This window comes from Thiomonas sp. DCM-2, from assembly GCF_056820905.1.
The window spans coordinates 1,682,817-1,792,980 of the sequence record NZ_CM165962.1 but is presented as its reverse complement, the minus strand read 5'-3'; the positions used below and the strand labels follow the sequence as shown (position 1 = coordinate 1,792,980).

General features: G+C 64.4%; 112 protein-coding genes, 2 tRNA genes and 1 pseudogene (2 of these 115 only partly in view). 60 read left to right on the top strand and 55 right to left on the bottom strand.

Annotated elements, in window-relative coordinates:
* From AC1ZQA_RS08685 to AC1ZQA_RS08655, 7 genes are all read left to right on the top strand, one after another.
* Positions 1-720: the end of an ABC transporter ATP-binding protein gene (locus AC1ZQA_RS08685; RefSeq protein WP_482676578.1), read on the top strand. Its footprint begins 813 nt before the window's first position; the window shows 720 of its 1,533 coding nt (coding positions 814-1,533); the start codon falls outside the window, past its left edge; it ends in the stop codon at positions 718-720.
* A complete protein-coding gene (locus AC1ZQA_RS08680; RefSeq protein WP_482676577.1) occupies positions 707-1,762 on the top strand; it encodes an ABC transporter permease in 1,056 nt (351 codons plus the stop codon). Before AC1ZQA_RS08685 ends, AC1ZQA_RS08680 begins: the two co-directional genes overlap by 14 nt.
* 14 nt (positions 1,763-1,776) lie before the next feature.
* Positions 1,777-2,697, top strand: coding sequence for an ABC transporter permease (locus AC1ZQA_RS08675; protein WP_482676576.1), 921 nt, complete (start codon positions 1,777-1,779; stop codon positions 2,695-2,697).
* Positions 2,698-2,759: 62 nt separating this feature from the next.
* Positions 2,760-3,869 carry a BMP family ABC transporter substrate-binding protein gene (locus AC1ZQA_RS08670; RefSeq protein WP_482676575.1) on the top strand — a complete coding sequence of 370 codons (1,110 nt, stop codon included), beginning with the start codon at positions 2,760-2,762 and terminating at the stop codon, positions 3,867-3,869.
* A gap of 82 nt (positions 3,870-3,951) precedes the next feature.
* Complete coding sequence (locus AC1ZQA_RS08665; protein WP_482676574.1) at positions 3,952-5,010, top strand: adenosine deaminase; 1,059 nt, start codon at positions 3,952-3,954, stop codon at positions 5,008-5,010.
* Complete coding sequence (locus tag AC1ZQA_RS08660) at positions 5,007-5,597, top strand: DUF1415 domain-containing protein (RefSeq protein WP_482676573.1); 591 nt, start codon at positions 5,007-5,009, stop codon at positions 5,595-5,597. The genes AC1ZQA_RS08665 and AC1ZQA_RS08660 overlap by 4 nt, the downstream gene beginning before the upstream one ends.
* Positions 5,598-5,663: 66 nt before the next feature.
* A complete protein-coding gene (locus tag AC1ZQA_RS08655) occupies positions 5,664-6,560 on the top strand; it encodes a dienelactone hydrolase family protein (protein WP_482676572.1) in 897 nt (298 codons plus the stop codon).
* Positions 6,561-6,635: 75 nt separating this feature from the next.
* On the opposite strand, the gene AC1ZQA_RS08650 is transcribed toward AC1ZQA_RS08655, so the two are convergent.
* From AC1ZQA_RS08650 to AC1ZQA_RS08635, 4 genes are all read right to left on the bottom strand, one after another.
* Positions 6,636-7,070, bottom strand: a complete 435-nt coding sequence (locus AC1ZQA_RS08650; RefSeq protein ID WP_482676571.1) for a universal stress protein — start codon at positions 7,068-7,070, stop codon at positions 6,636-6,638.
* 63 nt (positions 7,071-7,133) lie between these two features.
* Entirely contained in the window at positions 7,134-7,568 is a 435-nt protein-coding gene (locus AC1ZQA_RS08645; RefSeq protein ID WP_482676570.1) for a universal stress protein, read from the bottom strand.
* Positions 7,569-7,703: 135 nt separating this feature from the next.
* Positions 7,704-8,555, bottom strand: a complete 852-nt coding sequence (locus AC1ZQA_RS08640) for a sulfurtransferase (protein ID WP_482676569.1) — start codon at positions 8,553-8,555, stop codon at positions 7,704-7,706.
* A gap of 36 nt (positions 8,556-8,591) precedes the next feature.
* Positions 8,592-9,698 carry an aromatic ring-hydroxylating oxygenase subunit alpha gene (locus AC1ZQA_RS08635; protein ID WP_482676568.1) on the bottom strand — a complete coding sequence of 369 codons (1,107 nt, stop codon included), beginning with the start codon at positions 9,696-9,698 and terminating at the stop codon, positions 8,592-8,594.
* Positions 9,699-9,871: 173 nt separating this feature from the next.
* On the opposite strand from AC1ZQA_RS08635, the gene AC1ZQA_RS08630 reads away from it, so the two are divergent.
* The 4 genes from AC1ZQA_RS08630 to dxs all read left to right on the top strand — a co-directional run bounded on the left by AC1ZQA_RS08630 (position 9,872) and on the right by dxs (position 13,554).
* Complete coding sequence (locus AC1ZQA_RS08630) at positions 9,872-10,138, top strand: exodeoxyribonuclease VII small subunit (RefSeq protein ID WP_482676567.1); 267 nt, start codon at positions 9,872-9,874, stop codon at positions 10,136-10,138.
* 64 nt (positions 10,139-10,202) lie between these two features.
* Positions 10,203-11,090: a polyprenyl synthetase family protein gene (locus AC1ZQA_RS08625; RefSeq protein WP_482679304.1), complete on the top strand. Its 888-nt coding sequence runs from the start codon at positions 10,203-10,205 to the stop codon at positions 11,088-11,090.
* 31 nt (positions 11,091-11,121) lie between these two features.
* Positions 11,122-11,628: a disulfide bond formation protein B gene (locus AC1ZQA_RS08620; protein ID WP_482676566.1), complete on the top strand. Its 507-nt coding sequence runs from the start codon at positions 11,122-11,124 to the stop codon at positions 11,626-11,628.
* 12 nt (positions 11,629-11,640) lie between these two features.
* Entirely contained in the window at positions 11,641-13,554 is a 1,914-nt protein-coding gene (gene dxs / locus AC1ZQA_RS08615; RefSeq protein ID WP_482676565.1) for a 1-deoxy-D-xylulose-5-phosphate synthase, read from the top strand.
* 24 nt (positions 13,555-13,578) lie between these two features.
* Here dxs and AC1ZQA_RS08610 read toward each other — a convergent pair whose 3' ends face one another.
* On the bottom strand, positions 13,579-14,544 hold the full coding sequence (locus tag AC1ZQA_RS08610; protein ID WP_482676564.1) for a zinc ABC transporter substrate-binding protein: 966 nt from the start codon (positions 14,542-14,544) through the stop codon (positions 13,579-13,581).
* Between the two features lie 65 nt (positions 14,545-14,609).
* On the opposite strand from AC1ZQA_RS08610, the gene znuC reads away from it, so the two are divergent.
* From znuC to folE2, 3 genes are all read left to right on the top strand, one after another.
* A complete protein-coding gene (znuC, locus tag AC1ZQA_RS08605) occupies positions 14,610-15,380 on the top strand; it encodes a zinc ABC transporter ATP-binding protein ZnuC (protein WP_482676563.1) in 771 nt (256 codons plus the stop codon).
* On the top strand, positions 15,373-16,173 hold the full coding sequence (locus AC1ZQA_RS08600; RefSeq protein WP_482676562.1) for a metal ABC transporter permease: 801 nt from the start codon (positions 15,373-15,375) through the stop codon (positions 16,171-16,173). The genes znuC and AC1ZQA_RS08600 overlap by 8 nt, the downstream gene beginning before the upstream one ends.
* A 117-nt stretch (positions 16,174-16,290) precedes the next feature.
* Positions 16,291-17,079: a GTP cyclohydrolase FolE2 gene (folE2, locus tag AC1ZQA_RS08595; RefSeq protein WP_482676561.1), complete on the top strand. Its 789-nt coding sequence runs from the start codon at positions 16,291-16,293 to the stop codon at positions 17,077-17,079.
* A 1-nt stretch (position 17,080) separates the two neighbouring features.
* Here folE2 and mutS read toward each other — a convergent pair whose 3' ends face one another.
* A complete protein-coding gene (gene mutS / locus AC1ZQA_RS08590; RefSeq protein ID WP_482676560.1) occupies positions 17,081-19,648 on the bottom strand; it encodes a DNA mismatch repair protein MutS in 2,568 nt (855 codons plus the stop codon).
* Between the two features lie 270 nt (positions 19,649-19,918).
* On the opposite strand from mutS, the gene AC1ZQA_RS08585 reads away from it, so the two are divergent.
* Positions 19,919-22,447 (top strand): ABC transporter permease, encoded by a 2,529-nt coding sequence (locus tag AC1ZQA_RS08585; RefSeq protein WP_482676559.1) that lies wholly within the window; start codon positions 19,919-19,921, stop codon positions 22,445-22,447.
* Positions 22,448-22,590: 143 nt separating this feature from the next.
* The gene (locus AC1ZQA_RS08580; protein ID WP_482676558.1) at positions 22,591-23,061 is read left to right on the top strand and encodes a group II truncated hemoglobin; all 471 of its coding nucleotides are present in this window, start codon (positions 22,591-22,593) and stop codon (positions 23,059-23,061) included.
* Positions 23,062-23,096: 35 nt separating this feature from the next.
* Here the strand turns inward: AC1ZQA_RS08580 and AC1ZQA_RS08575 are convergent, their stop codons facing one another.
* On the bottom strand, positions 23,097-23,798 hold the full coding sequence (locus AC1ZQA_RS08575; RefSeq protein ID WP_482676557.1) for a Smr/MutS family protein: 702 nt from the start codon (positions 23,796-23,798) through the stop codon (positions 23,097-23,099).
* Positions 23,795-24,475, bottom strand: a complete 681-nt coding sequence (gene radC, locus AC1ZQA_RS08570) for a RadC family protein (RefSeq protein WP_482676556.1) — start codon at positions 24,473-24,475, stop codon at positions 23,795-23,797. Before radC ends, AC1ZQA_RS08575 begins: the two co-directional genes overlap by 4 nt.
* A 79-nt stretch (positions 24,476-24,554) precedes the next feature.
* On the opposite strand from radC, the gene AC1ZQA_RS08565 reads away from it, so the two are divergent.
* The 4 genes from AC1ZQA_RS08565 to AC1ZQA_RS08550 all read left to right on the top strand — a co-directional run bounded on the left by AC1ZQA_RS08565 (position 24,555) and on the right by AC1ZQA_RS08550 (position 27,490).
* Complete coding sequence (locus AC1ZQA_RS08565) at positions 24,555-25,019, top strand: FKBP-type peptidyl-prolyl cis-trans isomerase (protein WP_482676555.1); 465 nt, start codon at positions 24,555-24,557, stop codon at positions 25,017-25,019.
* Between the two features lie 17 nt (positions 25,020-25,036).
* A complete protein-coding gene (gene ispH / locus AC1ZQA_RS08560; RefSeq protein ID WP_482676554.1) occupies positions 25,037-25,999 on the top strand; it encodes a 4-hydroxy-3-methylbut-2-enyl diphosphate reductase in 963 nt (320 codons plus the stop codon).
* Positions 26,000-26,061: 62 nt separating this feature from the next.
* Positions 26,062-27,354 (top strand): serine--tRNA ligase, encoded by a 1,293-nt coding sequence (serS, locus tag AC1ZQA_RS08555; protein WP_482676553.1) that lies wholly within the window; start codon positions 26,062-26,064, stop codon positions 27,352-27,354.
* A gap of 46 nt (positions 27,355-27,400) precedes the next feature.
* Positions 27,401-27,490: transfer RNA gene (locus tag AC1ZQA_RS08550), tRNA-Ser, on the top strand.
* Positions 27,491-27,729: 239 nt separating this feature from the next.
* Here AC1ZQA_RS08550 and AC1ZQA_RS08545 read toward each other — a convergent pair.
* Positions 27,730-27,924 (bottom strand): YgaP family membrane protein, encoded by a 195-nt coding sequence (locus AC1ZQA_RS08545; RefSeq protein ID WP_291521619.1) that lies wholly within the window; start codon positions 27,922-27,924, stop codon positions 27,730-27,732.
* A gap of 259 nt (positions 27,925-28,183) precedes the next feature.
* Positions 28,184-28,990, bottom strand: a complete 807-nt coding sequence (locus tag AC1ZQA_RS08540; protein ID WP_482676552.1) for a sulfite exporter TauE/SafE family protein — start codon at positions 28,988-28,990, stop codon at positions 28,184-28,186.
* 287 nt (positions 28,991-29,277) lie between these two features.
* Here AC1ZQA_RS08540 and AC1ZQA_RS08535 point away from each other — a divergent pair, with 287 nt between their 5' ends.
* Entirely contained in the window at positions 29,278-29,826 is a 549-nt protein-coding gene (locus tag AC1ZQA_RS08535) for an acetate uptake transporter (RefSeq protein ID WP_482679303.1), read from the top strand.
* A 224-nt stretch (positions 29,827-30,050) separates the two neighbouring features.
* Entirely contained in the window at positions 30,051-30,494 is a 444-nt protein-coding gene (locus AC1ZQA_RS08530) for a DUF2844 domain-containing protein (protein WP_482676551.1), read from the top strand.
* Positions 30,495-30,506: 12 nt separating this feature from the next.
* Here the strand turns inward: AC1ZQA_RS08530 and AC1ZQA_RS08525 are convergent, their stop codons facing one another.
* A complete protein-coding gene (locus tag AC1ZQA_RS08525) occupies positions 30,507-31,307 on the bottom strand; it encodes a DUF4124 domain-containing protein (protein ID WP_482676550.1) in 801 nt (266 codons plus the stop codon).
* On the opposite strand from AC1ZQA_RS08525, the gene AC1ZQA_RS08520 reads away from it, so the two are divergent.
* Positions 31,306-32,109, top strand: a complete 804-nt coding sequence (locus AC1ZQA_RS08520) for an exodeoxyribonuclease III (RefSeq protein ID WP_482676549.1) — start codon at positions 31,306-31,308, stop codon at positions 32,107-32,109. The two genes, AC1ZQA_RS08525 and AC1ZQA_RS08520, sit on opposite strands and share 2 nt — an antisense overlap.
* Before the next feature lie 79 nt (positions 32,110-32,188).
* Here AC1ZQA_RS08520 and AC1ZQA_RS08515 read toward each other — a convergent pair.
* A tRNA-Val gene (locus AC1ZQA_RS08515) sits at positions 32,189-32,263 on the bottom strand.
* Positions 32,264-32,327: 64 nt separating this feature from the next.
* Complete coding sequence (dnaQ, locus tag AC1ZQA_RS08510; protein WP_482679302.1) at positions 32,328-33,047, bottom strand: DNA polymerase III subunit epsilon; 720 nt, start codon at positions 33,045-33,047, stop codon at positions 32,328-32,330.
* 181 nt (positions 33,048-33,228) lie between these two features.
* Between dnaQ and AC1ZQA_RS08505 the strand changes: the two genes are divergently transcribed.
* Positions 33,229-34,845 (top strand): peptide chain release factor 3, encoded by a 1,617-nt coding sequence (locus AC1ZQA_RS08505; protein WP_482676548.1) that lies wholly within the window; start codon positions 33,229-33,231, stop codon positions 34,843-34,845.
* Between the two features lie 87 nt (positions 34,846-34,932).
* On the opposite strand, the gene AC1ZQA_RS08500 is transcribed toward AC1ZQA_RS08505, so the two are convergent.
* The 4 genes from AC1ZQA_RS08500 to AC1ZQA_RS08485 all read right to left on the bottom strand — a co-directional run bounded on the left by AC1ZQA_RS08500 (position 34,933) and on the right by AC1ZQA_RS08485 (position 40,390).
* Positions 34,933-35,742, bottom strand: coding sequence for a DUF2189 domain-containing protein (locus tag AC1ZQA_RS08500; protein WP_482676547.1), 810 nt, complete (start codon positions 35,740-35,742; stop codon positions 34,933-34,935).
* Positions 35,743-35,883: 141 nt separating this feature from the next.
* On the bottom strand, positions 35,884-36,408 hold the full coding sequence (gene lspA / locus AC1ZQA_RS08495; protein WP_482676546.1) for a signal peptidase II: 525 nt from the start codon (positions 36,406-36,408) through the stop codon (positions 35,884-35,886).
* Between the two features lie 9 nt (positions 36,409-36,417).
* Positions 36,418-39,297: an isoleucine--tRNA ligase gene (gene ileS, locus AC1ZQA_RS08490; RefSeq protein ID WP_482676545.1), complete on the bottom strand. Its 2,880-nt coding sequence runs from the start codon at positions 39,295-39,297 to the stop codon at positions 36,418-36,420.
* Between the two features lie 121 nt (positions 39,298-39,418).
* Positions 39,419-40,390: a bifunctional riboflavin kinase/FAD synthetase gene (locus tag AC1ZQA_RS08485; RefSeq protein WP_482679301.1), complete on the bottom strand. Its 972-nt coding sequence runs from the start codon at positions 40,388-40,390 to the stop codon at positions 39,419-39,421.
* A 370-nt stretch (positions 40,391-40,760) separates the two neighbouring features.
* On the opposite strand from AC1ZQA_RS08485, the gene AC1ZQA_RS08480 reads away from it, so the two are divergent.
* Both AC1ZQA_RS08480 and AC1ZQA_RS08475 read left to right on the top strand, forming a co-directional pair.
* Complete coding sequence (locus AC1ZQA_RS08480) at positions 40,761-40,964, top strand: cold-shock protein (protein ID WP_482676544.1); 204 nt, start codon at positions 40,761-40,763, stop codon at positions 40,962-40,964.
* Positions 40,965-41,071: 107 nt separating this feature from the next.
* Positions 41,072-41,620, top strand: a complete 549-nt coding sequence (locus AC1ZQA_RS08475) for a DedA family protein (protein WP_482676543.1) — start codon at positions 41,072-41,074, stop codon at positions 41,618-41,620.
* On the opposite strand, the gene AC1ZQA_RS08470 is transcribed toward AC1ZQA_RS08475, so the two are convergent.
* The 4 genes from AC1ZQA_RS08470 to AC1ZQA_RS08455 all read right to left on the bottom strand — a co-directional run bounded on the left by AC1ZQA_RS08470 (position 41,617) and on the right by AC1ZQA_RS08455 (position 45,128).
* Positions 41,617-42,786, bottom strand: a complete 1,170-nt coding sequence (locus AC1ZQA_RS08470) for a tryptophan--tRNA ligase (protein ID WP_482679300.1) — start codon at positions 42,784-42,786, stop codon at positions 41,617-41,619. The genes AC1ZQA_RS08475 and AC1ZQA_RS08470 overlap by 4 nt on opposite strands.
* Before the next feature lie 98 nt (positions 42,787-42,884).
* Positions 42,885-43,544: a site-2 protease family protein gene (locus AC1ZQA_RS08465; protein ID WP_482676542.1), complete on the bottom strand. Its 660-nt coding sequence runs from the start codon at positions 43,542-43,544 to the stop codon at positions 42,885-42,887.
* A gap of 85 nt (positions 43,545-43,629) precedes the next feature.
* Positions 43,630-44,265, bottom strand: a complete 636-nt coding sequence (locus tag AC1ZQA_RS08460) for an L-threonylcarbamoyladenylate synthase (RefSeq protein ID WP_482676541.1) — start codon at positions 44,263-44,265, stop codon at positions 43,630-43,632.
* 11 nt (positions 44,266-44,276) lie between these two features.
* Positions 44,277-45,128 (bottom strand): 3',5'-nucleoside bisphosphate phosphatase, encoded by an 852-nt coding sequence (locus tag AC1ZQA_RS08455; protein ID WP_482676540.1) that lies wholly within the window; start codon positions 45,126-45,128, stop codon positions 44,277-44,279.
* Between the two features lie 36 nt (positions 45,129-45,164).
* Here AC1ZQA_RS08455 and AC1ZQA_RS08450 point away from each other — a divergent pair.
* Positions 45,165-45,644 (top strand): annotated as a pseudogene (locus AC1ZQA_RS08450) (aminoacyl-tRNA deacylase); the annotation flags it as partial.
* 150 nt (positions 45,645-45,794) lie between these two features.
* Positions 45,795-46,427 carry a glycerol-3-phosphate 1-O-acyltransferase PlsY gene (plsY, locus tag AC1ZQA_RS08445; protein ID WP_482676539.1) on the top strand — a complete coding sequence of 211 codons (633 nt, stop codon included), beginning with the start codon at positions 45,795-45,797 and terminating at the stop codon, positions 46,425-46,427.
* A 201-nt stretch (positions 46,428-46,628) separates the two neighbouring features.
* On the opposite strand, the gene AC1ZQA_RS08440 is transcribed toward plsY, so the two are convergent.
* Together AC1ZQA_RS08440 and AC1ZQA_RS08435 are read right to left on the bottom strand one after the other, a co-directional pair.
* Positions 46,629-47,975 carry an IS1182 family transposase gene (locus AC1ZQA_RS08440; protein ID WP_482676538.1) on the bottom strand — a complete coding sequence of 449 codons (1,347 nt, stop codon included), beginning with the start codon at positions 47,973-47,975 and terminating at the stop codon, positions 46,629-46,631.
* Positions 47,976-48,055: 80 nt separating this feature from the next.
* Positions 48,056-48,541, bottom strand: coding sequence for a YajQ family cyclic di-GMP-binding protein (locus AC1ZQA_RS08435; RefSeq protein ID WP_482676537.1), 486 nt, complete (start codon positions 48,539-48,541; stop codon positions 48,056-48,058).
* 48 nt (positions 48,542-48,589) lie between these two features.
* Here AC1ZQA_RS08435 and murB point away from each other — a divergent pair, with 48 nt between their 5' ends.
* From murB to def, 3 genes are read left to right on the top strand one after another with little or no spacing between them, the layout of a single operon-like run.
* Positions 48,590-49,612: a UDP-N-acetylmuramate dehydrogenase gene (murB, locus tag AC1ZQA_RS08430; protein ID WP_482676536.1), complete on the top strand. Its 1,023-nt coding sequence runs from the start codon at positions 48,590-48,592 to the stop codon at positions 49,610-49,612.
* Positions 49,612-49,950: a DUF4282 domain-containing protein gene (locus tag AC1ZQA_RS08425; RefSeq protein ID WP_482676535.1), complete on the top strand. Its 339-nt coding sequence runs from the start codon at positions 49,612-49,614 to the stop codon at positions 49,948-49,950. The genes murB and AC1ZQA_RS08425 overlap by 1 nt, the downstream gene beginning before the upstream one ends.
* Positions 49,951-49,989: 39 nt before the next feature.
* On the top strand, positions 49,990-50,523 hold the full coding sequence (gene def / locus AC1ZQA_RS08420; protein ID WP_482676534.1) for a peptide deformylase: 534 nt from the start codon (positions 49,990-49,992) through the stop codon (positions 50,521-50,523).
* Between the two features lie 12 nt (positions 50,524-50,535).
* Here def and AC1ZQA_RS08415 read toward each other — a convergent pair whose 3' ends face one another.
* The 3 genes from AC1ZQA_RS08415 to AC1ZQA_RS08405 all read right to left on the bottom strand — a co-directional run bounded on the left by AC1ZQA_RS08415 (position 50,536) and on the right by AC1ZQA_RS08405 (position 52,571).
* Entirely contained in the window at positions 50,536-51,510 is a 975-nt protein-coding gene (locus AC1ZQA_RS08415) for a hypothetical protein (RefSeq protein ID WP_482676533.1), read from the bottom strand.
* A gap of 137 nt (positions 51,511-51,647) precedes the next feature.
* Complete coding sequence (locus tag AC1ZQA_RS08410) at positions 51,648-52,100, bottom strand: DUF2214 family protein (protein WP_482676532.1); 453 nt, start codon at positions 52,098-52,100, stop codon at positions 51,648-51,650.
* A 6-nt stretch (positions 52,101-52,106) separates the two neighbouring features.
* A complete protein-coding gene (locus AC1ZQA_RS08405) occupies positions 52,107-52,571 on the bottom strand; it encodes an RrF2 family transcriptional regulator (RefSeq protein ID WP_482676531.1) in 465 nt (154 codons plus the stop codon).
* Between the two features lie 67 nt (positions 52,572-52,638).
* On the opposite strand from AC1ZQA_RS08405, the gene AC1ZQA_RS08400 reads away from it, so the two are divergent.
* The 9 genes from AC1ZQA_RS08400 (at position 52,639) to ftsH (ending at position 59,909) form a co-directional block, all read left to right on the top strand.
* On the top strand, positions 52,639-53,127 hold the full coding sequence (locus AC1ZQA_RS08400) for a group III truncated hemoglobin (RefSeq protein WP_482676530.1): 489 nt from the start codon (positions 52,639-52,641) through the stop codon (positions 53,125-53,127).
* A 161-nt stretch (positions 53,128-53,288) separates the two neighbouring features.
* Positions 53,289-53,483: a hypothetical protein gene (locus AC1ZQA_RS08395; protein WP_482676529.1), complete on the top strand. Its 195-nt coding sequence runs from the start codon at positions 53,289-53,291 to the stop codon at positions 53,481-53,483.
* A gap of 8 nt (positions 53,484-53,491) precedes the next feature.
* Positions 53,492-54,028 carry a cytochrome c oxidase subunit II gene (locus tag AC1ZQA_RS08390; RefSeq protein WP_482676528.1) on the top strand — a complete coding sequence of 179 codons (537 nt, stop codon included), beginning with the start codon at positions 53,492-53,494 and terminating at the stop codon, positions 54,026-54,028.
* Positions 54,025-55,728 (top strand): cbb3-type cytochrome c oxidase subunit I, encoded by a 1,704-nt coding sequence (locus AC1ZQA_RS08385; protein ID WP_482676527.1) that lies wholly within the window; start codon positions 54,025-54,027, stop codon positions 55,726-55,728. The genes AC1ZQA_RS08390 and AC1ZQA_RS08385 overlap by 4 nt, the downstream gene beginning before the upstream one ends.
* Before the next feature lie 4 nt (positions 55,729-55,732).
* Positions 55,733-56,398, top strand: coding sequence for an SCO family protein (locus AC1ZQA_RS08380; RefSeq protein ID WP_482676526.1), 666 nt, complete (start codon positions 55,733-55,735; stop codon positions 56,396-56,398).
* Positions 56,398-57,144 (top strand): cytochrome c oxidase assembly protein, encoded by a 747-nt coding sequence (locus tag AC1ZQA_RS08375; protein ID WP_482676525.1) that lies wholly within the window; start codon positions 56,398-56,400, stop codon positions 57,142-57,144. Before AC1ZQA_RS08380 ends, AC1ZQA_RS08375 begins: the two co-directional genes overlap by 1 nt.
* A 74-nt stretch (positions 57,145-57,218) precedes the next feature.
* Positions 57,219-57,566, top strand: a complete 348-nt coding sequence (locus AC1ZQA_RS08370) for a c-type cytochrome (RefSeq protein ID WP_482676524.1) — start codon at positions 57,219-57,221, stop codon at positions 57,564-57,566.
* Between the two features lie 11 nt (positions 57,567-57,577).
* On the top strand, positions 57,578-57,940 hold the full coding sequence (locus AC1ZQA_RS08365) for a c-type cytochrome (protein ID WP_482676523.1): 363 nt from the start codon (positions 57,578-57,580) through the stop codon (positions 57,938-57,940).
* A gap of 76 nt (positions 57,941-58,016) precedes the next feature.
* The gene (gene ftsH / locus AC1ZQA_RS08360; protein ID WP_482676522.1) at positions 58,017-59,909 is read left to right on the top strand and encodes an ATP-dependent zinc metalloprotease FtsH; all 1,893 of its coding nucleotides are present in this window, start codon (positions 58,017-58,019) and stop codon (positions 59,907-59,909) included.
* 13 nt (positions 59,910-59,922) lie between these two features.
* On the opposite strand, the gene AC1ZQA_RS08355 is transcribed toward ftsH, so the two are convergent.
* Positions 59,923-61,293, bottom strand: coding sequence for a D-amino acid dehydrogenase (locus AC1ZQA_RS08355; RefSeq protein WP_482676521.1), 1,371 nt, complete (start codon positions 61,291-61,293; stop codon positions 59,923-59,925).
* Positions 61,294-61,343: 50 nt separating this feature from the next.
* On the opposite strand from AC1ZQA_RS08355, the gene AC1ZQA_RS08350 reads away from it, so the two are divergent.
* The 5 genes from AC1ZQA_RS08350 (at position 61,344) to AC1ZQA_RS08330 (ending at position 65,194) form a co-directional block, all read left to right on the top strand.
* Positions 61,344-61,811 carry a winged helix-turn-helix transcriptional regulator gene (locus tag AC1ZQA_RS08350; RefSeq protein WP_482676520.1) on the top strand — a complete coding sequence of 156 codons (468 nt, stop codon included), beginning with the start codon at positions 61,344-61,346 and terminating at the stop codon, positions 61,809-61,811.
* Between the two features lie 13 nt (positions 61,812-61,824).
* Positions 61,825-62,184 (top strand): RidA family protein, encoded by a 360-nt coding sequence (locus AC1ZQA_RS08345; protein ID WP_482676519.1) that lies wholly within the window; start codon positions 61,825-61,827, stop codon positions 62,182-62,184.
* A gap of 56 nt (positions 62,185-62,240) precedes the next feature.
* The gene (locus AC1ZQA_RS08340) at positions 62,241-63,239 is read left to right on the top strand and encodes an LLM class flavin-dependent oxidoreductase (protein WP_482676518.1); all 999 of its coding nucleotides are present in this window, start codon (positions 62,241-62,243) and stop codon (positions 63,237-63,239) included.
* Between the two features lie 75 nt (positions 63,240-63,314).
* A complete protein-coding gene (locus tag AC1ZQA_RS08335; protein WP_482676517.1) occupies positions 63,315-64,181 on the top strand; it encodes a CoA transferase in 867 nt (288 codons plus the stop codon).
* The gene (locus AC1ZQA_RS08330; RefSeq protein ID WP_482676516.1) at positions 64,178-65,194 is read left to right on the top strand and encodes an alpha/beta hydrolase; all 1,017 of its coding nucleotides are present in this window, start codon (positions 64,178-64,180) and stop codon (positions 65,192-65,194) included. The genes AC1ZQA_RS08335 and AC1ZQA_RS08330 overlap by 4 nt, the downstream gene beginning before the upstream one ends.
* Here AC1ZQA_RS08330 and ygfZ read toward each other — a convergent pair.
* Positions 65,170-66,114 carry a CAF17-like 4Fe-4S cluster assembly/insertion protein YgfZ gene (gene ygfZ / locus AC1ZQA_RS08325; RefSeq protein WP_482676515.1) on the bottom strand — a complete coding sequence of 315 codons (945 nt, stop codon included), beginning with the start codon at positions 66,112-66,114 and terminating at the stop codon, positions 65,170-65,172. The two genes, AC1ZQA_RS08330 and ygfZ, sit on opposite strands and share 25 nt — an antisense overlap.
* Positions 66,115-66,419: 305 nt before the next feature.
* On the opposite strand from ygfZ, the gene mltG reads away from it, so the two are divergent.
* Genes mltG through AC1ZQA_RS08295 form a run of 6 tightly spaced genes read left to right on the top strand, consistent with a single transcriptional unit; the run spans position 66,420 to position 70,932 of the window.
* Positions 66,420-67,418 (top strand): endolytic transglycosylase MltG, encoded by a 999-nt coding sequence (gene mltG / locus AC1ZQA_RS08320; RefSeq protein ID WP_482676514.1) that lies wholly within the window; start codon positions 66,420-66,422, stop codon positions 67,416-67,418.
* Positions 67,415-68,062, top strand: a complete 648-nt coding sequence (gene tmk, locus AC1ZQA_RS08315) for a dTMP kinase (protein ID WP_482676513.1) — start codon at positions 67,415-67,417, stop codon at positions 68,060-68,062. The genes mltG and tmk overlap by 4 nt, the downstream gene beginning before the upstream one ends.
* Positions 68,059-69,051, top strand: a complete 993-nt coding sequence (locus AC1ZQA_RS08310) for a DNA polymerase III subunit delta' (protein WP_482676512.1) — start codon at positions 68,059-68,061, stop codon at positions 69,049-69,051. Before tmk ends, AC1ZQA_RS08310 begins: the two co-directional genes overlap by 4 nt.
* 3 nt (positions 69,052-69,054) lie before the next feature.
* Positions 69,055-69,432, top strand: coding sequence for a PilZ domain-containing protein (locus AC1ZQA_RS08305; RefSeq protein WP_482676511.1), 378 nt, complete (start codon positions 69,055-69,057; stop codon positions 69,430-69,432).
* 17 nt (positions 69,433-69,449) lie between these two features.
* A complete protein-coding gene (locus tag AC1ZQA_RS08300) occupies positions 69,450-70,223 on the top strand; it encodes a TatD family hydrolase (RefSeq protein ID WP_482676510.1) in 774 nt (257 codons plus the stop codon).
* A gap of 34 nt (positions 70,224-70,257) precedes the next feature.
* Complete coding sequence (locus tag AC1ZQA_RS08295; RefSeq protein WP_482676509.1) at positions 70,258-70,932, top strand: ankyrin repeat domain-containing protein; 675 nt, start codon at positions 70,258-70,260, stop codon at positions 70,930-70,932.
* A gap of 190 nt (positions 70,933-71,122) precedes the next feature.
* Here AC1ZQA_RS08295 and AC1ZQA_RS08290 read toward each other — a convergent pair whose 3' ends face one another.
* The 7 genes from AC1ZQA_RS08290 to thrS all read right to left on the bottom strand — a co-directional run bounded on the left by AC1ZQA_RS08290 (position 71,123) and on the right by thrS (position 78,526).
* Complete coding sequence (locus tag AC1ZQA_RS08290; RefSeq protein ID WP_482679299.1) at positions 71,123-71,530, bottom strand: integration host factor subunit alpha; 408 nt, start codon at positions 71,528-71,530, stop codon at positions 71,123-71,125.
* Positions 71,527-73,953 carry a phenylalanine--tRNA ligase subunit beta gene (pheT, locus tag AC1ZQA_RS08285; RefSeq protein ID WP_482676508.1) on the bottom strand — a complete coding sequence of 809 codons (2,427 nt, stop codon included), beginning with the start codon at positions 73,951-73,953 and terminating at the stop codon, positions 71,527-71,529. The genes AC1ZQA_RS08290 and pheT overlap by 4 nt, the downstream gene beginning before the upstream one ends.
* A gap of 79 nt (positions 73,954-74,032) precedes the next feature.
* The gene (pheS, locus tag AC1ZQA_RS08280; RefSeq protein ID WP_482679298.1) at positions 74,033-75,076 is read right to left on the bottom strand and encodes a phenylalanine--tRNA ligase subunit alpha; all 1,044 of its coding nucleotides are present in this window, start codon (positions 75,074-75,076) and stop codon (positions 74,033-74,035) included.
* A 117-nt stretch (positions 75,077-75,193) separates the two neighbouring features.
* The gene (gene rplT, locus AC1ZQA_RS08275) at positions 75,194-75,550 is read right to left on the bottom strand and encodes a 50S ribosomal protein L20 (RefSeq protein ID WP_482676507.1); all 357 of its coding nucleotides are present in this window, start codon (positions 75,548-75,550) and stop codon (positions 75,194-75,196) included.
* 49 nt (positions 75,551-75,599) lie between these two features.
* Positions 75,600-75,797: a 50S ribosomal protein L35 gene (rpmI, locus tag AC1ZQA_RS08270; protein ID WP_013123033.1), complete on the bottom strand. Its 198-nt coding sequence runs from the start codon at positions 75,795-75,797 to the stop codon at positions 75,600-75,602.
* A gap of 213 nt (positions 75,798-76,010) precedes the next feature.
* Positions 76,011-76,556: a translation initiation factor IF-3 gene (gene infC, locus AC1ZQA_RS08265; protein ID WP_482679297.1), complete on the bottom strand. Its 546-nt coding sequence runs from the start codon at positions 76,554-76,556 to the stop codon at positions 76,011-76,013.
* Between the two features lie 50 nt (positions 76,557-76,606).
* On the bottom strand, positions 76,607-78,526 hold the full coding sequence (gene thrS / locus AC1ZQA_RS08260) for a threonine--tRNA ligase (RefSeq protein WP_482676506.1): 1,920 nt from the start codon (positions 78,524-78,526) through the stop codon (positions 76,607-76,609).
* Between the two features lie 508 nt (positions 78,527-79,034).
* Here thrS and AC1ZQA_RS08255 point away from each other — a divergent pair.
* Positions 79,035-79,520, top strand: a complete 486-nt coding sequence (locus AC1ZQA_RS08255) for a hypothetical protein (RefSeq protein WP_482676505.1) — start codon at positions 79,035-79,037, stop codon at positions 79,518-79,520.
* Here the strand turns inward: AC1ZQA_RS08255 and rimO are convergent, their stop codons facing one another.
* From rimO to AC1ZQA_RS08220, 7 genes are all read right to left on the bottom strand, one after another.
* Complete coding sequence (rimO, locus tag AC1ZQA_RS08250) at positions 79,521-80,921, bottom strand: 30S ribosomal protein S12 methylthiotransferase RimO (protein ID WP_482676504.1); 1,401 nt, start codon at positions 80,919-80,921, stop codon at positions 79,521-79,523.
* 55 nt (positions 80,922-80,976) lie between these two features.
* Positions 80,977-81,519, bottom strand: a complete 543-nt coding sequence (phaR, locus tag AC1ZQA_RS08245) for a polyhydroxyalkanoate synthesis repressor PhaR (protein ID WP_482676503.1) — start codon at positions 81,517-81,519, stop codon at positions 80,977-80,979.
* A 102-nt stretch (positions 81,520-81,621) separates the two neighbouring features.
* Positions 81,622-82,362 carry an acetoacetyl-CoA reductase gene (gene phbB, locus AC1ZQA_RS08240; protein WP_482676502.1) on the bottom strand — a complete coding sequence of 247 codons (741 nt, stop codon included), beginning with the start codon at positions 82,360-82,362 and terminating at the stop codon, positions 81,622-81,624.
* Positions 82,363-82,401: 39 nt separating this feature from the next.
* Positions 82,402-83,580 carry an acetyl-CoA C-acetyltransferase gene (locus AC1ZQA_RS08235; RefSeq protein ID WP_482676501.1) on the bottom strand — a complete coding sequence of 393 codons (1,179 nt, stop codon included), beginning with the start codon at positions 83,578-83,580 and terminating at the stop codon, positions 82,402-82,404.
* Positions 83,581-83,620: 40 nt separating this feature from the next.
* Complete coding sequence (gene phaC / locus AC1ZQA_RS08230) at positions 83,621-85,363, bottom strand: class I poly(R)-hydroxyalkanoic acid synthase (RefSeq protein ID WP_482676500.1); 1,743 nt, start codon at positions 85,361-85,363, stop codon at positions 83,621-83,623.
* A gap of 114 nt (positions 85,364-85,477) precedes the next feature.
* The gene (gene pgeF, locus AC1ZQA_RS08225) at positions 85,478-86,326 is read right to left on the bottom strand and encodes a peptidoglycan editing factor PgeF (protein ID WP_482676499.1); all 849 of its coding nucleotides are present in this window, start codon (positions 86,324-86,326) and stop codon (positions 85,478-85,480) included.
* Between the two features lie 12 nt (positions 86,327-86,338).
* The gene (locus tag AC1ZQA_RS08220; RefSeq protein WP_482676498.1) at positions 86,339-87,382 is read right to left on the bottom strand and encodes an RluA family pseudouridine synthase; all 1,044 of its coding nucleotides are present in this window, start codon (positions 87,380-87,382) and stop codon (positions 86,339-86,341) included.
* 61 nt (positions 87,383-87,443) lie between these two features.
* On the opposite strand from AC1ZQA_RS08220, the gene AC1ZQA_RS08215 reads away from it, so the two are divergent.
* Positions 87,444-88,265: an outer membrane protein assembly factor BamD gene (locus AC1ZQA_RS08215; RefSeq protein WP_482676497.1), complete on the top strand. Its 822-nt coding sequence runs from the start codon at positions 87,444-87,446 to the stop codon at positions 88,263-88,265.
* A gap of 5 nt (positions 88,266-88,270) precedes the next feature.
* On the opposite strand, the gene yoaA is transcribed toward AC1ZQA_RS08215, so the two are convergent.
* The gene (yoaA, locus tag AC1ZQA_RS08210; protein ID WP_482676496.1) at positions 88,271-90,289 is read right to left on the bottom strand and encodes a DNA repair helicase YoaA; all 2,019 of its coding nucleotides are present in this window, start codon (positions 90,287-90,289) and stop codon (positions 88,271-88,273) included.
* 137 nt (positions 90,290-90,426) lie between these two features.
* Here yoaA and AC1ZQA_RS08205 point away from each other — a divergent pair, with 137 nt between their 5' ends.
* The gene (locus tag AC1ZQA_RS08205) at positions 90,427-91,263 is read left to right on the top strand and encodes a PP2C family protein-serine/threonine phosphatase (RefSeq protein WP_482676495.1); all 837 of its coding nucleotides are present in this window, start codon (positions 90,427-90,429) and stop codon (positions 91,261-91,263) included.
* 19 nt (positions 91,264-91,282) lie between these two features.
* Here AC1ZQA_RS08205 and AC1ZQA_RS08200 read toward each other — a convergent pair whose 3' ends face one another.
* The 5 genes from AC1ZQA_RS08200 to AC1ZQA_RS08180 form a co-directional block, all read right to left on the bottom strand.
* Positions 91,283-92,086: an enoyl-CoA hydratase gene (locus AC1ZQA_RS08200; RefSeq protein WP_482676494.1), complete on the bottom strand. Its 804-nt coding sequence runs from the start codon at positions 92,084-92,086 to the stop codon at positions 91,283-91,285.
* Between the two features lie 35 nt (positions 92,087-92,121).
* Positions 92,122-92,532 carry a lysozyme inhibitor LprI family protein gene (locus AC1ZQA_RS08195; protein WP_482676493.1) on the bottom strand — a complete coding sequence of 137 codons (411 nt, stop codon included), beginning with the start codon at positions 92,530-92,532 and terminating at the stop codon, positions 92,122-92,124.
* A 68-nt stretch (positions 92,533-92,600) separates the two neighbouring features.
* The gene (locus AC1ZQA_RS08190; protein ID WP_482676492.1) at positions 92,601-93,533 is read right to left on the bottom strand and encodes a dimethyl sulfoxide reductase anchor subunit family protein; all 933 of its coding nucleotides are present in this window, start codon (positions 93,531-93,533) and stop codon (positions 92,601-92,603) included.
* 3 nt (positions 93,534-93,536) lie between these two features.
* The gene (locus AC1ZQA_RS08185) at positions 93,537-94,343 is read right to left on the bottom strand and encodes a 4Fe-4S dicluster domain-containing protein (protein ID WP_482676491.1); all 807 of its coding nucleotides are present in this window, start codon (positions 94,341-94,343) and stop codon (positions 93,537-93,539) included.
* Entirely contained in the window at positions 94,340-97,336 is a 2,997-nt protein-coding gene (locus AC1ZQA_RS08180) for a molybdopterin oxidoreductase family protein (RefSeq protein WP_482676490.1), read from the bottom strand. Before AC1ZQA_RS08180 ends, AC1ZQA_RS08185 begins: the two co-directional genes overlap by 4 nt.
* A 213-nt stretch (positions 97,337-97,549) precedes the next feature.
* Here AC1ZQA_RS08180 and AC1ZQA_RS08175 point away from each other — a divergent pair, with 213 nt between their 5' ends.
* Together AC1ZQA_RS08175 and AC1ZQA_RS08170 are read left to right on the top strand one after the other, a co-directional pair.
* Positions 97,550-98,656: an alkene reductase gene (locus AC1ZQA_RS08175; protein ID WP_482676489.1), complete on the top strand. Its 1,107-nt coding sequence runs from the start codon at positions 97,550-97,552 to the stop codon at positions 98,654-98,656.
* 32 nt (positions 98,657-98,688) lie between these two features.
* On the top strand, positions 98,689-99,456 hold the full coding sequence (locus AC1ZQA_RS08170; protein WP_482676488.1) for an exodeoxyribonuclease III: 768 nt from the start codon (positions 98,689-98,691) through the stop codon (positions 99,454-99,456).
* A gap of 3 nt (positions 99,457-99,459) precedes the next feature.
* On the opposite strand, the gene ntrC is transcribed toward AC1ZQA_RS08170, so the two are convergent.
* The 5 genes from ntrC to AC1ZQA_RS08145 all read right to left on the bottom strand — a co-directional run bounded on the left by ntrC (position 99,460) and on the right by AC1ZQA_RS08145 (position 105,224).
* Entirely contained in the window at positions 99,460-100,947 is a 1,488-nt protein-coding gene (ntrC, locus tag AC1ZQA_RS08165; RefSeq protein ID WP_482676487.1) for a nitrogen regulation protein NR(I), read from the bottom strand.
* Between the two features lie 34 nt (positions 100,948-100,981).
* Entirely contained in the window at positions 100,982-102,055 is a 1,074-nt protein-coding gene (gene glnL, locus AC1ZQA_RS08160) for a nitrogen regulation protein NR(II) (RefSeq protein ID WP_482676486.1), read from the bottom strand.
* 32 nt (positions 102,056-102,087) lie between these two features.
* Positions 102,088-102,642: a hypothetical protein gene (locus AC1ZQA_RS08155; protein WP_482676485.1), complete on the bottom strand. Its 555-nt coding sequence runs from the start codon at positions 102,640-102,642 to the stop codon at positions 102,088-102,090.
* 132 nt (positions 102,643-102,774) lie between these two features.
* Positions 102,775-104,190 carry a type I glutamate--ammonia ligase gene (gene glnA / locus AC1ZQA_RS08150; protein ID WP_482676484.1) on the bottom strand — a complete coding sequence of 472 codons (1,416 nt, stop codon included), beginning with the start codon at positions 104,188-104,190 and terminating at the stop codon, positions 102,775-102,777.
* Positions 104,191-104,453: 263 nt separating this feature from the next.
* Positions 104,454-105,224: a competence/damage-inducible protein A gene (locus tag AC1ZQA_RS08145; RefSeq protein WP_482676483.1), complete on the bottom strand. Its 771-nt coding sequence runs from the start codon at positions 105,222-105,224 to the stop codon at positions 104,454-104,456.
* 188 nt (positions 105,225-105,412) lie between these two features.
* On the opposite strand from AC1ZQA_RS08145, the gene AC1ZQA_RS08140 reads away from it, so the two are divergent.
* The 4 genes from AC1ZQA_RS08140 to prmC are packed head-to-tail and all read left to right on the top strand — an operon-like array spanning position 105,413 to position 109,217.
* On the top strand, positions 105,413-106,960 hold the full coding sequence (locus tag AC1ZQA_RS08140; protein ID WP_482676482.1) for a class I adenylate-forming enzyme family protein: 1,548 nt from the start codon (positions 105,413-105,415) through the stop codon (positions 106,958-106,960).
* Between the two features lie 41 nt (positions 106,961-107,001).
* Complete coding sequence (locus tag AC1ZQA_RS08135; protein WP_482676481.1) at positions 107,002-107,253, top strand: acyl carrier protein; 252 nt, start codon at positions 107,002-107,004, stop codon at positions 107,251-107,253.
* 6 nt (positions 107,254-107,259) lie between these two features.
* Positions 107,260-108,258, top strand: coding sequence for an NAD(+) synthase (gene nadE / locus AC1ZQA_RS08130; protein WP_482676480.1), 999 nt, complete (start codon positions 107,260-107,262; stop codon positions 108,256-108,258).
* 26 nt (positions 108,259-108,284) lie between these two features.
* Positions 108,285-109,217 (top strand): peptide chain release factor N(5)-glutamine methyltransferase, encoded by a 933-nt coding sequence (prmC, locus tag AC1ZQA_RS08125; RefSeq protein ID WP_482676479.1) that lies wholly within the window; start codon positions 108,285-108,287, stop codon positions 109,215-109,217.
* Here prmC and AC1ZQA_RS08120 read toward each other — a convergent pair.
* Both AC1ZQA_RS08120 and AC1ZQA_RS08115 read right to left on the bottom strand, forming a co-directional pair.
* On the bottom strand, positions 109,145-109,672 hold the full coding sequence (locus tag AC1ZQA_RS08120) for a hypothetical protein (protein ID WP_482676478.1): 528 nt from the start codon (positions 109,670-109,672) through the stop codon (positions 109,145-109,147). The two genes, prmC and AC1ZQA_RS08120, sit on opposite strands and share 73 nt — an antisense overlap.
* Positions 109,669-110,164: the 3' portion of an FAD:protein FMN transferase gene (locus AC1ZQA_RS08115; protein WP_482676477.1), read on the bottom strand. It continues 362 nt past the right edge of the window; 496 of the gene's 858 nt are visible here — the last part of the coding sequence; its start codon lies beyond the right edge, outside the window; its stop codon occupies positions 109,669-109,671. The genes AC1ZQA_RS08120 and AC1ZQA_RS08115 overlap by 4 nt, the downstream gene beginning before the upstream one ends.

Below are 110,164 nucleotides of genomic sequence, written 5' to 3'. Positions count from 1 at the left end.
TTGCAGGTGCGGGCCGGAGAAATCCTGGGGATCGCCGGGGTGTCTGGCAATGGGCAGCAGGAATTGCTCGGTGTGCTGTCGGGTGAGGACCGGCGCGCGCCTGCCGCGGTGCTGCAACTGGCGGGCGAGCCGGTGGGCGCGCTCGGCCCGGCGCAGCGGCGCTGGCGCGGGCTGCACTTCATTCCGGAAGAACGTCTGGGCCGGGCAACCGTGCCGGTGCTCTCGCTTGCGCAGAACATGCTGCTGACCGCAAGGCCGTCCGAGACCAGTTATCGCGGGTTGATCCGCAGGCGTGTCCTGGGCGATCAGGCGCAGGCGGTGATCGCGCGCTTCGGGGTGAAGGCCAGCGGGCCGCAGGCCGCAGCGCGCAGTCTGTCCGGGGGCAATCTGCAGAAATACATCGTCGGCCGCGAAATCCTCGGCAGGCCGCGCGTGCTCATCGTGGCGCAGCCGACCTGGGGCGTGGACGTGGGCGCTGCGGCGCAGATCCGCGGCGAGCTTCTCGCGCTGCGCGATGCGGGTTGCGCGGTGCTTGTCATTTCGGAGGAGCTCGACGAACTGTTCGAGATCTCCGACCGGCTGCAGGTCATGGCGCGCGGCCGGCTGTCGCCCCCAATTGCCCGCGCCGACGCCACCGTGGAGCAGATCGGCATCTGGATGAGCGGGCTGTGGCCGCAAGAAGGCGCATCGAGCACGGAGGCGGCGCATGCTGCGGCTTGAGGCGCGGGCCGAGCCGTCGCGGTGGATGGTGTGGCTGTCGCCGCTGCTGGCGCTGGCGATCACCGTGGCCTTCGGCGTGGGCATTTTTCTGGCCATGGGCAAGAACCCGGTGCATGGTTTGAGCATGTTTTTCTGGGAGCCGATCAAAAGCCCGTACAACCTGTCGGAACTGGCGCTCAAGGCCACGCCGCTGATTCTCATCGGCCTGGGGCTGGCGGCTTGCTACCGCAGCAATGTCTGGAACATCGGCGCCGAAGGGCAATACATCCTCGGGGCGATTTTCGGCGGCGGCGTGGCGCTGCTGGCCGGAGACCATACCCCGCATGCCATCGTGCTGCCTGTTCTGCTGGCGGGCGTGCTCGGCGGCATGGTGTGGGCGGCGCTGGTCGCTGGCTTGCGCGATTGGTTCAACGCCAATGAAATCCTGGTCAGCCTGATGCTGGTGTACGTAGCGCAGTACCTGCTGGACGATCTGGTGTACGGCCCGTGGAAAGACCCAGAGGGCTACAACTTTCCGCAGACCCGGATGTTTGCCGACCCGACGTTGCTCGGCCACCTGATCGACGGCACGCGGCTGAACTGGGGCTTTCCCATCGCACTGATCGCGGTGGCGCTGGTGTGGGTGTTCCTGTTTCGCAGTGTCGCCGGGTTTCGGCTGCAGGTGGGCGGGCTGGCGCCCGGGGCGGCACGCTACGCCGGGTATTCGTCGCGCAAGGCGCTGTGGACGGTGCTGCTGATGTCGGGCGGATTCGCCGGCCTGGCCGGGGCGCTGGATGCGATCGGCCCGCTGCAGCAGCTCACGCCGCAGGTGTCGCAGGGCTACGGCTTTGCTGCCATCATCGTGGCCTTTGTCGGACGGCTCAACCCGGTGGGCATTGTGCTGTCCGGGGCGCTGATGGCCATGTTCTACATCGGCGGCGAGCTGGCGCAGTCGCGCCTGGGTCTGCCCAATGCGATGACCGGGGTGTTTCAGGGGCTGCTGCTGTTTGCGCTGCTGGCCTGCGACACCCTGATCCATCACCGCATCCGCCTCAAGCGCTGAAGGGAGACAACTCAATGGACATGACCGCCTCCCTCATTGCCACCACGCTGAGCGCGGGAACCCCCTTGGCGCTGGCGTCGCTCGGGCTGCTGATCAACGAAAAGTCCGGCGTGGTCAACCTCGGCGCCGAGGGCATGATGCTGATGGCCGCAGTCGTCGGCTTTGCCGTGGCGCTGCACACCGGCAACCAGTGGGCGGCGTTCGGGGCTGGCGCGGCAGTCGGCGCGCTGCTGGCCGCAGCACTCGGCCTGCTGGTCATCTGGCTCAACACCAACCAATACGCCACTGGTCTGGCGCTGACGCTGTTCGGCGCCGGGTTGTCGGCTTTCCTCGGCATCGACTATGTCGGCAAGACCCTGCCCAACTTCCCGCCCTGGGACATTCCGGGCCTGAGCCAGCTGCCGTTTTTCGGCCCGGCGCTGTTCCGCCATCACCTCATGGTGTATCTCACCATTTTGCTGGCGCTGGGCATGATCTGGTTTCTCGACCGCACGCGCGCCGGGCTGGTGCTGCGCGCGGTGGGCGAGTCGCCTGAAGTCGCCCATGCGCTGGGCTATCCGGTGCGCCGGATCCGCCTGCTGGCGCTGGTGTGCGGCGGCGCGCTGGTGGGCGTGGCGGGGGCGTATCTCTCGGTGATCTACACCCCGCTGTGGGTGCAGGGCATGACCGCAGGGCGCGGCTGGATCGCGCTGGCGCTGACCACCTTCGCCACCTGGCGTCCGGCGCGGGTGCTGCTCGGGGCCTATCTGTTCGGCGGGGTCACCATGCTGCAGTTCTTTTTTCAGGGCAGCGGGGTGCAGGTGCCGTCGCAGTTGCTGTCGATGCTGCCGTACATTGCCACCATCGTGGTGCTGGCGCTGATGTCGCGCAACCCACTGTGGATTCGGGTCAACATGCCGGCATCGATCGGCAAGCCGTTCACCCCGGGGGGGTGAGACCACCGCACCGCGGGCACGATTTTTGTATACAGTTTCGCATCATTCCTTTGGAGGACTCCATGTTCACGACCCGCTTGAAAAAACCCTTGGGTGTGCTGGCCACTGCAGCCAGCCTTGCCGTTGCCAGCCTGATCGGCCCAGCCGGCGCGTCCGCGCAGGCTGCCGAGCCGCTGAAAATCGGCTTTGTCTACGTTGGCCCGGTGGGTGATGCCGGCTGGAGCTTTGCGCACAATCAGGCGCGCCTGGCGCTGCAGGCCAAGTTCGGCGACAGGATCAAGACCCAGTTCGTCGAGAGCGTGCCTGAAGGCCCGGATTCGGCACGGGTGTTCCGCGATCTGGCGCAGCAGGGCGACGGTCTGATCTTCGCCACCAGCTTTGGTTACATGGAGTCGGTGCTGCGCGTGGCCAAGGACTTTCCCAAGGTCAAGTTCGAGCACGCCACCGGCTACAAGACCGCGAGCAACGTCGGCACCTACGATGCCCGCACCTATGAGGGCGCCTATCTCGCTGGCGTGATCGCCGGTGGCATGACCAAGAGCAATGTGCTCGGTGTGGTCGGCTCGGTGCCCATTCCCGAGGTCATCCGCAACATCGATTCCTTCACTCTGGGCGCGCAGTCGGTCAACCCCAAGATCACGACCAAGGTCGTGTGGGTGAACAAGTGGTTCGATCCGCCGAAGGAAACCGAAGCCGCCACCTCGCTGATCAACCAGGGCGCCGACGTGCTGTTCCAGAACACCGACTCGCCCGCTGTGCTGCAGACTGCCGAGAAGATGGGCAAGTACGGCTTCGGCTGGGACAGCAACATGAGCAAGTTCGGCGGCAAGGCGCATCTGGCCTCGGCCACCATCAACTGGGCGCCGCTGTACGAGATGCTGACCGACGAAGTGCTCAAAGGCAGCTGGAAACCCGCGCAATACTGGTGGGGCATGAAGCACGACACCATCGCGTTGCAGGACATCAGCCCTTTGGTTCCCGCAGCGCTGAAAAAAACCGTGCTTGAACGCGAAGCCGGTCTGAAGAACGGCAGCCTCACCATCTGGAAAGGTCCGATCGTCGACCAGTCCGGCAAGGTGGTGCTGCCTGCGGGCAAGGTTGCCGACGACAAGTTCCTGCACGGCATCACCTTCTATGTGAAGGGCGTCGAAGGCAAGGTGCCGGGGCAGTGAGGCGGCATGCCCCGGGCGCGCAGTGCAAGGTCTGATCGCACACGGATCGCGCCCCTGGTTCCGCGGTACAGACAATTCATTGATGCAAGCCTCATCCTTTGCCAGCCTTCCCAACGAGCTGGTGGCGCAGTTGCTGGCCACCAGCCCCAAGGCCGAGCTGCATGTGCATATCGAAGGCACGCTGGAGCCGGAGCTGATTTTTGCGCTGGCGCGGCGTAACGGAGTGACGCTGCGGTATGACGACGTGGACGCACTGCGCCGGGCGTATGCCTTCACCGATCTGCAGTCCTTCCTCGACCTGTATTACGCCGGCTGCGACGTGCTGCGCACCGAGCAGGATTTTTTCGATCTGGCCTGGGCTTATTTTGAGCGGGCCGCGCACAGTGGCGTGGTGCGGGCCGAGCCGTTTTTCGATCCGCAAAGCCATACCGCGCGGGGCGTTGGCTTCGAGGTGTTCATGCCGGCGTTCATCCAGGCTGCAAAGCGGGCGCAGGACGAACTGGGCTTGAGCGTCGGCTGGATCCTGAGTGTATTGCGCCACCTGCCGGAGGACGAGGCGCTGCAGACCCTGCGCGCCGCCGAGCCCTGGCTCGATCACATCATCGGCCTTGGGCTGGATTCGTCCGAGCGGGGGAATCCGCCGGAAGAATTCGCCCGGGTGTTTGCCCATGCCGCGCAACTCGGCCTGCACCGCGTGGCGCATGCCGGCGAGGAAGGCCCACCCGAGTATGTGCGCGGTGCACTCGATGGATTGGGGGCCGAGCGCATCGACCACGGCGTGCGCGCCAGCGAAGACCCGGCCCTGATGCGGCGCCTGGCGCGCGAGCAGGTGCCGCTGACCGTGTGCCCACTGTCGAATGTGCGGCTGTGCGTCGTGGACAGTCTTGCGCAGCACAATCTGCCGCAACTGCTGGCCGCAGGGCTGAAGGTCACGGTCAATTCCGATGACCCCGCCTACTTTGGCGGGTATGTGAACGACAACCTGTTGCAGCTGTTCGCTGCGCAGCCCATGCTGGGCGCGCCGCAGGCCTACATCTTGCTGCGCAACAGCCTGGAGGCGAGCTTTGCCGCAGATGCCGACAAGGCGCTGTGGATCGCCCAACTCGACGCGCTCTGGCGCGATGCGGGATGCGCGGCATGAGCACTGCGCCGGTCACCGCAGAACATGCCGTCGCGCTGACCCGGGCGTGGGTCGACCGGGTGGTGATCGGGCTCAACCTCTGCCCCTTTGCCAAGGCGCCGCAGGTCAAGGGTCGCATCCGCTATGTCTGCAGCGAGGCCACCACACCGCAGGCGCTGCTGCATGCGCTGAGCGGCGAACTGCAGCATCTGGCCGACACGCCGATCGACGTGGTGGAGACCACGCTGCTGATCCACCCGTTCGTGCTTACCGATTTTGCGCAATACAACGCGTTTCTCGACCGTGCCGAGTCTGCCGTGGACGCGCTGGAACTGAGCGGGGTGCTGCAGATCGCCAGTTTTCATCCGCAATACCGCTTCGCGGGTACCCGGCCTGCGGATGTGACCAACGCGACCAACCGCTCGCCGTTCCCGATGCTGCACCTGATCCGCGAGCAGAGCATCGACCGCGCGGTGGCGGCATTTCCCGAGGCCGAACCGATTTACCAGGCCAATATGACCACGATGCGGCGGCTCGGCAGGCAAGGCATCGCCGCGCTGCTGGCGCAGTGCGCGCAAGAGGCGGTCGTGCAGACCCCGGTCGATTGACCCCACAGCGCGCAGGGGCGACCCCGCTGTAGCATCTGCTCACAAATGCACTCTTGGGAGACCACCATGTGGAACAAGGATCTGGATGCGGAGTTCAGCAGTCTGACCCCGGGGCCGACAGACGGCGCGCTGTCGCGGCGCGACTTCGTGCGCTCGGCGCTCGGTGTGGGCTTTGCCGCAGCTGCGGGACCTGTGGTGGCGCAAACGGCCATCAGCACCCCGACAGACGGCCTGCTGGCCGGCGATGTGCAGATCGAGTCGGGCGGACAGAAGATTCCGGTCTATCGCGCCCAGCCCAAGGACAAGTCCGATCTGCCGGTGGTGCTGGTGGTGTCCGAGATTTTTGGTGTGCACGAGTACATTGCCGACGTGGCGCGGCGGCTTGCGCATCAGGGCTATCTGGCGCTCGCGCCCGATCTGTTCGTGCGCCAGGGCGACCCGATGGCCTATGGCACCATTGCCGAGGTCATGAGCAATGTGGTTTCCAAGGTGCCCGACGCGCAAGTGCTGCAGGACCTCGACGCCTGCCGCGAATGGGCTGCAGCCAACGGCGGCAAGGCCGGGCATGTGGGCATCACGGGCTTCTGCTGGGGCGGGCGATTTGTCTGGCTGTATTGCGCGCACGCCCCGGTGCAGGCCGGCGTGGCGTGGTATGGACGCCTGGTCGGTACGCCGTCTGCGCTGGCCCCGAGAAATCCGGTGGATATTGCCAGGGATCTCAAGGCGCCCGTGCTTGGGCTGTATGGCGGCAAGGATCAGGGCATCACGCAGGAGTCGGTGGAACAGATGCGCAAGGCCCTCGCCGCAGGCGACGCCGCTGCGAAGGCCTCGGAAATCGTGGTCTATCCCGATGCCGGTCACGGCTTTCATGCCGACTACCGTCCGAGCTACAACGCCAAGGACGCGCAGGATGGCTGGAAGCGCGCGCTGGCCTGGCTACGGCAGCACCAAGTCGGCGCCTGAGCCGCAGGGCGGGCGCCCGGTGCGCAAGGCCCTTCGGTTTGCAATCCGAGCCGGGGCGTCCGCTCTGGTGCGCGTTCAGCGCACGACAAGCACCGGCAGCTTGGAGTGCGACAGCACGCGTGAGGATTGACTGCCCAGCACGGCCGAGCTCATGCCGCCGCGCCCGTGCGAGGCAATGACGATGGTGTCGCAGCCCTGCTTTTCCGCAACGGCAAGCAGGCCGCGCCAGGCTTGGGCGTCTTCTTCCACGACCGTATCGCAGCTCAGGCCGGCGGCCTGCAGCTGATCGCGCATGCGCTGCAGCGCCACATTGGCCTGCTTGCGCACTTCTTCCTGCCACTGATCCATGCCAACCGGCATGACTTCGATCGCGCCGATGTACGGATACAGGTCAATCACCGAAGCGACGGTGATCTTCGAACCGAACTTCCTGGCCAGTTCAATGGCGTAGGGCAGGGCTTTTTGCGACAGGTCGGAACCGTCTGTGGACAGCAGGAGGTGATTGAACATGGGAGTGCTCCGGTTTTGAAATTGTCGCCGCCGGGTTGAGGAAAAGCCCCCCGGCGGGGTCGTTCAGCGCAGAACCAGTACCGGAATGGTCGAGTGGGTCAGCAGCTTCTGGGTTTCACTGCCGAGCAGCAGCGCCTGCACCCCGCGGCGGCCGTGCGAGGCGATGACCACCAGGTCGCAGCTGCGATCTTTGGCAACATCGAGCATGGCCTTCCAGGGGTGAATGTCTTCGGCAATGACTGGCTCGAAGCTCAGCCCGGCGGCCTTGCAGGCATCCTGCAGCGGCTTGAGCGCGTCCTCGGCCAGTTGGGTGACGTGCACGCGGTACTGGTCTGCCGTGATCGGCACCGATTCCGCCAGACCGGAATACGGATAGGGATCGGTGACATTGAGCCCGACCACCGCAGCGCCGCAGCTCTTGGCCAGCGCAACGGCATGGGGAATGACTTTGGCTCCGGTTTCCGATCCATCGGTGGGGACGAGAATCTTCTTGTACATGGCGTGCTCCGTTGTGGGTGAAAGAGTGATCTGTGTCGTGGTCGGTCCAGCGTCAACCACTGCCCATATGCTGCTCCTGCAATGTATTGCCGTGCTTGCTGCAGATCAAACGGATTTGACGCGCTGCAGGACGGTTCAGCCCCGGCCCTTGGCCACGGGGCGTGCCGGGTCGGCGCACCATTCGCTCCAGGAGCCGGGGTAGAGCAGGCCGCCGTCGAGTCCGGCATGCATCATGGCCAGCAGATTGTGGCAGCCGGACACGCCAGAGCCGCAGTGGTGAATCACGTCGCGCGGGTCCCAGTCTTCGAGCAGGGCGGTGAATTCTTCGCGCAGTTGCTCACGCGACTTGAAGGTGCCGTCGGGCTGCAGATTGGTCTGAAAGAAACGGTTTTTCGCACCGGGGATATGCCCGGCCACCGGGTCGATCGGTTCCACCTCACCGGCGAAGCGTTCGGGTGCGCGGGCGTCGAGCACCAGTTTCTTGGCGCTTTGCAGGTTGTCCAGCACGCCCTGGGCCGGCACGTCGCCAACCAGCGCGGGGCGGCGGATGAAGGTCCCAGGTGCGCGCGGTGCGGGTTCTGCGCTGTCGCTCGCGCCGCCTGCGGCCAGCCAGGCCTGCCAGCCGCCATCGAGCACAGCCACCGCCTCGTGGCCGAGCCAGCGCAGCATCCACCACAGGCGCACGGCGAATCCACCGCCCGAGCGGTCGTACGCGACGACCTGCTGATTCTGGTTCAGGCCAAGCTGAGCCAGCCGCGCGGCGAATGCCTGCGCATCCGGCAGCGGATGGCGGCCGTTGCGCCCGGTCGTCGGGGCCGACAGGTCGCGGTCGAGGTGCATGAACAACGCGCCGGGAATGTGCGCCGCGGCATAGTCGCGCTGGCCCGCCTGCGGGTTGGCGAGGTCGTGACTGCAATCCACGACAAAGACGTCGGGCGACTGCATCAGTTCCGCGGCGGAAATCAGGGTGGTGTAGGGGGTTGCCATGGTGCGATGAACTTCTTTGGGGGATACGCGCGAGCGTCAGGCTGGCACCTGCAGCTTGTTGCGGTACCAGGCGTGGAAATGGCGCATGCCGTCCTCCATCGGCGATTGATACGGGCCGTGCTGGTCGTCACCGCGTTCGAACAGCGCCCTGCGTCCGGCGTCCATGCGCTCGGCGATTTCGTCGTCTTCCGTGCAGGTTTCCATGTAGGCGGCGCGTTCGGCCATGATGAACTCGCGCTCGAACGCAGCGATTTCTTCAGGATAGAAAAACTCCACCATGTTCAGGGTTTTCTGCGGACCCAGTGGATAGAGGGTGGAGACCACGAGCACATGTGGGTACCACTCCAGCATGATGTTGGGGTAGAGGGTGAGCCAAATCGCGCCATGCTCGGGCAGTTTCTTGTCGGAACGGAAGTTCAGCACCGCCTGATGCCACTTGCTGTAGACCGCGCTGCCCGGATGCTGCAGGCCCTCGTGCACACCGACGGTCTGCACGCTCCATTCGGGGGCGAACTGCCACTGCAGCACGCTGCAATCGACGAACTTGCCCAGGCCCGGATGGAAGGGCACGACGTGGTAGTCCTCCAGATAGACCTCGATGAAGGTTTTCCAGTTGTAGTTGCAAACGTGCATTTCGGTGTGGTCGTGCACGAAACCGGTGAAGTCGAACTCCTTGAGCACTGCGAGCTGCTGCATGGTCTGCGCCACGGGGTAGCCGTTGTCCTCGAACAGCATGCCGTTCCAGCGCTGCAGCGGGTATTTCTGCAGATGCAGACAGGGGTCCTGCTCGAAATGCGGCGCGCCGACGAGCTGGCCGTCCAGGCCGTAGGTCCAGCGGTGCAGCGGGCAGACGATGTTCTTGCCGGTGCTGCCCATGCCGCGCAGCATCACCGCCTGGCGGTGGCGGCAGACATTGGACAGTAGCTCGATACCCTCGGGCGCGTGGATCAGTGCCCGCCCTTCACCCTCCTGGGCGAGCGCTGCGTAGTCGCCGATCTTGGGCACCGTGAGTTCATGTCCGAGGTAGCGCGGGCCGGAGCGGAAGATCTGTTCCTGCTCCAGCTTGAACAGATCGTCGTCGAAATACGTCGAAACCGGCAACTGCAGGTGATCCTGCGACAGGCGAATACTCAGATCGGACATGATGGGGGCGCACCTCCGCAATGCGTTGAAAAATGCCAGGGTCAAGATAGTCGCACGATTGTAGAGTCGCCCCATCGCGGCAAAACCGTGTGTCGCGCCTAAAATGCAGAGCTTTCCTCCTTCAGCCATCCGGGTTGCCGTGCACTGACGCGGACATGCCCCGGCCTGACAACATGCCCGCCGCAAAATCCGCCCGCAACAACGATCAGGCTCCGGCCAGCTATGAGCAGGCGCTGGCAGAGCTTGAACACCTCGTGCAGGCGATGGAAGCCGGGCAACTCAGCCTGGACGACACGCTGGCCGCCTACAAGCGCGGCAACGTCCTGCTGCAGTTCTGCCGCAGCAAGCTGCAGGCGGTGGAGCAGCAGGTGCAGGTGCTCGATGGCGAGCAACTCAAGCCCTTGCGTGTCGCGCCCGACGAGGAGGACGACCGTGACTGAGACCCTGCAGAATGCGCGCACGCAAACCGAGCGGGCACGTGCTGACGTGCCGTTCGAGGACTGGATGCGGCAGCACCAGGCGAGGGCGCAGGCGCTGATCGCGCACCATGTGCCGCAGGCTCATCCTGTGGTGCCGCAATTGCATGAAGCCATGCATTACGCCGCAGCGCAGGGCGGCAAGCGCGTGCGCCCGTTGCTGGTGTGGGCGGCCGGCGAATGTGTCCGGGCGGATGAAGCGGCGCTGGACCGCGCGGCCTGTGCGGTCGAGCTGGTGCATGCGTACTCCCTGGTGCACGACGATCTGCCCTGCATGGACGACGACGTATTGCGCCGTGGCCAGCCCACCACCCATGTGCGTTTTGGCGAGGCGCTGGCCCTGCTGGCCGGTGACGCCCTGCAGGCGCTGGCCTACGAAGTCCTCACCCCGGAGGCTGGCGTCGCCCCGGCGCTGCAGGCCCGGCTGTGTGCGCTGCTGGCGCGTGCCTCGGGCGCGGAAGGCATGGCGGGGGGGCAAACCCTGGACATTCTCTCCACTGGCGGCGCCATCAGCGGCGATGACCTGATGCAGATGCACAGTCGCAAGACCGGCGCTTTGCTGAAGGCCAGTGTGATGATGGGCGCAGCCTGCGCCGGACACGTCACGGAGCGACAGCCTGCAGTCGAGCTGGCGCTGGAGGTCTATGGTGAAGCCATCGGTCTGGCTTTCCAGGTGGTGGACGACATCCTGGACGTCACCGCAGATTCCGCCACGCTGGGCAAGACGGCGGGCAAGGACGCGCAACAGAACAAGTCCACCTATGTTTCCGCACTCGGCCTCGACGCGGCACGCCAGTTGGCGCTGACCTTGCGGGACAAGGCGCAGTCGGCGCTGGACACGCTGCCCGCGGCGCAATGCGCGTCCAGCCAGAGGCTGCGGGAGTTGGCCGATCTGATCGTGCTGCGCGGGCACTGATCGCAGGCAACGCGCTGACCAGGAGGCCACCGTGACCATCCCTCGCCAACCCCCTTCTGGCGCTGCTGCGTTGTCGGCACTGGCCGCCGCCACTGCGCTTGGCGCGCTGGGCAGTGCGCTGTGGCTGCAGCGCAAAGGTTTCGCGCCCTGTCCGCTGTGCATTCTGCAGCGCATGGCGTACCTCGGCGTGCTGGGTTTTGCGCTGAGCGCGCTTGGCCTGCTGCGCGCGGGCGCTGCCTTGGCCGCGCGGCTGTCTCAGGGGCTGGCGGCGCTCAGTGCGCTGGTCGGCCTGGGGTTCGCCGCCCGCCACATCGGGCTGGTGCTGCATCCGGGACAGCTCTGTGGCCTGGACCCGCTGGCTGCGGTGATCAACCACTGGAGCGTCACGCAATGGATGCCCTGGATGTTCCGTGCAGACGGTCTGTGCGCTGACACGCCGAAGGTCTTCGGACTGGCGCTGCCGTTCTGGTCTGCTGCCGGGTTTGTCGTGGTGTCTGTCTTGCTGCTTGCTGCCCTGCTGCGCCGCAGCCGTTCCTGATTGCGTTGAACGATGGTGACCTCCTCTTTTCCCTTGCTGTCCCGCGTGTCCTCGCCTGCGGATCTGCGCGCGCTCGACCGCGCGCATCTGCGCCAGCTTGCCGTGGAACTGCGCGAGTTCATCCTGCAGTCGGTGTCGCGCACCGGGGGGCATCTGTCGTCCAACCTGGGCACGGTCGAACTCACCATCGCGCTGCATGCGGTATTCAACACCCCGGAAGACCGTCTGGTGTGGGACGTGGGTCACCAGACCTATGCGCACAAGATTCTCACCGGCCGACGCGAGGCCATGCGCGGGCTGCGGCAGAAAGGCGGCATCTCGGGATTTCCGCGGCGCGAGGAGTCGGTGTACGACACCTTCGGCACCGCGCATTCGTCCACCTCCATCTCCGCGGCGCTGGGCATGGCGATGGCCGCGCAGCGCAAGGGCGAGTCGCGCCGGGTGGCGGCGATCATCGGTGACGGCGCGCTCACCGGCGGGATGGCGTTCGAGGCGCTGAACAACGCCGGCGTCCATCCCGAAGCCGATCTGCTCATCGTGCTCAACGACAACGATATGTCGATCTCGCCGCCGGTGGGCGCGCTCAACCGACACCTCACCGGGCTGCTGTCGGGCGGGCTGTTCACTGCGGCGCGCAGCACGGCCAAGCAGGTCCTCAGCGCTGCGCCACCGCTGCTGGGGCTGGCGCGGCGGCTGGAGGAATACGCCAAGGGGCTGGTCGCACCGTCACCGTTGTTCGAGGAACTGGGAGTCAAGTATTTCGGCCCGATCGACGGCCACGACCTCGACGCGCTCATTCCCACGCTGCACAACCTGCGCGAGATGCACGGTCCCATCCTGTTGCATGTCGTGACCAAGAAGGGGCAGGGCTACAAGCTGGCCGAGGCCGATCCGGTGGCGTATCACGGCCCAGGCAAGTTTGATCCCGCCGTTGGACTGGCGCCAAGCAAGCCCGGCAAGCCGCCCACGTTCACGCAGGTGTTTGGGCAATGGCTGTGCGATATGGCGCAGGTCGATGCGCGTCTGGTGGGCATCACCCCGGCCATGCGCGAGGGCTCGGGGCTGGTGGAGTTTGCCGAGCGCTTTCCGCAACGCTATTTCGACGTGGGCATTGCCGAGCAGCATGCCGTGACCTTCGCTGCGGGGTTGGCCTGCGAGGGCATGAAGCCGGTGGTGGCGATCTATTCCACCTTTCTGCAGCGCGGCTACGACCAGCTCATTCACGACGTGGCCATTCAGAACCTGCCGGTTCTGTTTGCGGTCGATCGCGCCGGGGTGGTGGGGGCAGACGGCGCCACGCATACTGGCGCGTTCGACATTCCGTTTCTGCGCTGCGTGCCCAATATGAGCGTGCTCACCCCGGCGGACGAAAACGAATGCCGCCAGTTGCTCACCACCGGATTTCGCCAGGGCGGGCCAGTGGCCGTGCGCTATCCGCGCGGCAGCGGCGCCGGCGTCGCCGTGTCTGCGGGCTTGAGCGAGCTGCCCTGGGGCAAGTCGCAGCCTCGACGCGCCAGTGCGGCGATACCGGGAAGGCGCATCGCCATTCTCGCCTTCGGCCCAGTGCTCTATGCGGCGCTGCAAGCGGCTGAAACCTGTGATGCCAGCGTGCTCAACATGCGCTTCGTCAAGCCGCTCGATACTGCGGCCCTGCTTGCTGCAGCGCGCACGCACGACGCGCTGGTCACGGTGGAGGAGGGCGCGGTACTGGGCGGCGCAGGCTCGGCCTGTCTCGAAGCGCTGCAGGCAGCGGGGGTGCAGATCCCGGTGTTGACCCTGGGCTTGCCCGACGCCTGGGTCGAGCACGGCGATCCGGCGCAGATCACGGCCGACCTGGGGCTGGATGCCACAGGCATTGCCGCGGCCATTCGCGCGCGTTTTGCCGCGCTGATCACACCGGAACACAAACGCGCAGCAAACGAATGAGTGCGGGCGGATTGCCCGCGCGGTTCACTGTTTGCCGAGGCAGTTGCGCAGATTGTCCGCCAGATTGCGCATCAACTGGGTATAGCCATCCAGGCCGAGCGGGCCTTTGGCGCCGAGCGGGTCGAGGGTGCCGAGGCGGGCGTTGCTGCCCTCGATCAGGGTCTGCACCAAGCGCGGCTCGATTTGCGGCTCGGAGAACACGCACACCACACCGAGCGTCCTGATTTTTTCGCGCATCTGGCTCACGCGACGGGCGTTGGCCATGGCGTCCGGGCTGACCAGAATCGAGCCCACGGCGTGCAGGCCAAACGCCTGCTCGAAATACTGGAACGCATCGTGAAACACGATAAAGGGCCTGGCTTTCACCGGGACGAGTTGCGCGGCGAGTTCTGCCGTCATGGCGTCGATGCGCTGCACGGCCTGTTCGGCGTTGGCACGGTATTGCGCGGCATGCTGCGGATCCATGGCTTGCAGCGCGCCTGCAGCGCTGCGCACGATCTCCTTCGCATTGGTCGGCGAGAGCCAGAGGTGGCCATCGAAACTGCCGGCGTGCGCAGGGTCATGCGCGTCCTGCGTGGCTGATTGCAGCAGGGGTGCGGGGTGCCTGCGCTCCCACTCGCCGCCGCTGCGGGCCGGCAGCAGGCGCATGCCAGGCAGGGTGGACAGGGTAATGACACGGGCGCCAGCAGGCAGTGCCCTGGTGATCTTGGTCAATGCCGGCTCGACATCGGGCCCGATCCAGAACAGAAGCTGCGCCTGTTCCGCAGCGGCGCGCTCGGAGGGTTTGAAGGCGTAAGTATGTGGCGAACTGCCCGGCGGAATCAGCACGGTGGGAGTGCCCACACCGGCCATGACGGCGGCAACCAGATCGCCCACCGGCTTGATGCTCACGGCCACGCGGGGGGCTGTCTGCGCGTGGGCGATGGGTGGGCCGAACAAGGCGCCGATCAGCAGGGCAATGGAAAAAACACGTCGAGCGATGTGTGGCATGGTGACAGGGGAACGGCAAGCGACAAATAGTTATAATATAACAGTTGCAACCAGAATACCCCAACGTGCCCGACACAGATCCTCTGATCCGCCTCGACAACATCAGCCTGCAGCGCAATGGCAACCTGCTGCTTGCAGGCGTGAGCCTGCGTGTGTTGCCGCGCCAGATCGTCACCCTGGTCGGGCCCAATGGCGCCGGCAAGACCACGCTGGTGCGCGTGCTGCTCGGTCTGATCGCCCCAGACGCGGGCACTGTGCAGCGGCGCGACGGACTGGTGATCGGCTATGTGCCGCAGCGTTTCGCGGTGCCGACCAGCCTGCCGATGGACGTGGACGGCTTTCTGCGCCTGGCCGGAAGCAGCACGCCGCAACGGCGGCAGCAGGTGCTTGACGACAACGGCGCCAGTGGCTTGCTGCAGCGCCCGCTGCGCGCGCTGTCGGGCGGCGAGATGCAGCGCGTGCTGCTTGCCCGGGCGCTGCTGCGCAAGCCTGAACTGCTGGTGCTCGACGAACCGGCGCAGGGCCTGGATGTGCAGGGTCAGCAGGGCCTGTACGACCTGATCAGGCGCCTGCGCGACACCACGGGTTGCGGCGTGCTGATGATCTCGCACGATCTGCATCTGGTGATGGCCGCCACCGATGAGGTGATCTGCCTGGAGCGGCATGTGTGCTGCGTGGGCAAACCCGAAGACATCAGCGTGCATCCGGAATATCTGCGGCTGTTCGGACGCGACATGGCCGGGCTGGCGCTGTATCGCCATCACCACGATCATCATCACACCCTCCACGGCGACATCGTTGTCGATGCGCCGCAACAGGAGCGCCGCCATGACTGAATTCCTGCTGCCCGACTTTGTCTGGCGGGCCCTGCTGGGCGGCGTGGGCGTGGCGCTGCTGGCCGGGCCGCTGGGCTGCTTCGTGGTGTGGCGGCGCATGGCCTACTTTGGCGAAACCCTGGCGCATTCGGCCTTTCTCGGCGTTGGGCTGGGGCTGCTGCTGCATCTCGACCCGCTCATCGGCGTGCTTGCGGTGAGCGTGGTCATTGCCGTCGTTCTGGCGCGGCGCAATCCGTCGGACGGTGTGGGCGAAGACACCTTGCTGGGTCTTCTGGCGCATACCAGCCTGGCGCTGGGGCTGGTGGTGCTGGCGTTCATGGAGGATGTGCGGGTGGATCTGTTTTCGTACCTGTTCGGTGACATCCTGGCGCTGCGCCCTGCCGATCTGTGGTGGGTGGGCCTGATCGATCTCGTCGGCCTGACGGTGCTTGCCTGGCTTTGGCAAAGCCTGCTGGCCCTCACCGTTCACGAAGAACTTGCGGCAGTGGAGGGCCGCCGGGTCAGGTGGCTGCAACTGGCCTTCATGGTGGTGCTCGCGGTGTTCGTGGCCCTGGCGATGAAGCTCGTGGGCATCCTGCTGACGGTGGCCATGCTCATCATTCCGGCTGCTGCAGCGCGGCGTCTGGCGCGCACTCCACTGCAGATGGCGCTGGGCGCGGTCGTGGTGGGCGCCGTTTCCGTCGTGCTCGGCATGCTGGCTTCGCTGCATTCCGATGTACCCTCCGGCCCGGCCATGGTGGTGGCTGCCGCTGCCCTGTTCCTGCTGCTGCGGGTACTGCCCGCGCGGGGGTGAACCCCCTGAATTTCCACAAACGGGGCGAGGACGCGCGCAGTCCGGGATAATCCGAGAATCCTTCTCAACAATGCCCCGGGTCGGTGGCGCATGCCGTACTGCCCAACCCGTCACTCCATGAACAAACCCTTCGAAGCCATTCCGGATATTCAAAGCACGGTCGACGAGCGCCACATCGCCATTCAGCGGGTCGGGATCAAGGGGTTGCGGTATCCACTGAGCGTGCGCCTGCGCGATGGCAGCCTGCACCCCAGCATTGCGCAGGTCACGGCCGATGTCGCGCTGCCCGCAGAAAAGAAGGGCACGCACATGTCGCGCTTTGTCGAGTTGCTCGAATCCATGCCCGAGGCGATAGATGGCGCCGCGTTTGCCAGCCTGGCGCGCCAGATGCTGCCCAAGCTGGGCGCCACGGCGGGACGGCTGGAGTTCGCCTTCACGCTGTTTTTGCGCAAGGCCGCGCCGGTGTCGGGCGTGCAGAGCCTGCTCGACTACGAGGCTGGCTGGATTGCCGAGGCGCGCGACGAGCAGATCAAGCTGACCGCCCGGGTGATGGTGCCGGTGAAGTCGCTGTGCCCTTGCTCGAAAGAAATTTCGGACTACGGCGCGCACAACCAGCGTTCACACATCACCATCACGGCCGAGCTGCTGCAGCCGGTGGCGCTGGAAGAGCTGATCCGCATCGCGGAAGAAGAAGCCTCTTGCGAAATCTGGGGGCTGCTCAAGCGCCCGGACGAAAAATTCGTCACCGAGCGTGCCTACGAAAACCCCAAATTCGTCGAGGATCTGGTGCGCGACGTGGCTGCGCGGCTCAACGCCGACCCGCGTATCGGGCGTTATGTTGCCGAGGCGGAGAACTTCGAATCCATCCACAACCACTCGGCCTACGCGCTGATCGAGCGCGCTTGATCTACGGCTCGGCGCGCCGCGCCTTGAGCTGGTAGAGCAGTTCCAGTGCCTGACGTGGGGTGAGGGCGTCGGGGTCGGCGGCGTCCAGGGTGTCGAGCAGATCCCGCAGCGCGGCAGGGACGTCAGGCGCGTCCGGGATCGTGGTGGCGTCGTCTTCAGCTGCCGCAGAGAACAGGTCGAGCTGGGCCTGCTGCTGGCGATGCTGGCGCTCGAGCGCGTCGAGCCGCCGGCGTGCGTCGCGCAGCACTGCGGCTGGCACCCCAGCGAGCTGGGCCACCTGCACGCCATAGCTGCGGCTGGCCGGCCCCTCGTGCACCTCGTGCAGGAACACGATGCCCTGCGGGGTTTCCGCCGCGCCGACATGCACATTGGCCGCGTGCGGGTGGCGCTGCACCATCTCGGTCAGCTCGAAATAGTGCGTGGCAAATAGCGTCAGGCTGCGGTTGCGGTCGTGCAGGTGCGCGGCAATCGACGCGGCTAGCGCCAACCCGTCGAAGGTAGACGTGCCGCGGCCGACTTCGTCCATCAGCACCAGGCTGTGCGGCGTGGCCTGCCGCAGGATGGCTGCGGTTTCGGCCATCTCGACCATGAAGGTCGAGCGCCCGCCGGCCAGATCGTCCGATGCGCCGATGCGGGTGTGGATCGCGTCCAGCGGCCCGATGCGCGCGCGGCGTGCCGGAACGTAGCTGCCCAGATACGCCAGCAGCGCGATCAGCGCGGTCTGCCGCATGTAGGTGGACTTGCCGCCCATGTTCGGCCCGGTGAGGATGAGCAGCCGGCGCTGCGGGTCCAGGCGGCAGTCGTTGGGGATAAAGCGATCGACCCGGGTTTCGATCACCGGGTGCCGCCCGCCTTCGATGTCGATCTCCGGGGTGTCGACCAGCTCTGGACAAATCCAGCCGTAGGTGCTGGCGCGCTCGGCCAGCGCGGCGAGCACGTCGAGCAGCGCAACGGCTTGCGCCGCGCGGCGGATCGAGGGCAGCGTGGGCTGCAGCGCGTCGATCACGCCGTCGAACAGCACCTTCTCGCGCGCCAGCGCGCGCTCCTGCGCCGAGAGCGCCTTGTCCTCGAAGGCCTTGAGTTCCGGGGTGATGTAGCGCTCGGCGCCCTTGAGCGTCTGCCGGCGGCGGTAGTCGGCGGGCACCCTGTCGGTCTGACCGTGGGTGACCTCGATGAAAAACCCGTGCACCATGTTGTATTGCACCCGCAGGTTGGCGATGCCGGTGCGCGCGCGCTCGCGCTGCTCCAGTTCCATCAAAAAGCTGCCGCAATCGGTGTCGATCGCGCGCAGCGTGTCGAGCTCGGCGTCGAATCCCGGGGCGATCACACCGCCGTCGCGCAGGTTCGGCGCGGGTTCGGGCGCGATCGCGCGCACCAGCAGTTCGGCGGCAGTGGGCGGCAGGTCGAGCTGCTGCAGCGCGGTGTCGAGCAGTGCGGTGCGGGCAAAAGTGGCGGCCTGCGCGCGCAGCGCGGGCAGGCGCAACAGATCGTCGCGTAGCGCGGCGAGTTCGCGGGGTCTGGCCTGGCGCAGCGCGATGCGCGCGGCGATGCGCTCCAGATCGGCCATGCCGCGCAGCGCGTCGCGCAGTGCGGGCAGCGCGCCGTCGAGCAGGGATTGCAGCGCGGCATGCCGGCTGCGGGACACCGATGCATCGCGCGGCGGCGCCTGCAGCCAGTCGCGCAGCAGCCGGCTGCCAGCGGCGGTCTGGCAGGTATCGAGATGCGACAGCAGCGTCGGGCCATCGTCGCCGCGCAGCGGCTGGATGAGTTCGAGATTGCGCCGCGCTGCGGCGTCCAGCCGCAGCGCGTGTTCGGCGCGTTCGACCTTGAGGTCGACGAGCAGCGGCAGCGCACCGCCCTGCGTCTGCTCGGCATAGGTCAGCAGCGCGGCGGCAGCGGCGTGCGCCGCGTGCAGCGTCTGCGCACCGAAGCCGTCCAGATGCGCAACCTGTAGCTGCGCGCACAGCTTGCGCAACCCGAGCGCAGCGTCGAAATGCCAGTCGGCGCGGGTGGTGGTGGTGTAGGGCCACGGCGCACTGTCCGGCAACGGCTGACCCTGCGGCCACAGCACCTCGGCCGGGGTGATGCGCGCCAGCCAGTCGGGCAGGGCATCGGCCTCGCATTGCGCCAGGGTGATGCCGCCGCCGCTGAGCGCCATCCACGCCAGGCCCCAGTCGTCGCGCGGTTTTTTCCCCGGCGCGATCGCCAGCAGCACGGCGTCGCGCTTGTCGTCGAGCAGGGATTGCTCGGTGAGCGTGCCCGGCGTGACCACGCGCACCACGCGGCGCTCGACCAGCCCCTTGGCCTGCGCCGGGTCGCCGATCTGCTCGCAAATCGCTGCCGATTCGCCCAGCCTGACCAGCTTGGCCAGGTAGCCGTCGAGCGCCTGCACCGGAATGCCCGCCATGATGACCGGCTCGCCTGCGGACTGCCCGCGCCGGGTCAGCGTGAGGTCGAGCAGGCGGGCGGCTTTTTCCGCGTCGGCGTAGAACAGCTCGTAGAAGTCCCCCATGCGGCACAGCAGCAGCCCGTCTGGATGCTCCGCCTTCATGCCCAGATATTGCTGCATCAGCGGGGTGTGATGTTGAAGTGTCGCGTTCAATTGAAAAAGCGAAAACCGAGAGAGTGCGGATGAGGGGGCGTGGACGCATCGGGCGCATCCGGGATGCTGCGGCGGGAAGGTCCGGCGCCCTCCCGTCGCTTGGCAAGGCTGGCATCCTACTCTTCAGGGGCCGTCCGGACGCCGGGGTTCAAAGTCCTTTTGCCTGCGGCCTTGCGACGTTGCAAGGACAATGCGGCTCGACTTGACTTTCAGTGGCGGACAAGGCGCCTGGTCTCTATGCAATCTCTCCGGCAGTTCTGGCGTGACTGGCGCAGCGGCGAGCTGCGGCTGTTGTTCTTTTCGCTGGTGCTCGCTGTTGCGGCGCTGTCCGCGGTGGGCTTTGTTGCCCAGCGGCTGCAGGGTGCGCTGGTGCGCGACGCCGCGCAACTCATAGGCGGCGACGTGGTGGTGGCGAGTGACCATCCCATTGCCCCAATCTACGTGCAACAGGCACAGGCCAGGGGGCTGCGCCTGATGCAGACTGCGGTGTTTCCCAGCATGGCGCTCGACGTGCGCGGAGACCACACCCGCCTGGTTTCGCTCAAGGCGGTCGGCGCGCATTACCCGCTGATTGCGCAAGTCGTGTTGCGCGACAGTCTGCAAGGCCCGGAAGTGTCGCGCAGCGGCCCGCCGACGCCTGGAACTGTGTGGGTGAACGCCAGTGTGCTCGGCGCGCTGCGGTTGCAGGTGGGTGATCTGCTTCAGCTTGGCGATGCGCGGTTTCGCATCGCTGCGGTGCTGGTGCGCGAGCCGGACACCGGCGCGGGCTTCATCAACTTTGCCCCGCGGGTCATGATGAACCGGGACGATCTTCCGGCCACCGGGTTGATCCAGCCCGCCAGCCGGGTGACCTATCGCCTCGCGGTTGCCGGGCCAGAGAAGGCGGCTGCGGACTATGCCGACTGGGCGCAGGCCCACATTCGCCAGACCGCCACGCGCGGCATGCGGGTCGAGACTGTTGCCGACAGCGGTCCGGCGCAGGAGCAGACGCTCAAGCGCGCCGCCGACTTTCTGCATCTTGTCGCGCTGATCACCGCCCTGATGGCGGCAGTGGCCGTGGCGCAGTCGGCGCGGGACTTTGCCCGGCGGCGCCTGCAGTCCTGCGCCGTGTTCAAGGCGCTGGGACTGCGTCAGGGGGTGCTGCTGCGTCGCTACACCGCCGAGTTTGTCTGGTTGGGCGGGCTGGCTGCAGCGCTGGGGGTTGTGCTTGGCCTGGCAGCGCAGGCGGCCCTGATCGGGCTGCTGCACGGGCTGATCCAGGTGCAGGTGCGCGAGCTGCCCGCGCCCGGCTGGATGCCCGCGCTGTTTGCCGCGGCCACGGGCATGGTGCTGTTGCTCGCGTTCGGGCTGCCCGCCATCCTGCAACTGGCGCGGGTGCCGCCGCTGGCGGTGCTGCGTCGCAGCCTGGGACGGCTGCAGTCCGCGCCATTCATCACGGTGTTCGCCGGCATGGGTGCGTTTGCGGTGCTGCTGTGGCTGCAGGCCGGTGACCTTCGGCTGGGTGCAATTGCCGCGGGGGGCTTCGTCGGGCTGGCCTTGTTGTTCGCGCTGCTGTCCTGGCTGATCACATGGGGGCTGCGACGCTGGATACGCGGCCATGCCGCGACGTCCCATGCGGCAGGCGGGCTGCTGCAGATGGCCATGCGGCAGTTGTCCACCCGGCCGTGGAGCGCAGTGATCCAGATCACGGCATTGAGCCTGGGGCTGCTGGCCCTGGTGCTGCTGGTGCTGATGCGCACCAGCCTGATCGACGCGTGGCGTGCGTCCATTCCGACCAACGCGCCAGATCGTTTTGTCATCAACATCCAGCCGGCGCAGACCAGGGACTTTCTGGCCGCCCTGCAGCAGGACGGCGTGACCCAGCCGGACTGGTATCCGATGCTGCGCGGGCGCCTGGTGGCGATCAACGGACGCGCGGTGTTTGGCCGCGATTACAGCGATATCCGCGCCCGCGACCTGATCGACCGGGAATTCAACCTTTCCGCCAGCGCCACGCTGCCCAAGGCCAACACCGTGGTGGCCGGCAATTGGGAAGACACCGCCGGGCCGAACGCGAAGGGCCTGTCCGTCGAACAGGGAATCGCCAAGACCCTGGGCTTCAAGCTGGGCGACACCCTGACCTTCGACATCGCGGGCCAGCGCGTGTCAGCCCCAGTGACCAGCGTGCGCCACGTGGACTGGAGTTCGATGCACGCCAACTTCTTCGTGCTGCTGCCGCAATCCATGCTCAGGGATCAGCCCGTGACCTACCTGGCCGCCTATCACGCCCCGGGAGACGCGCAGCGCATGGACGACACGCTGGTGCGGCAGTTCCCCAATCTCACCGTGGTGGACGTGGGCAGCCTGCTGGCGCACCTGCGCAAGCTGATCGATCAGGTCATCACCGCGGTGCAGTTCCTGTTTCTGTTCGCGCTGGCGGCCGGGTTGCTGGTGCTGGCAGCGTCGCTGGCGCTGTCGCGCCAGGACCGGGCGCGGGACATGGCGGTGTGGCGCGCGCTTGGGGCGTCGTCGCAGTTGCTGCGGCGCATGGCGCTGCTGGAAATGCTCTGGGTGGGTGCGGTTGCCGGTCTGCTTGGTGCGGCGGGAGCCGCTGCGGTCGGCGCTGCGCTGACCCACTGGGTGTTCCACTTTCCCTGGCAGCCACCCTTGCTGCTCTGGCCTGCGTCCATGGTGGCCGCGGCGGCGCTGGCCATGCTGGCCGGATGGTGGAGCCTGCGCGAGATCCTGCGCCGAGCGCCGGGGCAAAACCTGCGCCAGTTGGGATAGGGGATGTGAGGCCGTTTTTTGAGCGCCGCAAATCCGGGGATTGATTTGCAACAAGCCGATCCGGGGCGCATCTCCCATAATCGCGCAGTATTTTTCTCTGTTTTCGGCGTCCTCTCGCCTCATTCCACAGACTGTCCGCTCCCATGACCTCTGCTGCCATTTCCATCGCTCCCGTCCCTTCCGCGCCCGAACCCGAGGCCAGCACGCCCTATCAGCGGCTTGGCGGCGAGGCGGGGGTACGCAAGCTGGTCGATCACTTCTACGACCTCATGGATCTGGAGCCGCAGTACGCCGATCTGCGCGCCATGCACCCCACCCATTCGGAAGAAACGCGCGACAAGCTGTTCTGGTTTCTGAGCGGCTGGCTGGGCGGGCCCGATCTGTACTCGCCGCGCTTTGGTCACCCGCGTCTGCGCATGCGGCATTTTCCCTATGCCATCGGCACCAAGGAACGCGACGAGTGGATGGCCTGCATGGTGCAGACTCTGAACGAAGTGGACATGGAACCTGACCTTCGCCGCCAGTTGCATGAAGCCTTCGCCGGAACCGCTGACTGGATGCGCAACAAGGCCGAGCAGGGCAATATGCCGGCGGGCAACGTGGTGCACGGCTGAGCTGCGCCAATCCTGCACGGATTCGCCGACACCGATCAGCCGCGCTCCGTGCGCCGCGCGGAGCGCAGCAGCAATACCAGCGCCCCGGCGCCGCCATCACTCGGGCGGGCCTGTACATAGGCCATCACCTCATCGCGCTGCATCAGCCAGCTGCGCACCTTGTGTTTGAGCACCGGCTCGCGCAGCGGCGAGCTCAGGCCCTTGCCGTGAATCACCCGAACGCAGCGCCACTCCCGCTGCAGTGCGGTCCGCAGAAACTGTCCCAGTGCCTCGCGCGCCTCGTCGCGGCGCAGGCCGTGCAGGTCGATCTCATTCTGGATGGTCCAGTGGCCGCGCCGCAGCTTGCGCAGGGTGTCCGAGCCGATGCCATCGCGCCGCCACGACAGGGTGGCGTCGGTTTCCAGCAGATGATCCAGATCGAGCTCGTCCGACATGGCCTCGCGCAGCACGGCCTGTTCATCGCGCACATGCTGCAGCGGTATGGCCGCAGGGGGCTTGCGCTGCAGGCCAGGCGGGGGAGGGTGATCTGGCAGGGCAAGCGGCCGTGCACCGACTGCGGCTGTGCGAAACAGCGCGCGATCGGCCTGTGTGGGTACCGCCTGCGCAGGCGCTGCAGCAACCGGGGCCAGCGCAGTCTGGGCAGGCTGCGGCGCAGCGGGTGGCGACCGCAGGCGCTTGCGCAAATCGTGCAGCGCGTCCAGGCCGCTGGCCTTGTGCGCAGGGGCGCCGTGCTTCACAGCAAGCCTCGCTCCGCAAAGGAAAACACGGTCTGCCGCGTGACCACCAGATGATCGAGCACGCGCACCTCCACCAGGGCCAGGGCGGATTGCAAGGCCTGCGTCAGTGCGCGGTCGGCGGCAGAGGGTTCGGCCACTCCGCTGGGATGGTTGTGCGCCAGAATGAGCGCGCCGGCATTCAGGCGCAGTGCGGCTTTCACGATTTCGCGCGGGTACACGCTGGTGTGCGCCAGAGTGCCGCGCGAAAGCTCTTCCGCCGCAATGAGGCGGTGCTGGCTGTCGAGAAACAGGGCGGAAAAAATTTCCACTGGCTGCGGCCCGAGCCACAGGCGCAGGTAGTCGCGCACGGCTGTGGGCGAGTCGAGCAAGGGTTGCTGCTGCATCTGCTCGTTCAGGGTGCGCCGGGCGAGTTCGAGCACGGCGGCGATTTCCGCGTACTTGGCCGCTCCCAGCCCCTTCACCATGCGCAATTGATCGGCTGGGGCATTGAGCAGACCGTGCAGACCACCGAAACGATCAAGCAATGCGGCAGCCAGGTCGATCGCGCTTTGACCGCGCACACCAGTGCGCAGCACGATGGCGACCAGCTCGGCGTCCGCCAGGGCGTGCGGGCCGCGCGCCAGCAACTTCTCGCGGGGGCGGGCGTCCATGGGGAGATCGGCGATGCGCGTGGCCATGCGGGGTTCCACCTAAAATGTGCCTTTGTCTCGCGTCCATCTTGCGCGTCTGCGCTATTTTGCCTGCCCGTCTCTCATCGTGCCCTGCGTTCAAGCTGATTCCTATCTCACCCTGCATTACCGCCTGAGCGATCCGGGCGGTGTGGATGCGGTGAACACCTTCGGCCATACACCGGCTACGCTCACCCTGGGTCAGGGCCAGCTCAGCCCCGCGCTGGAGGCGCTGCTGATCGGCATGGAGGAGGGGACGCACACCCGATTCGATCTGCCTGCTGGCGCAGCGTTTGGCGCCCGCATCCCTGGATTGCTGCGCTGGGTGTCGCGCAGCGTGGTCGAGGCGTCGCGCGAACGCCCCGGCCCGCAACCGCTGGTCGGTGACGTGTTGCGTCTGCGCCTGCCCACCAGCGCCGATGGCGAACCAGGGCTGCTCACCGCACTGGTGCGCGAGGTGGACACCGAGCGCGATGCGCTGCTGCTCGATTTCAACCATCCCCTGGCGGACTGCCCGACCCAGTTCGAAGTGCACCTGCTCGCTGTGCTGTGACAACGGATTTTCCCCTCATGTCCCAAGATTCTCCTTCGCACGATCAGCCGCAGGTGTTGCTGGCCAACCCGCGCGGATTCTGCGCTGGGGTGGACCGCGCGATCGATATCGTCGAACATGCCCTGGCCCGGTTTGGTGCACCGATCTATGTGCGCCACGAAATCGTCCACAACACCTATGTGGTGAACGATCTGAAGTCCAAGGGGGCGATCTTCGTCGAAGAACTCGAAGCCGTGCCCAAGGGCGGTACCGTCGTGTTTTCAGCGCACGGTGTGTCGCAGGCCGTCCGCGCACAGGCGCAGGCGCTGGGGTTGCGGGTGTTCGACGCCACCTGTCCGCTGGTCACCAAGGTCCATGTGGAAGTGGCCAAGATGCGTCGCAATGGCCTGGAAATCGTGATGATCGGCCACGCCGGACACCCCGAGGTCGAAGGCACGATGGGACAGGCCGACGGCATCCATCTGGTGCAGACCGTGGACGATGTTGCGCGCTTGCCCATCGCGCTGGATGCGCCCGTGGCTTACGTCACCCAGACCACGCTGTCGGTGGACGATGCGGCCGAGATCGTCGCCGCCTTGCGCCAGCGCTTTCCGCAAGTCCACGAGCCGAAAAAGCAGGACATCTGCTACGCAACCCAAAACCGACAGGACGCTGTCAAGGTGCTCACCCCGCAGGTCGATGTGCTGATCGTGGTTGGCAGCCCCACCAGTTCCAACTCCAACCGCCTGCGCGAAGTGGCACAGCGCATGGGCAAGCCCGCCTACATGGTCGATCGCGCAGAGGACCTGCGCCCCGAATGGGTGCACGGCGCGCGGCAGATCGGACTCACCGCCGGTGCGTCGGCCCCAGAAACTCTGGTGGAACAAGTCATCGCCCGCCTCAGACAACTCGGCGCCGTCTCGGTGCGCAGTGTGGACGGCGTGACCGAATCCGTGCAATTTCCTCTGCCCCGCGGCCTGGTTGTCCAAGCCGAACCCTGATTTTCAGATGTCCCTCGTGCCGCCGCCGAGCGCGTGCGGCTCTCCTACTTTCCATTCCCATCATGCTCGACATCACCCTGCTGCGCAAAGATCTGCCGCATGTCATCAAACGCCTGGACACCCGCAAATCACCGCAGCCCTACCTGGACGTGGCCCGCTTCGACGCGCTGGAGGCGGAGCGAAAAACCCTGCAAAAGCGCACTGAAGATCTACAGGCGCGACGCAACCAGTTGTCCAAACAGATCGGTCACGCCAAGTCCAGGGGGGAGGACGTTGCGGCCATCATGGAGGAAGTCGGCAACATCAAGACAACCCTCGAGGCCGATGCCGCCCGGCTGGACGCGCTGCAGGCCGAGCTGTTCGATCTGCTGATGGCCGTGCCCAATCTGCCTGCAGAGGATGTCCCGGTCGGCGCGGACGAAACCCACAACGTCGAATTGCGGCGCTGGGGCACGCCGCGCACCTTCAATTTCCCCGTGCGTGATCACGTCGATATCGGTACGGCACTGGGGCTGGACTTTGAGGCAGCCGCCCGCATGTCTGGCGCGCGCTTTGCCGTGCTGCGTGGACAGATCGCACGGTTGCACCGCGCGCTGGCCCAGTTCATGCTCGACGTGCATACCACCGAGCACGGCTACACCGAGGCCTATGTTCCCTACATCGTCGCCGCACCGGCGCTGCGTGGCACCGGCCAGCTGCCCAAGTTCGAGGAAGACCTGTTCCCCGTCCAGCATGGCGAGGGCGAGAACCACTACCTCATCCCCACCGCCGAGGTGCCGCTGACCAATCTGGTGCGCGAACAGATTCTCGACGCCGACCAACTGCCGCTGCGATTCGTCGCGCACACGCCTTGCTTTCGATCCGAAGCCGGCTCGGGCGGGCGGGATGTGCGCGGCCTGATCCGTCAGCACCAGTTCGACAAAGTGGAACTGGTCTGGATCACCCGGGCGGAAGACTCTGCCGCCGCGCTCGAAACACTCACCGCACACGCAGAGACCATCCTGCAGCGTCTCGAACTACCCTACCGCACCATCGTGCTGTGCACCGGAGACATGGGCTTCGGCAGTGCGCGCACCCACGACATCGAAGTCTGGCTGCCCGCGCAGAACACCTACCGCGAAATTTCCTCGTGCTCCAACATGCAGGCCTTCCAGGCCCGACGCATGCAAGCCAGGTACCGCACAGACGGCGGAAAACCCGAGCTGGCGCACACCCTGAACGGCTCCGGCCTCGCCGTTGGGCGCACCCTGGTTGCCATGCTCGAAAACCACCAGCGCGCCGACGGCGGCATCACAATCCCCAAGGCCCTGCAGCCATACATGGGAGGCCTGTCCGAACTGCTGCCCAACGTCTGAGATATACTTATGTGTTTTTCCGAATGACCGCGGAAAACAAACACCCGGAAAGGTGGCAGAGTGGTCGAATGTACCTGACTCGAAATCAGGCGTAGGCGCAAGCCTACCGAGGGTTCGAATCCCTCCCTTTCCGCCAGATCAACTGTTGCAAAGATGCATAGCCACCCTTGCCGGTGGCTTTTTTGCATGGCAAAACTTCATGCTCTGGCAAAAACAATTCGCCGTCATCCGGCGCCATGAGAGAGTCGATGTTTGATCTTTCAAACTTGCTACATGAATCAAGTCGGCAGCCGTCCTTGGCGGACCGTGCCGCTCCCGAATCAGCAAGCTGACCGCCCGCGCTTCGAAGCAGTCCCAGAGATCGGTTTTGCCCTCTCAGTTCTTGCGCATCGGGCAGGTGCGAATGCCGAGCAAGCTGTAGAGCGGGCAGATACCCACAGCGCCGGCCACCAGCGGCACGACGCCGATCCAGCCCCAGACGCCAATCACATGCGTGAGCGTCAGGCCAATCAGAACAAGTCCCACAATCACGCGCAGCGTGCGATCCAGGGTTCCTTCATTCACAGTGATGTTGTGCTCCTCTTGAGTTGGTCATCGGGCCCGGTGACCTCTTGCAATGATCGCAGACTTCAGATCCCCCGCGGGAATCTCCCAAATCCGGTCGCTCGACCCATTGGTCTCCACGGCAAGTCAGGGACTTTTCTCGCGCTGCTTTGCGGCTGCGAATGCGTCCTTGGCAAGACGGCGACCTTTCCTCAATGACTTGTAGGCAGCCTGCAGCCCCCCGCCAGGTTCTATCGAGTCCGTGCAAGGCGCGATGGCTCTGCGCTTACAGATGAATGCCGAAGGCCGACATGTTCCTGTAGATCATGTAGACCGCAACCACGGCGACCAATGCCGCGAAAATGATGTTCAGCGTGCCTTTGCTGCCCTTGCCCAGATGGGTCGCCAATCGCGCACCGAGCACGCCACCGGCGATTCCCCCTGCGATGTAGAGGCCGGCCACCGTCCAGTCCAGCAGACCGGAACTGGCGTAATTCACTGCTGTGGTCAGACCAAAGGTGCCGACCGAAAACAGGGAAGAGCCGATGGCCGCCAGCATGGGCATGCCGGTGGCAAACACGAGGCCGGGGACGATGAGAAAGCCGCCGCCAATGCCGAAAAAGCCGGAGAGCATGCCCACGATTCCCGCCGACAGGAGCAGCTTCCACATCGAGAACTGCCCCGGATGCCCTGCGAAATCGCCTTCTTTGACCTTTTTCGGCCGGGCCATCAGAACAGCAATCACCAGCATCAAAATGGCAAAGAGGAACAGCAGTTTTTTGCCATCGACTGCCTTGCCGAGCGTCGATCCGACGAAGGCGGCAATTGCACCCATGATCGCGAAAATGACGGCCTCTTTCCAGCGCACATTGCCAGCGCGCGCATGCGGGATGAGGTTGATGTAGGCATTGACAGACACCGCCAGCGCCGTCGTGCCGATCACGACGTGGGGGTTGGGATAACCCACCAGATACAGCAGAAGCGGTACCGCAAGAATGGAGCCGCCGCCCCCGATCAGGCCGAGCGTGAATCCGACTGCCACGCCGGAAACGACGGACAGGATGTGTTGGGTCAGTGTCAGGTCTGCAAGCATGGTGAGAGAAGATGCGGGTCAATATTCAAAAGACGCGTTTTGGTCATTTCCGGTGCAGCATATAAGAACATCCTTATAGGGGCTGTGAGGATTTGTGCGGAACTGTGGCGAGGCAAGATTTTGTTTGGGCAAGGGGATACCAAGGCAACAGGGTGTAATTCGTTCAGCCTGTCTGTGACATGTAGGCCAGCCGTCAGCCAGATTGTCGATGCTGCGCGCGGATCGCCCGCAGGGCTGATCTGCATGACACGATTGTCATGCTCCCTGAAAACAACGAGGAGAATGAAATGGACGGAAAAAAAGCGATCAACCCGGCCCCGCTGGGCTTGTCTGGATTTGCCCTGACGACCTGGCTGCTCAGCATGGTGAACGCAGGCTGGTTTCCTGGGGCGGATGTCCCCATGGTCTTGGCCGCAGCATTTGCGTTTGGCGGCACGGCGCAGTTTGTTGCCGGCATCATGGAAGCTGGGGTTGGCAACGGGTTCGGGTTTGTGGCCTTCTGCGGATATGGCGCTTTCTGGTGGAGCTTCGCGCTGTTCGTCGACTTTTTCTCCAAGGGTGTACAGGGGCCGTTTGTTGGCTGGTACCTCCTGCTCTGGGGCGTTTTTACGACCTATCTGTGGATTGCAACCTGGAAAAAGGGACGTGGGCTGATGCTGGTTTTCACCGCGCTGACGCCGACATTTTTCCTGCTCGCCGCAGGCGCCATGACGGGCAATGGCGGCTTGACGGTGTTTGGCGGCTATCTCGGGTTGCTCACAGCGGCACTGGCGTTCTATCTGGCTGCTGCCGAGATCATCAATGAGGCTTGGGGCCGCGCCGCATTGCCGGTCTGATCATGCTGTTCTGGGCACATGATGTGTCCGAACCAGATGATGCAGCGCCGCATTCGAGAACAGAATCAGCATGAACTGATTCAGCAAAACGTCAGTTTTGCACTGCAGCATTGAGAGATGAGTGCCGCGTCATGCCGGGAATTCCTTCCGGCATGACGCTGTCATCAGATGCGGCTGTCCGTCAGGGCAGACCGGGCACTTGAACACAAGAGCCTGTTCACATCATGAAAAATCGCTGGATCGTTCTCGGCGTGGTCGTGTCTTTGGCCGCGCCCCTTGCCTGGGCCAGTCTCGGCCAGAAACCCTTTCCCACCACGTCTGCTGTCGTCGGGCTGCAGGCCCCGACGACCACGGCAAGAGTCGTGGCCCGCTCGGTGCCGAATGACGTGCAGATCCACTCAAGCGCTGGTCCGCATGGCATCCCCGTGCAGGAATACATCGGCGCAGATGGACGCCTGTTTGCCATCACCTGGGCTGGTCCGCAGCCCGTCAGTGCGGAGACAGTCGTCACACGCTTTTTCCAACAAGTTCACATCGGCGAACCGCACACCGCCCATGGCATGCAAGTGGTCGTGCGCAGTGTTCGCCAGCCTTGGGGCGCCGAGGGCGTGGCTTATGTACCGTCTCTCATGCCCATGGATTTCGACCCCAACGGCCTCGCCCCCTGAACGCCGAGCGCTTCATCGCGCCGATGCCGCACGGGCCCAAAGCGGCTTCAGCCGCGCGCGCAGCGCGTCGTACTCCCGGTTGATGCGCGCGATTTCTGCGTTCTGCCCGGTAATCAGAGTGTTTTCCTGCTGGGTCAGCACCTTGTTCTCGTCGAATTTGGTGCGCAATTCCAGGGGCAGCGGGCCCTGCGGATAAAACTGCGCGTCGATGTTCAACTGCTTGAGTTGGCGCTCCAACGCGGTGAGCTGCTTTTTTGCATCTCGAATCAGTGCATTGGGACGATCCAGATCGTTGAGCCGTGCCTGTTCCAGCGCTGCCTCGTTCGGGTAGCGCAACAGCAGGGCGCGATCTTCCCGCTGCCTTTCACGCTGCTGCCTGGCAAGGCTTTGCGCCGCTTCAGTCTCTTGTGCCGCCTGCGCCTGCTCCTTGGCGGTCAGAATGCGGCGGCGCACCGTGCCATCCGAGCCAATGACTCTGCCCCCGTAGGTCAGACAATCATTGGTCAGGCGGTCACTTGAGACGAGCGTGCCATTTGCGTCCCGACAGAGATAGATGTCCGCATGCGCCCCCTGCGCAGCGCTGAGCAAAAGACAAAAAGAAAGTGCGCGAAAGCGAGGCGGGGTCAATTTCATGGACGGCTCAAGTCGGTGTCCTGCAACAATGTCGAAAGCGGCCGCAGCGGTGACGGATCGCTTGTTTATTGTGCCTTGCTTTTTCCTGCCACAGGCGAGTTCTGCATCGTTTCTTCGACCGACTGCGAAGAGTCCGTTCCCCCGAGTGGCATCGATCATCCAGACTTTCTGAACGCCCATGATGCCTTTCCCAATGCGTGTGACTTCCCTCAATCTCAACGGTGTGCGCTCTGCAGCGGACAAGGGTGTGGATGCCTGGCTGCGGGAACAGGCACGCCCGGACGTGCTGTGCGTGCAGGAACTCAAGGCACTCGATGCGGACATGACCCCAGCATTGCGGGAACTGGGAGGACTGCCCGGCGCCGCGTTTCACCACGCGGTCAAACCCGGATACAGCGGAGTCGGCCTGTACTGGAAGCACACGCCCGACGATGTGCGCATCGGCTTCGGTCATGCCGAGTTCGATGCGGAAGGGCGCTATGTCGAGACCACATACACACTCGCTGGCGGCAAGCGCCTGACCATCGTGTCCGCCTACTTTCCTTCCGGTTCCAGCTCGGATGAGCGCCAGCAGGCGAAATTCCGCTTTCTGACGGATTTTTATGAGCATCTTCGTGCCCTGAAATCTGCAGGAGAAGTGCTCCTGTGTGGCGACGTCAACATTGCCCACAAGGAAATCGATCTGAAGAACTGGAAAGGCAACCTCAAGAACAGCGGTTTTTTGCCTGAAGAACGCGCCTGGATGACACGCTTGCTGGACGAGGCAGGCTATGTCGATGTGTTTCGCCAGATTGATCCGAACCCCGATCGGTACACCTGGTGGAGCAACCGCGGGCAGGCCCGGGCAAAAAACGTCGGCTGGCGGATCGACTATCACCTCGCCACGCCCGGCGTGGCCGCGCGCGCCAAGCCCGGCAGCGCCTGGATCTACACGGAGCAGCGTTTTTCCGATCATGCCCCGCTGACCATTGATTACGCCTGAAGCGGCGCAAGGCGGAGGCAGGCAAAAAGCAAAAAAGCAGCCTGTTGGCTGCTTTTCAGTTCTGGAAATGGGTTCTGCGTGGTGGGCGGTACTGGGATCGAACCAGTGGCTTCCACCGTGTGAAGGTGGCACTCTACCGCTGAGTTAACCGCCCGAGTTGCGCCGCGCTCAGGTGCGGTGCAATCAAGAAAGTCTGTGATTATTGCACATTTTTCGAGTCACTCATTTGCGGGCTGCGCAGGCTGCGGGCGCCAGATGCTCTGGCCCTTGGTTTTCTTGTCGAGAAGCTGAAGAAAGGCCTCGTGGGCCAGGCGGTCGGCTTCGCTCAGGCGTGCAAAGGGCAGCGAGAAGGCGTCCAGTGGTTTTGTGGCGGTTACGGCTTGATGCTGCGGCGCTTCAAGATCGATCACAAGACTGTCCTGTCCGCGTGTGAGGCTGAGGTACACCTCGGCAAGAAGTTCCGCGTCAAGCAGGGCGCCGTGCAGGGTGCGGTGCGCGTTGTCGATGCCAAATCGTCGGCACAGTGCGTCGAGGTTGTTGAACTTGCCCGGGAACTGCATCTTGGCCATCACCAGCGTATCGGTGATCTGCGCAACGTGCTGCCTGAAAGCGGGCTGACTCATGCGGTCGAGTTCGGCGTCAAGAAAGGCGCAATCGAATGGGGCATTATGGATGATGACTTCTGCGTCGCGCACGAACTCCAGCATGTCTGCGGCAATCTGTTCGAACCGCGGCTTGTCCGCGAGGAATTCTTCGGTAAGACCATGAACCTTGAGCGCGTCAGGATGGCTGGCGCGCCCAGGATTGAGATAGGCGTGAAAATGTTTGCCGGTGAGGCGGCGGTTGAACAGTTCGACGCCGGCAATTTCAATGATGCGGTCACCGCTTCCAGGATTGAGTCCGGTTGTCTCGGTGTCAAGCACGATCTGGCGTGTCATGGCGGGTGTCTCAGGCAAAATAGCAGGTCTGTTGCGACGCCGGTCAGGCTTGTCGCAAGCCACACGAAAGCGCGGGCGGGTGGGCTGCAATGCCCGGTCAACGGCTTTCTATCGCACCCCCCCGCAGCTGAAAGCCTACCCCAGATGAATGCGGCCTGAATCGATGCAGGCGGCGCAGACCATGAGCACGAACGATTCCGAGCAGATCCGCAGACGGCGCACCTTCGCCATCATCTCGCACCCCGATGCGGGCAAGACCACGTTGACCGAAAAGCTGTTGCTGTTTTCCGGCGCGATCCAGATCGCGGGCAGCGTGAAAGCACGCAAGGCCAGCCGCCATGCCACCTCAGACTGGATGGAGATCGAGAAACAGCGGGGCATTTCCGTTGCGTCGTCGGTGATGCAGATGGAGTGGCGCGACTGCGTGATCAATCTGCTCGACACCCCGGGTCACCAGGATTTCAGCGAAGACACTTACCGCGTGCTCACCGCAGTGGATGCGGCGCTGATGGTGATCGACGCGGCCAATGGCGTGGAAGAGCAGACGCTGCGCTTGCTCGAAGTCTGTCGCGCGCGCAACACCCCCATCCTCACTTTCGTCAACAAGATGGACCGTGAGGTCAAGCAGCCGCTGGAACTGATGGACGAAATCGAGCGCCATCTCGGCATGGCGGTGGTGCCGTTCACCTGGCCCGTGGGCATGGGACGCGAGTTTCACGGTGTATACGACCTGCGGCTTGATCGCATGCGCGTGTTCCGCCCGGGCGAGGAGCGTGTGCGCGACGACGATCAGATGCTCACAGGGCTGGACAACCCGGAATCGATGCAGCGATTCGGCCAGCCCTATGTGCAGGCGCAGGGCGAGATCGGCTTGTTGCGCGAGGCCGCACCGGTGTTCGACGCGGCGGAATTTCTCGCTGGACGCCAGTCACCGCTGTTCTTCGGCTCGGCGATCAACAACTTCGGTGTGCAGGAAGTGCTCGATGCCTTGGTGGAACTGGCGCCGTCGCCGTTGCCGCGTGCCGCCACGACGCGGGTGGTGCAGCCTGACGAGCCGAATTTCACCGGCGTGGTGTTCAAGATCCAGGCCAACATGGACCCGGCGCACCGCGACCGCATCGCCTTTGTGCGTATCGTCTCGGGGCATTTCGAGCGGGGGATGAAAATTCGGGTCGGCCGCACCGGCAAGGACATTCGCCCGGGCAGTGTGGTCACCTTCATGTCGCAGCGCCGCGAGTTGCTCGACGAAGCCTTTGCAGGCGACATCGTCGGCATTCCCAACCACGGCACGCTGCACCTGGGCGACAGTCTGAGCGAGGGCGAGGAATTGCAGTTCACCGGCCTGCCGTTCTTTGCGCCAGAGATGTTTCGCTCGGTGGAAATCAAGGACCCCATGCGCACCAAGCAACTGCGCACCGGGCTGCAGCAGTTGGGAGAAGAGGGCGCGATTCAAGTGTTCCGACCGCTCACCGGCGGCAGCCTGCTGCTGGGTGCGGTGGGAACACTCCAGTTCGATGTGGTTCAGCACCGGCTGCAGTCGGAATACGGCGTCGATGCGCGCATGGAAGGCAGCAAGTACCGCATGGCGCGCTGGTTCACCTGCGACGATGCGCAGGCGCTCAAGCGCTTCATCGAGACCAATGCGCACCGCATTGCCCACGACGTGGTGGATGCACCTGCCGTACTGCTCACGCATGCCAGCGAACTGCGGGTGATGCAGGAACTCGCCCCGAAGATCCAGTTCCACACCCTGCGTGAACACGCCGGACAGGTGTTCAAGGCCGAGATGCAGGCCTGAGCGTCTTCAGGGCAACGCTGGGTGGGTTCCTGCGATGGCGCCCGCAGGCAGGACGCGCGGCACGCAAGGGCCTTGTTCCGCGTTGCCTCAAGCCGCAGCAGGTTGTTGCAGACTCGGGCAGACCACGCCACGGTAGGCATGCCAACTGGCATGCCCAATCACGGGAAGCACGATGATCCAGCCCACGCCAAAGGGCAGCATGGCCAGCAGGCTGATCACCCCGATCAACGCGGCCCAGCATGCCATGGCCACCGGGTGTTCCATGCAGACGCGCAGGCTGGTCAGCGCTGCGGTGATAGCGTCCACCGGGCGGTCGAGCATCATCGGAATCGACACCACGCTGATCGCGAATACCAGGCCGCCAAACAACACGGCGACCCCCAGATACGCCAGCACGAAGGTCAGATTGGCAGGATCGAGCAACAGGCGCAGCACGCCACCGGTCTCGGGCATGCCCGCGTCGAAGAACAGCGCAAACACCACCAGTGCGGTGCGCCCCCACAGCAGTTCGATGACCAGGAGCAACCCAGCGAAGATCGCCACACTGCCGCGGTGCGGCCACCAGCAGCGAATACAGAAATTCAGCCGTGCCTTGAGGTTGATTTCGCAGCGGCGGCTTGCTTCCATCAGGCCCATGGCCAGCGCCGGGCCGATGAGCAGCAGACCGGCGGCCAGCATCAGGGTGTATTCGGGCGTGCTCGCCAGGGTCCAGGCCAGCAGCCAGCCCAGCGCAGTGAAGATCACGCCATAGGTCAGGCCGACGACCGGGCAGCGGGAAAAATCGCGCCAGCCAGCAGCCAGCCAGCGAAACGGGGTCGACCAGCTCAGGCTGCACACGCTCACCCGCGAGCGGGTTTCGGCAGCCAAGGGGTGATGCTGCGCTTCTTCGGGCGACATATCCGGGTTCTCCTCCATGAAGTGGGTCGCCTGCATCGGGTGACCCATCGACTCTGAAGGCTAAGGTGCGACAAAGCGCCGCACAACCCGGGATACCACGGGGACTCTATCGTGATATCTCGATAAAGCAATGTCACTGTTTCAGTGCTGTCGCGTGCGCGAACGGCGAAGCTCATCCAGGATGAGCAGCACGGCGCCAACGAAGATGGCCGAGTCGGCGAGGTTGAACGCGGGCCAATGCCATTGCTGACCGTGCAGGGTGATGTAGAAGTCGAGAAAGTCGGTCACCTTGCCCCAGAGCACCCGGTCGATCACATTGCCCAGCGCCCCGCCGAGTATGAACGCCAGCGCGAGGCTGAACAGCGCCTTCCCCCGGTTGCGAACCAGCAGCCAGAGAATGAACGCCGAGGCTGCGAGGCTGAGCCCGGTGAAAAACCAGCGCTGCCACCCCGGCTGTCCGGCGAGAAAGGAAAACGCCGCACCGGGGTTGTGGATGTAGACCAGATTGAAAAACGAGGTCACGGGCAGGCTGCTGTTCAGTGGCAGGTCGTGCCGCACCAGCCATTTGGTGAACTGGTCGGCCAGGATGACGAGCAATGTCACCAACAACCAAGGCCAGACATGGCTGCGGCGCGGGTTGCTGGAGTTGGACAGGGCGGAGGGCATGGGCGCTGCTCAGGCGAAGTGACGCGGCTCGCCCGCACCATACAGATTGCTCACGCAGCGGCCGCACAGTCCGGGATGGGCCGGATCGGCATTGACATCTTCGCGCCAGTGCCAGCAGCGCTCGCACTTGGCGTGCGCAGTGGGGTGAACTTCGATGCGTAATTCGCCTTCTGCAGGGTGGAGCGTGGCGCGCGAGGTGATGAGCACAAAGCGCAGGTCATCCCTCAGCCGATCGAGCAGCGCGTGCTCCGCAGGCGGAGCATACAGATCGACTTCGGCCTGCAGCGAGGCGCCGATGCTGCCCTGCGCCCGCAGTGTCTCGATTTGCTTGTTGGTCGCGTCGCGCACGGCGCGGATGCGCGCCCATTGCTCCAGCAGCACGGCGCTGTCGTCCTGCTGCGGCCACTGCCAGTAGGTCTCCACAAAGATGCTCTCGCCCTTGCCGATGAGTGACCAGACTTCCTCGGCGGTAAAGCTGAGGAAGGGCGCCATCCAGCGCAGCATGCCCTGGGTGATGTGCCACAGCGCGGTCTGCGCGCTGCGCCGCGCCAGGCTGTCGGGCGCGGTGGTGTAGAGGCGATCCTTGAGTACGTCGAGGTAGAACGCGCCCAGGTCTTCCGAGCAATAGACCTGCAGCTTGGCGACGACAGGATGGAATTCATACTTGTCGTAATGCGCCAGGATGACGGTCTGCAGATCCCGCGCGTGCGCCAGCGCCCAGCGATCGAGTTCGAACAGTTGCGACAGGGGCACGGCGTGCTGTGCGGGATCGAAGTCGCTGGTGTTGGCCAGCAGGAAACGCAGGGTGTTGCGGATGCGGCGATAACTGTCGACGACGCGGGCAAGAATCTTGTCGTCCCCGGCGATGTCGCCGGAATAGTCGGACGCGGCAACCCATAGGCGGAGGATTTCCGCGCCGAGCTTTTCGCTGGTCTTTTGCGGATCGACGCCGTTGCCGAGCGATTTGCTCATCTTGCGACCCTGGCTGTCGACGGTGAAGCCGTGCGTCAGCAGCCCCTTGTACGGCGCACGGCCGTACATCGCGCAGGCGGTCAGCAGCGAGGAATGGAACCAGCCGCGGTGCTGGTCGTGGCCTTCGAGGTAAAGATCGGCCTCGGGGCCCTCGGCATGCCCGGCTCCGGCATGGCTGCCCTTGAGTACCGTGGTGTGCGTGGTGCCCGAGTCGAACCAGACTTCGAGGATGTCGGTGCTCTTGGTGTAGTGCGCGGCGTCCTCCGCGCAGCCCACGCGGGAGAGGATGTCGGCGGCGCTCGCCTTGCTCCAGGCTTCGATGCCCCCGCGCTCGACCATCTCGGCGGCGATGTCGAGAATCTCCATGGTGCGCGGATGCAACGCGCCGCTGTCCTTGTGCAGAAAAAACGGGATCGGCACACCCCAGCTGCGCTGGCGGCTGATGCACCAGTCGGGCCGGTTGGCGATCATGTCGTGCAGCCGCGCCTTGCCGTTTTCCGGGTAGAAACTGGTGTGCTCGATCGCCTCGAGCGCCATCTGCCGCAGCGTCTTGGGCGCCTTGTCCTTGGTGAACACGCCTTCGCCTTCGTCCATGCGGATGAACCACTGCGCCGCAGCACGGTAGATCACCGGCACCTTGTGCCGCCAGCAATGCGGATAGCTGTGGGTGATGGTGTGCGTGGCCATCAGCCGTCCGGCATCGCGCAGCGCGTCGATGATGCGCGGCACCGCCTCCCAGATGTTCTGTCCGCCAAACAGCGGGAAGTCCGGCGCGTAGCTGCCGTCGCCCTGCACCGGGTTGAGGATGTCGGCATACGCCATGCCGTGCGCGACGCAGGAGTTGAAGTCGTCCACGCCATACGCCGGCGAAGAATGCACGATGCCGGTGCCGTCGTCTGCGGTAGCGTAGTCGGCCAGGTACACCGGGGACAGGCGCCGGTAGCCTGCATCGACCTCGTAGAGCGGATGGCGGAACTCCAACCCGCCCAGCGCCTTGCCGCGGGCGGTGGCGACCACCGTGCCTTCGAGCTGGTAGCGCTGCAGGCAGTGTTCCACCAGAGACGCTGCGAGCACCAGGTAGCCGCGCGGCGTGTCCACCAGCGCGTACTCGAGTTCCGGGTTGAGGTTGAGCGCCTGGTTGGCCGGGATGGTCCATGCCGTCGTCGTCCAGATCACCGCGAAGACGGGTCTGGACGCATCGGGCAGCGCGCTCAGGCCGAATGCAGCGGCAAGCGCGGCGCGGTCATTGGCCTCGAATGCCACGTCCAGGGTCTGCGACTTCTTGTCGGCATACTCGATCTCGAACTCGGCCAACGACGAGCCGCAGTCGAAGCACCAGTACACCGGCTTCAAGCCGCGATAGACAAAGCCGCGCTCGATCACCCGCTTGAATGCGCGGATTTCCGCCGCCTCGTTGACGAAATCCATGGTGCGATACGGATGGGCCCAGTCTCCGAGCACGCCCAGACGCTGGAAATCGCGCATCTGCTGCGCGATTTGCTCGGTGGCGTAGGCGCGGCTCTTGGCTTGCATCTCGTCACGCGGGAGGCAGCGGCCATACTGCTTTTCGATGGCGTTTTCGATCGGCAGGCCGTGGCAGTCCCAGCCGGGGATGTAGGCGGCGTCGAACCCCGCGAGCTGCCGCGCCTTGACGATCATGTCCTTGAGAATCTTGTTGACCGCATGGCCCATGTGGATCTGGCCGTTGGCATAGGGAGGACCATCGTGCAGCACGAACTTCGGTGCGCCGGCGCGGGCAACGCGCAGGCGCTGGTAGACGCCGTTGTCGTTCCACTGCGCAATCCACTGCGGTTCGCGTTTGGGCAAATCGCCGCGCATGGGAAACGGCGTATCGGGCAGATTCAGCGTTGCGCGGTAATCGGGTTGATCAGCGGCAGAGGAGGCGGAGTGATCCATGGGATTCAGGGCAGGGCGGGTGCATCGAACACAGTGCACCAGCGGGACAGAGGAGTGCGGAAACCAGAGGGGGAGCCGCGTGGAACGGACTCACGAAACGGCTCAAGTGAAAATTGCGCCGTCAAATTCGGTCGCGGGTTGTTTGCCGTGCAAGTTGCCCGAACCAGGCGCGTGCCTGAACAGTGTCGTTCTCGATGGCTGCGGTCAGTTGAGCGAGGTCGGGGTAGTGCGCTTCATCGCGCAGTTTGTGCAAGAGTTCCACCTGGACAAGTTTACCGTAGGCATCCCCACTCCAATCGAACACGTGAGTCTCCAGCAAGATGCGTCCGTTGGCCTCCACGGCAGGACGGGTGCCCAGGCTGGATACCGCTGGAAGCGGCATGTCCCCCAATCCGCACACGCGGGAAACGAAGACTCCGGAAAGTGCAGGGCGTGCGCGGTCGAATCGCAGATTCAGCGTGGGGAAGCCGAGTTGCCGCCCGAGCTTGGCCCCGTGCAGGACATGGCCGGAAATCACGTAAGGCCGTCCCAGCAAGGTCTGCGTCGTGGCCATGTCTCCGGCTTGAAGTGCCTGCCGTACGGCCGAACTGGAAATGCGCAGGGCGGTCTCAGTGACGGATGGCATTTGCCGGGCTTCGCCACCTGATGCCTGCATCAAGGCCCGGAACAACGCAAAGTCGCCGGCTCGTCCTGCGCCGAAACGAAAGTCGTCTCCAACCAGAACGAATTGCGCCCTGAGGCCTTTGCGCACAACACGGTCCACGAACTCTGTCGGTGAAAGCGCGGCAACATGCTGGTCAAAGCGCAGCACCACAGCCTGTTCGATGCCGACGTCGCGCAGGGCGCACAACTTGTCTCGCAGCGTGGAAATGTGTGCGGGCGCCTGGTCCGCCTGTCCCTTGAGTGTTGCAAAAAAATCACGCGGATGGGGTTCAAACGTGAGGACGGTCGGCACAAGCCCGCGCTCCTTGGCCGTCTGCACAAGATGGCGCATCAGGGCTTGATGCCCGCGATGCATTCCATCGAAATTGCCGATGGTCAGTGCAGATTGCGATGCCAGCGCATCATGGTGAAGTCCCCGAAAAACTCGCATAAAAAACAATGAGATAAAATGGAATGTTGATGCAGTTTGATAGAACTTTTCGGCATCAATTGTTGTGCGTGCTCGCGGTGTACGTGCACGGTCTGGTTCTGTTGCATCCAGCCCAACTCTGGGGGCACGCCTGATGCGACCGCTCATTGTCTCTGGAATTGCACACCACTTCGCTGGTCAGAACGCGCAGCGTTTTCCGAGTGCGTTGATTTGTCGCGCACGCTGGTTTTTTGCGTGTATAGTTGAAGCGCAGTCGAAACAAGAGCCTGTCCTTTCGAAGCATTGGCGGGCTTGTGACGGTTTCACAGTTGTGATTTCCCGGGCTTGTTGAAGATTTGCACTTTTCTATATTTTCCTTAAAGGTTGATTCATGGCTACCGGTACTGTGAAATGGTTTAACGAGTCCAAGGGCTTCGGCTTCATCAAACCCGATGAAGGCGGCGAAGATCTGTTCGCGCATTTTTCTGAAATTCAATCCAAAGGTTTCCGCACCCTGCAGGAAAACCAGCGCGTTGAATTCACCGTGAAGGCTGGCCCCAAGGGTCCCCAGGCGTCCGCCATCCGCCCGCTGTAATGGCGCGCTCGCAGCTCTCGGCCCCTGGCTGAGTCGCTGCAAAATCAACCGGCCTCTGGCCGGTTTTTTTACGTCTGTCCATCTGCCGCGCGCTGCGGCTTCCCATCATGATCGAAGACCTCATCAGGCAATACGGATACGCCGCTGTTGCATTGGGTGCCTTTGCCGAAGGAGAGACGGTTCTGCTGTTTGCGGGTTATGGCGCGCAACGTGGCTGGTTGCAATGGCCTCTGGTGGTGGCGGTCGCTGCCGTTGCAGCGACTCTGGGGGATCAACTCTTTTTCTTTCTCGGGCACTATTTCGGCCCGCAGATTCTCGCCCGATTTCCCCGCCTGCAGGCCCACATGCCACGCGTGCAATCGATGCTGAAGCGCAATGCGTCCTGGGCGATCGTCAGTGTGCGATTTTTGTATGGCATGCGCATCGCAGGGCCGGTATTGATCGGGATGGCAGGCGTCGCACCGTGGCGCTTTGTCCTGTTCAATGCCATCGGCGCGGCGTTGTGGGCGCCACTGATCACCGGCATGGGCTGGTTTTTTGGCGCGAGCATCGCCCAGGTGGCGGCCCGCCTGCAGATGGGTGAAGAGATCGTGCTCGCGGTTGTCGTGGCCGCAGGGTTCGGGGTTTGGATGGTGCGGCGTTTGCGGCGGCGTTAGATTTTCAACCCCATGGCGTCACGGACTGACTGCATGGTGCTGCGCGCCGTGGCGCGGGCCTTGTCGCAGCCGTCCGTCAGGATGTCGCGAACCAGAGCGGGGTTGTCGAGATAGGGCTGCGCGCGCTCCAGCATTGGCTGCTGCTCTCGCACGATGGCGTCGATGACAGGCTGTTTGCATTCCAGGCAGCCGATGCCGGCCGAGGTACAGCCGCGCTGCACCCAGTCGCGGGTCGCTTCGTCGGTGTAGGCCAGATGGAACTGCCAGACGGGGCAGCGCTGCGGGTCGCCCGGATCGGTGCGCTTCACCCGCGCCGGATCGGTGGGCATGCGTTTGACCTTCTGCTCCACGCTGGCGCGGTCTTCTCGAATGGCGATCGAGTTGCCGTAGCTCTTGGACATCTTGCGCCCATCGAGCCCGGGAAGCTTGGATTCGGGAGTGAGCAGCGCTTCGGGTTCACGCAGAATCTGCCGCCGTCCTCCGCTAAGCTGGGCGCGCAACACGTCCTTTTCGGCGCGTGAGAGTTTGCTGGCGGAAATCAACTCGCGCGCCTGGTCGCGCGCTTCGGCGAGTCCGTCCTGATCAGCGGCGCGGCGCAGGGCGACAAGTTGGCTGCGCACGGCATCCGGCAATTTCGCTGTGGCGGCGCGCGCCTGGGCCTCGATCTGCGGATCCTTGCCGTAGAGGTGATTGAAGCGGCGCGCGATTTCGCGGCTCATTTCAATATGCGGTATCTGGTCTGCACCAACCGGCACGTAGCGTGCGAGGTAGATGAGAATGTCCGCAGCCTGCAGCAGCGGATAGCCGAGAAAGCCGTAGGTCGTCAGATCCTTGTCCTTGAGGTTGGCGATCTGGTCCTTGTACGTCGGCACGCGCTCCAGCCAGGACAGCGGGGTCCCCATGCCGAGCAGCAGAAACAGCTCGGCATGCTCGATCACGCGGCTCTGCACGAACAGCGTGGCCTTGGTGGGGTCGACGCCCGCGGCCAGCCAGTCGATGACCATTTCGGTGGTGTGCGCCGAGATGGTTTCTGGGGTTTCGTAGTGCGTGGTCAGGGCATGCCAGTCGGCGACAAAAAAATAACAGGCGTAGGTGTTCTGCAGTTGCGCCCAGTTTTTCAGTGCTCCGTGGTAATGGCCCAGATGCAGGGCGCCAGTGGGACGCATGCCGGAGAGCACCCGATCTTCTGTGTGCTGTGCGTCAGGGGTGGGTTCAGTCGGGTTCATGGCGAGCTGGCAGGTGCGAGAGCGTGATGGGGTCTGGTTCAGAGCAGCATTTGAAACGGGCTGAGCAGCACCTTGAGCAGCTGCATGGACGCAGCCATCAGTGGACTGAGCCAGAAGGTCGTGACGATGCCGGTGAGCACCAGCGCCATCACGATGAAAAATCCGTAGGGTTCGACGCGCGAGACGGCGATGGCCTGACGCGCGGGCAGCAGGCCGACCAGGATGCGCCCGCCGTCCAGCGGCGGCAAGGGAAACAGGTTGAACACGAACATCACCAGGTTGACCAGAATGCCGGCCTGGGCGACGTCGTAGAAATACACCTCGTTGACGGCAAAGGCATGCAGGCCGACCAGCAGCAATCCCCACAGAAACGCCTGGAAGAAATTGGATGCGGGGCCGGCGAGCGCCACCCAGATCATGTCGCGCTTGGGGTTGCGCAGTCGTCCGAAATTGACCGGCACCGGCTTGGCGTAGCCGAACAGAAAGGCGCCGGATGTGGCGAAATACAGGATGAGCGGCACGAGAATGGTGCCGATGGGGTCGATGTGCCGCGCTGGATTGAGCGAGACGCGGCCCATCATGTAGGCCGTGTTGTCGCCGAAGTAGCGTGCCGCATAGCCGTGGGCCGCCTCGTGCAGGGTGATGGCAAAGAGCACCGGCAGGGCGTAGACGGTGACAGCCTGTATGAGTTGGTCCATGCGACGATTGTAGAAAGGGCGGAAGGCTGGACGCGGCGGGCGGATGGACCCGCTCGGCTCCAGAAATGTATTGGCGGTTGCCGGTTTACTGCAGCGCCGGGATGCCAAGCAAATCGACCGGGCCGCGCCCGATGCGCACCACGACAGGCTCGGTGCCGCACAGATCGACCACGGTGGTGGGTTCGCTCGGGCATGCGCCGGCGTCGAGCACCAGATCGACCTGATGTTCCAGACGGTCGCGGATGGCTTGAGCGTCGTTGAGCGCGTGCTCGTCGCCGGGGAGGATCAGCGTGGTGGCCAGCAAGGGCTGCGCCATTTCCATCAGCAGGGTGTGGGTCACGGCGTTGCTTGGCACCCGCACACCGATGGTCTTGCGCGAGGGGTGTGACACGCGGCGCGGCACTTCCTTGGTGGCTTCAAGAATGAAGGTGTAGGGCCCGGGGGTGCAGCCGCGGATCATTCGATATTGGCGATTGTCCACTCGGGCGTAGTTGCCGAGTTCGGACAGGTCGCTGCACAGCAGGGTGAGGTGATGACGCTCATCGACCTGGCGGATTTGCCGCAGGCGCTGCACCGCCGCCTTGTCGTCGAGGTGACAGACCAGGGCGTAGGACGAATCGGTGGGAATGGCCGCAATGCCGCCGCCATGCAGCACGGTGGCGGCCTGCTTGATCAGCCGAGGCTGCGGATTGTCTGGGTGGAGTTGAAAGTATTGCGCCATGATGGTCGGGGTCAATGCAGCAGGTCCCACACCGGCGCGAGGTCCGCAGGCAGGGGGGGCAGGCGTCCGAGGTCGCAGACACTCTCTCCAGGGCTGTGAAAGTCGGACCCGCGCGAGGCGTAGAAACCAAACTCCAGTGCGAGGTTGGCGTACTTGCGGTGCTGGGAATTGGTGTGGCTGCCGGTGACCACTTCGATGGCCTGTCCCCCCAGGGACTTGAACTGTTCGAGCAGCGCCCATTCTTCGGTGGCGCTGAAGCGGTAGCGACCAGGGTGGGCGATGACGGCGACGCCTTTGGCCGCAGCGATCCAGCCGAGCGCCTCTTCCATCCGGGCCCACGCGTGATCGACATAGCCTGGCTTGCCCGGTGTGAGAAAACGCGTGAACACCTCGTGGGTCTGGCGGCAGACGCCTTGCTCCACCAGATAGCGTGCAAAGTGGGTGCGCGAGAGCAGGGCGGGATTGCCGGCATAGCGCAGTGCGCCGGCATAGACATCGGGCAGCCCCAGATGACGTTCCAGGTCGTGGGCCATGTCCCTGGCGCGCTGGTCGCGACCCGTGCGGATGTGCTGCAGGCCCTGCAGCAACTCGGTGTTGTCGGGTTCAACCCCCAGGGCAACGATGTGCACGGTCTGCGAGGCGAACGATACGGAAATTTCGACTCCAGGGACGAACCGCATGCCCAGTGCGTGGGCCGCAAGACCGGCTTCAGTCAGGCCGCTGAGCTCGTCGTGATCGGTCAGAGCCCAGAGATCCACGCCTTGCGCGTGCGCGCGCTCGGCGAGTTCCGCCGGGGCGAGCGTGCCATCCGACACGATGGAATGGCAGTGCAGATCGGCGTTGAGAGGCGATGGACGAGACATGGGAACATTGTAGGGAGCGCAAATACACTCGACACAATGCGCCCTTCCCGTCATGTCAGCCAGACCCCGGCCACGCAGTGGCTGCGTGCGCAGGGTGTCGATTTCACCGAGCATGTGTACGACTACGTCGATCACGGCGGCGCCGCCTGGGGCGCGCAGGCGCTTGGCCTGCCGCTGCATGCGGTGATCAAGACGCTGATCCTGCAGGACGAGGCGGCGCGGCCGCTGGTGATGCTGATGCACGGTGATTGCGAAGTGTCGACCAAGCAGCTCGCCCGCGACATCGGCGCCCGGCATGTGGCGCCCTGCAAACCCGAGGTGGCGCAGAGGCATAGCGGATATCTCGTCGGCGGAACCTCGCCGTTCGGCTTGCGCAAGGTCATGCCGCTCTATGTCGAGCGCTCTGTTCTGACGCTCGATCGCCTCTACATCAACGGCGGGCGCAGAGGCTATCTGCTCGGCTTGTCCCCGCAGGTGCTGACATCGGCGCTGCAGGCACAACCGGTGCATTGCGCTCTGGCACCCAAGTCTGACGCAACCGACACGCCGGGCAACTTCAGCCGCGCGCCACGCGAGGAAACGCAGGGCCGCCCCAAGTTTCCTTGATCCCCCACCGGAGGCGGGTCGGCGAGCCGACCCTGGTGCCGCTCAATAGAATCACGCACCATGAATACATCAACCCTCGTGGCGCTGATTTTCGCGAGCCTGGCTTACCTGCTGGGTTCGCTGTCCTTTGCCGTGCTGGTGAGCCGTGCGATGGGCATGGCCGATCCGCGCAGCTATGGCTCGGGCAACCCTGGTGCGACCAATGTGCTGCGCAGTGGCAACAAACTGGCGGCCATCCTGACCCTGGCGCTCGATGCATTCAAGGGGTGGCTCGCCGTGTGGCTCGCCTTCGTCATGGGGCCGGCCATCGGGCTGGGTAGCCCGGGCGTGGCGCTGGTGTCCGTCGCCGTGTTTCTCGGGCATCTCTACCCGGTGTTCTTCCACTTCAAGGGCGGCAAGGGCGTGGCCACGGCTGCGGGCGTGCTGCTCGCCATTCAGCCCTGGCTGGGCCTGTCCACGCTGGCCACCTGGCTGATCGTGGCGGTGTTCTTTCGCTATTCCTCACTCGCCGCGCTGGTGGCGGCGGTGTTTGCCCCGTTCTATTACTGGTTCGGCGGTGGACTGGCCTGGGCTACCGATCCGGCCTTGCTGCTTGCGCTGGTGCTCATCAGCGCCATGCTGATCTGGCGTCACCGCGCCAACATCGGCAAGCTGATGCGTGGCGAAGAAAGCCGCATCGGTGGAAAAAAATAGGGCGCATCAAGCGCGCCCGCGCGTGGTCTAGGGCCTGTCGGACTTGAGTCCGATCGGGGGTCATCAGGAAGGCCGGCCGCAATTTTTTGCGATTCCGGGCATGGCGTTGACCTGGCGACCGCTTGTCGGGTCCCGCAGGGCTGCTGGGCAGTTCCTGAAGGCGCTGACGGGGGCATGGACGACGCATGAACCTGTGCCTGTTCACCCCGCCGCATGCAGCACATGCAGGCGCTTGATGTTCCAGGCCATGGTCACCAGATTCCACTCGCCCTGCGCTGCGGCCAGCCCGCGCATGCTCATCTGGCGCCAGCCCATGGCACGCTTGATGATGCCGAAGACGGGTTCCACCGTCTGCTTGCGAAGCCCGTACAGGGCACGCCCGGCCCGGGTCGAGAGCCGATGCGCCATCGCCTGCACCGCATCGTCGGTCGGCACCGCTTGCGTCTGCTCGGCGAAGCGATCGCGCAGCGGCAGGTGGTGCGTCTCGCGTCGCATCGACAGCAAGGGCTCGATGCCCTGCGCTTCGCACGCCCGCACGTTGGCCGCGCTGAAGTAGCCGGTGTCGGCCACCAAGGACTGCGCCTTGCCCAGGCACGGCGGCAACTTCGCCATCGCCTGCAGCGTCGGCACGATCTGACGTTTGTCGTTGCTCGCCTGCGTGACATGCGCGGCCACCACCAGCATCGTGGCCGTATCCACGGCAGCCTGCGCGTTGTCACTCTGCTCGAATCCCCCGCCCGGGGTCGGCATGATGCGCGACTCTTCGTCGGTCAGATTGACCTGATCGCCGTCCTTCGGGCCGGCCTGCGGCGGCTCGGGATCCTTGCCGCGCGGCTTGCCTGCAGCCTGGCGCCGCGCCATCTTCGCCTCATGTTCCTGTTGCTCGAGCGCATGCCGCTCGGCCGCGCGCTGCGCAATCTTGGCCTTGGCTTGCTCGATGGCAGCCAGCCGGTCCTCGCGCCGCGCAATCTCCGCCGGCACGTCCATGCCGTCGGGCACGCCAGCGCCGTCCGTCTTCTCCGCCAGTTCCAGCAGGGCCTGCACCTCCTGGCGCAACTGCGCCTCGATCTTGTTGGCATGACCCCACGACAGCGCCTTGTGCTTGCTGGCGTTGGCCTTGACCTTGGTGCCGTCCAGCGCAATGCTGCCCAGCTTGAGCAGCTTCATCTCGCGCGCCAGAACCAGAACCTGCACGAACAGCGACTCCACTTCCTTGAGAAAGCGCCGCCGGAACGTTGCCAGCGTGTCGTGGTCCGGGTGCGTGTTGGCCGCCACAAAGCGAAACGCCACCGAGTCGTAGGTCGCGCGCTCAATCTTGCGGCTGGAGTGCACCCCGGTGGCGTACCCGTACACCAGCAGCCCCAGCAACACCGCCGGATGATGCGCCGCCGAACCCCGACCCCCATACTGTCGCGTCAGCTCGCTCAAATCCAGGCCCTCGATCACCTCGACCACGAAACGCGCCAAGTGATCATGCGGCAACCATTCGTCCACCGACGGCGGCAGAAGGTAAGCAGTGTCTCGGTCAACAGCGACGAAGCGGCTCATCATGCGGTACGTTGGGTTGCTACCCCTCTATTGTCTCGGCAATCAGCGTCCGGGAAAAGACGCCAAAGTCCGACAGTCTCCTAGTCTCGGAAGTTATTGAACGACAGCGGCGCTTCGTCAATGTCCTTGCGCAGGATGGCCATGGCCGCCTGCAGATCATCGCGCTTGGCGCCGGTGATGCGCACCACATCGCCCTGAATGGCCGCGGTCAGCTTGAGCTTGGAGCCCTTGATGGCTGCGGTGATCTTTTTCGCCAGATCCTGCGGAATGCCGGCCTTGACGGTGATGACCTGCTTGACCTTGTCCCCGGAGATTTTTTCGATTTTCCCCAGGTCGAAGAATCGCGGGTCGATCTTGCGTTTCGCAGCCTTGGCCATCAGCACGTCGCGCACCTGAGCGAGCTGGAAGTCGCTGTCGGCGGTCAGCGTGAGCGTCTTGTCGGCCAGTTCCACCTGCGCCGAACTGCCCTTGAAATCAAAGCGCGTGGCAATTTCCTTGGAGGCCTGGTCGCAGGCGTTGCGCACCTCGACGAGATCGGGTTCGAGAACGGTATCGAAAGACGGCATGAAGGCAACCTGAAAGGGATAATGCAGGGATTTGCGTGACGGGATTTTATGAGCCTGCAGATTGAAACCGATGTGCCGCTGCGTGCATTCAACACCTTTGGCGTGGACGCCACCGCGCATCGCTTCGTGCGTGTGCGCAGCGCGCGCGATGTGCGGCTGATTGTCGATCATCCCGAACTGGGACGCGCGCCAAAATTCATTCTCGGTGGCGGCAGCAATCTGCTGCTCACACGCGATGTCGAGGCGGTGGTGGTCAAGGTGGATATAGCCGGCCTGCGTGTGCTCGAAGACGACGCCCGCTCCACGCTGATCGAGGTCGGGGCCGGGGAGTCCTGGCATGGCGTGGTCGAATGGGCGCTGGATCAGGGTTATGCCGGGCTGGAAAATCTGGCCCTCATCCCCGGTACCGCCGGTGCCGCGCCAGTGCAGAACATTGGCGCTTACGGGCTGGAACTCTCGGACCGGCTGGAGTCGGTGGATGTGGTCGACTTTGTCACCGGACGCAGCGCCACACTGCCTGCAGCGCACTGCCGCCTCGGTTACCGCGACAGCGTGTTCAAGCGCGAGCTGGCGGGCAAATCGCTTATCACCGCCATCCGCCTGCGTCTGCCCAAGCCCTGGGTGCCCGTCACGGGCTATGCCGATGTGGAACGCTGGCTGCAGCGCCAGCACTGCACCGAACCGACTCCCCGCGCGGTGTTCGATGCGGTCTGCGCCATCCGCCGCAGCAAGCTGCCCGATCCGTCTCAGTTGGGAAATGCCGGCAGCTTTTTCAAGAACCCGGTGGTCAACCGCACCATACGCAACGAGATTCTTGAGGAATATCCTGACATCGTGAGCTACCCGCTGGAGGACGGCACCTACAAACTGGCTGCCGCCTGGATGATTGCCGCCTGCGGCTGGAAGGGCCAGTCACGCGGCGGGGCCGGAGTGCACGAACAACAGCCGCTGGTTCTGGTCAATCGCGGCGGCGCGACCGGGGCGGAGATTCTCGCCCTGGCGCAGGCGGTGCAGGCTAGTGTGGAACAGAAATTCGGTCTGCGCCTCGAACCGGAACCGGTGATCGTGTGATGCAGGCCGTTGCCGATTTTTTCGCCTTCCGCACCTTTGTCAGCCTGGATGTCCTGCGGGTGGTCTACGCGCTGGGCGCAATCGGCATGCCGCTGCTGGCCTGGGGCGTCTGGCTCTGGCTGGCGCGCTTTCCACTCTGGAACTGGCTGCGCGGTACCGCCGCGAATGCCGCGCGGCGTGTGGTTTCGCCGCGTTGGCGTCTGACAGGCATCCTGTTGTTCGTCCTGTGTTTTTTGTGCATGGAACTCATGTGGCGCATGATGTTTGAATTCATCATCGCCTACCTGCAGATGCGTGATGCACTGCAATGGCTGGCGCACGGCGCAGGCATGCCCTGATTTCTGCGGGCTTCACGGACATTTTCATTCACTGATCCCATGACCATCCACACCATCCTGCGCATGGGCGATCCGCGGCTGTTGCGCGTTGCCCGTCCCGTGAGCAACCCGACCGACCCGGCGCTGCGCGTGCTGATTGCGGACATGTTCGAGACCATGCAGGCCGCAGGCGGCGTGGGGTTGGCCGCTCCGCAGATCGGGGTGGACCTTGCCCTGGTGATCTTCGGTTTCAACCACAGCGGGCGATATCCCGAAGCGCCCGCAGTGCCGCTGACTGTACTGATCAATCCGGAGATTTCCATTCTCGACGATGCCGAGGAGGACGACTGGGAGGGTTGCCTGTCGGTGCCGGGCCTGCGGGGCTGGGTGCCGCGGTTCCGTCGCATCCGTTATCGCGGGGTGGACGCCGACGGCCAGCCCATCGACCGCGAGGCCGAGGGTTTTCACGCCCGAGTGGTGCAGCATGAATGCGACCACCTGATCGGAAAACTCTACCCCATGCGCATCCGCGACTTCACCCGTTTCGGCTTCACCGAGCAGCTCTTTCCGGGACAGGACATCGGGGACGATTGACCGCCTCGTCCATCAAGGCTTGACTTCGACCAGCCACATCGAACTCGTGGGATTGTTGATGGCTGTCTGCGCAGACCACATCGGGTTCACCGTCGTCCCGGCCGCCGGCACGGTCTGCCAGGCGTCCGCACCGCTGTTGGAGTTCAGCGAGTTGTTGCCGATATCCAGCCGTGTCCATCCTGAGGGTGCGTAGTAATCGTTCGTCGGTGCGCTCTGTGAGCCGGTGAAGTCGGCAGGCCCCCAGAACGAAACGACAAGGCTGTTCGGTCCGGTGGTTACCAGCGGACTTGCGCTGTTGTTCGCCTGGGTGTTGCTGTAGGTCACCTGACCAAGAGCGCTTGCCCCCGACACCACGACGACGAACAGTGTGGCTTCATTGTCTTGGTACGTCGGTGCTTTGTTCAGACTCCAGGTCTGGCCAGAGCCGCCTTTGGCGTTGACGCAGGCATACAGATAACTGCCCGCGCCGACGCCCGCGTAAGTCTGGGCTCCACCAATGCGCGTGTAGGTGTTGCCCATGTTGTCTGTCAGGCTGGAAAAGGTGCCGGTGTTCTGCGTGAGCACCTGAACCAGAATGATCGAGCCCGATGCGGGGGTATTGACCGGCGGTGTGGTCATCGGCGATGTGCCGTAGCCCGACACATCGACCTTGATGGTGTGAGCAGCTATGGTGAGGGCACTGACCGGTGTCGGGGTCGGGCTGGTCGTCGGAGTCGGGGTCGGGGTCGGGGTCGGGCTGGTCGTCGGAGTCGGGGTCGGGCTGGTCGTCGGAGTCGGGGTCGGGCTGGTCGTTGGCGTTACGCCGGATGGGGTGACGCTGGTGGGAGCGCTTGTCGCCGGTTGCGTCGTGCCGATGTCGACATTGCTTTCTGGAGTCGCACCGCTGGAAGTCGAGCCAGAACCACCCCCACATCCTGCGATGAACAAGACACAGGCCAGAACGCAGAGCAGCCGGAACAGGCGAGTGGTGCTGGAGGTGAAAGCCATATCAGTTCCTTGCGAGTCTGCACTTGTCGAGACTCGCTCAATATAGCGCGACCCCATCCCATGCGACAAAATGGCCGCATAGATTGAATTGCCCGGCATTTTGTGCCGCATGTCCTGCGGCAGACCCTAGCGGTCCCTCAGCCGTAACCGTGACTCATCAGCGTGGCCAGCAGAGGGATGATGACCATCACATGCGATTGCGCCATCAACCAGCGCCGCTCCTGCCGGATTTCCGCGGCGGGCGGCGCCCAGCATGCGCTGCGCTTGCCTTGCAGGCTCCACTGCGCGAGCCTGCGGGTGGATGGCCACGACATGACCGCCATCAGCGCCAGCAACGCCACCTTGGCCCAGAGCAGGGGGTTGTGCGAAAGCCATTGCGGACCCTTGATGCCCCAGAACATCAACGCCAGCCCGCTGACCAGCATGGCAGCGAAACTGCCCCAGACCCAGACGTCGAGGCGTCGCAGACGGGCTAGAACGACAACGTCCACTGCATCCACCCGAGTCAGGCTGGTTTTTGCGGTGAGAAAGACGACCAGCCCGAGCATGGCCGACAGGTGGAGGTAAAGCAGCAGGGCGTCGGTCAGCATGGCGTGTCAGCCTGGTTTGTGTCGCATCAACTCGGTCTTTGTTGTCTGCATGGCGATGAAGTGTTGTAGCGGTGGGTGCAGGCAATCCGCCAGAGTCGACGTGTTGAGCCGTGCGTAAAACGCTTCTGCTGCATCGCTGAGCAGGGGACGCAGCAGGCACAGGGGAGTCAGGTTGCAGTGCCCACCGTCCTGACGCAGGCATTCCACCAGTCCCTGGCCGTCTTCCAGCCAGCGAACGAGGTTGCCCACAAGAATTTCATTTGCCTGTTTTTTCAGGCGAACTCCTCCGCCAACGCCGCGCTGGTTGACCACATAGCCCCCCAGTGCCAGTCGTTGCAGGATCTTGATCAAATGTTCGCGAGACACATCAAGTATCTCGGACAATTGCTTGCTGTTAAATGATTTGTTCGGATCGGATGCCAGCACCATCAAGGCCCGAAGTCCGTAATCTGTGAATTGGGTGAGTTTCAATCTGTTACTTGCCTGCGTTGATGCACGTCCCTATAGTGGAATTAAATAGTCCACATAAGGAGCTGCGATGACGCATCCTACTGCGATTCAAAACCCAGAGCCAGAGGGTGGGCGCAGTCTGTTTCGCAAGGTGATGGATGACGCGGGTGCATCGGTGGCGCCTCTCGACCGTCGCGGCGAACTGGCCAGACAACTGCGCGAACGCAGCGGGCTTGACGAGGCCGCGCTGGAGCGTGTGGTGCGGCGCTTCTATGCCCACGCCCGAATTGATCCAGATCTTGGCCCGATGTTCAGCGCGCATGTCGCCGACTGGGAGACGCACTACGCCCGGATGGTGGATTTCTGGGCCTCCGTGGCTCTGCTCGCCGGTCGCTATCACCGCAACGCCTTGCAGGCACATCGCCCACTGGCGCTGCGCCCCATGCACTTTGAACGCTGGCTCGCGCTGTTCGACCAGACGCTGCAAGAGGAAGTTTCGCCCCAGGCACATCAGCATCTGATGAGCATTGCGCAGCGCATCGCGGCCACGCTGAGCAGCCGTCTGTGCACGCGATGATGCTGCGTGCAGGGTATACCCGAACATTTTTACAGATGGACACAAACGATACATCGCCTGTCTGTCCAGGTTGATCCATCACAACTTGCTACATAAGTCAGTTCTTATTCTGTTCACCACACACGCGACATTTTGTCGCACTGCCCTGAGGAGAAAAAACAATGCCTGACGAGATGCCTTATCTGCCCATGCCGGTCGTCAACCCTGATGGTCGAACGCATCCGCAATCCAACATGCCCCTGCCCGACATGCATTACGCCCGGCCCATAGGGGCGTGGGTGATCGTGGCTGCACTGTTCGTGGTCGTCGTTGGCTTGTGGGCGATGGTTGCGACCTATTTCTCCCTCCATGCCTGAGATCCGCCATGTCCACTCCCATTCCTGACGCTTTCGAGGACCGATTCCATCATGTTGCACTGCGGCATGAGCGCATCTGGATCTTCATCGCCCTGGCGATGATCGCGGTGCTGTTCATCGTGGCCGTGTGGTTCGTGGTGCACGACTACGGCCTGGTGGCCAAGACCACCGAGTTCTATTCCAACCCCAACAGTCCGGCGCAGACGGCCGCGTTCCAGGGCTCGGGGGTGAAACAGACCGGGCCCAACAGCTATGACGTGTATGAAATCGGCCGTGCCTGGAGCTGGACGCCGGGCACCGCCACGCCGTTGACCCTGCCCGCTGGCGCGCATGTCACGTTCTACGTCACCAGCGGCGATGTGATCCATGGTTTCGAGGTGCAGGGCACCAGCATCAACCTCACCGCGATTCCCGGTGTGGTCGGGCATGTGAGCTACACCTTCGACAAGCCCGGCACGTTCTACATCATCTGCAATGAGTACTGTGGCGCCGGCCACCAGGCCATGATCGGCAAGATCGTCATCACCGGAGCGAAACAATCATGAGCGCAGCCCTCAGCAACAACGCCTCGCGCATTTTGGCGGTGCCCACTGCCGGTGAACTGGCCGGTGAGAAAAAGATGCTTCTGGCCTTCTGGGTCACGGGCTTTCTGGCGCTGGCCGTCGGCATTTCCATCGGCGTGCTGCAGAGCACCAATTACGCCGGCATCAATCTCTACCCCTACCTGCAGCCTTTCCTCAAGTCCTACTACCAGGGCTTGACCATGCACGGCGTGCTCAACGCCTATGTGTTCACCTTTTTCACCATCTCTGGCTGGCTGATGTATCTGCCGGCGCGCGAGCTCAAGCTCAAGCCGAACATGGGACTGGCCTGGTTCACCTATGCGCTGATGCTGCTGGGCACACTGATGGCCGCATACGGCATGTTCGACAACTCGTCAAGCGTGCTCTACACCATGTATGCCCCCCTCAAGGGCAGCGCCTGGTTCTATCTCGGCATCACGCTGGTCGTGGTGGCGAGCATTCTGCCGCTGTTCGTCGTGCTGGAGATGCGTGCTCGCTGGAAAAAGGCCAATCCCGGGCAGCTGACCCCGCTGGTGACCTATATGAGCGCGACCACGCTGCTGATGTGGCTGCTTGCCGCGCTGGGCGCGGGCACCGAAGCCGTGTTCCTGCTCGATCCGTGGTCGCTCGGCATCGTGCACACCATCGACCCGCTGCTGGCGCGCACCCTGTTCTGGTGGACCGGGCACCCGATCGTTTACTACTGGCTGATGCCGGGGTATGTGTCGATCTACGCCCTGTTGCCGCGTCAGGCCGGTGGCAAGCTGATTTCCGATCCGCTGGCGCGTCTGGCCTTTTTGCTGCTGTTCGTGTTCTCGCTGCCGGTGGGCACGCACCATCAGTACACCGACCCGGGCATCTCCCCGGTGATGAAGGGCATCGTCACGGCGCTGACCCTCTCGGTGGCGATCCCCAGTCTGATTACGGCCTTCACCATCGCGCTCAGCCTGGAATATGGCGGGCGCCGCCGCGGTGGCAAGGGCTTGATGGGGTGGTGGACAGCACTGCCGTGGAAGGATGCCTCGGTGGCGGCGCAGGTGCTGGCGCTGGTGAGCTTCATCTTCGGTGGCGCAGGCGGCATCGTCAACGCCAGCTGGCAGCTCGACAATGTGGTGCACAACACCCTGTGGATTCCCGCGCACTTTCACCTGACCGTGGGCACCATGACCACGCTGGTGTTCATGGGGGTGAGCTTCTGGCTGCTGCCGCACCTCACCGGTCGCAGGCTGTACAGACCGAAACTGGCGCTGTGGAGCGTGTGGCTGTGGTTCCTCGGTCTGATGACCTGGGGCTTTGCCGGGCACTGGGCCGGCATGGACGGCGCGCCCCGTCGTGCCTGGGTATCGGCCCTGCCGCATGACCAGTATTTGCAGCTCTACGGCGCTGTGCATCCGGCGCTGATCATCGTGGGCATTGGCGGCGTGATTGCTGCGGTGGGCGCGGTGCTCTATTACATCGTGTTCTTCGGCACGCTGTTTGGCCAGAAGGACGCCAAGGCGATGGTCGAGATTCCGTTCACGCAGTACATCACCAGTTCCGAGGGGTCTGTGATGGCACGCATTGCCGAACCACTGGGGCTGTGGACGCTGATCACCTTCGTCATCACGCTGGCGGTGTATATCCCGGTGTTCTGGCCAATGCTTACCCATCCGATTCACGCCCCGGGCTTTGTGCTCTGGTGATGGGATGCGCGATGCAGCGTCTGCAAACGAGGCCGGAGCCGTCCGGCAGCCAAGGCGCGGCGGCTGGAAAGCCTCTGCGCTGCGCGCGGCCATCGTGTCGCTCGCGCTGCTGGCTGCGCTCTATGCCTGGTCGCGACTGCAGCCGCACGGCGCGGCGCTGCACGGATCTGTTCTCCAGCCCTTGCCGGCACCGGCATTCACCGGCTTCACAGACACGCAGGGTCGGGTGTTCAGCTGGCGACAGCAGCGCGGCCATGTGGTACTGGTGTTCTTCGGCTATACCCACTGCCCGGATGTCTGCCCGCTCACCCTCGCAGCCCTGGCACAGAGCCTGCAGCGCCTCGGGGCGCTGCGGCAGCGCGTGCGGGTGGTGTTCGTCACCCTCGACCCGCAGCGTGACAGCCTGCCGGTGCTGCGCGCCTACCTCGATGACTTTCTGCCCGATGCGATCGGCCTGCGCGGTGCACCCGCGGCGGTTGCCGCCTCTGCGCGGCAGTGGGACATCAGCTGGCGCCGGGTCGACACCGGAGCCGGTGCGTACTGGATCGACCATACCGCGGCGGTCACGCTGGTCAGCCCGGACGGACGGCTGCTGCTGCGCTATGGCTACGGTCAGCTCACCAACCCAGCCTGGCTGGCCGACGACCTGCGCCATATCCTGGAGCCCTGATGACGCAACACAGCTGGCCGCTGGCGGCCTGGGGCGGGTGGGCCGCGCTGATCGCGGCGCTTCTGCTGGCCTATGGACTGGCCGCATGGCGCGGACGCTGGCCCAAGTGGCGAGCGGCTGTGTTCGGCCTCGGCTGCCTGCTCACGCTGGTGTCGGCCTGGGGCTTGCACAACCCGTTGGCGTCGATGACCAGCTACACCATCGCGTTGATGAGCATGGGCCAGATCGTTTCACCGTTGCTGCTGCTGGGCATTCCACCGGCGGTGCGGGCGCGCTGGCATGCGCCGGCGCATGCCTGGTGGAGTCTCTGGCTGCTCGATGCCTGGGTCGCAGCCGCGGTGTTCGTGATCGTGACCCTGGGCATCAACCTGCCCGGCGTGTTCAACACCGCGCTGGCCAATGCGCTGTTCTCCGGGCCGATCGGCCTGCTGCTGTTGATCTCGGGGCTGATGTTCTGGGCGCAACTGCTGGTGGGCAGCACCAGCCTGCCGGCGCGCTGGATCGCAGGCGTGTATGGCTGGCTGGGCAGCCTGCCGATGATGATCATCGCCGCCGTGTGGGTGTGGAGCGCGCAGGTGCTCTACACCCCCTATCTGGACGTGCTGTGCCTGTGGAACCTCAGCCCACTCGACGATCAGCACTACGCCGGTCTGGTGATGTTCGCGGCAGGCCTGCCCCTGCAGTTGCGCGCGGCCTGGCTGCTGATCATGCCCGAGGGTTCCACGTCTGCCGCGCCCAGCCCCTGAACCAGTCGGCCGCCCCGCATCGCCCGGCGGGCGTGGCCCCATTCACACTTTGACCACACTCCCAAGGATGACCCATGAACCATCGATTTCTCGGCATGATCGCGCTGTCGCTGCTGATGAGCGCTGCCGCGCAGGCGCAGACCGCAACCGGCAATGCCGCTGCCGGCAAGTACGACAGCACCCTGTGCGAAGGCTGCCATAACGCCGCCCACGGCGGATTCAAGACGGACTTTCCTGCGGAATACCGCGCGCCCAAGCTCAACGGCCAGACCGCTGCCTACATCACCCAGAGCCTGCAGGACTACCGCAGCGGCGCGCGCCGCAATTCCACGATGAAGGCTGTGGCCGACATGCTCACGGCCAAGCAGATCGCCGATCTGTCGGCGTATTACGCCGTCGCCAAAGACCAGAACATCCAATGAGGAACACACCGATGAAACGACGGATTGCAGTTCTCGGCGCCACCGCGCTGCTGGCGCTGACCACTGCGGCGCATGCCGCAGACAGCAAGAAGGGTGAAGAGCTGGTGAACAAGGGCGGCTGCATCGCCTGCCACGGCGCGGGTCTGGACAAGCCCATCGCCCCCAACTATCCCAAGCTGGCCGGCCAGTATCAGAGCTATCTGTTCCACGCCCTGCAGCAGTACCAGGCCAAGCACCAGACCCCGCTGTACGGCCGCAACAACGCCATCATGAGCGGCATGGTGGCCCAGTACAACAAGCAGGATCTGGAGGACATCGCGGCCTACATCGCCAGCCTCAAGGGCGATCTGTACATCCGCGACGAAATGCACTGATCCGCGCGCTGCGGCAGACTCCTCGTCACCCAGAGCCGCTATCCTTCGCGGGTCTGCGTGAAGTTGCGAGGATGTCATGGCTGAGGATCAAAACCCGTCCCCGCCGCCTGCGGGGAAAAACCGTCCGGTCATCAATCCCAAGGCGCAGGTGCATCTGGGGTACTGGCTGCTGGCCATCGCCCTGATGTTCCTGGTGCAGAGCCTGTGGTCGTCGTACAGCAATGTGCAGACCGTGCCATACAGCGAGTTCCAGTCCTATCTGAAAGATGGGCGGATCAAGGATGTGGTGATCGGCGACCAGACCATCACCGGCACGCTGAAATCGCCTGACGCCAACGGCAAGAGCATCGTCGTGGCGGTGCGGGTCGAGCCGCAACTCGCTGCCGAGTTGCAGCGCTACGGCGTGACCTATTCACAGCAGTACGCCAACACCTGGCTGTCCGACATCCTGTCCTGGGTGCTGCCTGCGCTGGTGTTCGTCGGGGTGTGGTTTTTCCTGGTGCGCCGGTTTGCCGACAAGGCCGGCGGGCTGGGCATGGGCGGATTCATGTCCATCGGCAAAAGCCGCGCCAAGGTCTACATGGAAAACCGTACCGGCGTGACCTTTGCCGATGTCGCCGGGGTGGACGAGGCCAAGGCCGAGCTCGAGGAGGTGGTCGACTTTCTCAAGCACCCCGCCGAGCACGGCCGACTTGGCGCACGTGCGCCCAAGGGGGTGCTGCTGGTCGGCCCGCCGGGGGTGGGCAAGACGCTGCTGGCGCGCGCGGTCGCGGGCGAGGCGGGTGTGCCGTTTTTTTCCATCAGCGGGTCGGAATTCGTCGAGATGTTCGTCGGCGTGGGCGCGGCGCGAGTGCGCGATCTGTTCGAGCAGGCGCGCGAAAAAGCCCCGGCGATCATTTTCATCGACGAGCTCGATGCACTCGGTCGCGCCCGCGCCGCAGCGCCGTTTGGCGGCGGGCATGACGAAAAGGAGCAGACCCTCAACCAGCTGCTGGTCGAACTCGACGGTTTCGACTCCAGCGCGTCGCTGGTGATCCTCGCCGCGACCAACCGACCGGAAATCCTCGACCCTGCGCTGCTGCGCGCCGGGCGGTTCGACCGGCAGGTGCTGGTGGAGCGGCCGGACAAGATCGGTCGGGTGCAGATCCTCAGGGTGCACGTGCGCAAGATTCGGCTCGACCCCGGGCTCGATCTGGAGCAGATCGCCGCGCTCACGCCCGGGTTCTCGGGCGCCGACCTGGCCAATCTGGTCAACGAGGCGGCGCTGCTGGCCACGCGCGAAAACGCGCAGACCGTCACCCTTGCGCATTTCACCCGCGCGGTCGAGCGCATCGTCGCCGGGCTGGAGAAGAAGAACCGCCTGCTCAACCCCAAGGAGCGCGACATCGTCGCGCACCACGAAATGGGGCATGCGCTGGTGGCGATGAGCCTGCCGGGCACCGATGCAGTGCACAAGGTGTCGATCATTCCGCGTGGCATCGGCGCGCTGGGCTACACCATCCAGCGGCCCACCGAAGATCGCTACCTGATGACCCGCGAGGAACTGCAAAACAAGATGGCGGTGCTCATGGGCGGCCGCGCCGCAGAGCATCTGGTGTATGGGCACTGGTCCACTGGCGCGGCGGACGATCTGGCCAAGGTCACCGACATTGCGCGCAGCATGGTCACGCGCTACGGCATGGCGGAAAAGCTCGGCGGGGTCAGTCTGGAGGAGACGCCGCAGTCCGTTCTCGGCACGCCGAGCCTGCCGCCGCAGCATGAATACAGCGAACAGACCGCGCGCGAGATCGACTGCGCGGTGCGCGAACTGGTCAACGCCGCGTTCGACCGCGCCACCGCCATCCTGCAGGCCAGGCGCGCGGTGCTCGAGGAGGGCGCGCGGCAGCTGCTCGCCAAGGAGACCTTGACCGAGGCGGAGCTCAAGGCGCTGCTGCAGGCCGCGCCGACCGCAGAGACGGCCGCTGCCTGAGCGGTCGCCGTGTTCAGGCCGGCTTGGAGTGCAGCATGCGCGCCGGCAGTGACTGGCGGTCGTAACGGTCGATGCCCAGGCCGGCGATGCTGATCTCGGGCTTGCGCCCGAGCACCAGGTCGCTGACCACCCGGCCCGAGCCGCAGGCCATGGTCCAGCCCAGGGTGCCGTGGCCGGTGTTGAGGAACAGGTTGCGCCAGCGCGTGGCGCCGACGATGGGAGTGCTGTCCGGGGTCATCGGGCGCAGACCGGTCCAGAACGTGGCTGCCGGCAGATCGCCGCCCGGGAACAGATCGCGGGTGACCATTTCCAGGGTTTCGCGCCGACGCGGGTTCAGGCGCAGATCGAACCCGCCCAGCTCAGCCATGCCGCCCACGCGGATGCGGCGGTCGAAGCGGGTGAGGGCGATCTTGTAGGTCTCGTCCAGCACGGTCGAGCGCGGCGCGAGCGTCTCGTCTGTCAGCGGCACGGTCAGCGAATAGCCCTTGACCGGATACACCGGCAGATCAAGGCCAAGCGGGGTGAGAAACGCGCGCGAATAGCTGCCCAGTGCGAGCACATAGCGGTCGGCGGTCAGGGTTTGCTCGCCCATGCGGACCCCGGTGATGCGCAGTCCGTCGCTGATGAGGCCAGTGACCGTCTGCCAGAAGCGAAAGTCCACGCCGAGCGCGTGCGCCATCTCGCCAAGGCGGGTGGTGAACAGCTGGCAATCGCCAGTTTCGTCGTTCGGCAGCCGCAGGCCGCCGACCAGCCGGTCGCGGGCATGCGCCAGACCGGGCTCGACCGTGGCAAGCTGGTCGCGGTCGAGAAGCTGATACGGCACGCCGCATTCCTCCAGCACCGACAGGTCGCGCTGCACCGCGTCGAGCTGCGCCTGGCTGCGAAACACCTGCAGCGTGCCGCCGGTGCGCTGCTCGTAGGCAATGCCGGTCTCGGTGCGCAGCGCCTGCAGACTGGCGCGGCTGTATTCGGCCAGGCGCATCATGCGCTCCTTGTTGATCGTGTAGCGCTCGGCGGTGCAATTGCGCAGCATCTGCGCCATCCAGCGCAGTTGCCACAGGCTGCCGTCCGGCCGGATTGCGAGTGGCGCGTGACGCTGGAACATCCACTTGAGCGCCTTGAGCGGAATGCCGGGCGCGGCCCACGGCGTGGAATATCCGGGTGATACCTGCCCGGCATTGGCGAAGCTGGTCTCCTTGGCACAGGCGTCCTGCCGGTCGATGACGGTGACCTCCGCGCCCGCCTTGGCGAGGTAATAGGCCGTGGTCGTTCCAATCACACCGGAGCCGAGAACAATGACTTTCATTGCAAGCACCCAGAAAATTTTTGATGTGCGAAATTTAGTCGCTCGATTGCAAAAATTTTCCTTGTTTTGATCGTGCATCGCAGTGAAAATCACTGTGCAGACTTCCACTTTTGGTGCGCCAGCACACCATGTACGAACTCGACCGCATCGACCGCCGCATTCTGGACATCCTCCAGCGCAATGGCCGCATCTCCATGACCGAGCTGGCGGGGGAGGTCGGGCTGTCGGCCTCGCCCTGCACCGAGCGCGTCAAGCGCATGGAGCGTGCCGGGGTGATTGCGGGCTACCACGCGCGGGTCAACCCCGAGGCACTGGGCAAGACGCTGCTGGTGTTCGTCGAGATCAAGCTCGCCACCAAATCGGGCGATGTGTTCGACGCAGTGCGCAAGGAACTGCTGCACATGCCCGAGGTGATGGAATGCCACCTGGTGTCGGGCGGCTTCGACTACCTGGTGAAGTTTCGCCTGCGCGGCATGAAGGAATACCGCCACCTGCTCGGCGACATTCTCAAGCGCCTGCCTGTGGCTGCTGAATCGCACAGTTATGTGGTGATGGAGGACATCAAGGAAAGTCTCTACCTGCCCACCGATCGCTGAACAGGACATCCCCATGATCACTCGCCTTCACGTCGGCCCGCGTCTGAGCGAAGCCGCCATCGTCGCTGGAACCATCTATCTCGCTGGGCAGGTGCCCGAGCAGCAACCAGATGCAGACATCGAAACCCAGACCCGCGAGGTACTCGGCCACATCGACCGCCTGCTGGCCGAATGTGGCAGCAGCAAGGCGCATCTCCTCAGTGTGCTGATCTATCTTGCCGACATTGCCGAGATTGCGCGCATGAACGCAGTGTGGGACGCCTGGGTGGCGCCTGGCCACACCCCGCCGCGCGCCACGGTGCAGGCGAGGCTGGCCGATCCGCGCTGGCGCATCGAGGTCGTTGCGGTGGCGCGGCAGATCGAGGTCGAGTAGGTCTGCCCTCGCCAGGCCGCACTGCAAGGGCCGTGCATTCGTCGCAAAATGACGCGATGCATTCCCTGAACAACATCGCCCTGTCCCTGCTCGATCTGGTTGCCGTGCGCGAAAACGCCACGGTGGCCGATGCCCTGCACACCGCCCTGCGCACCGCGCAACATGCCGAGCGCCTGGGCTTTCGCCGCTACTGGCTGGCCGAGCATCACAACCTGGCCGGTGTGGCCAGTTCTGCAACCGCGGTTCTGGTGGGCTATGTCGCCGGGGGCACGCAACGCATCCGCGTGGGCTCGGGCGGCGTCATGCTGCCCAACCATGCACCGCTGGTCGTGGCCGAAGCCTTTGGCACCCTGGCCGAGCTGTATCCCGACCGGATCGACCTGGGTCTGGGCCGCGCGCCCGGCACCGACCCGCTGACCCTGCGTGCGCTGCGGCGTGACCGTATCGAGCGCGAGGACGACTTCCCGCGCGACGTGGCTGAACTGCAGCGCTTGCTTGGCCCCGTCGAGCCCGGTCAGCGCCTGGTGGCCATGCCCGGTGCGGGCACGCAGGTGCCGATCTGGCTGCTGGGTTCCAGCCTGTTTTCCGCGCGCCTGGCAGCGCAGCGTGGGCTGCCCTATGCGTTTGCCTCGCATTTCGCGCCGCGCCTGCTGCATCAGGCGCTTGATCTCTACCGGCAGGAGTTTCGGCCGTCGCCGACACTCGACAAGCCCTGTGTGATCATCGGCGTGCCCTGCATTGCCGCGCCCACGGATGACGAGGCGCAATACCTCGCCAGCAGCATGCAGCAACGGGTGCTCGGCATCCTCACCGGTCAGCGCGGCCGGCTGCAGCCCCCCGTGCCGGATTACCTTGCGCAACGGCATCCGCAGGAGCGCGCAGCCATTCTGGACTTTCTCGCCGCTGCGGTGATCGGTGGCCCGGACACGGTACGCAGGGGCTTTGCCGCCCTGGCGGAATCAACCCTGGCGGATGAATTCATGCTGGTCTGCGATGTGTTCGAGGTCGATCTGCGGCTGCGCTCGCTCGATATCGCCATGCAGGCGATGCACTGAACCCGCCGCCCGGCGCAGCGCGCGCATTGCGCACAATGGCATCTGGCTGCGTTGCAGCGTCAACCCTCGGTTCCCATGACTTCCGTTGCTCGCCTCTACCCGCGTCAACCCCGCCGTTTCAAACCCCTGGCCGGGGTACGCATCACCACCCTGGCGGTGAACCTGCCCGGTCCGGCTGCCGCTGCCCGGCTGCGCGCCCTGGGTGCCGAGGTGCTCAAGATCGAGCCGCCCAGCGGCGACCCGATGGCGCAGATGTCGCCCGCGCTCTACCGCGCGATGCACAGGGGCATCCGGGTACAGACACTGGATCTGAAAACCGCAGCAGGACAGGTCGCGCTGGATGCCCAGTTGCAGCACAGCGACCTGTTGTTCACCGCCTTCCGCCCTGCAGCACTCAAGCGGCTGCGGCTGGACAAGCGCAGCCTGGCAGCACGCCATGTGCGGCTCAGCGCGGTCTGCGTGCTGGGCTATCCGGGCGCGCAGTCCCATCTGCCCGGACACGACCTCACCTTTCAGGCCGAGGCCGGGTTGATCGACAGCGCGCAACTGCCCTCCACCCTGTTGGCCGACATGATGGGCGCGATGCTGGTGGTCGAGGCCGCCCTGGGTGCACTGCTGCAGGCGCGGACGCTGGGCAAGGGCGTGTGGCTGGAGGTCGCCCTGTCCGACGCGGTGGGTTTTGCCGCCGTGCCGCGGGCACTGGGCATGACCGCGCCGGGCAGTCTGCTCGGCGGTGCGCTGCCGGAATACGGCGTGTACCGCTGCACAGACGGTCTGGTGGCCATTGCCGCACTGGAGCCGCATTTCCGCCAGGCACTGTTCGCCGTGGCGCAGGGCGGCACGCGCCGTCATCTCTCCCGCTGGTGCAAGGCGCACTCCGCCGCCGACCTCACGGCCTTGGCCGATCAACACGACCTGCCGCTGTGGGCCTGGACCGCATGATCCAGGGCGCAACCGGACTGGAAGCAGGGCAGCAGGACGTCCCGCCCGAGCAGGATCTCAACCCGCGCATGCGCGCACTGCTGCAGCGCATCGCCCGCGCCGGGCAGACGCCGCTGCATCATCTCTCTCCCGGACAGGCGCGCGCCGCCTATGCCCGCATGGCACAGGTGCTCGACTTTGCCCCTGCGCCGCTGGCGCTGTGTGATGCACTGGACTGCCCCAGCCGCGACGGCGTGCGGCTGCCCCTGCGTCGCTACGCACCGCGTGCAGCGGATTGGCAGTCGCCGCAGCCGACGCTGCTTTATCTGCACGGCGGCGGCTTTGTCATCGGCAGCGCGGCCACGCATGACGCGCTGTGCCGCCAATTGGCCCTGCGCTCGGGCTGGATGGTGCTGTCGCTGGACTATCGCCTTGCTCCGGAGCACCGCTTTCCCACTGCGTTCAACGACAGCTTCGACGCACTGCAATGGCTGCATGCCCACGGCGACCTGATCGGTGCCGACACGCGCTGTCTGGCCGTGGGCGGCGACAGCGCCGGCGGCACGCTGGCTGCGGCCTGTGCCCTGGCCGCGCGCGACGCAGCGCTGCCGCTGGCGTTGCAGCTGATGTTCTATCCGGGCATGGGCAGCGGTCATGACACACCTTCGCAACGCCGCTACGCCCAGGGTTTTCTGCTCGACCGCGATCAGATCGACTGGTTTTTCGGGCTTTACCTGCGCGGCCCGCAAGATTGCACCGACTGGCGCTTTGCCCCGCAGCATGCCGCAGACCACCGGGGGCTTGCCCCGGCGTGGCTGGCGGTGGCCGGTTGCGATCCGCTGCGCGATGAAGGGCTGGCGTATGCCGAGTTGCTGCGCCGGGCGGGTGGACAGGTCACCGCCACCGAATGGCCCGGGGTGACACACGACTTCATCAAGCTGAGCCGCGCGCTGCCGGAAGCCACGCAGGCGGTGGACTCCGCTGCGCACGCGCTGCGTGCCGCAGCAGTTCAGGCGGGCGCGGTCAGCGCGTAGGGCAGGGCGCCGATGTCGATGGCGGGGCCGCTGACATCACCCAGATGCAAGCCCGGCTGCTCCGCGAGGGCAATTTTCAGTTCGGCCAGAGCCCAATACCGTCCGGTGTGATCGGGTGCAGCGTTGACCACCACGCCGCAGGGCTGGCCCGGATCGGTTTCATGCACCAGTTCCTGCCCAGCCTGCAGGGGCGCTGCGCTGGAGACCAGGTAGGTGCGGCGCTTGAGGGTGCCGCGGTACTGGCTGCGGGCCACCACTTCCTGTCCCGGATAACACCCCTTCTTGAAACTCACCCCGCCGATCAACTCGAGGTTGAGCATCTGCGGCACGAACAACTGCTGCGTGGCCAGTGTGATGTGCGGCAATCCGGCGCGAATGTCCTGCAAGGCCCAATCAGATAGAGGAAGCGCGGGCAGGGTGGTCAGCTCGGTCTGATGCGCCTGCTGCGCGGGCTGGGACGCGTCGCTCAGCAGCAGGCAGCGCACCGCCTCGTCGGCCTGCGGCAGACGCAGCAACAGCGCGCCGCTCTCCAGGCGCCGTACGCCCCAGGGTTGGGTCGGTGGCGCAAGGTGAGCCGGGAAATCGGCAGGAGACGCGCCCAGCAGACCGTGGCGCTGCAGTTGCGCGCTGGCATCGTCCAGCGTGCACTTGAGCCGCAGCACAAACATGCGCAGACGCTGCAGCACCGATGCGGCAATCGAGGCATCGAGCAGCAGCACGATCTGCTCCGGCGCCCATTGCAGTGCGATGAAGTCGGCCAGCATCCGCCCCTGCGGGTTGAGCAGCGCCGCCAGCCGGGCCTGATCCGCCGGCCAGTGCTGAAAGTCCTGGCTGAGCTGCGCGTGAAGCAGATCGGCACCCTGCGGACCAGAAACCCGCAGCACGGAAAAACGATCGAGAGGGCAGAAAGACAGTGACATGGAAACCTTTGGCGGACTTGACGGCCCCCTGCACGCAAGGACACGCGGGAAGGGCAGAGGGTCGATTAGGGCAATACTGAATAAGTCCTTGCGATGCTGCGCGCCGGGCGGCGGGATGGGATGCAAGGCGCACACCACAGCCATAGCCGAAGCTATGGCGAGCGAGGGCCGCGCCGCAGACCGCCTGCAGGCCGGATGCGCAGCGCGCAGGGGACTGGTTCAGTGTTGCCTTAGTATAGGAAGCTTCTGCTTCTGGAGCGTGCAGCGGGCATTGTCCAGGTGCAGCACCTCTTTTCCTGGGCTCTGTGCGTTTGCTGCGAAAACTCCTTCTTCTCGGTCTGTTCGTTCTGGCGTTGCTTGCCGGGGCGATGGCCTGGTGGGCCAGCAGCCCGATTGCGCTGCGCGAGAGCCCGCTCGATTTTTCGGTGCGCCCCGGAAGTTCGGCGCTGTCTGCCGCACGACAGATCAACCAGCAGGGCGCGGACTTGCAGCCACGCCTGTTTTACTGGCTGGCCCGTTTGAGTGGCCGGGGTGCGGAACTCAAGGCCGGCAGCTACGAAATCACCCAGGGCATGACGCCGTGGACGCTGCTCGAACGCATGGCGCGAGGGGATCAGACCCTGCTCGCCGTCACCATTCCCGAAGGGTGGACCTTCGCGCAGATGCTGCAGGCGCTCAATACCGCACCAGGGCTGCTGCACGATGCAGCCGGATTGACCGAGGCGCAATTGATGCAGCGCATCGGCGCACCAGCAGGCACTGCACCCGAGGGCGAATTTTTCCCGGACACCTATCTGTATGCCCGCGATTCTTCCGAGCTCGACGTGCTGCGCCGCGCCTATCTGGCCATGCAAAAGCGACTGGCCGCGGCCTGGGCCGAGCGCGCACCGGATCTTCCGCTGAAAACACCGCAGCAGGCGCTGATCCTGGCGTCCCTCATCGAAAAGGAAACCGGCAATCCGCAAGATCGAGACAAGATTGCCGCGGTCTTCATCAACCGTCTGCGTGCGGGCATGCCGCTGCAGAGCGACCCGACAGTGATCTACGGCATGGGCGCGCGCTATCAGGGCAATCTGACCAAGCGCGACCTGCAGACCTTCACGCCGTACAACACCTACGTCATCAACGGCTTGCCACCCTCGCCGATTGCCCTTCCGGGCGAGGCCGCGCTGCACGCTGCGCTGCACCCGGCCCCGATCAAGGCGCTGTATTTCGTTGCCCGCGGCAACGGCAGCAGCCAGTTTTCCGACACCCTCGCGCAGCACAACGCTGCCGTGGCTCGCTATATCCTCAAGACTCCATGAGCGCACTCAATCCTTACCGCCCCGGTCTGTTCATTGCTCTCGAGGGCATCGACGGTGCCGGCAAGTCCACCCAGTTGCACGCGGTGGTCGAACTGCTGCAGGCCGCGGGCCGCAAGGTGGTACTCACCCGCGAGCCTGGCGGCACCGACATTGGCGAAAAGATCCGCATGCTGCTGCTGAACGAACCCATGCGCGCGCCCACCGAAGCGCTGTTGATGTTCGCCGCCCGACAGGAACACGTGCTCCAGGTCATCGAACCCGCCTTGCTCGGCGGCACCGACGTGGTGTGTGACCGCTTCACCGCGGCGACGCTGGCGTATCAGGGCGGCGGCAAGGGCATTCCCACCGAGCGGCTCGAAGCCATCGCGCGCTGGGTGCATCCGGGGCTCTGCCCGGACTGCATCATCCTCATCGATGTGCCGCCCGAGGTGGCCGCGCAGCGCTTGGCGCAGGCGCGCCAGCGCGATCGGTTTGAGCAGGAGAGCGTGGAATTCTTTGCCCGCGTCCGCGCGCACTATCTGCAGCAGGCCGAGGCCGCGCCGAAAAAATGGCTGGTCGTGGACGGCACGCAAGCACCGGAAGCGGTGCAAAAAATCATCATAGATCACTTGAATAATGTTCTCTTGGCATTTGATTCAAAATGAATTCTGCCTGGCTGATTCATGCGCCCCAGGGGTTTGGCAAATGGCGTGCGCTGAGGCAGGCGGCCCATGCCTTGCTGTGTGAATCGCCCGTTGAGAGCACTCCAGACGAACGCGCCTTCGCCCGACTTCCAGCCGCGCTGGCAGCGCGGCGCGCTTGCGGCCACTGCGCCAGTTGCGCGCTGGCTCAGGCGGGCACTCACCCGGATTTGCTGATCGCCGCTCCCGAAGCCCTGTGGCCAGAACTCGGCCTGAACCCGCCTGAAGAGGGAGCAACGCGCAGCGAGTCCAAAACGGCAAGTCAGGACATCCGCATCGAGCAGATCCGCCGCCTGAACGAATGGGCGGTGAGCACCAGCCACCGGGGCAGGGCCAAGGTTGCCCTGGTTTATCCGGCGGATGCACTCAATCCCGCTGCGGCCAACGCCTTGCTCAAAACTCTGGAGGAGCCTCCGGACGCGGTGCAGTTCCTGCTTGGCGCGCACCGGCTCGACGCGCTCCTGCCCACCATCCGCAGCCGCTGCCGCCAGGCTCCCATGCCGCGGCCAAGTGCCGCCGAGGCGCAACGCACAATCGGAGATTCCGCCGTGCAGACGCAGGTGCTGGCCTGGTGTCAGGGGGCGATCTATCAGACCGACCCGGCAAGTGGCCTCGAGTGGGCTGAGTCTCTGCTGGGCGTGGTGTCTCGCTCTGGCGCGTCTGCGGGGTCAACCGCCTTGCCGCCACCACCCGACTATGCCACCGGCGTGGCGGCGCTGCTCAAGATCGGCAGCGATCTGCAGCGCGTGCAAGCAGGCGCCGCCGCGCTCTACCTGCCCCAGCAGCAGCAAGCACTCACGCGATTGGCGCGGCAGATTGCGCCTGCCCGTCTGAGCGCAGCGCTGCGCGAACTGGCTGCAAAACAACGACTCGCCGGGTTTCCCTTGAATCAGGCACTCGCCAGCGACGCGCTGCTCCTAGAATTTGCCCAGCTTTTCTCCACAGGAGACTGATCCATGGTGACCACCCTGCGCCCCGCATCGGCGGCGGCCTCCAGCAAGCCCCGCGTGCTGCAGCTCGCCATCAAGGAAAAACCGGCACTTTATGCGTCCTACATCCCGTTTTTCCCCGAAGGCGGGGTGTTCGTGCCAACACCGCACGAGTACCGGCTGGGGGAGGGCGTGTACCTGCTGCTCACCATCGTCGATGATCCGCAGCGCTATCCGGTGGAAGGCAAGGTAGCCTGGATCAATCCGGCCAATGCGTCCAACCATCGGCCGCAGGGCATTGGCGTGCGCTTTCCGGCAGACGACAAGGCACGGCACCTCAAGGTCAAGATCGAGGAAGTGCTGGGCGCTGCCGAGGCCAGCGGCAAGCCGACCAACACCATTTGAAGCTGTTCACACTGCGCATGCTGACCGACTCCCATTGCCATCTGGCCTATCCGGGCCTGGAAGAACGCCTCGACGCGGTGCTCGCGCACATGCACGACATGGGGGTGGGCCGTGCGCTCAATATCTGCACCACACTGGAAGAGTTTGATGCGGTGCACGCCATTGCGCTGCGCTACCCCGGCGTGTGGGCATCGGTGGGTGTTCACCCGGACAATGAGGGCGTGCGCGAACCCACGGTCGATGATCTGACCGCGCGGGCGGTTCTGCCCCGGGTGATCGGCATTGGCGAGACCGGCCTCGATTACTTTCGCCTGGGCGACCGTACCAGGGCCGACATGGAGTGGCAGCGCGAGCGCTTTCGGGTGCACATCCGTGCAGCCCTGCGCGTGGACAAACCGCTGATCATCCACACCCGTGCCAGCGCAGACGACACCCTCAACATTCTGGCCGAAGAGGGGCAGGGGCGCGCCAGAGGCGTCATGCACTGCTTTACCGAGAATTGGGAGGTTGCCCGGCGTGCGCTCGACCTCGGGTTCTACATCTCCATTGCCGGCATCGTGACCTTCAAGAATGCGCAAGCGCTGCGTGATGTGGCCGTGCAGGTACCAGCCGATCGCCTGCTGATCGAGACTGACAGCCCCTATCTTGCGCCCGTGCCGCACCGCGGAAAAACCAACGAACCCGCCTATGTGTCCTATGTGGCCAGCTACCTGGCGGAGTTGCGTGGCGTCAGCGCGGACATTTTGGCAGAGCAGACCAGCAGCAACTTTTCCCGCCTGTTTTTACAATGAATCAAATAGATGGAAAGAATTTCTGAGGTGAATTGTGAATAAAAATCGGCGCCGTTTCCTGCAGGCAACTGCGGCCATTGCCCTGTCTGCAGGCCCGAGTGGGTGGGCGCGTGCCGGTGCGTACACCGATTTTTTCCGGGCGGTCAACGTGGACGATGTTGGCGCAGTGCGCAGCCTGCTGGCGCAGGGCTTCGACCCCAACGCGGTGGACAGCAAGGGCAATACCGCCCTGTATCTGGCACTGCGATACAACTCCCTCAAGGTTGCCAGACTGTTGATCGACGATCCGCACATTCATCTCAATCAACTCACCCCGGCCGATGAGAACGCGTTGATGATCGCCTGCCTGCAAGGCGATCTGTCCATCGTCAAGCTCATGGTGGAAAAGGGCGCAGAAATCAACAAGCCCGGCTGGACACCGCTGTCCTACGCTGCAACACGCGGCCACACCGACATCGTCAAGTATCTGCTCGATCACTCGGCTTACATCGATGCTGCTGCGCCCAATGGCTCGACTCCGTTGATGATGGCGGCTTACTTCGGCTACGACAGCACCGTCAAGCTGTTACTGGAGGAAGGCGCAGACCCCAGGCTGAAGAACGCGATGGGCTATACCGCCTTGACCCTGGCCACCCAGATGCATCACAAGGACATTGCGGCCATGATCGCCAAGACCATGGGACAAGACCGGCCCAAGGGTTCCTGGTGAGTTGTGGGAATCAGTGAGCGCTGGCGGCAACACCTTTTCGCTGGAGCCGATAACAAGAACATATGTGCATTATGTTAAATAGTTTGCAGACTCGAACGAGGCCATGGCCACACGCAGACTCCCCCTGCATGGACTCGCACGTTGCGCCGAGCAACAGCATGGCTCGGACTCAGAACGGCACCGTGCGCACTCAAGCCGACGACTCGTCTGCCGTTGCAAGCTGATTTTCCGGCGCGACATTCTGAAGCTGATGCTTGAATTTGTGGCTGGCGTGAAAAATGACGACGCGCCGCGCGGCAATGGGAATGATCTCGCCGGTGCGTGGATTCCGTCCAGGCCGTTGCGCCTTTTCGCGCAATTGAAAATGACCGAAGCCGGATAACTTGACGTCTTCTCCCCGCGCCAGTGCGTCGCGGATGCGGTCGAAGAACGCATCGACCATATCTTTGGATTCGCGTTTGTTGAAGCCAATCCGTTCATAAAGCTGATCGGCAAGTTCTGACTTGGTCAGCGTCGGTGTCTGCACCGAGTCGATCTGGATGCGTGCCATGCCTCTCCCTCCTTGGTCGTTCTGATTTCTTTTATCGGCGCGACTCAGTCTCTGAGTTGCGCCCCGGTTTGTTGCCTCACCGCATCAATCAAGGCTTGGCAAGCAGCATCGACCCGTTCGTCGGTCAGTGTTTGCACGTCCTGTAACTGCAGCCGGAAAGCCATGCTCCGAAATGCCGTCTCACCTTGCGGGGTGAACAGGTCGAAAAGGTGGATTTGACGAATGATGCCGCAAACCGCCAGGTTCTGGATGGCAGTTTGCGCTGCCTGTTGCATTTGCGCGTAGCTGATCGTTGTGGGCACCTGAAACGCCAAGTCGCGCTGGACTGCCGGCACACGGTTGATTGGCGTAAACGCCGGTGTCCGCTGGGCCTGCAACAGCGTCGCGTCCAGCTCGAAAACGATGGGGGCGAATTGCAGGGAATAACTCTGTACCCATTGCGGATGCAGTTCCCCGACAACCCCCAGAATTTCGCCATTCAGCAGCACTTGTGCGCTGCGGCCCGGGTGCAGCGCCGGATGCGCGCAAGGCAGCCATTGCAGTTCTCCCGCACCGTGGCAAAGAGCCTGGACATCGCCCTTGATGTCATAAAAATCCACGCGGCGCTCGCCCTCCCCCCACTGCAGCGGCAAAGCAGAGCCATAGGCCAGACCGGCCAGGCGGGTTGGCTGGCGAATGCCGGCAACCTGCATCGGTCCATCCTCAGCCTGATTGTCCCGCGTGAACACCCGACCGAGTTCAAACAGCCGCAGGCGTCTGGCGCGGTGACTGAGGTTGTCCGCCAGCACCTTGACCAGTGACCCGATGAGTGTGGATCGCATGGCCGACATCTGGGCGACGATGGGGTTGAGCAGGCGGATCGGGTTGTCTTGCCCGGCAAAGTCCTGTTCCCACTTGGGGTCGGCAAAGGAGAAATTGATCGTCTCCTGATACCCCAGCGACGCCGTCTTGAGACGCAGCGCATGCAGGCTGCGTTGCGCCTCCGGCACGGGCAAGGGCTGAAGGCGCGCCACAGGCGCCTGCGTGGGAATGTTCTCGTAGCCGTGAATGCGTGCGATCTCTTCGATCAGATCTTCTTCGATTTCCAGATCGAAACGCTCACTGCCTGGCGTCACGATCCAGGCCGGCTCTGCGCCGGACTCGAACTCGGCCTTCAAGCCCAGCCGGGAAAAAATCTCCCCCATGCGTTGCGCACCGACCGGAATGCCGATCACCTTTTCGCAGCGTGCCACCCGCATGCGCACCGGCTTGCGCTGCGGTAGCTGGGTGATCTGATCGTCGGCAGGCCCGGCCTTTCCACCGCAGATCTGCAGAATCAGCGCGGTGATTGCGTCCAGGTGCTCCACGGTCGTGGCATAGTCCACACCACGCTCGAAGCGTGCGGCGGCATCGGTGGAAAAGTTCAGACGCCGCGCCCGTCCGCGAATCGCATCTGGCCACCAGAAGGCGACTTCAAGATAGATGTCGGTCGTGTCCAGCGTGACAGCCGTGGCTTCGCCGCCCATGATGCCCGCGAGCGACTCGACGCCGTTTTCAGCAGCAATCACGCCCATGTCGGCACTCAGGGCGATGGTCTGTCCGTTGAGGAGTTCCAGTTGCTCGCCCTCGCGCGCCCAGCGAACGGTGAGATCACCGCGGATCTTCGAGAGATCGAACACATGGCTCGGACGTCCCAGTTCCAGCATGACGTAGTTGGAAATGTCGACCAGCGCAGAAATGCTGCGTTGGCCGCTGCGTTCCAGCCGCGCCTTCATCCACAGCGGGGTTTCCGCTCGTGCATTCACGCCACGAATCACGCGTCCGGAAAATCGACCGCACAACTCCGGTGCCTCGATGCGCACCGGCAGGCGATCATTCAGCACGGGCACGATGGGATCGAACCGGGGCGTGTGCAGCGAAGCTCCTGTCACCGCCGACACTTCGCGTGCCACGCCGAGCACGCTCAGGCAGTGCCCCAGATTGGGCGTGAGCTTGATGGTGAACACGGCCTCATCCAGCACCAGCAGTGTGCGCAGATCCGTACCGGGCGCGGGGGTGCCGCCCAGCGCCAGCAGGCCTGCGTGGTCGGCCGACAACCCCAGCTCGCGTGCGGAACAGAGCATGCCTTGCGAGTCCACCCCGCGCATTCTGGCGGCACCGATGCGCAAGGCGCCCTGCCCCTCCTGTTGTGGCGGCAACTCGGCCCCGACAATGGCGCACGGCGCGAACATGCCCGTAACCACATTCGGAGCGCCGCAAACGATCTGCAGCAACTCGGCCTGGCCGACATCGACCTGACAAACGCGCAGTTTGTCTGCGTTGGGATGGGGCTGGACATCGCGAACCAGACCCACGACCACGCCGGAGAACTGCGGCGCAGCAGGGCGCACGTCCTCGACTTCGAGACCAGCCATGGTCAATGTCTCGGCCAGCGCATCAGTCGTGAGGTCAGGATTGCAAAACTGGCGCAGCCAGGATTCGGGAAACTGCATGATTGGCTCTTATGTGGATGCTCAGCTCGGTGGGATATTCCCGCGAAATCAGAAGGGAGAGACGTCGGCGCGGCAGTCTTCAGGCGAATTGCTGCAAAAAGCGCAGATCGTTTTCATAAAACAGCCGCAGATCCGAGATGCCATAGCGCAGCATGGTGATGCGATCGAGCCCGCTGCCAAACGCGAACCCGATGAATCGCTCTGGATCAAGGCCAAAATTGCGCACCACGGTCGGGTGCACCTGGCCGGAGCCGGCCAGTTCCAGCCAGCGCCCTTTCAGCGGCCCGCTTTCGAACATCATGTCGATTTCGGCTGAAGGCTCCGTGAACGGGAAGTAGGATGGACGAAACCGCACAAGAATATCGTCGCGCTCGAAAAAGGCCTTCAGGAAACTGGTGAACGTCCCCTTGAGATCAGCCATCGACACATCACTGTCGATCCACAGGCCTTCGAACTGGTGGAACATCGGCGAATGTGTGGCGTCGCTGTCCACACGATAGGTGCGCCCCGGCGCAATGACCTTGATCGGCGGCATCTGCGCCGCATTGGCATGGCGCTGCACATGGGCCCGGGCATAGCGCACCTGCATCGGTGAGGTGTGTGTGCGCAGCAGCAGCGGCTGCCCATGCGCATCCTGTGCGTCCACATAAAAAGTGTCCTGCATCGAGCGCGCAGGATGGTTCTGCGGAGAATTCAGCGCGGTGAAATTGGTCCAATCATCCTCGATCTCGGGCCCGTCGGCCACATCGAATCCCATGGAGCGAAAAATCTGCTCCATCCGGATCCAGCTCCGTGTCAGGGGATGCAGGCCGCCCTGGTTGCCTTCTCTGCCCGGCAAGGTCACATCGATGGCTTGCGCCTGCAACTGGGCCTGGAGCGCCGCTTGCTCGAGCGCTTCGCGCCGCTGCTGCAAGGCTTTCTCGATCGCCTGCTTGGCCAGATTGATTTCCGCCCCCCGCGCACGTTTCTCCTCTGGGGAAAGCGCTGCGAGCGATTTCATCTCCGCAGTGATGATCCCGGTCTTGCCGAGATAACGGGCCTTGGCGTTTTCCAGCGAGGCGGAATCCGCTGCCTGAGCAAATTCCGTGCTGGCTTGATCAATCAGGGTCTGCAAAGGATTCATGAGCGTGCAAATGACTGGAAGTGAACATGCCGCGCCAAACCAATCGGCAACAAAGAACAAAGGCCTGTTGAACAGGCCTTTGCACAGCGAGACACCACCGCACAGGGCGGCGGTTGGTCAGGCCATCGCAGCCTTGACCTGATCGACGATCTTGGCGAAGGCGGCCGCATCATGCACTGCCATGTCGGCGAGCACTTTGCGGTCGATTTCGATGCGGGCTTTCTTCATCCCGTTCATGAACACGCTGTAAGTCAGGCCGGACTGACGCACCGCGGCGTTGATCCGGGTGATCCATAGCGAACGGAATTCACGTTTCTTGGCACGACGGTCACGGTAGGCATATTGCCCAGCCTTCATCACCGCCTCTTTGGCGATGCGGTAGACGTTTTTGCGGCGGCCGCGGAAACCCTTGGCGAGATCGAGAACTTTTTTGTGACGTGCACGTGCAGTCACACCACGTTTGACGCGAGGCATTTAAGACTCCTTATCCTGATTGAAGATTCGAACCGAGGCGACTGGCGCTTCAGGCGAAAGGCATCATGGCGGCGATCTGCTTCAGATCACTGTCATGCACCGCAGTGGCCCCACGCAAGTGACGCTTGTTCTTGGTGGTTTTCTTGGTCAGGATATGGCGCTTGAACGCTTGGCCACGTTTGACAGTGCCGCCAGGACGCACGCGGAATCGCTTTGCGGCACTTTTCTTGGTTTTCATCTTGGGCATGATTGCTCCATTAAATATGACATATCCGCAGGCGGCCTGACGATGAACCAGGCACTTTCAAGCCCACGCACACGAGTTTTGCGGCATTTGCCCATCTGGACAGAACACACGCGGCTGCAGTGGACACTGCAGTTTTTCGCCACTTGCGCAGCAAAAACACGCAACCCACCCCAACGCGCATTCAGGCAACCCGCCCGAACGTGCAGGAGTGGCTTATTTTTTCTTCTTTGGCGCGATGACCATGATCATCTGACGCCCTTCGAGCTTGGGCATCTGCTCGACTTGGCCGACATCTTCCACATCGGCCTTCACCCGTTCCAGAACCCGCATCCCGATATCCTGGTGGGTAATTTCACGCCCACGGAATCGAAGACTTACCTTGCCCTTGTCGCCCTCTTCGAGAAAACGGCGCAGGTTACGCAGCTTGATCTGGTAATCACCATCGTCCGTTGCGGGGCGGAATTTGATTTCCTTGATCTGAATCTGCTTTTGCTTCGCACGGGCCTCATGGTTCTTTTTCTGTTCTTCGTATTTGAACTTGCCGTAATCCATCAAGCGACAGACCGGGGGCGATGCGGTTGGTGCAATTTCCACCAGATCCACATCATGCTGCTCGGCGAGTCTGAGCGCCTCGGAGAGGGAAACCACCCCGATGGCCTCGCCTTCCGGCCCGATCAGACGGAGTTCGGGAAGCGTGATTTCGCGATTCAGACGATGGGCGCGTTTTTCCGGTGTATTACGGCTCTGGAACGTAGCGATGGCTCAAACCTTTCAATTCAGACAAACATTGTGCTGCGAGACCGATGATTTCACTGCCGGTCTTGGCTGCGCGACCGCACTTCCTGGGAGAGTTTTTGCGTCAGCGCCTCCAGGGACAGCACCCCGAGGTTGACATTGCCGCGTGCCCGGACCGCAACTGTTCCTGCGTCTCGCTCCTGGTCACCGACCACGAGCAGATAGGGCACTTTGTTCAATGCATTTTCTCGTATTTTATAGTTGATTTTTTCGTTGCGCAAATCCAACTCGACTCTAAAGCCTTGTTTTGTCAGCGCTTGTGCAACAGTGCGAGCGTAATCAGCCTGCGCATCCGTGATGTTCATCACCACGGCCTGCACCGGCGCGAGCCACAAGGGCATGGCGCCGGCGTAGTGCTCGATCAGCACACCGATGAAGCGTTCCATCGAACCAACGATGGCGCGGTGCAGCATGACCGGACGCACGCGCTGAGAATGCTCGTCGACATACTCGGCGTCCAGGCGTTCGGGCATCATGAAATCGACCTGCATGGTGCCGACCTGCCAGGCGCGGCCGATCGAGTCCTTCATGTGGTATTCGATCTTCGGGCCGTAAAAGGCGCCCTCGCCCGGCAACTCCTGCCAAGCCACGCCGCAGGCTTGCAAGGCGGCACGCAGGGCAGATTCCGCCTTGTCCCAGACCGCGTCCTCACCAATGCGCTTTTCCGGACGCAGGGCGATTTTGAGGGCAATGTCGGTGAAACCGAAGTCGGTGTAGACCTGCATGGCCTGTCGATGGAAGGCAGTGACTTCCGCTTCGATCTGGTCTTCCGTGCAGAAAATGTGTCCGTCGTCTTGCGTGAATCCACGCACGCGCAGCAAACCGTGCAAAGCGCCGGATGGCTCATTGCGGTGGCAGGAGCCAAATTCCCCGTAGCGAATCGGCAGATCGCGGTAGCTGCGCAGGCCAGAATTGAAAATCTGGATGTGCCCCGGGCAGTTCATCGGCTTGACCGCAAACTGACGCTTCTCGGACTCGGTGAAGAACATGTTCTCCGAATAGTTGTCCCAGTGCCCGGAACGCTTCCACAGGCTGACATCCAGGATCTGCGGCCCCTTGACTTCCTGATAACCGCTGTCGCGATAGACCTGCCGCATGTATTGCTCGACCGCCTGCCACAGCGCCCAGCCTTTGGGGTGCCAGAACGCCAGGCCCGGCGCCTCTTCCTGGAAATGGAAGAGATCGAGTTCCTTGCCGAGCTTGCGGTGGTCGCGCTTTTCCGCCTCTGCCAGCGCGTGCAGATACGCCTCCTGATCTTCCTTCTTCGCCCAGGCGGTGCCGTAGATGCGCTGCAACTGCGCGTTGCGATGGTCGCCACGCCAATAGGCACCGGCAACCTTCATCAGCTTGAAGACCTTGAGGCGGCCAGTCGAGGGAACGTGCGGCCCGCGACACAGATCGGTGAACGCGCCTTCCGAATAGAGCGAGACATCTTCACCAGCGGGAATGCTGGCGATGATCTCGGCCTTGTAGTGCTCGCCCAGCGATTTGAAGTAGTCCACCGCTTCATCGCGCGGCAAGACCTTGCGCAGCACGGGCTCGTCCTTGCGTGCGAGTTCTGCCATGCGCGCCTCGATCTTCTCCAGGTCTTCTGGAGTGAATGGGCGCTTGTAGGCGAAGTCGTAGTAGAAGCCGTTGTCGATCACCGGGCCAATCGTGACCTGCGCATCGGGATAGAGATCCTTGACGGCATAAGCCAGCAGGTGCGCAGTCGAATGACGAATGATCTCCAGGCCCTCGGCGTCTTTCTCGGTGACGATGGCCACTTCGGCATCCTGCGTCAATCGGTAACTGGTATCGACGAGTTTGCCATCCACTTTGCCGGCCAGGGCGGCCTTGGATAAACCGGCGCCGATGGACTGCGCCACTTCGGCGACGGTCAACGGCGCATCAAACTGGCGCTTGGAACCGTCGGGTAAGGTGATCTGAATCATGGTGTGTTCGCCTGAATGAAAAAAGGTGCGGCCGGGCCGCACCTTGTCATGTTTCTGCACGTGCGTGCGGTCCTCTGCAAGTCAAGGGGTCTGCAAACGAGTTCGAAACGGTGACATGGCGTGCATGAGCGATTTGGGTGAGTCGAAGGGGCATCCCCGTGCGACGGGATTGCTCTGTTGATGACGACTTGATTGTGACTGTTTGATCTCGGCGTCCGCTTTTGGCGATCAAGATCGCCGTCGCGCGCCGAAGCGGGTGTCACAAGCCTGTCTTGGAAGTTGCAACCCGCAAGGGCAAAAAGGAGATGTTAACTGATCGCCTTTGAGTCGGGCCGGAAGTCCACAACCTGTTCATTCCCTGTTGGGAATCTGAATTCACCCGGTTGCTGGTCAATTTGACCTGCAGGGCGTTGACACAACGCAAAGCGCTCGATTTGAACCTGCGTTGCATGTCAGAACCTTGTTGCAAAGTTCTGTTCGAATGTTGCATTCGATGACAGGAGTCCCGATGCAACGACGAACCTTTGTTTTCTCTGCAGCGATCACGGCACTGGCCTGGCCCGCGCTGGCCTTGGCGTCCCCGCTTGCGGTGGGCGACGCCTTGCCGCAATTGCAGTTTGAAAATCAGCACGGCAAGATGGAAGCATTTCCTGGCGCAGGTACCCGTGTGGTGTTGTTCGCCATCGAAAAGGCGCCTTCAGACGAAGCCAATACCTTTCTCACCAATCTCGGGGTGGAGGGCATGCGCAAGGAAGGCATCGTGTTTCTGGCGGACATCAGCGGCATGCCGGGCTTTGTGACCCAGAGCTTCGCCTTGCCGAAAATGCGCAAGCGTCCCTACTCCATCCTGCTGGCCAACAAGGCGGATCAGGCTGCTTTCATGCCGCATGAAAATGACGCAGTGACCGTGCTGCAGGTCAATCAGGGCAAGATCACGCGCATCACATTTGCCCGCGACGCGGCTGCCATCAGGGCCGTGGTCGATTCGCACTGATCAGATCAGCTCACCGATCAGGTCATGTCCGTCCGCGCGGAGGATGCGCACTCTGACGAACTGGCCTGCTGCCTGCGCCAGACGCATTTTCTGCGAAGCCTTTTCAGGCGGCAGGACATGGACCTTGCCGTCGATTTCTGGCGCGTCCGCATAGCTGCGGCCCGTGCCGCCTTCGCGGCTGGCCTGATCCAGCAGAACCCGCATCACCTGTCCCACGCGCTTTTGCAACTTGCGTGTGGACACGGCTTCCGCCACGGCCATGAAGCGGGCGCGGCGTTCCTCGCGAAGCGCATCGGGCACAGGGTTTGGCAGCGCGTTCGCAGACGCGCCCTCCACAGGCGAGTAGGCAAAGCAGCCCACGCGGTCGAGTTCGGCTTCCTCGATGAAATCGAGAAGCGTCTGAAATTCCTCTTCCGTTTCTCCGGGGAATCCGGCGATGAAGGTCGAGCGCACCACCAGCTCTGGGCAGATGGCGCGCCAGCGGGCGATGCGCTCCAGGTTGCGCTCGCCACTGGCCGGGCGCTTCATGCGTTTGAGCACATCCGGGTGGGCATGCTGCAGCGGGACGTCGAGATAGGGCAGGATGCGCCCCTGTGCCATCAGTGGCAGTACCTCATCCACATGGGGATAGGGATAGACGTAATGCAGCCGCACCCAGGCGTCATGCTCTGCGGCCAGCGAGCCCAGCGCGTCGACCAGTTCGGTCATTCGAGTGCGAATGGGACGGCCATCCCAGAAGCCGGTACGGTACTTCACATCCACGCCGTAGGCAGACGTGTCCTGACTGACGACCAACAGTTCCTTCACCCCGGAAGCAAACAGCGCGCGCGCCTCGTTCAGCACATCGCCGATTGGGCGCGAAACCAGATCGCCGCGCATCGCCGGAATGATGCAGAAGGTGCAGCGATGATTGCAGCCCTCGCTGATCTTGAGATAGGCGTAATGCTTGGGGGTGAGCTTGATGCCGGCGGGCGGCACCAGATCGACGAACGGATCGTGCGGCTTGGGCAGGGCCGCATGCACGTGATGCAGCACTTCGTCGGTGGCATGCGGGCCGGTGACCGCCAGGACCTTGGGATGGACCTCGCGCACCAGATTGTTGCCCGTGACTGCATCGCTGCGTGCACCCAGACAGCCGGTCACGATGACCTTGCCGTTCTCGGCCAGAGCCTCGCCGATGGCGTCCAGGCTTTCCTGCACGGCCGCATCGATGAAGCCGCAGGTGTTCACAATGACCAGATCGGCGCCGGCGTAGCTCTTGGAGGTGGCGTAGCCCTGCGCCCGCAGTTCGGTAAGGATGCGCTCGGAGTCAACCAGCGCCTTCGGGCAACCCAGTGAGACAAAGCCGATCTTTGGTGCGACCGGCGTTGTGCCTGCAGGGGGAGAAAGTTGTTGTTCCATCCCGCGATTGTCGCTGAAGGGCAGACCGCGCGTGATGCGCGGGCCGCTCTGCCCGTCACTTCTTCTCTGGCGGCTTGAACGCGCCGAGCATCTGCTTGGCCTGCTCCTGCATCTGCTCCTGCATCTGCATGTAGAGATTTTTGCTCTGTTCGAGATAGCTGCCCATCATGTTTTGCAACATGGGGCTTTGCACATTCAGAAACTGTGTCCAGGCTTCGGGGTTGAGCGCAGCGCTGTCGTAGACCCCACGCGTTTGCTCCGACAGCTTGTTCTGGATGTCGATGAAGGCCTGCACATTCTTTTCCAGATAACTGCCCATCATGCCCTGCATGGCATGGCCGTAGAAGCGGATGATCTGTTCGAGCATCACCGCGCTGAACATGGGCACGCCCCCGCTTTCTTCCTCAAGAATGATCTGCAGCAGGATGCTGCGGGTGAGGTCTTCGCCGGTCTTGGCATCCTGCACCACGAAACGCGTCCCGTCCATGACGAGTTGCTTGACATCGCTCAGGGTGATGTAGGCGCTGGCCTCGCTGTCGTACAGGCGGCGATTGGGGTACTTTTTGATGACGCGCTGCAAGGAATCGGGCTTGGGCATGGGGAAACGATCTGGATCAGGAGAAAGGTGTGCGGAAGGAATTCTTGTCGCGATTGAACCATAACCCTCGGCCGAAACCACTCAGACTTCCCCGGAAGTCCATCAGCTCATGTGCAGGCCGCCATTGCAGGAGAACTCGGCGCCTGTGGTGAATCCGGCATCCTCGCTGGCGAGCCAGACAACGATGGAGGCGATTTCTTCCGGCGTTCCAAGGCGCTTGACCGGTATCGAGGAAATGATCTTGTCGAGCACATCCTGGCGGATGGCCTTGACCATGTCGGTCAGGATGTAGCCCGGCGACACGGTGTTGACCGTCACCCCCTTGGACGCCACTTCCAGCGCCAGTGACATCGAAAAGCCGTGCATCCCGGCCTTGGCCGCGGCGTAGTTGGTCTGGCCAAACTGCCCCTTTTCGCCGTTGACCGACGCAATGTTGATGATGCGTCCCCATCCGCGCTCCACCATCCCGTCGATCACCTGCTTGGTGACGTTGAACATGGAATACAGATTGGTGCGCAGCACCAGGTCCCAGTCCTCGTAGGTCATCTTGCGCAGCACGGCGTCGCGGGTGATGCCGGCGTTGTTCACCAGAATGTCCACCTGACCATGTTCGGCAAACACCTTCTGGAATGCGGCCTTGGTCGACTCCCAGTCGGCCACATTGCCTTCCGAGGCATAGACGTCATAGCCCTGCGCCCGCATGGTTTCCAGCCAGCCGTCCTTGCGGCTGGAATTGGGGCCGCACCCGGCGATGACCTTGTGCCCCGCCTCGCACAGCCGCTTGCAGATGCCGGTGCCGATACCGCCCATACCTCCCGTGACATAAGCCACCTTCTTGCTCATCGTGATCTCCTCATTTGGTTTGAATTGTGTTCCATCCGGTCAACGCTCCAGCGCCATCGCCACGCCCATGCCGCCGCCAATGCACAGAGAGGCCAGTCCCCTCTTCGCATCGCGTCGCTGCATTTCATGCAGCAGCGTGACCAGAATGCGGCAGCCGCTTGCGCCGATGGGGTGGCCGATGGCGATCGCGCCGCCATTGACGTTGACCTTGCTGGTGTCCCAGCCCATTTGCTGATTGACCGCAATGGCCTGCGCGGCAAACGCCTCGTTGATTTCCATCAGGTCGAGGTCTTGCGGCGTCCAGCCTGCGCGCGACAGACAGCGCTGCGAGGCCGGAACCGGGCCCATGCCCATGTAGGCCGGATCGAGCCCGGCGTTGGCATAGGCGCGGATGGTCGCCAGAGGTTTGAGGCCCAGTTCGGCAGCGCGCCTGGCGCTCATGACCACCACCGCAGCAGCACCATCGTTGAGCCCCGAGGCGTTGCCCGCCGTGACCGATCCGGTCTTGTCGAACGCGGGACGCAGACCGGCCAGGCTGTCTGCGGTGACGCCGTGGCGCACGAACTCGTCGGTGGCGAAGGCCACTGGATCCCCCTTTTTCTGCGGCAGCATCACCGGCACGATTTCGTCGGCGAAGCGTCCGGCCTTCTGCGCTGCCTCGGCCTTGTTCTGGCTGGCGGCGGCGAAGGCATCCTGCATCTCCCGGGTGACGCCGTATTTTTTTGCCACGTTTTCTGCGGTGATGCCCATGTGGTACTGGTTGAACGCATCCCACAGGCCATCGACGATCATGGTGTCGATCAGCTTCCAGTCACCCATGCGCTGGCCATCGCGCGAGCCCGGCAGCACATGCGGCGCGGCGCTCATGTTTTCCTGCCCGCCGGCCACCACGATGTCGGCATCGCCGTCACGGATGGCCTGCGCGGCCAGCATGACCGATTTCAGTCCCGAGCCGCAGACCTTGTTGATGGTCATCGCGGGCACCATGTCGGGCAACCCGGCCTTGATGCTGGCCTGGCGTGCGCCGTTCTGCCCGATGCCTGCCTGCAGCACCTGCCCAAAAATGACCTCGGACACCTGCGCCGGTTCGAGTCTGGCACGCGCCACGGCTTCCTTGATGACCAGAGCGCCCAGGTCGACCGCAGGCACCTTGGCCAGCGTGCCGCCGAATTTTCCAACCGCAGTCCGCACGGCGGAGACGATGACGATGTCATTCATGGGGTAAGTCCTTTACGAAGTGAAATGAACATTCCATGCCTCAGGCGCGCACCTTGACGTAGCGCCCCGGCGCGGGTTCGATGGGCTTGTAGCGCGCGTTGCCGGGCTTCCTGGGCGCAGCGATTTCCGGTCCGGCCTGCTTCGCCAGCCAGCCGGCCCAGTCGGTCCACCAACTGCCCGGATGTTCGATCGCGGCATCAATCCACGCCTGGGCGGTAGATGGCAGCTTGCGCTGCCCGCTGGGAGAGATCCAATGGCTGCGCTTGTTGCGCCTGGCCGGGTTGATGACCCCGGCAATGTGTCCAGACGCGCCCAGTACAAAGCGCATGGGGCCGCCCAGGATCTGCGTGGTTTCATACGCCGTCTTCCACGGCACGATGTGGTCTTCGCGCGAGGCATAGACATAGGTCGGCAACTTGACTGACTGCAGCACCAGCGGCACCCCGGCCACGGTCAGCGCGCCGGGCTGGCGCATGCGGTTTTCCAGGTAGGTGTTGCGCAGATACCAGGCGAACAGCGGGCCGGGCAGATTGGTCGAATCGGAATTCCAGTACAGCAGGTCGAACGGTGGCGGCGTTTCGCCCTTGAGATAGTTGCCGACGACGTAGTTCCACACCAGATCGTTGGGCCGCAGGCTGGAGAAGGCCGTGGCCAGCTCGCGTCCGGTCATCAGGCCGCCCTGGCCCAATGTCTGTTCGCGCAGGGCCACCGAAGCCTCGTCCACATACACGCTGAGAATGCCGGTATCGGTGAAGTCCACCATCGTGGTCAGCAAGGTGGCGCTGTGGGCAAATTGCTCGCCGCGCGCCTGCAGCACAGCCAGCGCATTGGTCAGCAGGGTGCCGCCCACGCAAAAGCCCAGTGTGTTGATGGTGCCGTCGCTGCGTCCTGCAGCAATGTCGCGCACCACCTCCATGGCGCGGATCACGCCGTCCTGCACATAGTCGTCCCAGGTCAGATGGCCCATGCTGGCGTCCGGATTGCGCCAGGACATGACAAAGGTGCGATGGCCCTGCTCCACAGAAAACCGTACCAGCGAGTTGTCCGGCTGCAGGTCGAGGATGTAGTACTTGTTGATCGACGGCGGCACGAACAGCAAAGGCCGCGCATGCACCTTGGCAGTCAGCGGGGTGTACTCGATGAGCTGAAACAGGTCATTCTCGAAGACCACCTGCCCCGCCGTGGTGGCCACGTTGCGCCCCACTTCAAAGACCGATTCATCGGTCTGTGTCAGGCGCCCCTGTTTCAAGTCCCTGAGCCAGTTCTCCAATCCTGCGCGCAGACTGTCGCCCTGGGTCTGCACCGCCTTGTTCAGCGCCTCGGGGTTGAGCGGCAGAAAATTGGAAGGCGCTGCGGCGTCTACCCACTGCTGTACCGCAAAGCGCAGTCTTTGCCGCGTGGGTTCATCGGCCTTCACACTGTCGGCCAGGTCGAACAAGGCACGGGCGCCCAGCAGATACAGTGCCGCCGTGTAGCTTGAGATGCGGTTCTCGCTCCAGGCGCCCGAGGAAAAGCGCCTGTCATCGGCAGCGAGCGCAGCCGGGTTCGATGCATCCGGCGACAGCAAAGTGCTCCAGAGCTGGCGGAATTCAGCGAGATAGCGCTGCTGCAGTTGCTGCAGGCGCACCGGATCGACCTGAACGCCGGACAGGCCCGGCGCACCCGAGCCGTTCACCCCGCGCAGCATGGACGCCCAGGCCTGCGACATCTCCGCCATTGGGCTGCCCTGTACGCCAGACAAAAACGGTGGCGCGGCCTGATGGGTCGAATGCGCTTGATCCATGGGAGGTTGGAGCGAGGAGGGCTGCTGATTGAGGGGCCGCGTCGATGCGGCAACTGGTCACGGCATTCTTGAGCAGGGATGTGACGGTGTCAACGGGAAACAGGCCGGCGTGGTTCATTCAACCCAGATGCAAGCCGCCTGACGCCCTGTGACCGCCTGCCTGCGGTAAGAATAAAACCGTTGCGGGTTGCCCACCGTGCACAACCCTCCCCCGGCAATCTGCCCAGGCTGCATGCCTGCGGACTCCAGCCGCAGGCGTGCGAGTTGCCAGAGGTCGGCCCACCATTTTCCGGGCTTGCCCGGTTTGAATGCGTCCGCCGTCTGTGCATGCCGGTCGACAAACGCCGCGCGGACCTCCTCCCCCACTTCAAACGCCAGTGGGCCGATGGCTGGGCCGAGCACCGCCTGCACGTCCTGTGCAGCGCAGCCCGCACGATCGCAGAGCCTTTGCAGACTGGCCTCCAGCACACCACCAGCCAGGCCCCGCCAGCCGGCATGCGCCGCAGCCACGGCACGGCCATCCGGCGCGGCAAACAGCACGGGCAGACAGTCGGCCACGAGCACGGTCGCCGCGACGCGCGGAAGACTGGTGCATGCTGCATCTGCGGTCGGCTCCGCGCCGAGGTCGGTCAGCGCATCCAGATCGGCAACCTCCACGCCATGCACCTGCTGCAGATAGCGCGGCTGCGCTCCGCCCATGGCGTGTTGCAGGCGCTGACGGTTCTGCGCCACCAGCGCCGGTGCGTCGCCCACATGCGTGCCGAGATTCATGCCTGCGCCCATGCCGTCAGGCGCCCGCGCACAGGCATAGGCGCCGCGGCTCACCCCGCCCGCGCAACTGGTCAACAGCGCGTGCACCCGGGGATTGCCCGGCCAGACAACGCGCAGCCAGGGCGCATGGCGCTGTGCCTCGCCGAACCAGGAGGGAACAAAGTCGGTGCACTGCGGAAGGCGGATTGTCATGGGGCGATGGCTTCAGAGTGTGAGGGCCGGCCAGTGTCTGGGATCGATCTCCTCGGGCGTGCCGCCGCAGAGGTCCCAGAGCGCGGCGATGTCGTCCGGGATCGGTGCGACGCAGTCGATCGAGGCGTTGCTTGCGGGGTGGCGAAAACCCAGCCGTGCCGCGTGCAGCGCCTGACGCGCCAGGGGCAGATCGGGCCGGACCCGCCCGCCATAGACCGGATCGGCCACCAGCTCCAGCTTGGCAAACTGAAGGTGCACGCGGATCTGATGGGTACGCCCGCTGTGCAGCTTGCAGCGCAGCGCGGTCAGCCGCCCCCAGGGAGTCTCGCGCTCGGCCAGCGGGGTGAAATCGGTGCGGGCGGGCTTGCCGCCCTGCACCACCGCCATGCGCAGGCGATCGCGTGGGTGGCGGGCAATGGGTGCATCCACGTTGAACGACCGGTCCACCTGGCCCCACACCAGCGCCAGGTATTGCCGATGGATGGTGCGCGCCTGCAGTCTGCGCACCAGTTCGGTCTGTGCCTCCAGGGTGCGGGCGGTGACCATCAGGCCGCTGGTGTCCTTGTCGAGGCGGTGAACGATGCCCGCGCGCGGCAGCCCGGCGACTTCCGGATAGCGCGCCAGCAGACCGTTGAGCAGGGTGCCGCTCCAGTTGCCGGCTGCAGGATGGACCACCAGACCCGCCGGCTTGTTGAGCACGGCAAGCGCTGCGTCCTCGTGCACGACATCCAGCGGCAGATCTTCAGGCGCGAATGCGGTGTCTTCCGGCAGGGCGGGCACGGCCACGCGCAGCAACTCGCCAGCGCGCGCCTTGTCGCGCACCCCGGCGCGCTGTGTGCCCATGCGCACCAGACCGCTCTCGCACCATTGCTGCAGGCGGCTGCGGGAGTATTGCGGAAACAGCGCAGCCAGCACCTTGTCAAGCCGCTGACCCGCCTCGGACTCGGGAATGATGGCCTCGAGCACGCCCGGGTCGATGGGCGCGTCGCCTTCATCCGGTTCGTCGGGATCGGAGTCGATCGCGCTCCGGAAGGCAGAAAGGGAATGCTTGGTCATGGAGACGGGGCGCAGGGGCTCCCTATAATCCGCAGGCTCTACACCACCCTGGGTCATTGCTATGCGTGTTGCGTTGGATCGTCTTTGGACGCGGCGACTGTTGGGCGCCGCCGCTGCGGCGCTGTTTCTGGGCCTTGCGGGCTGCGCGTCCACGCCATCGAAAGACGAGACCCTGGGCTGGTCGTCGACCAAATTGTATGCAGAGGCCAAGGACGAGATGAACAGCGGCAACACCGACAAGGCGGTGAAGCTGTATGAGAAGCTCGAATCCCGCTACCCCTACGGTCTGCTGGCGCAGCAGGCGCTGATCGAAATTGCCTACGGCAACTACAAGCAAGGCGAACGCGCGCAGGCGCTGGCGGCCACCGACCGCTTCCTCAAGCTCTACCCCAACAATCCCTATACCGACTACGTGCTGTATCTGAAGGGCCTGATCAACTTCAACACTGATCAGGGCTGGTTCTCCTTTCTGTCGGACCAGAAGCTGTACGAGCGCGACCAGGCTGCGGCCAAGCAGTCGTTCGAGAGCTTCAAGGAACTGGTTACCCGGTTTCCCAAGAGCAAATATGCCCCCGATGCCATCCAGCGCATGCGCTACATCGTCAATTCGCTGGCCGAGTATGAAACCCATGTCGCGCTGTTCTATTACCGCCGCGGCGCGTATGTGGCCGCAGCCGACCGGGCGCAGCGCGCGATCGAGAACTATCAGGACGCGCCATCCAACCAGCTCGCCCTGGCGGTGCTGGTGCATGCCTACGGCAAACTTGGCATGACCCAGTTGCGCGACGACGCCGAGCGTGTGCTCAAGCTCAACTATCCGCAAAGCGTCTACCTGACCGAGGGTCTGCCGCGCCGCGACGACCCGTTCTGGAAGCTCTGGTAAACGTTTCAGCGCATCAGCCGCAGGAAATCCTGCGCGTCCTCGGCGCGGCTCACCCGGCCGAACGGTGGCAGGCTGGCAAGCAGTTGCCGCCCCCAGCCGGTTGCGGTCAGGCGCCGGTCGCACACCACCAGCACCCCACGGTCGGTTTCGGTGCGGATCAGCCGCCCCGCGCCCTGCTGCAGTGACAACGCTGCCTGCGGCATGCTGTAGTCGTTGAAACCGCTGCGTCCCTCGGCTTCGATCTGCTTGAGCCGCGCGGCGGTGAGCGGGTCATCTGGCGGGGCGAACGGCAGTTTGTCGATGATCACCAGGGTCAGCCGGTCGCCGGGCAGATCCACCCCTTCCCAGAAACTCTGGCTGCCCACGAGTACGGCCTGCGCAGTCGCTGCAAAGCGCGCAAGCAAGGCTGGCTTGGACTCCTCGAACTGTTCCAGCACAGCCCGTCCGGGCAGCAATTGCCGCAGGGTCTGCGCAATGCTCCTGGCGGCGCGCAGAGTGGTGGTGAGCACGAGGGTGCCACCCGCGTTGCAGGCGGCCAGTTGTGCCGCCAGCGCGCCAACGGCTTCGGAATGTCCGGGCTGGTTGGGCATCGGCAGGTCTTGCGGCACCAGCAGCCGCGCCTGCGCCGCGTAATCGAAGGGACTGGCCACGCGCAGTTCGCGGCAGCGCGGCTCGATGCCCTGCTCCACCGGCGCGCAGCCGCCGTGTTCCGGCGTCAGACCGAGTGCGGCGCGCGCGTGACGAAAATTGCCGCCGACGCTCAGGGTGGCGGAGGTGAAGATCCAGGCCTGACTGCGCTGCGCCAGCAAGGCGGCAAACGCCGCAGCAATGGACAGCGGCGCGGACTGCAGCCGCAGATGTGCGCTGCCGACATCGGCCCAGCGGACCTGGGGTGCTGCGCCTTCGTCACCCCCGGCGGCCGGGCTCTGCCAGTTGCCGAAGGCCTGCTGCAGCGCGGTGCAACGTTCCACCAGCCGCGCGAATTCCGGCGCGGCTTCCTCGTGGGCAGACAGAACGGCGGCGGTGTGCGCCAGCTGCGCCTGCAGATCGTGCAGGGCCACGTCCCAGCCGGGCAGACAGAGCATCTGGGGCTGGCTCAAGCGGCCAGGTGCCTGCGGCGCAACCAGACGCAGATCGCGCGCAGCCCGTTCTAGCGCGCCACTCAGGGTCTGCCAGTCGGCCAGGCCCTTGGCATGCTGCAAGCCACTCGCCAGGACGTCGCGGCTGAGATCGACCACCTGTGCCGTGCCGCAACGTGCGCCGAGAAACTGCACGCCGATCTCGGCAAGCTGATGCGCCTCGTCCAGGATCAGCGTGTCCGCGGTGGGCAGCAATTCGTTGACGCCCTCGCCGCGCAGCGCCAGATCGGCGAAAAACAGATGGTGGTTGATGATGACCACGTCCGACGCCATGGCCTCGCGCCGCGCCTTCATCACAAAACAGGCCTTGTAATCCGGGCAATCCGCGCCAAGGCAATTGTCTGTGGTGGAGGTGACGAGAAAATGGAGCGCCGAATTCTCCTCCAGCCCCGACAGCGCGGACAGGTCGCCGCGCGCATCGGTCTTGGCAAACTGTTCGATGCGGCGCAGCTGTGCATGCGCATGGCGGCCATGCACCCACTCCGCTGCGCGCTGCAGGCGGTAGAGACAAACATAATTGGAGCGACCCTTGAGCACGCAGGTACTGACCGCAGCGCCCAGCGCCCGGCGCGCGGCCGGCAGGTCCTTGGTATAGAGCTGATCCTGCAGATTGCGCGTTGCGGTGGAGATGATCACCCGTCCGCCATGCAGCAGCGCAGGAACCAGATAGGACAGCGTCTTGCCGGTGCCCGTGCCGGCTTCGGCCAGCAGAATGGCGCGATCGGTGATGGCCCCGGCCACGGCCAGCGCCAGCGCGCGCTGGCCTTCGCGCACGGACCACTGCGGCAACTCGGCCTGCAGCGGGCTGCCCGGTGAAAACAGCGCGTCGCAATGTTCGGCCAGCGCCGTCTGGGCTGACGGAGGATGCGCGGGATCAGCGTGCATGCCGCCGCCCGCCACAAGACTGTGTTGCGCGCCACCTAGAATCCGCGTTTTGCGTTTGCTTGTTCATCCACGCCTTCTGCTTTGCCCGACCAGCAGGCCTGATCTGTCCGACCCACCGCTGGCAAACCGCCGATTCTATGGACCCCACTGATCATTACCCGCCTTCCCGCCTGCCGCCGCTGCCCAAGCCGGTGCAGCATCAGGCGGGAACGCGCTGGCGGCTGAACGCGGCAAGCGGGCTGCACAAGGGTGACAGACCCTATCAGCAGGACCAGCTGCGCGTGATCGCGCATCCGCGCGTGCAGGGCTGCGTGCTTGCGGTGATTGCCGACGGCATGGGCGGAAAGAGCGGTGGCCGCAAGGCGGCAGATCAGGTGATGCTCACTGCGCAGCAGTTGTTCGAGCGCTACCACCCCGACAGCGATGATCCGCACGCGCTGCTGCAGCAGATCGTGCAGGAGAGTCACAGCATGATTCGCCTCACCGCCCTGTCCACCGAACAGGAGCCGCATTCCACCGCGGTGTGCGCACTGTTCCACGCTGACGAGGGCCGCTGCTACTGGTCGCACGTGGGTGACAGCCGCCTCTACATCTTCCGCGACGGCCGTTTATTGCTGCGCACCAAGGACGATTCGTATGTGCAGACCCTGGTGGACAAGGGCGAAATCACCGAGGCCAAGGCGCGCAATCATCCGATGAGCAATGTGCTCACCTGCAGCCTGGGCATGTCGGAACTGCCGATCAAGCCGGTCGAAGAAAGCGCGCTGGCCCCTGGCGATGTGCTCATGCTGTGCAGCGACGGCGTGTGGCACTACTTCACCGACCAGGATCTGGAAATCGCCACCTCCAAGCTGCAGGCGCGCGAATGCTGCCAATATCTCATCGACAAGGCCCGTACCCGCGCCGGGGGGCGTGGCGACAACCTGGCGATCATCGTCATCGATCTGGTGCGGCTGCCCCCGCCGGGCGCGTAGGCCTCTGGGCCTGTTCCCGCTATTTTTTCGCCCTCCACGCCGGCTGGCGTTTGTCGATGAAGGCTTGCACGCCTTCGAGTGCGCAATCGTCGAGCATATTGCAGGTCATGGTCTGCGCTGCCAGTTGGTAGGCCGCGTCGATGCCGGCCTCAGCCTGGCGATAGAACATCGCCTTGCCCATGCGCACCGCCGCCGCGGGTTTGTCCAGGATGCTGCCGACCAGGCGCTCGACCTCCACCTCCAGCGCATCGGGCGCAGCGACGCGATTGATCAGGCCGCGCTGCTGCGCGGTGGCGGCGTCGATGAATTCGCCGGTCAGCAGCATTTCCATTGCCTGCTTGCGCAGCACGTTGCGCGACAGCGCCACGCCCGGCGTGGAGCAGAACAGCCCGTAGTTCACGCCAGAGACCGCAAACCGCGCCTCGCTGCTGGCCACGGCCAGATCGCAACTCGCCACAAGCTGGCAGCCAGCCGCCGTGGCAATGCCGTGCACCTGGGCGATGACCGGCTGTGGCAGGCGCATCAGCCCGGTCATCACCCGGCCACAACGGGCAAACAGCTTTGCGTAATAGGCGTGCGAGGGATGGGCGCGCATTTCCTTCAGGTCGTGCCCGGCGCAGAATGCCCGACCCGCGCCGCGCACGATGACCACGCGCGTCACATCGTCGTGCATCAGCGCGTCGATCTGCTGCTGCAGTGCGTGCAGCAGCGCCTCAGACAGCGCGTTGAATGCCTGCGGACGGTTGAGAGTCAGCCGCACCACGCCGCGTGAATCGGTCTCGCGCAGCAATACGTCCGGGCTGTAGGATGGATCTTGCATCATGAGTCTCCTTGATCTGGAGCCATGGTGCCACGGCATCACCTGGGTGGGCAAGTGTCGCCTTCGCAATGCAACAGGCGATCGAGCTCGGTGATGCGGCTGCGGATTTGGTTCGCCTGGCAGGCATCCATCCGAGTCTGCCACTGCGGCCCTCCCCGATCGAGCGGGCCAACGCGGAACAGACAGTCCGCATTCACCCAGCGCCGCCACAGGTTTTGCGCATGATCCAGCCGCCGCTCGGCATAGGTGCCCATGACCTTTTGCAGTTCCAGCCGGTAGAGATGCCGCATGCGGATATTGAGCGCGTGGCGGGTCTGCGCCGCGCAGGCCGCGCTGTCGGGCTGCGCGCGGCACATGGGCGGCGGCTGGATCGGGGCAGTGGCGGCCAGCGCCAGCCCAGATCCGCCGATGGTCAAGAGAACCCCACCCAACATCGACTGCCAACGCATCGCATTGCTCCACCGAAAAACCTCATGGAGCTGCGCCGCAAGCCGCGGTTCCGCGGCGTTTCAATCGGTCACAACGCGGCCTGGTAATAGCGGTTCTGCGGATGCCGCACCTGGGCGAAAAAGTCCCAGCGTTCGGCGAGCATGCCGGCCAGGTGGCTCACCAGCGCCAGCGGCCAGGACACGCCCTGCCACGCCTGCGGCGTGCCCAGCACCAGCAGCAGCGGCAGCACGAAACCCAGCAGCACAAAACTCCACCGCACGCCCGCAACCCACGCCGCACTGCGGCCGTGGAAAAACTCGTGGGTATTGAATGCGCGCGCGGTGAAGCCCTTGGAGGTCTGGCGGATCGTGGGATGAGAGATGCCGATTGCGGTCTGCATCGATCCCGCCGGAGTCAGCCGCCGCAGCCGCAGCAGCGCCGCCAGCCGTCCGATCAACGCAAGCACCAGCAACACGGCAGCCGCGCGCTCGTACCGCGCCGCATCCGGGGCGAGCATCGATTGCGCCAGGCAGGCCGCGAGCAAGGCGCCGCTGGCCAGCCCCATCGCGATGAAGTTCACCACGGTCAACGGTGTGGCCCATTCGCGCAAAAGCCGCACCCCGGCATAGATCATCGCGGTGCATCCCCACAGCACCAGCGCGCAAACGATCAGCAGCGCCGCCAGCGCCGCGGGCCAATCGCCCAGTGCGTGCAAGGCCAGCTCGCCCAGCGCGGCAGCACCGAGAAAGGCCGGTAGCGCAATGACCTCGCGCGACAGCCAGGAGGTGCGCCACATCGCCGCGGCGCGCCAGGCACGCTCGGGCCGGCCGAGGTGGGCGAACGATGCGCCCAGCCCAACCAGGCCCAGCCCCAGAATTGTCCACAGACTGAGTTCCCAAAAGCGCAACCAGGACGCCGCATCCGCAACGCCCAGAAACGCGGGCAGCGCGACGACCACCGCCAACCCCTGCGCGCAGCCCACCAGCGTGGTGAGCAGCAAAACGGAAAACGCTGGACGCATGGCTTACTCCGTGCCCGCTTGCGCCGTTCGGCGGGCATGTCCGTCGAACACCGCGCCGAACAGCCGGGAGAACAGGCTGCGCGATTCCATCTCCACGGCCTCGGCCTGCGGCTGCGCGTGCGCAGCAGCCCGGCCTGGCGCGCCCTGCCGCTGCGGCTGCGCCTGCACTGCGTCTTCACCGGTCGCTGCGGGTTGCGGCAACCGGCGCGGCAGGTAGTGGTTCGCGGGTCGCGTGCCGAGTTCGGGCATCAGTGCATAGCCGCCACGATCGCGGATGGCGCGCGACACCTCGGAATCGGGGTCGTGCACATCGCCGAACAGCCGGGCGTTGGTCGGGCAGGCGTTGACGCAGGCCGGGCGGCGCTGTGCCGGCGGGATGGTCTGGTCATGGATGCGGTCCACGCACAACGTGCACTTGGTCATCACGCCACGGTCTTCGTCGTACTCGCGCGCGCCGTACGGGCAGGCCCAGGCGCAGTACTTGCAGCCGATGCATTTGTCGGCATCGACCAGCACGATGCCGTCCTCCTTGCGCTTGTACGACGCGCCGGTGGGGCAGACCGGCACGCACGGCGGCTCCTCGCAGTGCAGGCAGCTCTTGGGGAAATGCACCGTCTGCGTGTGCGGAAACTGCCCCACCTCATAGGTCTGCACCCGGTTGAAAAACACCCCCAGCGGGGTTTCGCCGTAAGGATCGTGGTCGCTCAGATGGCCGGCAGCCCCGGAAGTGTTCCATTGTTTGCAGGAAGTCACGCAGGCATGGCAGCCGACGCAGACGTCGAGGTCGATGACCAGCGCGAGTTGGGTCATGGCTGTTCCTTTGCTCTGGATTTGCCGCGCCCGGCGACATAGCGCAGCACGCGGACCTGCGGCAGGTTCGGCGCCTTGTGCGGCAGCGGCTTGGGCGGGTCGAACTGCGGCCAGCTCTGCGCCGCCTTGGGCGGCGGCGCGCCGTCCTGCTGCGGCGGCGCGTCGGCAGGGGCGATCCGCACCCGCACGTCGTACCAGCCAGCCTGGCCGGTGACCGGGTCGCTGTTGGACAGCGTGCCCTGCCCCGCGCCGAGCGCGGCTGCGGGAAGCTCGTCGCGGATCAGGTGATTGAGCAAAAACCCGGTCTGCGATTCCTCCGCGCGCGGGTGCAGCCCCCAGAAGCCGCTGGCCTTGCCGATGGCGTTCCAGGTCCACACCGTGCCGGGCTCGACCGCCTCGCTGTACTGGCAGCGCGCGCGCACCCGGCCCCAACTGGATTCGATCCACAGCCAGTCGCCATCGGCGATGCCCTGCTGCCGCGCCACCACCGGGTTGACATACAGCCGGTTGTGGCCATGGATCTGCCGCAGCCAGGCGTTTTGCGAATCCCAGGCGTGGTACATCGCCATCGGCCGCTGGGTGACTGCGGCGAGCGGATAGCGCGCCAGGTCGGTGGCGGCATGTTCCAGCGGCGGCTCCCAGAATGGCAGCGGGTCGAAATGGTGCGCGACTCGCGCGCGCAGGTGGTCGGGTGGCTGCCGCCCAGGCCGCGGCCCCAGTGCGGCAAGGCGAAACTGCTGCAGCACATCGCTGTACAGCGCGATGATGATGGGCGTGTTGCGTGAGCGCCAGCCCACGCTTTGCGCAAAGTCGAGGTAGTCGCGGTTCCAGTTGCGCCGGTAGCGCAGCGGCTCGGGCAGCGGGTGGTGATGCACGCAGTTGTTCTGCGCGTACATCTCCCATTGACGGGGGTTGGGCTCGCCCTTGAGCGACTTGCTGCCGTCCGCCCCGCGCCAGCCCGAGAGAAAGCCGATCCCCGACCCCGGCGCGGTCTCGTAGTTCACGATGAAATCGGGATAGTCCTTGTACCGGCGGCTGCCGTCGGGGTTGACGAACGCGGGCAAAGCAAGCCGCGTGGCGAGTTCGACCAGCACCTCCTGGAACGGCCGGGTCTGCGCCAGCGGCGGCAGCACCGGCACGCGCACCGAGTCCATCGGGCCGTCGAATTCGGAAATCGGGCGGTCGAGCAGCGACATCGCGTCGTGTCGTTCCAAATAGCTGGTGTCGGGCAGCAGCAGGTCGGCAAACGCGGTCATTTCGCTGTGGAACGTATCGCACACCACGAGGAAGGGAATGCGGTAGCTGCCATCGTCGCGCTTGTCGCGCAGCATCTGCCGCACCTGCACCGTGTTCATCGCCGAGTTCCACGCCATGTTGGACATGAAGATCAGCAGGGTGTCGATCGGGTACGGGTCGCCGCGCCAGGCGTTGGTGATGACGTTGTGCATCAAGCCGTGCACTGCCAGCGGGTACTCCCACGAGAACGCCCTGTCGATGCGCAGCGGGCTGCCGTCGTCCATCAGCGCCAGATCGTCGGGCGAGGTCGGCCAGCCCAGCGGCGCGCCGTCGAGCGGCGTGTCGGGGCGCACATCCTGCGGGCCGCGCGGGTTGCGCACCTCGGGCGGCACGTCCTTGGGGTAAGGCGCCTTGTGGCGAAAACCGCCGGGGGCGTCGATCGTCCCCAGCAAGCTCATCAGAATCGACAGCGCGCGAATGGTCTGAAACCCGTTGGAATGCGCGGCAAGTCCGCGCATCGCGTGAAACGCCAGCGGCCGGGTCTGCAGCGTGGCGTGCTTGTGTCCGCGCCAATCGGTCCAGGCGATCGGCAGGTCTTCGCTCTGGTCGAGCGCGGCCTGCGCCATCTCCTGCGCGAGCCGCCGGATGCGCTCGGCGGGAATGCCGGTGATGTCCTGCGCCCACTGCGGGGTGCACGCCGCCACCTGCTCGCGCAGCAGTTGCAGCGCCGGGGCGACTGGGGTGCCGTCGGGCAGGCGGTAGTGACCGCTCAGCGCGGGCTGCGCGCCTTCGCTCCACGCGGGCACCGGGCGCTGGGTCGGCACATCCCACCACAGGCGGTGCAGCGCCTGATCGCCATCATTGCCGGCAGCGCCTGGGGCGGGAACGAACAGCCCGTCCTCGGCATGCCCTGGCTGCACCCGCACGAGCTGCGCTCCGTTGGTGCATTCGGCGGTGAACGCGGTGTCGATGCGCCCGGTGCGCAGCAGTTCGTGCACCAAGGCGAGCAGCAGCGCACCGTCGGTGCCGGGGCGGATCGGAATCCACTCGTCGGCGATCGCCGAATACCCGGTACGGATGGGGTTGATCGAAATGAAGCGTCCGCCTGCCCGCTTGAACCGGGACAGCGCGATTTTCATCGGGTTGCTGTGATGGTCTTCTGCGGTGCCGAGCATCACGAACAATTTGGCACGCTCCAAGTCGGGACCGCCGAATTCCCAGAAACTGCCGCCGAGCGTGTAGATCATTCCGGCGGCCATGTTCACCGAGCAAAATCCGCCGTGCGCGGCGTAGTTGGGCGTGCCGAACTCGCGGGCGAACAGCCCGGTGAGCGCTTGCATCTGGTCGCGCCCGGTGAACAGCGCGAACTGCTTGGGGTCGGTGGCGCGCAGCTGGCGTAGCCGGTTTTCGAGAAGCTGCAGCGCCTCGTCCCACGAAATCGGCTCGAACTCCCCTGCCCCACGCTCGGCGTCCGGCTTGCGCCGCAGCGGCTGGGTCAGCCGCGCCGGGGACACCTGCTTCATGATCCCGGCTGAACCTTTGGCGCACAGCACGCCCTGGTTGAGCGGATGCGCGGGATTGCCTTCGATGAACCGCACCTCGCCATCGCGCAGATGCACGTTGATGCCACAGCGGCAGGCGCACATGTAGCACGTCGTGGTCTTGACCTCGGTGTCGCCCGGTGGCGGTGCGACTGGATCGTGCAGCGGTGTGCCGTTGGAAAACAGGCGGTCGAGCGGTTTGAACAGGGCGGACATGGCGCGCAATCGGGCAAGACGGATTGCCAAACCCTAGCGGCCCCGAATGCATTGAACAAACAAAACATTTATGTCCGATATATCGAAATATTCGATGACGAACCGGAAGTGGCTGTTAGCACAGTCCCCAAATCCGCGCAGCAAGGGGCGCGAGCAGAGCTGCGGGCGGAGGTTTAGGATTTCTGCTGCATTGCACAACCCTGGAGTCCACCCATGACCACGACAACACTTTTCACTCCCCTGCAACTCGGTGCGCTGGAACTGCCCAACCGCATCATCATGGCGCCGCTGACCCGGTCTCGCGCTAGCCAACCCGGCGACGTTCCGACCGAAATGAACGCGCGTTATTACGCGCAGCGCGCCGGCGCCGGGCTGATCATCAGCGAGGCGACGCAAATCTCGCGTCAAGGCCAGGGCTACGCCTTCACCCCCGGCATCTACACCGACGCGCAGGTGCGAGGCTGGAAGCTGGTGACCGACGCGGTGCACGCCGCAGGTGGCCGCATCGCGATGCAGCTGTGGCATGTCGGCCGCATTTCGCACCATCTGCTGCAGGAGGGCGGCCAGCCGCCGGTGGCGCCCAGCGCGATCCGCAGCGAAACCGGCGAATCGTTCGTCGTGCTGCCCGAAGGCCCCAAGCGCGTGCCCTGCGACATGCCGCGCGCGCTCGAGACCAGCGAAATCCCGGGCATCATTGCCGACTACGCGCGCGCGGCGAAAAATGCCCTGTCTGCCGGTTTTGACATGCTCGAGCTGCACAGCGCCAATGGCTATCTGCTGCAGCAGTTTCTCTCGACCAACACCAACCAGCGCACCGACCAGTACGGCGGCAGCATGGAAAACCGCGCGCGCATCGTGCTCGAGGCGCTGGACGCCATCATCGCCGTTGCCGGCGCGCAACGCGTGGGGGTGCGCATCTCACCGCATTTCAACCGCCACGACATCCGCGACGAGCAGACCGAAGAAATCCACCTGTACCTGGCCGAGCAGTTCAGCAAGCGCGGGGTGGCTTATCTCCACATCGCCGAACCGGACTGGGCCGGCGGCCCGTCGCTGTCCGACGCGTTCCGCCGGCAGCTGCGTGCGGCGTTCACCGGGCGGATCATCGTCTGCGGCAACTATACCGCCGAGTCGGGCGCCGCGCGCATTGCATCCGGGCTGGCCGACGCGGTGGCATATGGCCGCCCGTTCATCGCCAATCCCGATCTGGTCGAGCGCTTCCGGCTGGGGGTCGCGCTCAACAAACCCGACCCCACGACCTTCTACGGCGGAGGCGAGCACGGCTACACCGACTACCCCGCGCTCGAAACGGTGGCGTAGACTGCGGCGCTTTCTCCGCCTGTGCGCGCCCCATGAAAATCGCCACCTGGAATGTCAATTCGCTCGCCGTGCGCCTGCCGCAAGTGCTCGACTGGCTGCAGGCGCAGCAGCCCGATGTGCTGGCGCTGCAGGAAACCAAGCTGACCGACGACAAGTTCCCCGCGGAGGCGATCGCGGCCGCCGGGTATCAAACCGCGTTTTTCGGCCAGCCCACCTATAACGGCGTGGCGCTGCTCAGCCGGCACCCGCTGGAAGCGGTGCAGCGCGGCATTCCGGGTCTGGATGACGCGCAGGCGCGGGTGATTGCGGCCACGGTGGACGGGGTGCGGGTGATCGACTGCTACTTCCCCAACGGCCAGGCGCCCGACAGCGACAAGTTTGCCTACAAGATGCAGTGGCTCGATGCCCTGCAGGCCTGGGTGATCGCCGAGCTGCAGCGCTCCCCCCGGCTGGTGCTGCTCGGCGATTTCAACATCGCGCCGGAAGATCGCGACGTGTACGACCCGGTGGCCTGGGCCGGGCAGATCCACTGCACCCCCGAGGAGCGCGCGCATTTCCGGCAGCTGCTCGATCTGGGACTGATCGACGCGTTTCGTGCGTTCGAACAGCCGCCCAAGAGCTGGAGCTGGTGGGATTACCGCAACCTCGCGTTCCGCAAGAATCAGGGCCTGCGCATCGACCACATCCTGGTGAGCGCCGCGCTGCGTCCCGCGCTGCAGTCGTGCAGCATCGACAAGACCCCGCGCAAGAACGAACGTCCGAGCGACCACGCCCCGGTGATCGCCGAACTGGCGCTGTAGACCTCAGTCCTCCATCCCCAGTTCCTGAATCTTGCGGGTGATGGTGTTGCGGCCGATCCCCAGCTTTTGTGCCGCCTCGATGCGGCGACCGTGAGTTTGCGACAGCGCGGCGGAGATCACCGCGCGCTCGAAGCGTTGCGTCAGGTGATGCATGACGTCCGGCGTGCCGCCACGCATCAGGCTCAGCGCGACCTGTTCCACGCGGGTTTCCCAATCGGTTTCTGCAGGGGCCACTGGCGCGGGCCGTGAGGAAACACCTTCGGCCTGCACGAGATCGTCCAGAGCGCCAGCATGCGAGGCGTCTGCCGCACGGCCCTTGCCGTCGGGCTGTGCAACGGCTCGAGGACGAACATCCTCCGGCAAATCCTTGACCTGAATGACCTGCGCCGGCGCCATGACGGTGAGCCACTGACACAGGTTTTCCAGTTGGCGCACATTGCCGGGAAATGGAAATTGCTGCAGCACCTGCAGCGCCTCGGCCGAGATGCGCTTGGGCTCGACGCCGAGCTCCTGCGCGCTGCGCTGCAGGAAGTGCCGGGTCAGCGGCGCGATGTCTTCGCTGCGCTCGCGCAGCGGCGGCAGACGCAGGCGAATCACATTGAGGCGGTGGAACAGGTCTTCGCGGAACTTGCCCTGCGCGACATGCTGTTCCAGATTCTGGTGCGTGGCGGCGATCACCCGCACATGCGACTTGATCGCACTGTGCCCGCCCACGCGGTAATAGTGTCCGTCGGACAGCACCCGCAGCAGGCGGGTCTGCAACTCCAGCGGCATGTCGCCGATCTCGTCGAGAAACAGCGTGCCGCCTTCGGCCTGCTCGAAGCGGCCGCGCCGCAGGGTCTGCGCGCCGGTGAACGCGCCGCGCTCGTGACCGAACAGCTCGCTTTCCAGCAGATCCTTGGGGATGGCTGCGGTGTTGATGGCGACGAACGGACCGCCCGATCGCGGGCTGTGCTTGTGCAGCGCACGCGCCACCAGCTCCTTGCCGGAGCCCGATTCGCCGGTGATCAGCACGGTGACCTGCGAATGCGCCAGCCGACCGATGGCGCGGAACACGTCCTGCATGGCCGGGGCCTGGCCGAGGAGTTCGGGCGCCTCCTGCTGCGCATCTTCGGCCTGCTCCTCGCGCAGGCTTTCATCGACCGCACGCTGAATCAGGTCGACCGCCTTGTCGACGTCGAAGGGCTTGCTCAGGTAGTCGAACGCGCCCCCCTGCAGCGAGGCGACGGCACTGTCGAGATCGGAATACGCCGTCATGATGATGACCGGCAGACCAGGATGCGACTGGCGGATTTGCTGCAGCAGATCGATGCCGTTGCCGCCCGGCATGCGAATATCGCTGATGAGCACCTGGGGACAACCCTCTTCGAACGCGCTCAGCACATCGCGCGGGTTGGAAAAACTGCGCACCTCCATGCCGACCTTTTGCAGCGCCTTTTCCAGCACGAAGCGGATCGAGGCATCGTCATCGACCACCCAGATCGGTTTCATCGCGCACCCCGAGCGCAGAACCGGCTGCAACCTGTCAAGGCAGCGGGATGGTGATGCGGAATTCGGTCTTGCCGGGCTGGCTGTCGCATTCGATGGTTCCCTGATGTTGCTGGACGAAGGTCTGGGCCAGGGTGAGTCCGAGTCCACTTCCTCCTTCTCTGCCCGAGATCAGCGGAAAAAAGATGCGATCCTTCAGTTCCGCCGGCACCCCAGGCCCGTTGTCCACGATATGCAAGACCAGTGCCAGCTTGTAGCGCTGGCGGGCCACCGTGATCTGCCGCGCCACCCGGGTGCGGAACACAATCTTCGCGTCGCCTGCTGCGATGCGCTGCTGCAGGGCTTGCGCCGCGTTGTGCGCGATGTTGAGCACGGCCTGAATGAGCTGCTCCTTGTCCCCACGGAATTCGGGCAGGCTGGCGTCGTAGTCCTGCTCGATGGTCAGTCCTTGCGGAAACTCCGCCTGCAGCAAGGTGCGGACATGCTCACAGACTTCGTGAATGTTCACGTCGCCCACGACATGCGGCTTGCGGTGGGGCGCCAGCAGCCGGTCCACCAGGGTCTGCAGCCGATCGGCCTCGGCGATGATGACCTGGGTGTATTCCTGCAGCTCGAGCGAGGGCAGTTCGGCATGCAGCAGTTGCGCCGCGCCACGGATGCCGCCCAGCGGGTTCTTGATCTCGTGGGCCAGATTGCGGATCAGCTCCTTGTTCGCCTGCGCCTGGTTGTGCCACTGCTCCTCGCGCTCCAGCCGGGCCTGCTGGCTGATCTCCACCATTTCGGCCAGCAACAGGCCGTCCGGGTGTTCGGTGCGCGCCACGATGACCTGCACCTGGACCGGGTCACGCAGATCGCGCAGGCGCATCAGACAGTCGAAGCGCTTGCTGCTGAATTCGTTGCTGCGCACCTGCTCCAGCGCGTCGCGCCAGAGAGCCGGGCAATCCATCCAGTGGCCAAGATCCTGCCCCTTCAACTGACGGCGGGAAATGCCCAGACCATTCTCCAGGGCCGGATTGGCGTAGCTGATCAGGCCCTGTGCATCCACCAGTGCCGCCATCGATGTCAGCCATTCCAGGCCCGGGTACTCGCTTGTCGAGTGCGGCGCGGCCATCCCTCATCCCCAATCCGACTCGCCGGACCGATTCATTGCGGGTACTTCTGCAGCTCGCGCTGCAGCGCGGCGATATTGGCCTGTGTCATGGCAAGCTGGTCTTTCATCGTTGCCACACGCTGGGCGTATTCCCCGCCCTTGACGCCTCCCCCGGCGATGCGCTCGCTGGGCAGGTAATCGGGGTGGCCGTTGTTGTAGGCCTTGATCTGCTGCTCCAGCAAGGCCTGTTGCTGTTGCAGTTCCTGTTCGAGGATGCGACGCGCTTCCGCGTCGCGCTCCTTCTGCGTCGCAGGCGCAACGCGCGCAGCCTGATTCTCGTTCTGAGCCGCCTTCTGTCCACCCTCCTTGGCGCCCGAGCCGATGACCTTGGGCGCCATGCCTGGGCTCGACAGAATGCTCACATTGGCGTTGTCGATCAGCTTGCAATTCTTGGCTTTGACTTCCGACAGATCGTTGGTGTACGAATTGTCCGGACAGCGATAGACGCGCTGCGGGTCGGTCTGGGCCTGCGCAGTGCTAGCAAGCGCCAGGGCCGCAAACGTGGCGAACGCGGCAAGGAGAACTGTGAAACGGTCGAGCAGGGTCATGGTGGTGCGAGGTCAAGAGCAGAATGCAGTGTAAGTCTGGCAACGCTTGAGGCGGGTCACGGGCTGACACAGCGTGGCGGAATGACCAAAACAAAGGCGGCCCGCAGGCCGCCCTTGCCTCACTCTGCCCGATTACAGCGAGTAGTACATGTCGAACTCGACCGGATGCGTGGTCATGCGAAAACGCGTGACCTCCTCCATCTTCAGGTCGATGTAGGCGCTGATGAAGTCGTCGCTGAACACCCCGCCCTTGGTCAGGAAGGCACGGTCCTTGTCGAGATAGTCCAGTGCCTGGTCGAGGCTGGAGCACACGGTCGGGATCTTGGCTTCTTCTTCCGGCGGCAGGTCGTAGAGGTTCTTGCTGGCGGCTTCGCCCGGGTGAATCTTGTTTTCCACGCCGTCCAGACCGGCCATCATCATGGCGGAGAACGCCAGATAGGGGTTGGCGGTCGGGTCGGGGAAGCGCACTTCGATGCGGCGGGCCTTGTCGCTCTGCACGAAGGGCACGCGGATGGACGCCGAGCGGTTGCGCGCGGAGTACGCCAGCATCACCGGCGCTTCGAATCCGGGCACCAGGCGCTTGTAGCTGTTGGTGCCGGGGTTGGTGATGGCGTTGAGCGCGCGGGCGTGCTTGATGATGCCGCCGATGTAATACAGCGCGAATTCGCTCAGACCGGCGTAGCCGTTGCCGGCAAACAGGTTCTTGCCGTCTTTCCAGATGGACTGGTGCACGTGCATGCCCGAGCCGTTGTCGCCGACGATGGGCTTGGGCATGAAGGTGGCGGTCTTGCCGTAGGCGTGGGCGACGTTCTGAACCACGTACTTGAGGACCTGTGTCCAGTCGGCGCGCTGCACCAGGGTGGAGAACTTGGTGCCGATTTCGCACTGGCCGGCATTGGCCACTTCGTGATGGTGCACCTCGACCGGCACGCCCATCTGTTCGAGCAGCAGGCACATTTCCGAGCGGATATCCTGCAGGCTGTCCACCGGAGGCACCGGGAAATAGCCGCCCTTCACCGACGGGCGGTGGCCCATATTGCCGCCTTCCATCTTGTCGCCGGTGGCCCAGGCGGCCTCATTGGAATCGACCTTGACGAAGCAGCCGGACATGTCCACATTCCAGCGGACCTGATCGAAGATGAAAAACTCGGGCTCGGGGCCGAAGTAGGCGGTGTCACCGATGCCTGATGCCTTGAGGTAGGCCTCGGCTTTCTTGGCGATGGAGCGCGGGTCGCGGTCGTAGGGCTTGCCGTCACCGGGCTCGAGCACGTCGCAGCTCAGCAGCAGCGTGGTTTCCTCGTAGAACGGGTCGATGTTGGCGGTGTTCGGATCGGGCATGAGCAGCATGTCCGAGGCCTCGATGCCCTTCCAGCCGGCAATGGACGAGCCGTCGAAGGCATGGCCATCGGAAAATTTGCCTTCGTCAAAATGCGACACCGGCACGGTCACGTGCTGTTCCTTGCCGCGGGTATCGGTGAAGCGGAAGTCCACGAATTTGACATCGTGCTCCTTGACCATGCCCATCACATCGGCGACTGTTTTGCTCATGAAAATCTCCTGTCAGGTTGAAATGCGTTTGCGTGTTCATCTTCGCATCAAAGGATGGCACGCAACATCGTTAGCTGCAATGCTCCGCGCAGTGAAAACAATCTAGCAGAAAGCGTGCCCAGCTCTGCCCGTTTGCCCTCTGTTCGCGAGGCGCCATTGTGTCGAAGCGACCTGGCACTGTTGCATGGGTACGCTTACAGACCGAAGGTGCCGCCTCACATTGGTGCATATTTCTGGAATGCCCCAAAATGAAGCGCAATGATTCACCTTGGTGCATGTTCCCAGATGCCCTCGGGCAAATGCGCGCACAAATAGGCAAAAGCCTGGTCGACACCTGCAGCGTGTCCTTTGACGCCCAGTTCGATATGCCGCCCCCACACCGGGTGATCCACGCTGGGCAGGCTGAACACCTTGATGCCCGGGAACTGTTTCTCGATGTCTTCCATCAGCGGCGTCAGGTCAGACTCCATGGCCTTGCGCACGATCACCGCGCGCTCCACCTGATGGCCCTGGCCATGCAGGTGCGCGAGTGGACCGTCCAGCACCCACTCCAGCATCGGCCAGGCCATCACGGGGAATCCCGGCACGAAGTAATGCTGGCGGATGGAAAACCCGGGAATTCTGTTGTAGGGGTTGGGAATGATGGCGCTGCCCTGCGGAAACATGCCCATCTGCAGGCGCTGCTGGTTGGCCGGCGCGTCCACATCGCCCAGTTGTGCCTCGATCACACGTTGCTGAATCAACACCTTGGCCTCGGGATGGAGTTCCAGCGACAGCCCCAGTGCCCGCGCCGCGCTCTGGCGGGTGTGATCGTCGGGCGTGGCGCCAATGCCGCCGCAGCTCAACGCGACATCGTTGCGGTCAAAACTGGCCTGGAAGGCCGCGGCCAGCAGGGCCGGATCGTCGCCCAGGTATTGCACCCAGTCCAGCCGCATCTGGCGCGCCTTGAGCAGTTCGAGCACATGGGGGAAGTGCTTGTCCTGCCGTTTTCCAGACAGAATTTCATCGCCAATGATGTAGAGCCCCAGTCCCATGTGCGCATCCTGAAACAAAAAGTTCAAGCATAGCCTGCCTCGGCAGATTCTTTTGCCTGCGCGCCGCGCATCGTTGGAACGATTCCCTCCAAAAATGTCACGGTCTGCCGCCTTGATCGTGAATGCGGGGTGTCAAGAGTGGGAATGTCGCCCGTATTCTTCGATTTTTCGGTGACTTGTTGACACGCATGCTGCTCCATCACACTTTTGAATCGACCGCCGCAGGGCATGCCGCGCATCGCGCCATCGTGCGCGAGGGCGTGTCGACCACCTATGCCGACATGGCCCGTCTGGTGGAAGGGATTGCTGCCGCACTGCGGGCCGACGGTGTGCAGCGCGGCGAGCGGGTGGCGCTGTTTCTGGACAACTGCGTGGAAATGGTGGCCGCCATCTACGCGGTGCTCAAGGTGGGCGCGGTGTTCATGCCGGTCAACACCCTGACCAAGGCGGACAAGCTGGCCTACATCCTCAACGACGCCGAGGCCTGCGCGCTGCTCACCCAGCAGGAGTTGTCCGAGGTCAGTCGCGCGGCGCTGGCGCACAACCGCAGCGTGCGCCGTTGCTACATGCTGACCAGCTATGCCCAGGGCAAGCCCGACAGCGGCACGGCCGATCCGCGTGAGCGTCCGTTTCCGCTGACCCTGCCCGGTGCAGAGTGCTCTGCCACACACCCCGATCTGATCGACCAGGACCTGGCTGCGATCATTTACACCTCCGGCTCGACCGGCGACGCCAAGGGCGTGATGCTCACGCATCTGAACATGCTTACCGCGCTGCGCTCGGTGCGCGGCTATCTCGGACTACGGCAGGACGACGTGATTTGCTGCGCGCTGCCGCTGGCCTTCGATTACGGGCTCTATCAGGTGCTGATGGCCTTCAGCCTGGGCGCGACTGTGCTGCTGGAGCGCTCGTTCACCTTTCCGGTGAAGGTGCTGGCCAATATGGCGCACGAGCGGGTGACGGTGTTTCCCGGAGTGCCGACCATGTTCACCCTGCTGACCAGTCTCAAGACCCTGCAGGAATTCGACCTGTCCACGCTGCGGCTGATCACCAACACCGCAGCGGCGCTGCCGAATACGCAGATCGCCCAGATCCGCGCGCTGTTTCCACAGGCCACGCTCTACTCCATGTACGGACTGACCGAATGCAAGCGCGTGACCTACCTGCCGCCCGAGCAACTCGACATCCGCCCGGGCAGTGTGGGCCGCGGCATGCCCAACGAAGAAGTCTGGCTGGTCGATGATGACGGCCGCCGACTGCCCAATGGCTCCACCGGCGAACTGGTCATCCGCGGCAGCCATGTGATGCGCGGCTACTGGCGCAAGCCCGAGCAGACCGCGCAGCGCCTGCGCCCCGGGCCGATTCCCGGCGAGATGGTGCTGTATTCGGGCGATCTGTTCCGCACCGACCAAGAAGGCTGGCTGTACTTCGTAGCGCGGCGCGACGACATCATCAAGAGCCGGGGCGAGAAGGTCAGCCCGCGCGAGGTGGAAAACGTGCTGCACGCGCTCGACGGCGTGCTCGAGGCGGCGGTCATCGGCGTGGACGATGCGCTGCTGGGCCAGGCGGTCAAGGCCTTCGTCGTCTGCAAACCTGGTTGCAACTTGACCGAGCGCGAGGTGATCAAGCATTGCCTGGCCCATATCGAGAATTTCATGGCGCCGAAGATCGTCGAATTCGTCCCCGCCCTGCCCCGCACCGAGACCGGAAAGATCAAAAAGACCGGGTTGCGCTGAACCCTCCTCCCACCATTCCTGAAGTTTCATTCCTGACCGCCATGTCCGACAACCAGCAAAAAATCCGCCAGTACATCGACAGCAACTTCCTGTTGGGCGCGCGTGATACGTCCTACAGCGACACCGACTCGCTGCTCGACCTGCACATCCTCGATTCCACCGGGGTGCTCGAACTCATCCTGTTCCTCGAAGAAACCTGGGGCATCCAGGTTGCGGACATCGAGATGGTTCCGGAAAACCTCGACAGCGTCGCCGCGATTGCCGCCTATGTGCAGCGCAAGCTGGCGGCCTGAGGCGTGATGGACCGGCCTGTGCTAAGCGCAGACGTGCTCGCCATCGACTGCGAAGCCGAAACCGCGCGCGTCAAAGCGTTCATCGTCCAGACCCTGCGGGCCTTCAACAAGCGCGGGGTGGTGCTGGGGCTTTCGGGCGGAGTCGACAGCTCGGTATGCGCCGCGCTGGCGGTGCGCGCACTCGGCCCGCAGAAAGTGTTCGGGCTGCTCATGCCCGAGCGCGACTCCTCCGGCAGCAGCACGCACCTCGGCGCCGAGGTCGCGCTGCAGCTTGGCATCCCCCATGCGATGGAAGACATCGCCCCGGCGCTGGAGTCCATCGGCTGCTACCGCTGGCGCGATGAAGCCGTGCGTGCGGTGCTGCCCGATTACACTCCGCAATGGAGAATCAAGCTCGCGATCTCGGGCGGGCTGGCCGGCGGCATCAACCATTTTCGGCTCATCGCCCAGTCGCCCGACGGGCAGATGCACGAGGTGCGGCTGCCGCTGCGCGAATATCTGCAGATCGTCGCCGCCACCAACCACAAGCAGCGCCTGCGCAAGACCCTGGAATACTTCCATGCCGACCGCCTGAACTACGCCGTGATCGGCACGCCCAACCGTCTGGAATACGACCAGGGATTCTTCGTCAAGAACGGCGATGGCTCGGCCGATCTCAAACCGATCGCGCATCTGTACAAATCGCAGGTCTATGCCCTGGCGCGGCACCTCGGGCTGCCCGAGGCGGTGTGCAACGCCGCCCCCACCACCGACACCTACAGCCTGCCCCAAGGGCAGGACGAGTTCTATTTCGCCCTGCCCTGGGCGCAGATGGATCTGGCGCTGTGGGCGCGCAACCACGGCTACAGCGCCGAAGAACTGGCCGCGGCGCTCGGCTGCACTGCGCAGCAGGCCGCTGCGGTGCTGGCCGACATCGATGCCAAGCGCCGCACCACGCGCTACCTGCATGCCCGGCCCGCCCTGGTCGAGACGGTGCTCAACCCTTGTGCGGAAAACGCTGCCTGAGCGTTGCCGAATCCTCTTTGAATCCCATGCACGACACCGAACTCCAAGCCCTCGGCAATGAAGGTCAGCCCGCCTTTCAGCAACGCCTGGCACGACTGACCACCGCGCTGGACATCCTGCCGGACAAGCCGGAAGAAACCCCCTATTCCGCCCTGCGTGCCCTCTGGCTGCTCGCCGGCGGCACGCCACTGTCGATCCACGCGGCAATGGACACTGCGCTGCAGCCGCTGAGCGCAGCGCAGCTCGCCACACTCGACGCGCTGATTGCCCGACGCATCGCAGGTGAGCCCATTGCCTACCTCACCGGCAGGCAACGTTTCATGGGACTGGAACTGCTGGCCTCGCCCGAGGCCCTGATTCCGCGGGCCGAGAGCGAATTGCTCGGCACGGTTGCTGCGCAAAAACTGCGTGCAATGGCTGTAGGTGCGGCTGCACCGCCGGTCGTCATCGACGTCTGCTGCGGCTCGGGCAATCTGGCGCTGGCGCTGGCGCACGCGGTGCCGCAGGCCCAGGTGCACGGCGCCGACATTTCGGAAGCGGCGATTGCACTGGCCCGCGACAACACGCGGCAACTCGGCCTCGAGCAGCGTGTGACCCTGCACACCGGCGATCTGCTGGCGCCTTTCGGTGCCGCATTCGCCCGCAAGGTCGATCTGCTGGTGTCGCTGCCGCCCTACATCTCGACCGCGAAAATGGACACCATGCCGCACGAGATCGTCGGCCACGAGCCCCACCTGGCGTTCGACGGCGGGCCGTTTGGCGTGCGCATCCTGATGCGCCTCATCCGCGAAGCGCCGCCGTTGCTGCGGCCGGGCGGCTGGCTGGGCATGGAGGTCGGCCTTGGCCAGGGTCCGGCGATGGTGCAACTGCTCGAAAAACATCCGGCCTATGGCCGGGTGGAAACCGTCTGCGACGCCGATGGCGCTGTGCGCGCCGTTCTGGCGCAGGCGCTCGCCTGAACGCGGCAGCGCAGCGGCCAGGCGCGCGCCGCTGCCGCCCGCGCCCCGAGCCGGTGCACGACATACAGCGCGGGCAGCGCCCCGCCAGCCAGCAGATGCAGCACCGCGCTCCAGACCGGCAAGCGCTCGCCGCCGGCGTAATACAGCGCCAGACCGCTGAGCCCCAGAAGCGCGAACGTCAGCAGCAACAGCGCGCCGCTGGTCAGGTTCTCCCGCCGTAGCCAGCCGGTGCGGATGTGCACGGTCCACAGCGCACCGACCAGCGCGAACATCAGCAAAAAGCTCAGCGCATGCAGCGCGGCCACCCACACCCGCAATCCGCTGGGCAGAACCCAGGGCATGTCCCATTCCAGCCGCATCTGCAGCGCGCCCGGCGCGAGCAACAAACCGCTGCCGAGCAGGAACAGCAAGGTGCCGTGCAGCAGCGGCATGAAGCCGCGCGGGTAGGTTTTCACGCGGCCTGCTCCTGCGCGGGGTGCACGAGGGCGCCGCCCAGCCGGGCGAGCAAGGCGTCGCGCTGCGCCGGTGCAGCCAGCGCCGCGACCTTGGTCAGCGCATCGGCGCGCCAGCACTGCGCAGCGCGCACGCTCCAGACCTGCGGCACACGCGGCATGGGTTTCTCGCCTGCGGGATCGAGCACGCAGCCGGGAAAGCGCGCATGTGCCGTCGCACCCAGCCCGATCGCGGAACTGGCCACCGCCGCGTTGCGCAGCCGCCCAGCGTCGCGGATCGTGCCGTCTGCGCTGCGGATGCCCAGCGGCAGCGCCTGCGGGCCGAACGCCCGCAGATCGCCTCCGGCGTTGACCACCGCCTGTTGCACCCCGGCGCGCGCGAGGGCGTCGATGGCCAGATCGACCGCGTAGCCCTTGGCGATGCCGTCGAGCGTGAGCAGCACCGGGCGACGCAGCGCCACGCAGCGCCCGGGCAGCAGCGCGACCGCGTCGCTT

Coding starts and splice junctions, on each gene's coding strand:
- rimO (WP_482676504.1), bottom strand. CDS start 80,921: ATGGAACAACAACTTTCTCCCCCTGCAGGCACAACGCCGGTCGCACCA.
- mutS (WP_482676560.1), bottom strand. CDS start 19,648: ATGCAGCAATATCTGGGCATGAAGGCGGAGCATCCAGACGGGCTGCTG.
- AC1ZQA_RS08190 (WP_482676492.1), bottom strand. CDS start 93,533: ATGCGTCCAGCGTTTTCCGTTTTGCTGCTCACCACGCTGGTGGGCTGC.
- AC1ZQA_RS08665 (WP_482676574.1), top strand. CDS start 3,952: ATGCAAGCCTCATCCTTTGCCAGCCTTCCCAACGAGCTGGTGGCGCAG.
- AC1ZQA_RS08415 (WP_482676533.1), bottom strand. CDS start 51,510: ATGGCTTTCACCTCCAGCACCACTCGCCTGTTCCGGCTGCTCTGCGTT.
- AC1ZQA_RS08180 (WP_482676490.1), bottom strand. CDS start 97,336: ATGTCCGCCCTGTTCAAACCGCTCGACCGCCTGTTTTCCAACGGCACA.
- AC1ZQA_RS08525 (WP_482676550.1), bottom strand. CDS start 31,307: ATGGGCGTTCAGAAAGTCTGGATGATCGATGCCACTCGGGGGAACGGA.
- ntrC (WP_482676487.1), bottom strand. CDS start 100,947: ATGAAACCGATCTGGGTGGTCGATGACGATGCCTCGATCCGCTTCGTG.
- pgeF (WP_482676499.1), bottom strand. CDS start 86,326: ATGACAATCCGCCTTCCGCAGTGCACCGACTTTGTTCCCTCCTGGTTC.
- AC1ZQA_RS08370 (WP_482676524.1), top strand. CDS start 57,219: ATGAACCATCGATTTCTCGGCATGATCGCGCTGTCGCTGCTGATGAGC.
- pheT (WP_482676508.1), bottom strand. CDS start 73,953: ATGCAGTTTCCCGAATCCTGGCTGCGCCAGTTTTGCAATCCTGACCTC.
- AC1ZQA_RS08355 (WP_482676521.1), bottom strand. CDS start 61,293: ATGCACGATCAAAACAAGGAAAATTTTTGCAATCGAGCGACTAAATTT.
- serS (WP_482676553.1), top strand. CDS start 26,062: ATGCTCGACATCACCCTGCTGCGCAAAGATCTGCCGCATGTCATCAAA.
- prmC (WP_482676479.1), top strand. CDS start 108,285: ATGCACGACACCGAACTCCAAGCCCTCGGCAATGAAGGTCAGCCCGCC.
- AC1ZQA_RS08440 (WP_482676538.1), bottom strand. CDS start 47,975: ATGAGCCGCTTCGTCGCTGTTGACCGAGACACTGCTTACCTTCTGCCG.
- rpmI (WP_013123033.1), bottom strand. CDS start 75,797: ATGCCCAAGATGAAAACCAAGAAAAGTGCCGCAAAGCGATTCCGCGTG.
- AC1ZQA_RS08660 (WP_482676573.1), top strand. CDS start 5,007: ATGAGCACTGCGCCGGTCACCGCAGAACATGCCGTCGCGCTGACCCGG.
- AC1ZQA_RS08585 (WP_482676559.1), top strand. CDS start 19,919: ATGCAATCTCTCCGGCAGTTCTGGCGTGACTGGCGCAGCGGCGAGCTG.
- AC1ZQA_RS08455 (WP_482676540.1), bottom strand. CDS start 45,128: ATGTCTCGTCCATCGCCTCTCAACGCCGATCTGCACTGCCATTCCATC.
- AC1ZQA_RS08540 (WP_482676552.1), bottom strand. CDS start 28,990: ATGCTTGCAGACCTGACACTGACCCAACACATCCTGTCCGTCGTTTCC.
- tmk (WP_482676513.1), top strand. CDS start 67,415: ATGAGCGCACTCAATCCTTACCGCCCCGGTCTGTTCATTGCTCTCGAG.
- AC1ZQA_RS08255 (WP_482676505.1), top strand. CDS start 79,035: ATGCAACGACGAACCTTTGTTTTCTCTGCAGCGATCACGGCACTGGCC.
- AC1ZQA_RS08345 (WP_482676519.1), top strand. CDS start 61,825: ATGATCACTCGCCTTCACGTCGGCCCGCGTCTGAGCGAAGCCGCCATC.
- AC1ZQA_RS08435 (WP_482676537.1), bottom strand. CDS start 48,541: ATGCCGTCTTTCGATACCGTTCTCGAACCCGATCTCGTCGAGGTGCGC.
- AC1ZQA_RS08335 (WP_482676517.1), top strand. CDS start 63,315: ATGACTTCCGTTGCTCGCCTCTACCCGCGTCAACCCCGCCGTTTCAAA.
- AC1ZQA_RS08625 (WP_482679304.1), top strand. CDS start 10,203: ATGCGGCAGCACCAGGCGAGGGCGCAGGCGCTGATCGCGCACCATGTG.
- ileS (WP_482676545.1), bottom strand. CDS start 39,297: ATGGATCACTCCGCCTCCTCTGCCGCTGATCAACCCGATTACCGCGCA.
- glnL (WP_482676486.1), bottom strand. CDS start 102,055: ATGGCCGCGCCGCACTCGACAAGCGAGTACCCGGGCCTGGAATGGCTG.
- AC1ZQA_RS08155 (WP_482676485.1), bottom strand. CDS start 102,642: ATGACCCTGCTCGACCGTTTCACAGTTCTCCTTGCCGCGTTCGCCACG.
- nadE (WP_482676480.1), top strand. CDS start 107,260: ATGGACCGGCCTGTGCTAAGCGCAGACGTGCTCGCCATCGACTGCGAA.
- AC1ZQA_RS08200 (WP_482676494.1), bottom strand. CDS start 92,086: ATGATGCAAGATCCATCCTACAGCCCGGACGTATTGCTGCGCGAGACC.
- AC1ZQA_RS08500 (WP_482676547.1), bottom strand. CDS start 35,742: ATGTCGCCCGAAGAAGCGCAGCATCACCCCTTGGCTGCCGAAACCCGC.
- radC (WP_482676556.1), bottom strand. CDS start 24,475: ATGGCCACGCGCATCGCCGATCTCCCCATGGACGCCCGCCCCCGCGAG.
- AC1ZQA_RS08330 (WP_482676516.1), top strand. CDS start 64,178: ATGATCCAGGGCGCAACCGGACTGGAAGCAGGGCAGCAGGACGTCCCG.
- pheS (WP_482679298.1), bottom strand. CDS start 75,076: ATGAATCCTTTGCAGACCCTGATTGATCAAGCCAGCACGGAATTTGCT.
- AC1ZQA_RS08350 (WP_482676520.1), top strand. CDS start 61,344: ATGTACGAACTCGACCGCATCGACCGCCGCATTCTGGACATCCTCCAG.
- AC1ZQA_RS08630 (WP_482676567.1), top strand. CDS start 9,872: ATGCCCGCCGCAAAATCCGCCCGCAACAACGATCAGGCTCCGGCCAGC.
- AC1ZQA_RS08400 (WP_482676530.1), top strand. CDS start 52,639: ATGACGCATCCTACTGCGATTCAAAACCCAGAGCCAGAGGGTGGGCGC.
- AC1ZQA_RS08395 (WP_482676529.1), top strand. CDS start 53,289: ATGCCTGACGAGATGCCTTATCTGCCCATGCCGGTCGTCAACCCTGAT.
- rplT (WP_482676507.1), bottom strand. CDS start 75,550: ATGCCTCGCGTCAAACGTGGTGTGACTGCACGTGCACGTCACAAAAAA.
- murB (WP_482676536.1), top strand. CDS start 48,590: ATGAGCCTGCAGATTGAAACCGATGTGCCGCTGCGTGCATTCAACACC.
- AC1ZQA_RS08680 (WP_482676577.1), top strand. CDS start 707: ATGCTGCGGCTTGAGGCGCGGGCCGAGCCGTCGCGGTGGATGGTGTGG.
- AC1ZQA_RS08310 (WP_482676512.1), top strand. CDS start 68,059: ATGAATTCTGCCTGGCTGATTCATGCGCCCCAGGGGTTTGGCAAATGG.
- AC1ZQA_RS08170 (WP_482676488.1), top strand. CDS start 98,689: ATGAAAATCGCCACCTGGAATGTCAATTCGCTCGCCGTGCGCCTGCCG.
- AC1ZQA_RS08535 (WP_482679303.1), top strand. CDS start 29,278: ATGGACGGAAAAAAAGCGATCAACCCGGCCCCGCTGGGCTTGTCTGGA.
- dnaQ (WP_482679302.1), bottom strand. CDS start 33,047: ATGACACGCCAGATCGTGCTTGACACCGAGACAACCGGACTCAATCCT.
- def (WP_482676534.1), top strand. CDS start 49,990: ATGACCATCCACACCATCCTGCGCATGGGCGATCCGCGGCTGTTGCGC.
- AC1ZQA_RS08205 (WP_482676495.1), top strand. CDS start 90,427: ATGGACCCCACTGATCATTACCCGCCTTCCCGCCTGCCGCCGCTGCCC.
- ftsH (WP_482676522.1), top strand. CDS start 58,017: ATGGCTGAGGATCAAAACCCGTCCCCGCCGCCTGCGGGGAAAAACCGT.
- AC1ZQA_RS08675 (WP_482676576.1), top strand. CDS start 1,777: ATGGACATGACCGCCTCCCTCATTGCCACCACGCTGAGCGCGGGAACC.
- AC1ZQA_RS08135 (WP_482676481.1), top strand. CDS start 107,002: ATGTCCGACAACCAGCAAAAAATCCGCCAGTACATCGACAGCAACTTC.
- AC1ZQA_RS08220 (WP_482676498.1), bottom strand. CDS start 87,382: ATGACCAAGCATTCCCTTTCTGCCTTCCGGAGCGCGATCGACTCCGAT.
- AC1ZQA_RS08410 (WP_482676532.1), bottom strand. CDS start 52,100: ATGCTGACCGACGCCCTGCTGCTTTACCTCCACCTGTCGGCCATGCTC.
- AC1ZQA_RS08340 (WP_482676518.1), top strand. CDS start 62,241: ATGCATTCCCTGAACAACATCGCCCTGTCCCTGCTCGATCTGGTTGCC.
- ispH (WP_482676554.1), top strand. CDS start 25,037: ATGTCCCAAGATTCTCCTTCGCACGATCAGCCGCAGGTGTTGCTGGCC.
- lspA (WP_482676546.1), bottom strand. CDS start 36,408: ATGCCCTCCGCCCTGTCCAACTCCAGCAACCCGCGCCGCAGCCATGTC.
- phaR (WP_482676503.1), bottom strand. CDS start 81,519: ATGCCCAAGCCCGATTCCTTGCAGCGCGTCATCAAAAAGTACCCCAAT.
- AC1ZQA_RS08670 (WP_482676575.1), top strand. CDS start 2,760: ATGTTCACGACCCGCTTGAAAAAACCCTTGGGTGTGCTGGCCACTGCA.
- AC1ZQA_RS08175 (WP_482676489.1), top strand. CDS start 97,550: ATGACCACGACAACACTTTTCACTCCCCTGCAACTCGGTGCGCTGGAA.
- AC1ZQA_RS08380 (WP_482676526.1), top strand. CDS start 55,733: ATGCGCGATGCAGCGTCTGCAAACGAGGCCGGAGCCGTCCGGCAGCCA.
- AC1ZQA_RS08655 (WP_482676572.1), top strand. CDS start 5,664: ATGTGGAACAAGGATCTGGATGCGGAGTTCAGCAGTCTGACCCCGGGG.
- dxs (WP_482676565.1), top strand. CDS start 11,641: ATGGTGACCTCCTCTTTTCCCTTGCTGTCCCGCGTGTCCTCGCCTGCG.
- AC1ZQA_RS08485 (WP_482679301.1), bottom strand. CDS start 40,390: ATGCGAGTTTTTCGGGGACTTCACCATGATGCGCTGGCATCGCAATCT.
- AC1ZQA_RS08600 (WP_482676562.1), top strand. CDS start 15,373: ATGACTGAATTCCTGCTGCCCGACTTTGTCTGGCGGGCCCTGCTGGGC.
- AC1ZQA_RS08145 (WP_482676483.1), bottom strand. CDS start 105,224: ATGGGACTGGGGCTCTACATCATTGGCGATGAAATTCTGTCTGGAAAA.
- AC1ZQA_RS08375 (WP_482676525.1), top strand. CDS start 56,398: ATGACGCAACACAGCTGGCCGCTGGCGGCCTGGGGCGGGTGGGCCGCG.
- AC1ZQA_RS08425 (WP_482676535.1), top strand. CDS start 49,612: ATGCAGGCCGTTGCCGATTTTTTCGCCTTCCGCACCTTTGTCAGCCTG.
- phbB (WP_482676502.1), bottom strand. CDS start 82,362: ATGAGCAAGAAGGTGGCTTATGTCACGGGAGGTATGGGCGGTATCGGC.
- AC1ZQA_RS08385 (WP_482676527.1), top strand. CDS start 54,025: ATGAGCGCAGCCCTCAGCAACAACGCCTCGCGCATTTTGGCGGTGCCC.
- AC1ZQA_RS08365 (WP_482676523.1), top strand. CDS start 57,578: ATGAAACGACGGATTGCAGTTCTCGGCGCCACCGCGCTGCTGGCGCTG.
- plsY (WP_482676539.1), top strand. CDS start 45,795: ATGAATACATCAACCCTCGTGGCGCTGATTTTCGCGAGCCTGGCTTAC.
- AC1ZQA_RS08195 (WP_482676493.1), bottom strand. CDS start 92,532: ATGCGTTGGCAGTCGATGTTGGGTGGGGTTCTCTTGACCATCGGCGGA.
- phaC (WP_482676500.1), bottom strand. CDS start 85,363: ATGGATCAAGCGCATTCGACCCATCAGGCCGCGCCACCGTTTTTGTCT.
- AC1ZQA_RS08235 (WP_482676501.1), bottom strand. CDS start 83,580: ATGAATGACATCGTCATCGTCTCCGCCGTGCGGACTGCGGTTGGAAAA.
- AC1ZQA_RS08460 (WP_482676541.1), bottom strand. CDS start 44,265: ATGGCGCAATACTTTCAACTCCACCCAGACAATCCGCAGCCTCGGCTG.
- ygfZ (WP_482676515.1), bottom strand. CDS start 66,114: ATGTCACTGTCTTTCTGCCCTCTCGATCGTTTTTCCGTGCTGCGGGTT.
- AC1ZQA_RS08215 (WP_482676497.1), top strand. CDS start 87,444: ATGCGTGTTGCGTTGGATCGTCTTTGGACGCGGCGACTGTTGGGCGCC.
- folE2 (WP_482676561.1), top strand. CDS start 16,291: ATGAACAAACCCTTCGAAGCCATTCCGGATATTCAAAGCACGGTCGAC.
- AC1ZQA_RS08635 (WP_482676568.1), bottom strand. CDS start 9,698: ATGTCCGATCTGAGTATTCGCCTGTCGCAGGATCACCTGCAGTTGCCG.
- AC1ZQA_RS08465 (WP_482676542.1), bottom strand. CDS start 43,544: ATGGACCAACTCATACAGGCTGTCACCGTCTACGCCCTGCCGGTGCTC.
- AC1ZQA_RS08390 (WP_482676528.1), top strand. CDS start 53,492: ATGTCCACTCCCATTCCTGACGCTTTCGAGGACCGATTCCATCATGTT.
- AC1ZQA_RS08475 (WP_482676543.1), top strand. CDS start 41,072: ATGATCGAAGACCTCATCAGGCAATACGGATACGCCGCTGTTGCATTG.
- glnA (WP_482676484.1), bottom strand. CDS start 104,190: ATGAGCAAAACAGTCGCCGATGTGATGGGCATGGTCAAGGAGCACGAT.
- AC1ZQA_RS08580 (WP_482676558.1), top strand. CDS start 22,591: ATGACCTCTGCTGCCATTTCCATCGCTCCCGTCCCTTCCGCGCCCGAA.
- AC1ZQA_RS08480 (WP_482676544.1), top strand. CDS start 40,761: ATGGCTACCGGTACTGTGAAATGGTTTAACGAGTCCAAGGGCTTCGGC.
- AC1ZQA_RS08305 (WP_482676511.1), top strand. CDS start 69,055: ATGGTGACCACCCTGCGCCCCGCATCGGCGGCGGCCTCCAGCAAGCCC.
- AC1ZQA_RS08645 (WP_482676570.1), bottom strand. CDS start 7,568: ATGTACAAGAAGATTCTCGTCCCCACCGATGGATCGGAAACCGGAGCC.
- AC1ZQA_RS08520 (WP_482676549.1), top strand. CDS start 31,306: ATGATGCCTTTCCCAATGCGTGTGACTTCCCTCAATCTCAACGGTGTG.
- AC1ZQA_RS08185 (WP_482676491.1), bottom strand. CDS start 94,343: ATGACCCAACTCGCGCTGGTCATCGACCTCGACGTCTGCGTCGGCTGC.
- yoaA (WP_482676496.1), bottom strand. CDS start 90,289: ATGCACGCTGATCCCGCGCATCCTCCGTCAGCCCAGACGGCGCTGGCC.
- AC1ZQA_RS08640 (WP_482676569.1), bottom strand. CDS start 8,555: ATGGCAACCCCCTACACCACCCTGATTTCCGCCGCGGAACTGATGCAG.
- AC1ZQA_RS08300 (WP_482676510.1), top strand. CDS start 69,450: ATGCTGACCGACTCCCATTGCCATCTGGCCTATCCGGGCCTGGAAGAA.
- AC1ZQA_RS08650 (WP_482676571.1), bottom strand. CDS start 7,070: ATGTTCAATCACCTCCTGCTGTCCACAGACGGTTCCGACCTGTCGCAA.
- thrS (WP_482676506.1), bottom strand. CDS start 78,526: ATGATTCAGATCACCTTACCCGACGGTTCCAAGCGCCAGTTTGATGCG.
- AC1ZQA_RS08530 (WP_482676551.1), top strand. CDS start 30,051: ATGAAAAATCGCTGGATCGTTCTCGGCGTGGTCGTGTCTTTGGCCGCG.
- AC1ZQA_RS08470 (WP_482679300.1), bottom strand. CDS start 42,786: ATGCGTCCCACTGGCGCCCTGCATCTGGGCCATTACCACGGAGCACTG.
- AC1ZQA_RS08610 (WP_482676564.1), bottom strand. CDS start 14,544: ATGCCACACATCGCTCGACGTGTTTTTTCCATTGCCCTGCTGATCGGC.
- AC1ZQA_RS08140 (WP_482676482.1), top strand. CDS start 105,413: ATGCTGCTCCATCACACTTTTGAATCGACCGCCGCAGGGCATGCCGCG.
- AC1ZQA_RS08505 (WP_482676548.1), top strand. CDS start 33,229: ATGAGCACGAACGATTCCGAGCAGATCCGCAGACGGCGCACCTTCGCC.